A 106,629-nucleotide genomic window follows, 5' to 3' on the forward strand; every position below is an offset into this window, starting at 1 on the left:
GGGTGAGCGAACACGCCCGCGCGGCTTCTCAGAAGGCGGCCGGAGGGCTGAAGACCCAGGGGTTCGCACTCGGCGGCGCGCTGGACCACGTGGCCACGCGCTGGATCGACCAGTCCAGGTCGTTGTCGGACGCCACCGCGCACATCTCCAACCACCTCGACTTCACCAAGGGCGCCCACGCGGGCGACGAGGTCCACATCGCCGGAACCGTCAGCAGCATCGCCACGCTCGACGCGGGCTTCAACGAGAGGAAGGGTGCCTGATGGACCTCGACGCCCTCCGCTTCGGCAACTTCTCGCAGCTCGGTGAGGCGATCACCGACTGGGAGCAGATGGTCAAGAGGTTGGCGACGCTCAAGAGCGACGCCAAGGACAACCTGGGCGGCAAGGCGGCGAAGGCCCGGTGGGCCGGGGAGAACGCCACCGTCACCCGGTCCTTCGTGGACAAGACCGCGGGCGAGTTCGCCGACGCCCACACCCAGGCCCGCACGGTCGCCCGCATCCTCGGAGACACCCGGGACGAGCTGGTCGCCTTCCGCGACGAGCTCAACGAGGTGATCTCGCAGAGTGGGAAGAAGAACCTGACGGTCAGGGACACGGGCGACGGCTCGTTCACCGTCACCATGAACATCCACCCGGACCGCGCCGCCCAGGGCACCACGCTCCCCGAGCACAGCCAGAGCGACGTGGACGGCCTGCGCGACCGGGTCCAGGCCATCCTGGAGAAGGCCACGCGCAGCGACAGCACCGCGTCCGAGGCGCTGCGGCTCATCGTGGACCAGGCCGAGCACGGGTTCTCCGGCGCCGACTACACGGACCGGGACTCCGCGGCGAAGGCCGTCGCCGAGGCGGCGGCGCTCGCCAAGATCCTCAAGAAGGACCCGACCGACCTCACGACGACCGAGCTGAACACGGTCAACGCCACACTCGCCAAGTACGGCAAGGACCCCTTGTTCGCGGAGAAGCTCACCACCTCCACGACGCCCGACGGGCTGCTGAAGTTCTACGCCGGCGTCGCCGACCCGTACCAGGGCTATGGCGCCGACCCCAAGCGGCTGGAGCAGGCCAAGCTCCTCCAGAAGAATCTGGGGGTCGCGCTGGGCACCGCCACGCTGTCCGACAGCGCGGCCATGCGGTCCTGGGAGCAGAAAATGGTCAAGCTGGGCCCGGAGGAACTCGGCACCGACCACGCGAACAATCCCCGTGGATTCGCCGTCATGAGCAATCTCATGCGGTTCGGCGACTACGACGACCAGTTCCTCAACGACTACGGCGAGAAGCTCGTGGCGTTCGACAAGGAACGCAACGTCGAGCACATGAGCCCATGGATCAACAACTGGAACAACGGCGACCTGAACTTTTACAGCAAGGACGACCGGGGCCGCGACCCGATGACCGGATTCCTGGAGGCCCTCGGCCACAACCCCGGTGCCGCGACGCAGTTCTTCGCCCAGCCGGAAGGCGCCGGAGCGGGGGTCGACAAGGAATCGGAGGTGAACGAGAACCTCACGTACCTGACGAAGGAACGCATCTGGCTGTCCGACGCCCTCGTCATGGGCGGTGACAACAAGGTCATCGCGGGCCACGACTCCCTCGGCCACGCGCTGGAGGCCGCCACCACCGGATACGTCTACGACGGCGACCCGATGACCGCCAAGGACCCGATGACCCCTGGCAACCGCGATCTGCGCACCGCGGAGACGGCAGGGGTCATGGAACAGGTCGCGTTCCTGTACGGGAGCGAGGACGGGCCGAAGATGCTCCATGAGCAGTCCCAGTTGGCCGATAGCCTCGGCAAGATGGGGGCGGCGTACATCGACGACATCAACTACAGCCTGACGGGAGTCGGGGACCATATGAAGGACGAGGGGGCCTTTCCGGCGAAGTACGCCGGTCGCGCGGACCTCGGCAACCAGGGTGCCGTCAGCTTCCTGAGCGTGCTCGGCCAGAATGAGACCTCGCACGGTGTCGTCACGGCGGCAGAGCACCTGTACACACTGAGCGTGCTCGACGCCAACCCCGCAACGAGCAAAGCGAACATCGACAACGCGCACGATGCTCTGACGACAGGTGCCGAAGCGCGCGGCATCCTCGACCACTCCCGAGTACAGCAGGCGGAGAAGACGTACGAGGACGAGGCGGAGCAACAGAACAAGTCCCTCGGCCGTTCCGGCGACTGGGCAAAGCTGGGTGCTGGAGTCGTGGTGGGAGGCGGTATCGCCGCGATTCCGGTGCCCGGTTCCACGGCGGCGGCGCTGGTGGTCGCACCACTGGCCGCGGAGACGGTCGGCAACGCCGTCAACACGTTCATCGGGCACGAGATCGACAAGGGGATCGACGGTGCCCAGAAAGACCCCTCGCAGCAGGCCCAGATGACCAGTCAGGACTTCTACAACCAAGGGGTGGACGATCTCGGCAAGGCCTATCTCGCTTATGTGAAGGACAATCCAGAGGTCGCTGGGGTCGGCGATGACCAGGAGTGGAACCAGGAAATCAAGGAGAGTTACCTCGGCACCGGCTCCGGACAGAACGACTATCGCGGACGCGCTCCGTACAAGGACTGAACATGCCATGGCCATCGGACCGAACCTCGCGACAGAAACGGGCCGCGACAGCCTGGCTCCGCGCCGCTTACGGGGTGCTGCTGCTCGCGGTGGCGGCGACCGCCTGCGGCGGGGACGAGGACAACGGCAAGCAGGACGTGCTCTCCGCCGAGCAGGTGTGCGACGGGACGCTCCGAGAATCGGCACAGCAGGCGCTGCGGCGGGTCAGCGGGACCGACCGTTTCACCGAACTGACCGGGCGAGACGCATCGGGGGAACCGGGCACGTTCTCTCTCGAGCTCGCTGCGAAGCACCTGCACGGGAAAATCGGTGAGCGCCTGGACTGCAACGTCTACCGTGCTGACGACGACAGCGGGCACCCCCAGCTGGAAGTCGAATTCGAACCGCGGGCGGACCGCCCTGACATGAGCAAGGACGACGAGCACCTCCCGTTCGCCCTGGGCGTGCACGCCTACGTGAAGGGTGACGGCGGCGCTTACCTGTACTTCTCCTGCTCCACAGAGGGCAAGCAGGGGAAGGCGTCGTACGTGAAGGCCAGCATGTTCACCGTGGCCGGTGTGGACCCCGCCTCCACCCCCAAGGACCGCATGACCGTCCTCAACGACGTCGCCCGCGGCCTGGCCAACGAGCTCGGCTGCGCCGACGAGGCCGCGCTGCCCGACCAGGTCCCCGAGCCCGTGCACGGCTGACGGCCTCGACGAGGACGCGAAGGAGGGCGGGACGCGTACGGATGCGCGTCCCGCCCTCCTTCCTCGGGCCCGTTCTCCCGGTCACGTCATCCGCGTCGCCCACTCCTGGACCTTCGCGATCCGCTGCTGGATCTGGTGTGCCGTGGCCTCCGCGCTCGGCGGGCCGCCGCAGACGCGGCGCAGTTCGTTGTGGATCACCCCGTGGGGCTTGCCGCTCTGGTGCGTGTAGGCGGAGACCGTGGTGTTGAGCTGCTTGCGCAGGCTCAGCAGCTGCTTGTGGGTGACCACGGGCCGGGCGTCGGCCGGCTTCTCCAGGAGGTCGGCCTCCTCGGCCGGCTTCTGGCGGCTGTGCGCGATCTGCCGGGTCTGCCGCTTCTGGAGGAGGAGCTGGACCTGGTCGGGTTCGAGGAGCCCGGGGATGCCGAGGTAGTCCTGTTCCTCCTCGGAGCCGGGGTGGGCCTGCATGCCGAACTCGGCGCCGTCGTACAGCACCCGGTCGAAGACGGCATCGGACTCCAGCGCCTCGAAGGGCAGCTGCTCCTCGGTCTCCTCGTCCTCCAGCCTCTCCGCGTCGGCGAGGAGCTTGTCCTCCTCCGAGAACGGGTTCTCCTCGTCGCTGCCCTTCTTCGGCTTGTCGAGCACGTGGTCGCGCTCGACCTCCATCTCGTTGGCGAAGTCGAGGAGCATCGGGATGGTCGGGACGAAGACGGAGGCCGTCTCGCCGCGCCTGCGGGAGCGCACGAAGCGGCCGACGGCCTGGGCGAAGAAGAGAGGCGTGGAGATCGTCGTCGCGTAGACGCCGACGGCGAGGCGCGGCACGTCGACGCCCTCGGACACCATGCGGACCGCGACCATCCAGCGCGACTCGTCGCCGCTGAACCGGTCGATCTTCTTGGAGGCGGCCTTCTCGTCGGAGAGGACCACGGTCGGCGTCTCCCCGGTGACCTTCTTGAGGATCTTGGCGTACGCGCGCGCCGACTCCTGGTCGGTCGCGATGACGAGGCCACCCGCGTCGGGGATGCCCTTGCGGACCTCGGTGAGCCGCTTGTCAGCGGCGGTGAGCACGTTGGGGATCCACTCGCCGGTGGGCGCCAGCGCCGTGCGCCAGGCCTGCCCGATGGCGTCCTTGGTCATCGGCTCGCCGAGCCGCGCGGCGATCTCGTCGCCGGCCTTCGTGCGCCAGCGCATGTTGCCGCTGTAGCTGAGGAAGATGACCGGGCGGACGACGCCGTCGGCGAGCGCGTTGCCGTAGCCGTAGGTGTAGTCGGCGGAGGAGCGGCGGATGCCGTCGTTGCCCTCCTCGTACGCGACGAACGGGATCGGGTTGGTGTCCGACCGGAACGGCGTACCGGTCAGCGCGAGCCGCCGGGTCGCCGGGTCGAACGCCTCCTGGCAGGCCTCGCCCCAGGACTTCGAGTCACCGGCGTGGTGGATCTCGTCGAGGATCACGAGCGTCTTGCGCTGCTCGCAGCGGTTGCGGTGCAGCATCGGACGGACGCCGACACCGGCGTACGTCACGGCGACCCCGTGGTACTCCTTGCTCAGCGGGCCGGCGCTGTAATCGGGGTCGAGCTTGATCCCTATCCGGGCGGCCGCCTCCGCCCACTGCTTCTTGAGGTGCTCGGTCGGGGCGACGACGGTGATCTGCTGCACGACATGGTGGTGCAGCAACCACGACGCGAGGGTCAGCGCGAACGTGGTCTTGCCGGCGCCGGGCGTCGCGACGGCGAGGAAGTCGCGCGGCTGCTCCTGGATGTACCTCTCCATGGCACCCTGCTGCCAGGCTCGCAGCTTGCCGGCGGTGCCCCAGGGGGCGCGGCCGGGGAAGGCGGGTGAGAGGTGGTGGGAGGCGGTGGTAGTAGTCACGGTCTCCGGTTCGGGGCTCTCGGGTACGTGGGGTGCTGTCCGCACCGGTCCCGGCCCTTGATCGGCCCGGCCCGCGATACGACAACCGGGCCACCCTACCGGGGGCCCGGTGGGAACCCGGCACGAACGAGCCGTGCCGGGGGCCGACGAGACCGTGCTCACATCGCGTCGAGGACCAGGTCCCGCAGACCTGGGGAGATCACCTTGATCTCGTCCGTCGCCCCCGTGGCGACATCGATGACCAGTCGTTCCGCCGCGTCGAGGTCCGGGCGCAGCCGCTCCATCAGCTCGCTCCACTCGGCCGCCTGCTCCTTGGCCGTCCTGCGGACGACGGCCTGCCGCGCGGTCCTGGCGAGGTAGTCGTCCACGGCCCGGAGCAGTAGGGCGTGCATGCTGGTGCCTTCCTGCTCGGCACGCTGCTTGAGGGCTTCGGTCTGGCCGTCACGGCGACGCAGGTTCGTAGCCATACCAGAGCGGTGCCGACGGACGGGGCCGGAGTGGTACCGCTACTTCTCCCGCACGACGACCCGGGTCGCCACCCAGGCCCCCACCAACGCCACGCCCGCCATCGGCAGGAACACGGCGGCGAACGCGCCCGGGTGCGAGCCGGCGGCTCCGGCCTCCACCGCCCCGTGCGCGGCCGCGCCCACCGCCCCGCCGCCGAGCGCGGCGAAGGCCGCGCCGCCGCCGGCCAGGAGCAGCACGTTGGAGAGCCCGTCGGAGATCTGGAGGGCGGCGGAGTTGGAGCCCGCCTCCTCCGGGGCCGACAGCTTCAGCAGCAGGACGCTGGTGGAGGCGATCACCATGCCCATCCCGAAGCAGCCGAAGGCCCAGGCGACGGCGACGGTCCAGACCGGGACCCCCTCGATCAGCACGGAGGGCGCCACCGCGATCGAGGCGGCGACCAGCACCATGCCGCTGACCATCAGCCGCTCCCGGTGGGGCTCCATGCGGGGCCGGGACTGTACGAACGAACCGAGCGCCCACGTCGCCCCGCCCACGGCCAGCGAGAGCCCGGCCATCGTCGGGGACAGCCCGCGCTGGGTGACCAGCATCAGCGGCACGAAGGACTCGGCGGCGATGAACGACCCGGCGGCGACCCCGCGCAGCAGGACCACCGAGGGCAGCCCGCGCCCCGCCCGAACGGTCCCGGTGGGCAGCAGTCCGCGGACGGCGGGCACCAGCAGGGCGACGCCGAGGGCGGCCGGCAGGAGGGCGAGCCAGTGCAGCTCCTGCCCCGCGTACTGGAGCAGGCCCGCCCCGGCCGAGATCCCCAGCGCGAGCCGGATCCGGCGGCGGTCGTACGGTTCGGTGGCGGCGGCCGGGTCCGCGGGCCCGGAGGCCGTCCGCCGGATCGCCGGGAGGGCCAGGACGAGCGGGATCACGATGAGGACCGGGATGCCGACGAAGACCCAGCGCCAGCCGAGGTGCTCGGTCACCGTCCCGGAGGCGAGCGGCCCGACGACGGAGGGGATCACCCAGCTCGCGGCGAAGGCCGCCAGGATCGCGGGCCGGATGCGCTCCGGGTAGGCCCGCCCGATGACCACGTACAGGGCGACGATCACCAGCCCGCCACCGAGTCCCTGGACCGCCCGGCCCGCGATGAAAACCCACATGCTGGTGGCCGCCCCGGAGAGCAGCAGGCCGACGCCGAACGCGGTGATCCCGGTGGCGAGCGGCTGGAGCGGCCCGCGCCGGTCGGCCCACTGCCCGGAGAGGACCATGGCGAACAGGCTGGTGGTGAAGTACGCGGAGAAGGCGAACGCGTAGAGAGGGATCCCGTTCAGCTCACGCGCGGCGACCGGCATGGCCGTGCCGACCGCCGTGGCCTCGAACGCGATGAGGAACACCACGGAGACGATGCCGATGCTGAGCGCCCGGTAGGTGCGCCCGAGGACCCCTTCGACGGCTGCGAGGGGGATGTCGGACAGCGGGTCCGGGGAGTGATCGTCGGTCGCGGGCGGCGCGAGGTGTGCGGCATCGGCGCCGTCACGCGGTTCGAGGGCGGTCATGGGCCCAGGGTAAGGGGCATGGAGCAGTTTGAACCCTGTCTATGTGCGGCACCGCACTCGGCCCTTGGTCGTAGGTCCCGAGCCCCGGCAAGGGCCGGGTGTGAACGGCGTATGGCAGTCGCGTTGCGGGCCCGACGGATGTCTTGAGGCGGCGGTCGGAGACCCGTAGCGTCATGGACAGCAAGGGAACAGAGCGCCGCACCACCGCACCAAAGCCCATACCCGACCGTGTGCCCGAGAGGCTCAGGGGCTCGACTGCAACTCGAGTTACACCGGTTCGAATCCGGTCACGGTCTCCATCGCCGGGTGGCCGTCCCCACGACAGGGGGCGGCCACCCCGTCTGCGGCCGGTCAGCCCGTCAGCCGGTCTTCAGGGCTTTCATCACCTCGCGCGTATCGCTGATCAGATCGGCCCGGTAGGCGAGCATCTCAGGCTGATCCACCACGTCGGGCAGACCGTCCGTTCCGTTGTCGATGTCCGGAGGAGACATCCAGGAGGACAGGGTGAGCGTCGCGACGAACCCGCCTTCCACCACCCGCACGCGCAGGGACGCGTCCTCCATGATCAGCAGATGGGCCAGGTCGCCGAGGTCCGGTACGCGCTCCACCCGGTCCACGCCCGTGCCGTCGATCTCCGTCAGCGTGCTGCTCGCCTCGAACTCGGGGCGCGGGTCGGTCTCCTTGTGCAACTCGGCCGTGAGGGACGCCTGATAGCCGATGGACCAGCCCGATGCCTCATCGCCGTCCGGCGCCCGAACCGCCGCCGCCGTGAAGTCGACGGTGCAGTGGATGCGGTGGAGGGCGGGGTGCTCGATGCCGTCCAGTTCGGTCGACGGCTCGGCCGCCGGCTCCCCCACCGCCTTGGCGAGCGCCTTCAGCTCCACCGCCGCGCAGGAGTCGGACTCCACGCGGTAGCCGCGCGGGTCGGGCTTCCGGTCACCGCCGATCCCGTACGCGAAGACCGCCGTCGCCCACACCGCCGACGCCACCACCGCTCCGGCGGCGACCCACAGCAGCCGCCGCACCCGGCGCCGGCCACCGGCCGGGCTTCCCTGCCCCGGATCGAACCCGCTCACCACGTCCGGGGGCGTATCCGGCCCGGGCTCGCCCACCAGTTCCGGCTCAGTGATCACGTACGGCTCTCCCTTGTTCGGACAACGGTACGAACCTCCGGCCGGGTTCGGCCCTGTTCGGTCGACGGCTCGGACGCCGGTTCCCCCCACCGCCTTGGAGGTCGTCCTCCGCGCAGGTGGCCATCCTCAGGGAGCCTTTGCTCGGGCACGAATGCGGCGGAACCGTGGGATCGCCCTTATGTCCGTCGCCGTCCTCCTGTTCAAGGGGGCTTGCCCGGCCTCAGCCCTTGGGCGTCGCCACCGCCGCCTGCGGCCTGATGGGCAGGCGGTTCACCGGGCGGCCCGTCGCCGAGCGGACTGCCGAGGCGACCGCCGCGGGGGCCGTGACGACCGGGACGGCCGAGGCCGGCTTCGCGCCGAAGGGGGCCACCACGTCGCGTTCCTCGATCAGTTTCACGATGCGGATGTCCGGGGCGTCCAGCGAGGTCGGGAGCGCGTAGCCGGTCAGGTCGGGGTGGCGGATGAGGCCGCGGGCGGTGCGGAGGTTCTCCGTGAGGGCCGCGCCGATGCCCTGGGTGATGCCCGCCTCGATGCGGACCGCCAGCTGGGCCGGGTTCAGGACGCGGCCGACGTCCTGGGCGACCGCCATCTCGACCACGCGGACGGAGCCGAGCTCGATGTCGACGTCGACCACCGCCCGTACCGCGCAGAACGCGAGGCCGACGAACGCGTCGCCCTGGCCGGACTCGTCCAGCGGTTCCGTGGGGTGGGGGCGGCACTGGGCGGTGGCCCAGAGTTCCTTGCCGTCCAGCTCCTCCGTGACCGTCGTGGACAGCACCCCGTCGTACGAGGTGATCTTGCCGTCGGCGATCTGGAGCAGCTCCGTGGACATGCCGAACTTGTGGGCCAGCGGCTGGAGGAGCTGGGTGCGGACCATCTTCGCCGCGCGCTCCACCGCCCCGCCCGACACCCAGGTGTGGCGGCCGTGCGTCGCCGGGCCCGCCGGGGGCTGGTCGGTGTCGACGGCGGCCACGTGGACCTCTTCGATGCCCAGGGTCTCCTGGACGATCTGGCGGGCCAGCGTGGTGAAGCCCTGACCCGTCTCCACGGCCGCGCAGATCACCGTGGCCACACCGTCGTGGACCCGGACCGTGGCCGTCGAGACCTCGTCCGTGCCCTCCGCCCCCAGCATGTGGACCATGCCCAGGCCGTAGCCCACGCCCCGGCGCACCGCCCCGGGTTCCCCCGCGCCCTCGGGACCGCCCGGCAGCAGCCAGTCGTCGTCCGGGGCGTCCTTGGGGAGGGAGGGGAGAGGGAAGTCCCGTACGGCCTGGAGCAGTTCGGCCACCGGGGCCGGGCAGGTCACCGTCTGGCCCGTGGGCAGGATGTCGCCCGTGGAGAGCGTGTTGCGCAGGCGCAGCTCGGCCGGGTCGACGCCCAGCTTCGCGGCCAGCTTGTCCATCTGACCCTCGTACGCCGCGCAGACCTGCATCGCGCCCTCGCCGCGCACATGGCCCGAGGGCGGGTTGTTCGTCCGGACCGCCCAGCCCTCGATGAAGGCGTGCGGGACGACGTACGGGCCGCAGGCGAAGGCCACGGCGGCGGCCAGCGACTCCGAGGAGGCGTCGGCGTACGCGCCCGCGTCCAGGAGGATCTGGGCCTCCACCTTGACCAGCCGGCCCTCCGCGTCCGCGTGGTGGCGGTAGCGCAGGAGCGTGGGGTGGCGGTGGGTGTGGCCGAGGAAGGACTCCTCACGGCTCGCGGCGAGCTTCACCGGGCAACCGGTGCGCAGCGCGAGGAGCCCGAGGGGGATCTGGAAGCCCGGATCCTCGCGGTCGCCGGTCGCGCCCGGCACCCCGGTCACGACGACCTTGACCCGGTCCGGTTCCAGGCCGAAGCAGGCGGCGATCAGGTCGCGGTCGGTGTGCGGGTCGGTGGAGGCGGTGTAGATCTCCACGCCGCCGTCCGGGCGGGGCACGGCGAGGCCGGCCTCCGCGCCGATCGGGGCCGGGTCCTGGCGGCCGATGCGGTACAGGCCCTCGACGACGACCTCGCCCGTCGCCTCCGCGTCGCCGTAGCGCAGCGGGATGTGGCGGATCAGGTTGCCGTCGGGGTGCAGGGGCTCGGCCGCGAACGCCTTCTCCGGGTCCGTGACCGGCTCCAGCACCTCGTACCGTACGGCGATGGCGGCGGCGGCCAGCCGCGCGGTGTCGGGGTGGTCGGCGGCGACCGCGGCGATCGGCTCGCCGTGGTGGCGGACCAGGTCGGACGCGAACACCGGGCGGTCCACGACGTGGCGGCCGTAGTTGCTCTCCCCCGGCACGTCCTCGTGCGTGACGACCGCGCGCACCCCGGGCATCTCCTCGGCGCCCGAGGTGTCGATGGACAGGATCCGCGCGTGCGGGTGCGGGGAGCGCAGCACGGCCGCCCACAGCAGGCCCTCGGCCCAGAGGTCCGCCGCGTACGGGAAGGTGCCCTCGGTCTTCGCGCGGGCGTCGGCGGCGGGGAGCGACGCTCCCAGGCCCATCCGGGGCAGCTCCTGGTCCGGTCCGCCTCCGGGTCCGCCGCTCCGCGCGTCGATCCTGGGCAGGCTGGTGCTGGTCGCGTTGGCCGCGTCGCTGCTCACGCCGCCTCCTTGTCGATCACCTGGTGCTGGTGGTGCGTGTGCCGCTGCGGTGCGGCGGGGCCGCGGGCGTGCCTCACAGCGCCTCTCCCTCGTGCGGGTGGGGCCCCTGCTGCACGCCGCCGGCGCCCGGCTCGGCCTGGTGCGGGATGCGGGGCTCGTCCTGGGCCGCCGTGGCCGCCTCGGCGCTCGCCTCGCGGGCCGCGACGACGTCCGCGACGGCGTCGAGCACGCCCCGGTAGCCGGAACAGCGGCAGAGGTTGCCGCAGAGCGCCTGGCGGGTCTCCAGCTCGCTGGGGGCGTGGTTGCCCTCCAGGAGATCGTGGACGGTCATCGCCATGCCGGGGATGCAGAAGCCGCACTGGACGGCTCCGCAGGCGGACAGCGCGCGCTGGACGTCGGACGGTTCGCCGTCCACGGCGAGGCCCTCGACCGTACGCACCTCGCTGCCCGCCGCCGTGGCCGCGGGGACCAGGCAGGAGGCGACCAGCCGGCCGTCGACCTGGACGTTGCAGGCGCCGCACTCGCCCTGCGAGCAGCCGTCCTTCGCCCCGGCCAGACCGAGGCGCTCGCGGAGCACGTAGAGCAGGGACTCGCCGATCCAGGCGTCGCTGACCGGGCGGTCCACGCCGTTCACGTGGAGCAGGTAGGACGCGGACGGGTGCTCGCTCGGTGCGTCGAGGAGGGTGGGAGCGGGGGTGGGGGTGACGTCGGCTTCCGGGGCCGCGTCCTGCGCCGCTTCCGGGGCTCCGTCCGGGACTGTTTCCGGTGCCGTGTCCGCATCGGCCTCGGGAGCGTCCGCCGCCTCGGGCGCCTCGTCGGGCTCCTCGGCGGCGGGGGCCTCCCTGTCGGTGGTGGCGGTGTCGGTGGCGGGCTGCCCGTCCGCCGGCCGCGCTGTCTGCCGGGCCGGTTCGTCCCGCGCCGGTCCGCCCGTCGCCGGTTCCGCTTCCGGGGTCTGCTCCGCCACGGGTGCGGGGTCGGCCATCGGCTCCGGTTCCGGCTCCGGGGTGGCCCAGGGGGCGGGGGCGCCGCCGGGGAGCGTTGCCGGGCGGGTGCTGTCCGCGTACCACTGCGGCGTGTGCGCGGAGGCCAGGAACTCGCCCGATTCGTCCGGGAGGTCCCCGTCGGCCACCGGGATCGTCCACTGGCCGGTGTGACCGGTGTGACCGGTGTGACCGGTGTGACCGGTGTGACCGCTGTGGTCGGCGTGGTGGGCGTGACCGGTCTGGTCGGTGTGGCCGGTCCGGCGCGGCTGGCCTGTGGGGTCTACCTGACCAGCGTGGTCTCCATGGGCCGTCTGACCGGCGTGGTCTCCATGGGTCGCCAGGTCGGCGTGGTCACCATAGGTCGCCAGGTCGGCTTGGTTCGCCCGGTCGGCGTGGTCTTCACGGCGCGCCTGGCCGGCGTGGCCGGGGTGTCCGCCCTCCGGGGTCGCCACCGTCTCCGTAGGCGCCGGCATCCCGCCGAAGCCCTCGGTGAAGTTCCACTGGGCCGTGGCGTGCGACGTGTCCTGGTACGGGCCCTGGTAGCCGCCCTGCCCGCCCTGCTGATTCGGGTCCGGCCAGTGGACCGCGCCGGGCTCCTGGGCGGCGGCCTCCTGGGCGCGCTGCTCGGCCTGGGCCTGCTGGGTCTGCGTCTGGAGCACCCAGCTGCCCGTCGCCGCCGGGTCCAGACCCGCGGCCGGGGTCAGCGGCAGGATCATCGGGGGGACGTACCCCTGGCCGGGAGCGGCCAGGGGAATGTTCGCCAGGTCCTCCGGCGGGAGGTGGACGAACGCGGTGGCGTCGGCGTCGAACCCGTCGCCCTGCGGCGTGGGCTCCCAGCCGCCGTAACGGGGGTCCGGGCCCTCGGAGTGGCCCTGCCGCCCGTGCTGGTCGGGGAATTCCTCATTGCTCACGACAGTGCCCTCCCCAGCGCGCGTCGGGCGAGCGCGGCGACGGTGCGCCGCAGGTGCAGGACGGCCGGGGACAGCGGCGGGGCCTCTGTTCCGTCGGCGGGTGGTGCGTGGTCGGGGATGCAGGCCGCGGCGACGTACTCGCCGAAGGCGGCCAGCGCGTCGGGGGCCAGGCCCCGCTCGCCGTCCCAGTCGATCAGCGAGGCGATCCAGCGCTCCGCCTCCAGCGGACGCAGCGGCATCGGGGCGATGGCGCCGACCGCGCAGCGCACGCCCCGGCGGGCCGGGTCCAGGACGATGGCGACCGAGGCGGTCGCGCGGCCCGGGCCGGTGCGGCCGGTGGCCTTCAGGAACACCTGCGGGGCGTGCAGCAGCGGTACGCGGACGAAGCCGATCAGCTCCGCGGGCTCCAGCAGCTCGCGGCCGGCCAGCAGATGGGAGACGGGGATCTCGCGGCGGGCGCCGCCGGGGCCCGCGATGACCAGCTCGGCCTCCAGCGCGGCCAGTACCGGCAGGGCGTCGCCCGTGGGCGCGGAGGTGACGATGTTGCCGCCGAGTGTGCCGGCGTTGCGGATCTGCGGCGGTCCCGCGGCGCGGGCGGAGGCGGCGAGGGCGGGAATCAGGGCGGCGAAGTCGGGCCGCCCCATGCGGGCGTGGGTGAGCCCGGCGCCCAGCAGCGCGTGGCCGTCCTGGTAGTGCCAGCCGCGCAGCTCGCTGATCCGGCCGAGCCCGACCAGTCCCGAGGGGCGCAGGAGCCCCTTGTTGACGGCCGCCATCAGGTCCGTGCCCCCCGCGACCGGAACGGCTGCGGGCATGGCGCCGAGTGCCGCCACGGCCTCGTCCAACGAGGCCGGCAGCGTCACCGACTGCATCGTCTGCGGTGCGTGCGTGGTCAACCCAGCTGCCCCTTCCCGGTCTCCCGGCTGTCCCGCCTGTTCCGCCGTACGGTACGTGTTCACAGCCCGGACGTGGCAACTCTGGCACATCTTCCGATCGGACCGTCGCGAGGGTCCGCGAAGGGTGGATCCGTCCCTGACCTGCGAGATGGCCGGGTTTCGTACTTCTTCGGCAGGGAGGGTGAATTGCCACCCTTCAGCGAGGCTTGTACGACTTATTACGGTTAGCGGCCTCGCTCCGGCGCGTGGGGCGGGGGCTTGGGCGCGTGCCGTCAGGGCTGTTGGGCCCGGACGCGCGCCGGCCGCGGCGGTCCCGGAGGACGGCCGCGGCCGGGCGGTGCGGGTGCGGGGGTCACACCACGGGCGGAGCTCCGTCACGCGGGAAGCCGAGGACGCCGGGGCGCTGCTGCCGGGGGTACGGACCGCCCGGCGGGCGGTAGTCCACGCCGAGGGCGTCGAGCCGGGCGTAATGGGCCGTCATGCGGGCGTCGAAGGCCGCGAAGTCCCGGTCGGCCGGGGCGGGCAGGGCGGACCAGGCGACCTCGGCGAAGGCGGCGAGGCGCGGGAAGACCTGGTAGTCGACCCGGGCCCGGTTCTGCATCACCTCGGTCCACACGTTGGCCTGGGTGCCCAGGATGTGACGGGCCGCCTCCTCGCCCAGACCCGGCGGGACGGGCTCGAAGCGGTAGACGTCCTCCAGGCTGCGGACGTACCCGATGGGCATCGGCTCGTCGGGGCCGCCGTCCTGACGGTGGTCCAGATACACCTGCTGCTCGGGGCACATGACGACGTCGTGCCCGGCCTCGGCGGCCGCGATGCCGCCGCCGTAGCCGCGCCAGGAGGAGACCGCGGCTCCTTCGGCGAGACCCCCTTCGAGGATCTCGTCCCAGCCGATGAGGCGACGGCCCCGCTCGGTGAGCCAGGCGTCGAAGTGCCGGATGAACCAGGACTGGAGCCCGTCCTCGTCCTTCACGCCGAGTTCGGCGATCCGGGCCTGGGCGAGCGGGGACTCCTTCCACTGGTCCTTGGGGCACTCGTCGCCGCCCATGTGGACGAACGGGGAGGTCTCGGCGGGGAAGAGGTCCAGCACCTCCTCCAGGACACCCTCGAAGAAGCGCAGGGTGTCGTCGGTGGGGGCGAGTACGTTCGGGCTGACGCCCCAGTTGTCCCAGACGGAGAGGGCGGTGGTGTCGATGACGTCGGTGTTGCCCAGCTCGGGGTAGGCGGTGATGGTCGCCTGCGAGTGACCCGGGATGTCGATCTCGGGGACGACCCGGATGTGCCGCTCGGCGGCGTAGGCGACGATCTCGCGGATGTCGTCCTGCGTGTAGAAGCCGCCGTAGGGGGTCTCGTCCCACAGCGCGGAGGCCCGGTGGCCGTATTTGGTGCGTGAGCGCCAGGAGCCGACCTCGGTCAGCCGCGGGTAGCGCTTGATCTCGATGCGCCAGCCCTGGTCGTCGGTGAGGTGGAAGTGGAAGACGTTCAGCTTGTGGGCGGCCAGCAGGTCCAGGTAGCGCAGGACGTCGTCCTTGGGCAGGAAGTGCCGCGAGACGTCGAGCATCATGCCGCGCCAGCCGAAGCGGGGTTCGTCCTCGATGACGACCGCCGGGACCTCCCAGGCGCGGCTCGCGGCGAGGGGCGCCCGCCGGAAGGCGTCCGGGCCGAGGAGCTGACGGAGGGTCTCCGCCCCCCGGAAGACGCCCGCGGCGCTGCCGCCCGTGAGGCGTACGGCATCGGTGTCGACGGCGAGACGGTAGGCCTCGGGGGCCAGTTCCGCGTCGAGGGCGAGCACGATGCCCCGGTCGCCCGTGCCCTCGGCCAGGGGCAGTCCGGTGGCCGCGCCGAGCGTGGCGCGCAGCCGGCGGGCGACGCCCTCCGTGCCCGGGGCGGCGCTCAGCGGGGTCTCGTGGCCCAGCGGGTACGGCCGACCGCAGGGGGCCGCCGTCAGGGTGCGCGGGGCAGGGATCAGACCGAGGACCGCGGGGTCCACGGTGTCCGTGTGGTCCGTGTGCCCGGTGTTCCGGGGTGCCATGCCATCAGTCCTTTACCGCTCCGCCCAGTCCGGAGACGAGGCGTCGCTGTACGAGTACGAAGAAGACCAGTACGGGGATGGTCATCACCGTCGAGGCTGCCATGATCCCTCCCCAGTCGTTCTCGTCCGGTTTGAAGAAGACCAGCAGCGCCATGGGCAGCGTCGACTGGGAGGTGTCGCTGATGATGAACGACTTCGCGAACAGGAAGTCGTTCCAGGTGGTGATGAACGAGAAGACGCTGGTCGCCACGAGGCCCGGGAAGACCAGCGGGAAGAGGATCTGCCACAGGAAGCGGGTGCGGCTGGCCCCGTCGATGTAGGCGGCCTCCTCCAGGGCTTCGGGGACGGCCTTGACGAAGCCGCGCAGCATCCAGATGGCGAACGGCAGCGAGAAGGCGAGGTGCGGCAGGATCAGCGAGCCGAGGGTGTTCAGCTGGCCGAAGTCCCGCATCAGGAAGAACAGCGGGATGGTCAGCGCCTCCACCGGCACCATCTGCGCGACCAGGAACATGATCAGCAGCGTGGTGCGGAACTTGAAGCGGAAGCGGGTCACCGCGGTGGCGGCGAGGAAGGCGATCAGCGCGGAGAGGACGACGACCGTGCCCGCCACCAGCAGGCTGTTGAGGAAGTAGCGGCCGAAGTCCTGCTGTTCGAAGACCCGGCGGAACGAGTCGAGGGAGGGGGACAGCGTCCAGGGGCGGGCTTCGGTGGACTGGATCTCCCCGGCCGGTTTGAAGGCGGAGAGCACCATCCAGTAGAGGGGGAAGGCGACCGCGACGGCGATCAGCAGGGCGGCGGCCTCCGCGGCCAGCCTGCCGGGCCGTTTGACGCGCAGCAGCCTGGCGATGCCCCGGCGGCGCGTTCCGCCGCTCGCGGAACCGCGTACGGGACTGTCGCCGCTCGCGGGACCGCGTACGGGACTTTCGGTCGTCGCGCTCACAGTTCCTCCCCCTGGCGCCTCACCAGGCGCAGATAGACCAGCGTGACGGCCAGCAGGATCACCAGCATCACGACGCCGATCGCGGATCCGAGGCTGTACTGCGAGGACGCGAACGCCTTCTGGTACGCGTACACGTTGAGCACCAGGTTCTGGCCGGCGATGCCGCCGCCGCTGGTCATGACGTAGATCTGGGTGAAGACCTTGAAGTCCCAGATGATCGACTGGATGGTGACGACGATCAGGATGGGCTTGAGCATCGGCGCCATGATGGTGCGCCAGATCCGCCACTGGGACGCGCCGTCCAGCGAGGCGGCCTCCAGCACTTCGGTGGGGATGGCCCGGATGCCCGCGTAGACGGTGACCATCACGAACGGGAACGAGCACCACAGGACCGCGAAGAGCACCACGGCGAAGGCGCTGTAGCGCCCGTACATCCAGGAGAAGTCGCCGAGTCCCAGCATCTTGTTGACCGGTCCGAAGTCGGGGTCGAAGAGGAAGACCCAGACGGTGGAGCCGGTGATCGCGGGGGTGGCCCAGGCGCCGAGCGCGGCCATCATCAGCGCGAGCCGGGGCACGGCGCGGACGCGGGTGAGCAGGACGGCCAGCGCGCAGCCGACGATCAGGGTGGACACCACGCAGGCCGCGGCGAAGACCACGGTGGCGAGGAGGACCTGCCAGAACTGGCTGTCGTTGAAGAGGGTGGCGTAGTTGCCGAAGCCCTGGAAGGTGGTGGGTTCGCCGCCGCTGACCTGGGCCTGGGTGTACTCCAGGAACGAGATCAGGCCGAGTTGGTAGATCGGGTAGACCAGCAGCCCGGCGAGCAGGACGAGCGCCGGCAGGAGGTAGAGCCACGGGGTCCAGCCGGCGCGGTTCGCGGGCGAGACGGACCGGCCGCGCCGGGGCGGGCGGGCGGCCGGGGTGCCGCCGCCCTTCCCGGCCGCGGGCGGCGCCTTGAGCGGGGTGGTGTGCGTGGTCATCGTCAGCCCGCGTCGGTGAAGGCCGTGTCCATCTTCTTCGCCGCGTCGTCCGAGGCCTCGGCCACGTCCTTACGGCCGGAGACGATCTCCTGGAACATCGTCGGCAGGACCAGCGAGGCGTCGATCTGGCCCCAGGCGGGCGAGGCGGGGACGAACTTGGCCCCCGCGCCCAGGGTCTCGACGAACGGGGCGACGAAGGGTTCCTTCTTCGCGGCGTTCTCCAGGACGTCGGTGTAGGTGGGCAGGAAGCCCATCGCGTCGAACATCTCGGCCTGGGACTTCTTGCCGCTGAGCGACTTCATCAGGTCGACGGCGAGGGTGCGGTGCGAACTGCTCTTGAGGATGCCGAGGTTGTTGCCGCCGGCGAAGGCGGGGGCGATGGAGTTCTTGGCGACGCCGGGCAGCGGGACGACGGCGTACTTGCCCTTGACCGCGCCCGCCTCGACGGCCGCGTGGCTGAAGTCGCCGCCGATGGCCATGGCGGCCTTGCCGGAGGCGAAGGCGGTCACGGTGGCGTTGCCGCCCATGGAGGCGCACTTGGCGGCCGGGCAGTTGTCGTCGCCGAAGAGGGAGGTGTAGGCCTCGATGCCCCTGCGGGACTTCTCGCTGTTGATGCCCGACTTGTACGTCCCGCCGGTCTCGCCCGCGAGTTCGCCGCCGTTGGCCCAGATGAAGGGCATCGCGCCGTAGGTGTACGCGCCGCCGACCGCGAGGCCGTAGAGGTCGGGCTTGGCCTTGCGGATCTTCTTGGCGGTGGAGATCAGCTCGGCCTGCGACTTGGGGGCCTCGATGCCGAGGTCCTCGAAGACGTCGGTGCGGTAGTAGAGGGCCCGGACGCCGACGAAGAAGGGCGCGCCGTAGATCTTGTCGCCGACGGTGACCGACTGCTTGGCGATGGGGTCGGTGTCCTTGGCCTCGTCCCAGGCGCCGAACTCCTCGGTGATGTCCGCGAGTCCGCCGTCCTTGACGTATCCGGCGGTGTCGGAGTTGCCGTACTCGATGAGGTCCGGGGCGCTCTTGGGGTCGTTGAACGCGGCCTTGATCCGCTGCGCGCGCGTGTCGACCGGTATGTACTCGACCTCGACCTTCGCCCCCTTGTGGGCCTTCTCGAACGCGGCGACGGCCGTGTCGACGACCTTCTCCTTGGGCTTGTTGCCGACCTCCTGGAAGAGCCAGACACGGAGCGTGCCGCTCTTGTCGTCACCCTTCGCACTGGTGTCGGAGGTCTGCGGCGCGCAGGCGGTGGCGGTGAGGCCGGCCAGCACAAGCGCCGCAGCCGGGGCGGCAATTCGGGCAGAAAGCTTCATCCGGAACCCCTACCGGTCATGCGTTGCATCATGTGCAACGTGCGTTTCGTTCTGCACAACTGGCAGGAGAGTAGATCCGCGTTCCTGCGACGACAAGTGGTCTCGACCACTCTGTAACCAGCGGATGCAGCCCGTGCAACGCGAGCATTCGGTCACCGAGGGTGACCGAACGAGCGGAAGGCCCCCGGGGCGTGCGGTGTCGCACGCCCCGGGGGCCTTCCGGCAAGGAGGTCCGGACTACTTCTTGTCCTTGCCGCCGCCCTTGCCCTTGTCCTTGTCGCCGCCGGCGCCCATGGACTCGTAGATCTCCTTGCACATGGGGCAGACCGGGTACTTCTTGGGGTCGCGCCCCGGCACCCAGACCTTCCCGCACAGCGCGACCACGGGAGTGCCCTCCAGGGCACTCGCCATGATCTTGTCCTTCTGGACGTAATGGGCGTAGCGCTCGTGGTCGCCGTCGCCCCTCGACACCTGCGGCGTCGGCTCGACGAGGGTTCCCGTACCTGCCCCGCGATCGGGCTCAAGAGTGCTCATAACCGCCAAGGGTACTGAAAGAGGCGGCCTCCGGTTGAGGGAAGGGTCACCCCCGGTCGAGCGGAGGTTCGTCCCTCAGGTGAACGACGGGGCGCCTCCCGGGCACAGGGGGCCGAGCGACGGTTCGTCGCTCAGTTGAGCGAAGGGTCGTCCGGGTACGTGGCGATCATCGCGAGCTCGCTGCGCTGGCGGCGGAGCACCGCGCGCCAGAGCCGTTCGGGGCGCGGGGAGGAGACGTCGCCGGGCTCCGACTCGACCACGTACCACGCGCCCTCGTTCAGCTCGCCCTCCAGTTGACCGGGGCCCCAGCCCGCGTATCCGGCGAAGATCCGCAGCGAACCGAGGGCGGGGCCGAGCAGCTCCGGCGGGGTCTCCAGATCGACCAGACCGATCGCCCCGTGCACCCGCCGCCAGCCGAGCGGGCCCTCGTCGCCGGGTATCACCGCCACGCCGAGCGCGGAGTCGAGCGAGACCGGGCCACCCTGGAAGACGACGTCCGGCTCGCCGGTCAGGCTCGCCCAGGACGCGAGGATGTCGCCGACGCCGACCGGGGTCGGGCGGTTGAGGACCACGCCGAGGGAGCCCTCCTCGTCGTGGTCGAGGAGCAGCACCACCGCCCGGTCGAAATTCGGGTCCGTGAGGGCGGGTGCGGCCACGAGCAGCCGCCCTGTGAGCGAGGACACCTCCGTCATGGCAGGAATGATCCCGCATCTTCACCCTCCACGGGGGCCGAGTGACCGTGATGCCGCCCTCAGGAGAGCGAGCGCAGCTCAGGGCGCACGGAGGCACGGGGAGCGCACCGCCGGGCGGGGGCGCGGTGGGCCATCCGGACGGTAACCCTCCGCAAGATCGGGTGCGCGGAGGGTGTTGTGGCGGATTCATGACGTTCGTACACCCCCCTTCGCCTTACGGAAGGGGGGTAGGAGGCCATTACCCTTTTCGTTGGCCCCCTGCCCGACCACTCCGGAACGCGAGATACATGACCGGCACAGACGATGTCCTGCTTGTCCACGGCGGAACCCCGCTGGAGGGCGAGATCCGCGTCCGAGGCGCCAAGAACCTGGTGCCGAAGGCCATGGTCGCCGCGCTGCTCGGCAGCGGGCCCAGCCGCCTCCGCAACGTTCCCGACATCCGTGACGTACGGGTGGTCCGGGGGCTCCTCCAGCTCCACGGCGTGACCGTCCGACCCGGCGACGAGCCGGGCGAACTGATCCTCGACCCCTCGCACGTCGAGTCGGCGAACGTCGCCGACATCGATGCCCACGCGGGTTCTTCGCGCATCCCGATCCTGTTCTGCGGCCCGCTGCTGCACCGCCTCGGCCACGCCTTCATCCCGGGCCTGGGCGGCTGCGACATCGGCGGCCGGCCGATCGACTTCCACTTCGAGGTGCTGCGCCAGTTCGGCGCGACCATCGAGAAGCGGGCGGACGGTCAGTACCTGGAGGCCCCGCAGCGGCTGCGCGGCACCAAGATCCGGCTGCCGTACCCCTCGGTGGGCTCCACCGAGCAGGTGCTGCTCACCGCCGTCCTCGCCGAGGGCGTCACCGAGCTGTCCAACGCGGCGGTCGAGCCGGAGATCGAGGACCTCATCTGCGTACTGCAGAAGATGGGCGCGATCATCTCCGTGGACACCGACCGGACCATCCGGATCACCGGCGTCGACAAGCTCGACGGTTACACCCACCGGGCGATCCCGGACCGCCTGGAGGCGGCTTCCTGGGCGTCGGCGGCGCTGGCGACCGAGGGCAACATCTACGTGCGCGGCGCGCAGCAGCGCTCGATGATGACCTTCCTGAACACCTTCCGCCGGGTCGGCGGGGCCTTCGAGATCGACGACGAGGGCATCCGCTTCTGGCACCCGGGCGGCGCGCTGAACGCCATCGCGCTGGAGACGGACGTGCACCCCGGCTTCCAGACGGACTGGCAGCAGCCCCTGGTGGTCGCGCTGACGCAGGCCGCGGGCCTGTCGATCGTCCACGAGACGGTGTACGAGTCGCGGCTCGGCTTCACCTCCGCGCTCAACCAGATGGGCGCGCACATCCAGCTGTACCGCGAGTGCCTCGGCGGCTCGGACTGCCGCTTCGGCCAGCGCAACTTCCTGCACTCGGCGGTCGTCTCCGGACCCACCAGGCTCCAGGGCGCCGACCTGGTCATCCCGGACCTCCGGGGCGGCTTCTCGTACCTGATCGCGGCGCTGGCGGCGCAGGGCACCTCCCGGGTGCACGGCATCGACCTGATCAACCGCGGTTACGAGAACTTCATGGAGAAGCTGGAGAAGCTCGGCGCGAAGGTCGAACTGCCGGGCGGTTCGCTCGTCTGACCGTCCCCGTGCGCCCTGAGGACCGCACAGTGCTGCCGCACACAGCACTGCGCACCGCGCGGTTTCCGCGTGAGCGGCCCGCCGCCCCGGTTCCGGACTCGGAGCCGGGGCGGCGGGCTGTCGGGCGTCAGGAGGGCCCTGAAGGGCGCGTGAGCGGGCATGCGGGCACAGCGCCCCGGGGCGGTGCGCCCGCGATCCGCTCGAAGTGCCGGGTGAGGTGGAACCCGCCGTGTACGGGCCGCGCAACACCGTGGACAAGGCCCTCAAGGGGGCGCGGATGCACCTCTGAGCCCTCCGCGCCTTCGGGAGCCCCCGGATGCCCCGGGCATGGTGCGGGGGCTCCTGCGGGGCGCATGTGCCTCCGGCATGCGCGAGGGCGGCCACTCCTGGTCGGGAGTGGCCGCCCTCTGTTGCGCCGTTGAGGGTTACTTGCCCTTGGCGGCTTCCTTGAGCTTCGAGCCCGCGGAGACCTTCACGCTGTAGCCGGCGGGGATGTTGATCGGGTCGCCGGTCTGCGGGTTGCGAGCGGTGCGAGCGGCACGGTGGGTGCGCTCGAAGGTCAGGAAGCCGGGGATGGTGACCTTCTCGTCGCCCTTGGCGACGATCTCACCGACGGTCTCGGCGAGGGCGGCCAGCACGGCGTCGGCGTCCTTGCGCGTCACCTCGGCGCGGTCGGCCAGGGCGGCCACCAGCTCACTGCGGTTCATGTTGTTACTCCCGTGTTCTTCTTGCCTGTGAGGCGTGAGATCGAAGCCGATGCTGCCAGGGCCCTCTGACAGTCCCCGGACCCGGGTCTGATGTCAGACCCTCTCGCCCGATTACGCATCCTGCCCCCACCAGCGGCGGGAAAGCCAATCCGGAACCCTTCGGGGTCAAGGAAAAGCGCCACGGTTCGCTCGTGGTGACGCTCCGTCGACTTGGCCGAGCGGACCGCAGCGGATGCCGGGCCCCGCAGGGCCCACTGCCCGCCCACCCTAAAGGGGCGTTTGGGGCGCCGCGACCCGCGACGCGCCGTACGGCACGGGCGGGTGCGGCCCGGGTGCCCTTCGAGCGCCCCGTGAGACGCCCCCGAACCAGAAGGTCAGACGGATGCGGAGGGGGCTGTTCCGGTTCCCGCGGCGGCCTTCGCCGCGGCCCGGACGGCTCCGGCGACCGCGCCCGCCACCTTGTCGTTGAAGACCGAGGGGATGATGTAGTTCGCGTTGATCTCGTCCTCGGCGACCACGTCGGCCAGGGCGCCGGCCGCGGCGAGCATCATCTCCGTGTTGACGGTGCGGGACTGAGCGTCCAGCAGGCCGCGGAAAACACCCGGGAAGACCAGCACGTTGTTGATCTGGTTGGGGAAGTCCGAGCGACCGGTGGCGACGACCGCCGCCGTCTGACGGGCGACCGCGGGGTCGACCTCGGGGTCCGGGTTCGCGAGCGCGAACACGATCGCGCCGTCCGCCATCGCGGCGACGTCGTCGCCGTTCAGCACGTTCGGGGCGGAGACGCCGATGAAGACGTCGGCACCGGCCACGGCCTCCTTGAGAGTGCCGGTGACACCCTCCGGGTTGGTGTTGTCGGCGATCCAGCGCAGCGGGGAGTCGGGGTCGGCCGCGACCAGGTCCTCGCGTCCGGCGTGCACCACACCGTGGATGTCGGCGACGACGGCGTGCTTGACGCCGGCGGCGATGAGCAGCTTCAGGATGGCCGTACCGGCCGCTCCCGCGCCGGACATGACGACCCGTACGTCCCCGACGTTCTTGCCCACCACGCGCAGGGCGTTGGTGAGGGCGGCCAGCACGACGATCGCGGTGCCGTGCTGATCGTCGTGGAAGACGGGGATGTCGAGGGCCTCGCGCAGCCGGGCCTCGATCTCGAAGCAGCGCGGCGCGGAGATGTCCTCCAGGTTGATGCCCGCGAAGCCGGGGGCGATGGCCTTGACGATGGCGACGATCTCGTCGGTGTCCTGGGTGTCCAGGCAGATCGGCCAGGCGTCGATGCCGGCGAAGCGCTTGAAGAGGGCCGCCTTGCCCTCCATGACGGGCAGCGACGCCATCGGGCCGATGTTGCCGAGGCCGAGCACCGCGGAGCCGTCCGTCACAACTGCGACGGAGTTGCGCTTGATGGTGAGGCGGCGCGCGTCCTCGGGGTTCTCGGCGATGGCCATGCAGACCCGGGCGACGCCGGGGGTGTAGATCATCGACAGGTCGTCACGGTTGCGGATGGGGTGCTTGGACGCCATCTCGATCTTGCCGCCGAGGTGCATGAGGAACGTACGGTCGGAGACCTTGCCCAGCGTGACGCCCTCGATGCCGCGCAGACCTTCGACGATCTCGTCCGCGTGCGAGGTGGAGGTCGCGGCGATGGTGACGTCGATCCGCAGCATCTCGTGACCCGAGGCGGTCACGTCGAGGCCGGTGACCGAGCCCCCGGAGGACTCCACGGCCGTGGTGAGCTGGGAGACCGCGGTGCCGCTCGCGGGCACCTCCAGCCTGACCGTCATCGAGTACGAGACGCTGGGCGCCGTTGCCATGGCCGAGTCCTTCGCTTCCTGAGCTTCATTGCCGCACATCCGGAACCTTCGCTCCGGACACGCTCCCCGATCGTCGCACCTACCGACTGGTAGCCGGTAATGACTGCCGTCTTTCGGAAAGTAGTTTCCACCATACGAGAAACTACCCGTCCGGCGGAACCCCCAACGGGACCCGAACCGGCCGGATGGCCCGGGAAACAGGGAACAGAGCCCGGGAAAACAAGAACAGACCCGCGCCACCAGCAGGTGACGCGGGTCTGTCTTCTTCGGTTGGGTGGCACCGACCCGCCATGCTCGCCTCGCGGCAAGTGGTCGCTCGAAGCGACGAAGGTTGGGCCCGGGGGCTTGGATCGGGCCGGTGCCACTACCAAGGTAACAAAGACCCGCGAGAAGTGATTCCCGCGCGCGGGGTTGACTCGCGGGCCCCTTCGGCGTCAGTCCCTCAGCAGGTCCGGAACCCCGTCCTCGTCCGGCATGTCCCGCTCCCCCGAGACCACCGTGAGCTGCTGGGTCGCCCGGGTCAGCGCGACGTACAGCACCCGCAGACCGGCCGGGGACTCGTCCGCGATCTCCGCGGGCGAGACCACCACCGTGGCGTCGTACTCAAGCCCCTTGGCCTCCAGGCTGCCCAGCGCCACCACCCGCTCCCCCAGCTCCGCGAGCCACTCGCGGGCCTGGGCGCGCCGGTTCATCGCGACGACCACGCCGACCGTGCCGTCCACCTCCGCGAGCAGCCGCGCGGCCTCCTCGCGGACCGTGGCGGCCAGGTCCCCTTCGCGTACCGGCTCGAAGCGGGGCACCACCCCGGTCGAGCGGACCGCCGCCGGGGACTCCGTGCCGGGCATCGCCAGCGCCAGCACCTTCGCGGCCAGCTCCGCGATCTCCGCCGGGTTGCGGTAGTTGACGGTGAGCGTGAAGCGGCGGCGCGGTCTGGAACCGAGCGCCTCGTCCCGGGCGTCGGCCGCCTCGTCCGGGTCGGACCAGGAGGACTGGGCCGGGTCGCCGACGATCGTCCAGGTGGCGTGGCGGCCCCGGCGGCCGACCATGCGCCACTGCATCGGTGTGAGGTCCTGCGCCTCGTCGACGATGACGTGCGCGTACTCGGTACGCTCCGCCGCGAGCCGCTCGGCCCGCTCCCACTGGGTCTCCTCGCGCTGCGGCATCAGCTCCTCCAGACCGGTGAGCTGGTCCAGAGGGTCCGCCTCGCGCTTGCGGCGGGGCCGGTTCGGGGTGCCGAGCAGCGCCTGGAGCTCGTCCAGGAGCGCCACGTCGTGGACGGAGAGCGGCCCGCTGCCGTCCGCGGCGAGGCGCTTCAGCGACCGGGCCAGGCGGCGCACCTCGCCCTGGTTGAGGATGCGCCGGGCCCAGCGGCCGAGGCGTCGCTCGTCGGCCATCGCGGCCAGCACCCGGCGCGGCGTCAGTTCGGGCCACCAGGCGTCGAGGAACTCCAGGAACGGGGTCTCGGTGGAGACGTCCTCGTCGAACGACGAGCGCAGCTCCGCCACCAGCTGGGGGTCGGTGTACCGGCCGCGTCCGGAGGACTTGTTCCACAGGGCGTCCAGCAGCAGCTTGCGGGCGCGCGGGCGCAGCAGATTGACCGGGGCCGTGCCGCCCAGGGCGTTGTGCCGGATGCGCCGGAGCTCGTCGGCCTCCAACTCGACCCGGGCCCCGAAGGCGACGACGCGCAGCCGGTCCGGGGTCGTCGCGTCGCCGCTCTGTTCGGGCTCCTCGCCGAAGGAGAGCTGGCCCGCCTCCTCCTCCCGCGGGACCGCGGGCCGGCCCTGCTCCAGCGCGCCCCGGGCGGCCTTGCGCAGCACGTGGAGCATCCGGGAGGAACCCTTGATCCGGGCCACCGCCGGTTCGTCGTACGTCGTGGCGCCCTGGAGGCCCGCCGCGTCGTCGGACAGCGAACCGACCGCGCGGATCGCGACCTGGCCCTCCTCGCCGAGCGAGGGCAGCACCCCTTCGGTGTACGCGACGAGGAGCGGGGTGGGCGAGACGATCAGGATGCCGCCCGCGTACCGCCGCCGGTCCTGGTAGAGCAGATACGCCGCCCGGTGCAGGGCGACCGCGGTCTTGCCGGTGCCGGGGCCGCCGGTGACCTCGGTGACGGAGGCGGCGGGGGCCCGGATGACCAGGTCCTGTTCGGCCTGGATGGAGGAGACGATGTCCCGCATGGTGTGGCTGCGGGCCTGGCCGAGCGCCGCCATCAGCGCGCCGTCCCCGATCACCGGCAGCTTCTCGCCGTCCAGGAACGCCGTCAGCTCCGGGCGCATCAGGTCGTCCTCGACCCCGAGGACCTTGCGGCCCTTGGAGCGGATGACCCGGCGGCGAACGACGCGGCCCGGCTCCTTCGGGGTGGAGCGGTAGAACGGCGCGGCGGCCGGGGCGCGCCAGTCGATCACCAGCGGCGCGTAGTCGGAGTCCAGGACCCCGATCCGGCCGATGTGGAGCGTCTCCGCGATATCGGCGGTGGCGTCCTCCCGCACGGTGTCGTCGGCCGGCTCGACGGAGGTGTACGCGCCGTCCGGGCCGCGCTCCCCGTCCTTGCCGAGCAGCAGGTCGATCCTCCCGAAGAGGAAGTCCTCGAACTCGCTGTTCAGCCGGTTGAGGTGGATCCCCGCCCGGAACACCTGGGCGTCCCGCTCCGCGAGCGCGCCGGGGGTACCGACCTGGCCGCGCTTGACGGCGTCGTCCATAAGAAATTCCGCCTCGTGGATCTTCTCTTCGAGGCGGTGATAAACACGGTCGAGATGCTCCTGCTCGACACCGATTTCCCGGTCCCGCAGCGATTCGACAGCGGCATCCTGCGCGGCCACCGAGGCCCCCTTCTGACGTGCACTGGGCAGCCGTCAACCCTATAGCGAAGGGGGCCCCGAGCGCACCTGTCGACCGGGGGCCGATCGCGCGTCGCGTCGGGCCGGGGCCCGGTTCACCGGACGCCGGGCGGCATCTCCTTCACCGGACCGCGCCCGCCGGCCGCCCCCATGGTCCTGCGCCGGTGCCGGGCGACCCTTGCGCGGTTGCCGCACACCTCGCCGGAGCACCAACGGCGTCGTCCGCCGCGGGAGGTGTCCAGGTAGAGGCGGTGGCAGTCCTCGCCCTGGCAGCGGCGCAGGGCCGCCCGTGCGGCCGGGTCGGTGAGCAGGTCCACGGCGTCCCGGGCGACGACGGAGAGGAGCCCCGCGCAGTCGGGTGCCGTGCTCAGGGCCCGCACCAGGCCGCCGTCCGCGCCGCGCACCGCCCGGGGCCCAGGAGGCGCCCCGGAGGCCAGCAAGTTGACCCGCTCCAGCGCCCCGTCGGCCGCGGGACCGCCGAGCTGAGCCGCCATCAGGCGACCGACGGCGGAGCGCAGGTCGTGGAAGCGGGCCACCCAGGTGTCGTCCAGCGCCGGCAGCACGGTGCCCGGCGGTACGAGCCGGGCGTCGGTCAGCCACCGGGCCAGACGCTCGGGCCCGTCGAGCTGTTCGCAGCCCCCGGGCGCCCCGCCCGCGGGCTCCGTGGTCACCAGGTCGAGGCAGATCCGACCCGTGTCGAACCGCCACATCCGCGCACCCCTGCCCGCTGCCATGCTCCTGTCACCACCTTGGGTCACCGGTCGAACGGCCACCCCCCAGAGTGCCCCGGTCCGGGCCCGGCCGGAACCCCCGCCGCCGTCCCGGTGCGGGACCCGCCGCCGTACCGTGGCGGCCATGGATCACGAGGAGGAGACACCCATGGACCACCGGGACGGGAACGCCTTGCCCGGCCCCGGCGGGCTGCGGCTGCGCCGGTGGCGCGAGGAGGACCTGCCCGCGCTGCTGGAGGCGTACGAGGATTCGGCGATGCGGCGGTGGCTGGCCACCCAGGTCTCCGGGGCGGACGGGGCGGCCGACTGGCTGGCGGCGCAGCGCAGAGGATGGGCGACGGGCACCCGCTTCGCCTTCGCCGTGACCGAGGGCGGGCGGGACGGCGAACCGCTCGGCAACATCGTGCTGAAGCGGCCGGATCCGGGCGACGACCGCGCGGAGGTGGGCTACTGGACGACGGCCGCGGCGCGCGGCCGGGGCGTGGCGTCACGGGCCCTGACGGCGCTGACCGACTGGGCTTTCACAGAGTTCGCCGAACAGGGCCTGGCCAGGCTGGAGTTGATCCACCAGGTGGACAACGAGGCCTCGTGCCGGGTGGCGGAGAAGTGCGGCTACCCGCTGGCGCGGGTAATCCCGGCGCTGCCGCCCGACTACCCGCTGGACGGCCATGTGCACGCACGCGAGGCCCCCTCGGCGGCTCTCAGCCGGCCGGCGGCTCGTCGTGCAGAAGCCGCTGGAACAGGTGGTGGTCGCGCCAGCGGCCGTTGATGTGCAGATAGCCCGGCGCGGTGCCGATCCGCTCGAACCCGGCCTTGGCGAGCACCCGTTGGGAAGGGCCGTTGTCGGTGACGGTCGCCGCCTCGACGCGGTGCAGGCCCAGCCGGTCGCGGGCGGCGTCACAGACCGCTCCGACGGCCGCGGTGGCGAGACCGCGTCCGGCGTGGTCCGCGTCGACCCAGTAGCCGAGGCGGGCGTTGCGGTAGGGGCCCCGCTCGACTCCGGAGAGCGTGAAGGCGCCGATCACCCGGCCCTCGTCGTCCGCCAGCGCCCAGGGCACGGACCGCCCGGCGTCCCGGTCGGCCAGCAGGGCCCTGAGCCGGGCGGTCTGGCCCTCCACGGTGTAGAAGGTCTCGGGGCGTACGGGTTCCCAGGGGCGCATGTGCGCGCGGTTGCGGGTGAGGGCCGCGGCGAAGGCGGGCGCGTCGGTGATCGCGACGGGGCGGAAGGCCACGTCCGGGGCGATCCGGTGGAGGTGAACGGTCATCCGGTCACGTTAAGGCCGACCGAGAGGCGCTCGGGGCCGGCCTCGTCGACGGTGACGCACCGGGCGCTGGACGGCCGGTCCGGGCACGCGGGGCCGCTCAACGGCCGTACGCGACGCACCGGACCGCTCAACGGCCGATCCGGGCGCGCGGAGCCGCTCAACGGCCGTACGCGACGAACCGGACCGCTCAGCGGTCGTACTTCGTGTCCGCCGACGGGTCCAGCGCCAGCCGGTAGCCGCGCTTGACGACCGTCTGGATCAGCCGGGGCACGCCCAGCGCCGTGCGCAGCCGGGCCATCGCGGTCTCCACCGCGTGCTCGTCGGTGCCGCTGCCGGGCAGGACCCGCAGCAGGTCGGCGCGGGCCACCACCCAGCCGGGGCGGCGGGCCAGCGCGTGCAGCAGGGCCATGCCCGCGGGCGGCACCGCGCGCAGCTCGTCGTCGACGAGGACGGCGTGGCCCCGGATCTCGACCCGGTGGCCGGCGACGGGCAGGGTGCGGGCGCCGAGCGGAAGCCGGGCGCACATCAGCTGGACGAGGGGGCCGAGCCGGAAACGTTCCGGCTGGAGGGTGTCGATGCCCCGGGCCTGGAGCGGGAGGGCGGTGACCGGTCCGACGCAGGCGACCAGCACGTCGTCCCGCAGGGCGCCGAGGATCTCCGGAAGCACTCCGCGGGTCTCGGCGCGGCCCAGGAACGAGGCGGCGGCGGGGGCGCTGGTGAAGGTGATCGCGTCCAGGCCCCGGGCGGCCGTGACGTCGAGCATCCGGTCGAGCGGAGCGATGTCCTGCGGGGGCATCCAGCGGTAGACGGGGACGACGACGACGTCGGCGCCCGCGGCCGTCAGGGACTCGACGAACCCGGGCAGCGGTTCGCCGTGCAGCTGGAGGGCGATCCGGCGGCCGGCGACGCCTTCGGCGAGGAGCCGGTCGAGGACCTCGGCCATCGATTCGGACCCGGGCGACCAGGCCTCGGTCAGCCCGGCGGCTCGGACGGCGCCCTTGACCTTGGGGCCCCGGGCGAGGAGTTCGACCCCGCTCAGCGTCTTCAGCAGGGCGTCGCCGACGCCCCAGCCGTCGGCCGCCTCGATCCAGCCGCGGAAACCGATGGCGGTGGTGGCGACCGCCACGTCGGGGGCGTGGCGGATCAGCTGCCTGGTGGCGGCGAGGAGTTCGCTGTCGTCGGCGAGCTGCACGATCCGCAGGGCGGGGGCGTGCAGGACGGCGGCCCCGCGGCGTTCGAGGAGGGTGGCGAGCTCCTCGGCGCGGCGGGCGGCGGTCACCCCGACGGTGAAGCCCGCGAGGGGGCCGTGCGTTGTGTCGTCGTCCTGCATGGCGTGTTCCCGGCTCCCGTGGTTCCGCTGGTACGCGAGGTGCGAAGGCCCGAGACTGTCAACGGTGCGTGACAGGCTCGGTTCCCCCGTATTTCCCGGCCGTTACGTCGTACGCCGTCGGGATGTCGTCATGGTGTCCCGTGCTCGCTCCGGCGGACAGGGCCTACACCTCCGCGTAGCCGAGCCGGCCCCGTGTGGGCACGGGCGCGGGACGGCGAAGGTATACCGCCCAGGTGAGGGTGGTGCACACCCCGTAGAAGGCGAGGAAGGACCAGAAGGCCGCGGTTCCGGTGCCGGTGGCCTGGAAGGACTGGCGGAAGGCGAGGTTGATGGCCAGGCCGCCGAGCGCGCCGACGGCCCCGATGAGTCCCATGGCCGCGCCGGAGAGCCGTCGTCCGTGGGCGGCGGCGGCCTCCGCGTCGAGCCCCTTGGCAAGGGCCTTGGCGTGGAAGATGCCGGGGATCATCTTGTACGTCGATCCGTTGCCGAGGCCCGTCAGGACGAACAGGGCGGTGAAGCCGGTGAGGAAGACGGGTAGTGAGGCGTTCCCCGAGGCCTGGATGACGACGCCGGTGGCGGCGGCCATCGCGGCGAAGGTGGCCAGGGTGATGCGCGCGCCGCCGTACCGGTCGGCGAGCCGGCCTCCGACGGGCCGGATCAGGGAGCCCAGCAGCGGGCCGATGAAGGTGAGCGAGGCGGCCTGGAGCGGGGTCCGGCCGAACTGGGTCTGGAGCACCAGGCCGAAGGCGAAGCTGTAGCCGATGAACGAGCCGAAGGTGCCGATGTAGAGGACCGCCATGATCCAGGTGTGCGGGTCGCGGACGGCTTCCAGCGCGGCCCCGGTGTCGTTCTTCACGGGCCGGAGGTTGTCCATGTACAGGGCGGCGCAGACGCCGGCCAGGACGATCAGCGGGAGGTACACGCCGAGGACGATCCGGGGGTGCGAGGCCCCCAGCGTGCCGATGACGAGCAGGCCGACGAGCTGGACGACGGGGACGCCGATGTTGCCGCCGCCCGCGTTCAGGCCGAGCGCCCAGCCCTTCTCGCGCAGCGGGAAGAAGGCGTTGATGTTGGTCATCGACGAGGCGAAGTTGCCGCCGCCGATCCCGGTGAGCGCCGCGACCGCGACGAAGGTGGCGTACGAGGTCCCGGGCTCCATCACCCAGAACGCGGCGAGGGTCGGGACGAGCAGGCTCACCGCGCTGAAGATCGTCCAGTTGCGGCCGCCGAACCGGGCGACGGCGAAGGTGTACGGCACCCGCACCAGGGCGCCGACGAGGGTGGCGGTCGAGATGAGGAAGAACTTCCCGGCCGGGTCGATGCCGTACTCCGGTCCCATGAACAGGACCATCACCGACCAGAGGGTCCAGATGGAGAATCCGATGTGTTCGGAGAGCACGGAGAACCACAGGTTGCGGCGGGCGACGCGTTCGCCCTTCTCCCGCCAGAACGTCTCGTCCTCCGGCTCCCAGGTCTCGATCCAGCGGCCTGCCATCACGCGCCTCCACAGGGGGTCGGGGTGGTGTCCCCGTCGCTTCGGGGTGTCGTCCCGACGCTAGGGAGCCCGCGTTTCGGCGTGGTGCCGTGAGGTGACCGGTGGGCAACCTTGCTCTCACCGGGCCCCTCCCGGCCCGGTGAGGTGCGGTGCCCGCTACCGCCCGCCGTCCGGCCAGAGCCGCGGCCGGCGCTTGGCGGCGACGTCCTCGGCCCAGCCGAAGGCGAGGACGCAGAGCGCGATGAGGGCCCAGGCGATCAGCAGCACGGGCACCCAGCTCTCCAGCAGCCAGGGCACGTTCTCGCTGAGGGCGTCGACGGACCAGAGCCGGTCGTAGAGCGTGGCGGCGGCCAGGATGCAGACGTTGTGCCACAGGTAGACGGTCACCGCCCGCGAGTTGAGCAGGGTGATGGGCCGGTCGAAGGCGCGCAGCCGCTTCGGCCACTCGGTCCAGGTGGGGCTGAGGTGCAGCAGGAGCAGGACACAGCCGAAGGACCACAGGGCCTGGGCGAGCGGGATGGAGTCCAGGTCGAAGCCGCTGCGGAAGCCCTCGTGGCTCGCCCACCACAGCCCCGCGCCCGCGAGGAGTGGCGCGATCGACGGCACGACGTAGGCGGGCAGCCGTTTCAGGACGCCTTCCTGGTGGGCCATGCCGAGGACCCAGCAGGCGCCGAACGTGGAGAAGTCGGTGATCGCGGAGTCGAGGCGTTCGGTGGAGGAGAACAGCTCCAGGCGCATGACGACGGCCAGGGCGAGCGGCGCGAGCAGCGTCGCCCAGGGCAGCCTGCGCAGGCCGCGCAGGATGAGCGGGGAGAACAGGACGAACCACAGGTAGGCCCGGATGTACCAGAGCGGCCCGGCCAGCTCCTCGGGCCAGCCCCCGCCGAGGAATCCGTCGATGCCCGCCACGTCGTACGCGTACGGCGGATCGCTGAGCGGCAGCACCCAGTACAGCAGGTGTTGCCACCACCAGCCGGGGTGGCCCTCGGCGTCCGGGCCCCAGCCCTGGGCGGCCATGCCGGTGACGCCGATCGCGCCGAGCAGCCACAGCGGTGGCAGGAGCCGGCGGACCCGGCCCCGGATCACCTGGACGGCGGGCCGCTTCAGCGAGCGCGCCATCAGCGTCCCGGCCAGGGCGAACATGACGCCCATCGAGGGGAAGACGACGGGCAGCCAGGCCCAGCCGGTCAGGTGGTAGAGGACCACGCGGAAGAGGGCGAGGGCCCGCAGCAGGTCGAAGTACCGGTCGCGGACGGGCTTCACGGGCGCGGGCGGCGGGACCCCGATGTCCGGGCCGACGGTCCTGGGCAGGGGCGGGGCGGTCATACGTACGGCCTCCGGTCCACAGCTCCGGCGGCGTCCCCGGGTCCCTGCGGGTGCCGGCCGGACGTGCCGCCGGGAGCCTCCACCGCGCCCGTGCGGCGCAGCTTCTGCCAGCGCAGCCGGCCGCCGGTGAGCGCGGTGATCCAGGACTGGAGCAGGACGACGTACATGAGCTGGCGGTAGAGGATCTGCTGGAGCGGCAGCGAGATCAGGTGCGTCATGCGCTCCTTGTCCAGCCGGAACGCGTAGGCGGCGCAGACCGCCTGGACGACCAGGACGCCGAACCACGCGGCGACGGTCTTGCCGGTGGGGCCAAAGACCAGCCCGTACAGCAGGAACACGTCGATCAGGGGGGCCAGCAGCGGGGCGAGCACCATGAAGAGGGAGACGAACGGCAGCCCGACCCGTCCGAAGCGGCCCGACGGCCCGCGTTCGACGACCGCGCGGCGGTGCTTCCAGATGGCCTGCATGGTGCCGTAACTCCACCGGTAGCGCTGCGACCACAGCTGCTGCACGGACTCCGGGGCCTCGGTCCAGGCGCGGGCGTTCTCCGCGTAGACGACGCGCCAGCCGTCCCGGTGCAGGGCCATGGTGACGTCGGTGTCCTCGGCGAGGGTGTCCTCGCTCATTCCGCCGACCCGGTCCAGGGCCTCGCGGCGGAACGCGCCGACGGCCCCGGGGATGGTGGGCATGCAGCCCAGGACGTCGTACATCCGGCGGTCCAGGTTGAAGCCCATCACGTACTCGATGTGCTGCCAGGCGCCGATGAGGGAGTCACGGTTGCCGACCTTGGCGTTGCCCGCGACGGCTCCGACCCGGGGGTCCCCGAAGGGCTGGACCAGCTCACGGACGGTGGACGGTTCAAAGACCGTGTCGCCGTCCATCATCACGACGATGTCGTAACGGGCATGCCGGATGCCGTTGTTGAGGGCCGCGGGTTTGCCCGCGTTCCGCTGGCGCACGACCCGTACGCGGGGCAGCCGCATCGCCTCGACGAGGTCGGCGGTGCCGTCGGTCGAGCCGTCGTCGATGACGATGATCTCGATTCTGTGCTCACTGGCGGCCAGGGAGCGCACGGTCGCCTCGATGCACGCGCTTTCGTTGTACGCGGGGACGAGGACGGAGACCGGGCGGGTGACGGGCGGGCCCCAGCTGAAGCTCCTGCGGCGGACCTTGCGCGCGTGCAGGAAGGAGAGCAGCAGCATCAGCCCGAAGCGGGCCAGGACCAGGACGCCGATGACGGCGAGGCCGACGACCAGGACGCCGGTGATCCGCTCGGACACGGCGACGGCGGCGACGAACGCCTTGCCCTTCCACAGCGCGAACCCGGTGACCGGGGTGTGCGCGCTGGGGGCGTCGAGGGCGGTGGTGAGACGGGTGAAGGTGTAGCCCCGCTCCTTGAGGTCCGGCAGCAGGGTGTCGAGCGCGGCCACGGTCTGCGAGCGGTCGCCGCCCGAGTCGTGCATCAGGATGATCGCGCCCTTGCCGTCCTTCGGCGTGGCCCGCTCGACGATGGCGCGTACCCCCGGGCGCTTCCAGTCCTCGCTGTCGGTGTCGTTGACGACGGTGAGATAGCCGCGGCTGCCGATGTACTCCGTGACGGGCCAGGACGTGTTGTCCATGGCGTACGAGAAGGAGGAGTACGGCGGACGGAAGAGCGAGGTGCGGATGCCCGCCGCGCCCGCCAGCGCCAGCTGGTTCTGCGACAGCTCCCAGTCGACGCGCGCGGTGGACTGGTGGGAGAGGTCGGGGTGGTTGAAGGTGTGCAGCCCGATCTCGTGCCCCTCGGCGACCATCCGCTCGACCAGCCCGGGGTACCGGGCGGCCATGTTGCCGGTGACGAAGAAGACGCCGTGGGCGTCGTACTCCTTCAGCTTGTCGAGCACCTTCGGCGTCCAGACCGGGTCCGGGCCGTCGTCGAAGGTCAGGACGATCCGGCGGTCGGGCACGCGCAGGGTCTTGGCGTCACCGGAGCGGGCGTCGATGACGGGACCGCCGGAGAGGACGTCGTCGGGCACCTGGGTGGTGCGGTCGGCGCCGTGGACCCGGTGGTCGGCGAGGATCTCGTTGTGCACGTATCCGCGCAACATCAGCATCGCGAGCAGGGCGACGAGGAACGTCGTCGGCAGGAGGTAGCGCAGGGGGAGCCTGTACCGGCTCCGGCCGCGTGGTGCTCTCCTCGGTCTGCCGTTCCCGCCCCGCGTGGCGGGGGAGTTCATCTACGGGGCGCTCTCTTCTTGCACCGGCTGGCCGGGAGTCTCGGCGGGAGGGGTCGTCGTCGGGACGGACGGCTCCGGCTCGGGGGACGGTGGTGAGGGGTCGACCGGTGGTTCGGCGGTCGAGGCCGTGGGGCCCGGTTCCGTGCCGCCGTCCGCACCGTCCGCGCCGCCCGCCCCGGAGGAACGGGACGGGCCGGCGGTGACGGACGCGGAGGGGCCCCCGGCCGATCCGGCGGGCACCCGTACGGAGGTGGCCGACGGGGTCGCGTCGCGGAGCGTGCCGGACTCCTCGGTCGCCGCGGGGCCCACGGCGCTGGGACCGGGCTCCGGCGGGGCGTCGCCGGACGGGCCGCCGGCGGTGTCGGCGGGCGCGGGGGCCTCCTCGGCCTGCTCCGCCTCCGCCTTCTCCCCGGCCTCGGACAGGGGCAGCCAGGGGGCGCTGGAGTTGCCGCCGAGGAGGGCGAGGACCAGCGTCACGGCGTAGGCGACGCAGACCGAGGCCAGGACCCAGCCGAGGCGTCGGAAGGTCTTGCCGCGGCGGCCGCTCTCGTCCACGAACACGGGGCCGTCGGTGCCGTCCGGTGGGGCGGGTTCGCCGGGCAGTTCGGCGAGCTGACGGCCCAGCCCGTCGAGCTGGATCGTCGCGTCGTCGGGCTCATGCGTGTGCCCGGTTCTCTGACCTTCGCGCCAATTGTCCACAAGTGCAGCCCATCCCCCACTCAAGAATCAGGTGCATGAGAATTGACTGGTTCTTTACTGTTGGACTGGGCCCCCACCCGTCCACGAACCCGGTCTTCCCGCACCCGGACGATGAATGTAGCGCACGACGTTGACGCCCAAGTGCCCCTGAACGGAGTTGATCAGGAATGGTTGCGCATCAGTGACCGATCCCCCTCGGGAAGCCACGATCCGGGCGGGCGGATCATCCACCCTTCAGCAAGGGCCAACTGGTCAGCAGCGCTACGCAACGCGTCTACGCCGGGGTGGTTCAGACCCTTGCGCCAGACCAGCGCCAGCGGCGAAAGCGGAACCGGGTCGACGAGCGGGCGCAGCACCGTTCCCGGCAGCGCCGGGAAGTCGACGACGGCGAGCACGGGGTGTCCCCCCTTCGACATGACCCGCTGAAATTCAGCCACGCCCACGGCGAGCGGAACGGGTGGGGCCATGGTGACGCCCCACTCGGCGAACAGCAGGGTGGCGAGGTCCGTCCACTCCCGTGTCCGCTCATTGCCGGCCCCCGCGTAGACGGTCTCGCCGGCCAGCTCGGCCAGGGTGACGACCTCCCGCGCGGCGAGGGGATGGGAGACGGGGAGCATCAGGGCCATCGGCTCGTACCGCACGGGGTGCACGGAAAGTCCCGCGCGCACCGCGGGGGCCAGGCCGGCGGCCCGGCCGAAGGAGGCGTCGAGCCGGCCGGCCAGGATCTCACCGGCGGCCCAGGTGAGGCCCGACTCGAACCGGGCCATCAGCTCGCACTCCGGCAGCAGTTCGCGGGCGCGCTCCAGCACCCGGGCCGCGGTCGCGCCGTCGCTGTTCAGGTCGACGAGCAGCGGCCGGGCGGGCGCACCGCTGAAGGCCCCGACAAGTTCGGCGTGCGCGTCGAGCACCTGGCGGGCGTACGGAAGCAGACGTTCCCCCTCCGGGGTGAGCCCGACCTGCCGGGTCGTACGGACGAACAGCTCGGCGCCCAGCTCGCGCTCCAGCCGCCGGATGTCCCGGCTCAGCGCCTGCTGCGCGACGAAGAGGCGGGCGGCGGCCCGGGTGAAGTGCAGTTCGTCGGCGACGGCGAGGAAGGCGCGCAGGAGACGGGGGTCGATGTCGGGGGGAGGCACAGCGCGAATCTACAGCGCGGGACGCTATTCACAACACAGGCGCGTGAATCGGCGCGGAGAAGGTGTTGGACCCGGGCGGCGCCCCACGGTCAGCCTGGCCGTATGCCGATATCGCCCGCCACCGCCCGCCAGGAGTCCGTTCCTCACCAGGAGTCCGTTCCTCCCTCGGAGTCCGCTCCCCGACCGGAGTCCGTTCCTCACCCGTTGTCCGCTCCCCGACGGGAGCCCGTTCCTCACCCGGAGACCGTTCCCCGGCCGGCCGCGTCCCGACACGCCGTCATGCCCGGGCCCGGCCCGTCCTCGCGCCGGCTCGCCGCTCCCCGGCCCGTCCCCGCCACCCGCCCGGACCGGGCCGCCGGACCGCCGTCCGCTCCCCTGCTCACCGTCTCCGGCGGTCAGCTGGTCGCGGCCCCGCGCTCCGTACCCGGGAGGGCCGGAGGCGCTGGGCGGACCGGGAGCGCGGGGCGCCGACGGTCGTCCAACCCGTACCTCCGGCTGCTGGCCACGCCCGGGGCGCGGGCGTTCACGGCGGGCAACCTGATCGCCCGGCTGCCGATGGGGATGTTCAGCGTCAGCGCGGTCATCATGATCGCCGGGTCCCGGGGTTCGTACGCCCTGGCCGGGGCCGTCACCGCGACCGGGTTGGCCGCGACGGCGGTCGTCGCGCCCTTCACCGCCCGGCTCGTGGACCGCTTCGGCCAGGCGCGCGTCGCGGTGCCCGCCACCGCGCTCGCCGTGCTGGGGTCCCTGGCCCTGGTCCTCTGCGTGCACTACGGGGCCCCGGCCTGGACGCTGTTCGGCGCGTACGCCGCGACGGCCACGACCCCGAACACCGGCGGGATGTCGCGGGCCCGCTGGGCGCATCTGCACCGGGGCGACCCGGCGGCCCTGCACACCGCGAACTCCTTCGAGCAGGCCGCCGACGAGCTGTGCTTCATGCTGGGCCCGGTGCTCGCCGCGACGCTCTGCGGTGCGCTGTTCCCGGAGGCGGGCACCCTGGTGGGGGCGGTGCTGCTGATGAGCGGCGTCCTGGTCTTCGCCGCCCAGCGCGCCACGCAACCGCCCGTCACCCCCCGCACGACGGCCGTGGCCTCGCCCCTGCGGACGCCGGGGGTGCCCGCGCTGCTGGCGGTCTTCCTCGCCACGGGGGCGGTGTTCGGGGCGCTGGAGGTGGTCTCCATCGCGCATGCCGGGGGCGCCGTCCTGGCGCTCCAGGCGGCCGGGTCCTGCGCGGCGGGCCTGGTCTACGGTTCGCTGCGGCCCGCCCGGAACGTCCGCCTCAGGCTGCTGCTGTGCCTGGCCGGGATGACGGTGCTGATGTCCCTGCCGCTGCTGGCCGCCACCGGCTCCGCCTCCCTGCCGGTCCTGGCGCTCTGCCTGCTGGTGGCGGGGGCGGCGACCGCGCCGACGATGGTCACGGGCATGACGCTGGTCCAGCAGTCCACGCGCCCGGAGCAGTTGAACGAGGGGATGACGCTCGCGGTGACCGCGCTGCTGGGCGGGATCGCGGCCGGGGCGGCGGCCGGCGGCTGGCTGGTCGAGCACGCGGGCACCGTCACCGGCTACGCGGCCCCGATGTCCGCGGCGGCCCTCGCCCTGGTCATCGCGGGCGCGGGGACGGCGGTGCGGCGAGGCAGCCGTGCGGTATGACGAGCGAAGAGCGGGCACGACAGGCGCCGGGCACGAAAAAAGCCTCCGCCCCGCGAGTGAACTCGCGGGGCGGAGACTTACATGGGGTGGTGGAGATGGCGGGAATCGAACCCGCGTCCAACGGTGCGGAACCAGGGCTTCTCCGAGTGCAGTTCGCTGCGCTTTTCTCGGCCCCGGAGGTCACGCGAACAAGCCTCCGACAGGCCCAGCCACTGTTTGATTTCCTTCTCGGCCCCGTGGCCGGGCCGAGAAGTTTAGATCCCTAGTTGATGCCAGGATCCGGGTCGGGATCACCCCCGGGCTGACACTCCGCAGAGTCTTCGCTTAGCTGCTAATTAGGCAGCGAGGGCGAAGGCGGAGGAATCGCGCTTGGAATTGGCGATTATTGTTTGCGACATATGGTTTACGAGATCATTGCCGCTTCCTCGACTCGCTTCCCCTGCTTCGACATCCGCTGTCGAAACCGATCATCCCCATGTTGATTTTTCAAAACGCGCACCTTCGCTGAGGTGCACGGCCCATCGTACGTGACCAACGCCGGACGATGCCACTGTATTCCCGCCCGGTCGCCGCCCCCGCCGGGACAGGCCCCGCTCAGGCGCTGCGCTGCCGTCGGCGGGCCGCCGAGATGGCGCGGTTCGTCTCCCGCGTGTCCTGCTTCTCGCGCAGCGTCTGCCGCTTGTCGTACTCCTTCTTGCCCTTCGCCAGCGCGATCTCGACCTTGACCCGGCCGTCCTTGAAGTACAGCGCGAGCGGCACGATCGTGTGGCCGCTCTCCTGCGACTTCGACGCCAGCTTGTCGATCTCGGCCCGGTGCAGCAGCAACTTCCGCTTCCGCTTGGCCGTGTGGTTGGTCCAGGTGCCCTGGACGTACTCGGGTACGTGGATGTTGTGGAGCCAGGCCTCGTGGTCGTCGATCTGGACGAAGCCGTCGACCAGGGAGGCCCGTCCCATGCGCAGGGACTTGACCTCCGTACCCATGAGGACGAGGCCGCACTCGTAGGTGTCGAGGATCGTGTAGTCGTGCCGCGCCTTCTTGTTCTGCGCGATCATCTTGCGCCCGGTGTCTTTTTCCTTCGCCATAGTGCGGTCATTTTCGCACTACGACCCACCCCCGAGGCCACTCAATACCGTCTCGGCCCGCTGCTGGGCCCTCTCGCCCACCACGAGGTCGGGTGTGATGCCCCTGCCGTCGACGTTCCGGCCGGTCGGCGTGCGGTAGTGGCCGACGGTCAGCTCGGCCACCGAACCGCCCGGAAGCTCACTGGGCATCTGCACGGAGCCCTTGCCGAAGGTGGGCGAGCCGACGGTGACCGCGCGGCTCCGGTCCTGGAGCGCACCGGTCAGCAACTCGGCGGCGCTCATCGTGCCGCCGTCGACCAGGACGACGAGCGGGCGGTCCATGTCACCGCCCGGATCGGCGTACAGGGCCTGCTCCTCCCCGCGTACGTCGTACGTGGCGACCAGGCCGCCGTCCAGGAAGGCGGAGGCGGCGGCGACGGCCTCGGTGACGAGTCCGCCGGAGTTGGCGCGCAGGTCGAGCAGTATCCCGGCTCCGTCGGGAGCCTCACGGACCGCTTGCCGGACCTCGGCCCCGGCGCCCTTGGTGAACGCGGCGACCTTGATCAGCACCGCCGACGACGGTTCGGCCCCCAGCCGCCGCACGGTGACCGCCTCGGTGGTCAGCCGGGCCCGCCGAAGGGTCTCGGTCCAGCCCCGGCCCTCCCGCACCAGGCCGAGCTCCACCCGGCTGCCCTCGGCCGCCCCCGTACCGTCGCCGCGCAGCAACGCGACGACCTCCGCGACGGGGCGCTTGCCGACCGCGCGGCCGTCCAGGGTGCGCAGCAGGTCGCCGGCGCGGATGCCGGCCCGGTCGGCGGGACCGCCGGGCTGCACGCGGGACACGGTGACGTGACCGCGGTCGGTGCGCCGGGCGGAGAGCCCGACGCCGGTGTAGGAGCCGTCCAGCGCCTGCTCGAACTCCTCGTACTCCCGCTCGTCGTAGACCGCGCCCCAGCGATCGCCACTACGGCTGACGACCTCCTCCGCGGCGTCCTTCACGGACTTCCCGTCCGCCGCGGCCTCGGCGGCTGCGTCCTCGATCTCGTCGCGGTCGACCGGCACGACGGTGGAGGAGACGGCACGCGTCTGCGTACCGGAGCCGGAACCGGGGTCCTGCGGCAGCGAACCGGTCGCGGCGGCGGTGGCGAGAGCACACCCGAAGACCAATGTCAGGGCCGCCCCGCGGCGGAGGCCGCGGGGCCGGAAGCGGTGCGAACAACCCGACATGACGCCGAGTCTAGGACAAGCCCCCTGGGGCGCACGGGCGATCACCCGTGCGCCCCAGGGGGCACATGTCACACCTTCAGGTACTTGCGCAGTGCGAACAGAGCGGCGACGGCGGGCATCAGCAGACCGATCGCGAGCACCAGCGGGAGCTTGGTGAGGACCGCGTCCCAGCCGATGAAGTTGATCAGGTTCAGCTTCTCCTGGAGCGCGAGGCCACCGTCGATCAGGAAGTACCGTCCGCCGAGCAGCATGGCGCAGGCCAGCACGCCGCCGATCAGGCCGGCGACGGCCGCCTCCATGATGAAGGGGGCCTGGATGTAGAAGCCGGAGGCTCCCACGAGGCGCATGATGCCCGTCTCACGTCTCCGGCTGAACGCGGAGACGCGCACGGTGTTGACGATCAGGATCAGCGCGATGACCAGCATCAGGATCATCACGTAGACCGCGACGGCGTTCATGCCGTTCATCAGCTCGAAGAGCTGGTCCAGGATGGACCGCTGGTCCTGGACGGACTGCACCCCGTCCCGCCCGGCGAAGGCCGTCGCGACGACCTTGTACTTCTGCGGGTCGTCCAGCTTGACCCGGAAGGACTCCTGCATCTGGTCGGGCGTGATGTTGCCCGCCATCGGGGAGTCGCCGAACTGCTCCTGGTAGTGCTTGTACGCCTCGTCGACCGTCTCGAAGTGGACCGTCTCGACGGCGTCCATCTTCTCCAGGTCGACCTTGATCTGGTCCTTCTGCTCCTTGGTGACAGCCCCCTTGGCGCACTTGGGCATGTCCTTGGCGTCGTTCTTGTTGCAGAGGAAGATCGAGACGTTGACCTTGTCGTACCAGTAGTCCTTCATCGTGCTGACCTGCTCGCGCATCAGCAGCGCACCGCCGAACAGGGCGAGCGAGAGGGCGACGGAGACCACGACCGCGAAGGTCATCGTGAGGTTGCGGCGGAGACCGACGCCGATCTCCGACAGGACGAACTGGGCGCGCATGGCGTCCTTTCAGTACTCGATGCTCGAAATGCACGAAGGGCCGGAGCCCCTCGGTCAGTGCTGGTAGCCGTAGACGCCGCGTGCCTGGTCGCGTACGAGACGGCCCTGCTCGAGCTCGATGACGCGCTTGCGCATCTGGTCGACGATGTTCTGGTCGTGGGTCGCCATGATCACGGTGGTGCCGGTCCGGTTGATCCGGTCCAGCAGCTTCATGATGCCCACCGAGGTCTGCGGGTCGAGGTTGCCGGTCGGCTCGTCCGCGATCAGCAGCATGGGGCGGTTCACGAAGGCGCGGGCGATGGCCACGCGCTGCTGTTCACCACCGGAGAGCTCACCGGGCATCCGCTCCTCCTTGCCGCCGAGGCCGACGAGGTCGAGGACCTGGGGCACGGCCTTGCGGATCTCGCCGCGGGGCTTGCCGATGACCTCCTGCGCGAAGGCCACGTTCTCCGCGACCGTCTTGTTCGGCAGGAGGCGGAAGTCCTGGAAGACCGTCCCCAGCTGGCGGCGCATCTGCGGCACCTTCCAGTTGGACAGCCGTGCGAGGTCCTTGCCGAGCACATGGACCATGCCCGTGCTGGCGCGCTCCTCGCGCAGGATCAGTCGCATGAAGGTCGACTTGCCGGAGCCGGAGGACCCCACCAGGAAGACGAACTCACCCTTCTCGATGTCCAACGAGACATCGCGCAGAGCCGGTCGGGTCTGCTTCGGGTAGGTCTTGGAGACGTTGTCGAATCGGATCACGGATGCACCACGGTCGGCCGGGAGTAGGTGAGCGTGACCATACGCGAACCGGGCTCACGCGTGCAGACGGCGTCCGTCAATGGGCGTTTTGTGGCGGATCGGCGCCTGGAACGAAACGGGTCGCGCCGGACCTTGTCCGGCGGGCCGCGCCGAAATCGTCGCGAGCTGGCACAGTGGTGGGGGGAACGGTTGCGTTTCCGTGAGCGTTGTGCGGAGAGAAGCAGGTAAGCGGCTCCGCCGCGCGGGAGGAGGAATGCGCATGACCTATGACCGACTGGTGTGCGCGAACTGCGCGTCCCCCGTCAGCGAGGGCCGTTGCCGTGTCTGCCGTGCCGTGCGGCAGCAGATGCTGGAGGAGCAGGGCCAGGGCCCGCTGGCCGGGATGAGCCCGGCCATGCTGATCGCCCTGATGGTGGTGCTGCTGACCGCGCTCGCGCTGCTGGCGCACCAAGCGGCCTGATCCGGCCGCGCACGCCCCTCCGGGGTCGCCCCTCATAGCCCCTCCGGGGCCGACAGACGTAGGCGTACGACCGCCTGAGCGGTTCGGGCGCGAAGAAGGGCCCGGGAGGCGCCGTACGCGCTCCCGGGCCCTTCTTCATGCCGTGTCGTGTCGTGGCCGCGACCGGACCTGCGCCCTCTACGCGCCCGTACGGTCCACCACGGCCCGTTACGGGACTAGGCGACCGTGCGACCGCCGCCGACCAGGCGGGGCAGGATACGGAAGCCGATGCCGCCCGCGATCATCGTCGCGGCGCCGATGACCAGGAAGGTCGTCTCGGCCGCACCGGTCTCGGCGAGCTCTTCCTTGCCCTTGCTCTGCTCGACCGGCTTGTTGCCGACGCTGTCGGTGTCCGTGTTGTCGGTGCACTCGGCGCCGTCGAGGTCGACGGTGCAGCCGGCGTCGTCGCCACCGGTGGTGGACCCGCCGCCGGTCGCGGAACCGCCGCCGGACGTCGAGCCGCCGGAGGAGGAGCCGCCGCTGGAGGAGCCGCCGGAGGTGCTGGTGCCACCCTGGTCGCCGCCGCCGCCGTTGTTGCCCGAGCCGCCGTTGTTACCGGAGCCGCCGTTGTTACCGGAGCCACCGTTGTTACCGGAGCCACCGTTGTTACCGGAGCCGCCGTTGTTGCCCGAGCCACCGTTGTTGCTGGAGCCGCCCTGGTCGCCACCCTCAACGGCACCTTCAACGCCGCCCTGGTCGCCACCCTCAACGGCACCTTCAACGCCGCCCTGGTCGCCACCCTCAACGGCACCCTCGGCACCGCCCTGGTCGCCACCCTCAACGGCACCCTCGGCACCGCCCTGGTCGCCACCCTCAACGGCACCCTCGGCACCGCCCTGGTCGCCACCGCCGACGTCGGCGCCGCCGATCGGGTTCTCGTTACCCTCGGTGGCGCCCTCCAGCAGGCCCGTCTGGACCTCGACATCGGCGACGCCGGTGTCGACGCCGATACCGATCGCCTGCGCCGCACCGGCCGCGGTCAGCGAGGCACCCGCGGCGATAACCGCGCCGGCGGCGATCCGCGCGACGCGAATACGCGTCTTCTTCGTCATGTGTTGCTACCCCCAGTAGCCGATCTCGTCATTGGAGCAGCCATATGCGGGTCGGGGCCCTGCGGGGAATCGCCTCGGCAAGGCCACGTCGTGTCGTGGTCACCCCGCCAGCCCCCCGGTTCACACCCGTCCCAGAGATACGCATGCTGCTCTAGCACCCTGGCCAGAGTTAAGGACTACGTCAAGGCCGTTCCGTGCACTAGGCACCCATATGGGGGTTCTTGACGGTTATTCGGAAGCCGGACTGTGACGCGTCGGGCACAGGTCCTCCGCAACGGAGGAGGGCCCGGACAGTCGCCTGTCCAGGCCCAATCTCCGTACCACCGAGGCTACTTCTCGCTCTGCTTGCGCCAGCGGATGCCCGCTTCGACGAAGCCGTCGATCTCGCCGTTGAAGACCGCTTCGGGGTTGCCCATCTCGAACTCCGTACGCAGGTCCTTGACCATCTGGTACGGGTGCAGGACGTACGAACGCATCTGGTTGCCCCAGGAGTTGCCACCGTCGCCCTTGAGCGCGTTCATCTTCGCCTGCTCCTCCTGGCGGCGGCGCTCAAGAAGCTTCGCCTGGAGGACGTTCATCGCGGACGCCTTGTTCTGGATCTGGGAGCGCTCGTTCTGGCAGGAGACGACGATGCCGGTGGGCAGGTGGGTCAGACGGACCGCGGAGTCCGTGGTGTTGACGCCCTGTCCGCCGGGGCCCGAGGAGCGGTACACGTCCACGCGCAGCTCGGACTCGTCGATCTCGATGTGGTCGGTCTGCTCGACGACCGGGAGCACCTCGACGCCCGCGAAGGACGTCTGGCGGCGGCCCTGGTTGTCGAAGGGCGAGATGCGGACCAGGCGGTGGGTGCCCTGCTCGACGGAGAGCGTGCCGTAGGCGTACGGGACCTGGACGGCGAAGGTGGTCGACTTGATGCCGGCCTCTTCCGCGTAGGCGGTCTCGTAGACCTCGGTCTTGTAGTTGTGCCGCTCGGCCCAGCGGATGTACATGCGCTGGAGCTTCTCGGCGAAGTCGGCGGCGTCGACGCCGCCGGCCTCGGCCCGGATGGTCACCAGGGCCTCGCGCGCGTCGTACTCGCCGGAGAGGAGCGTGCGGACCTCCATCTCGTCCAGCGCCTTCTTCACCGACTCCAGCTCGGCCTCGGCCTCCGCCTGGGCGTCGGCGTCGCCCTCGTCCGCGGCGAGCTCGAAGAGGACTTCGAGGTCGTCGATGCGGCCGCGCAGGGTCTCGGCCTTGCGGACCTCGGCCTGGAGGTGGGAAAGCTTGCTGGTGATTTTCTGGGCCGCCTCCGGGTCGTCCCACAGGGACGGCGCCGCAGCCTGCTCCTCGAGCGCGGCGATGTCCGCCCTCAGCGCATCCAGGTCCAGGACGGCCTCGATCGACCCCATGGTCGAGGAGAGGGACTTCAGCTCTTCGGAAATATCGACGACTGCCACGGGTCCAGCGTAACGGCTGGGCGGATGAAGCTTGCCCTCGCCCGGAAACCGGTTGCCGGACCCGGGCCGGGGCGAGGGTTCCCGGCGCCTCTGCCAGGGGGCTTCCGACCTCTGCCCCAGGGAGCTTCCGACCTCTGCTACGGGGTCGCCGGCGCCGAGTTCTCGCTGTCCCGGGGCGCCGGATCCCCGTCGTCGCCGCCGGACAGCAGGCCGCCGACCACGACGGCCGCGCAGACGGCGAGGGCGGCGACACCGAGGGTGATGCGGCGCTTGCGGACGGCCGCCGACTTGTTGCGGGCGGAGCCGGGCCGGGGCCGTCCCGGGGCGCGGGGGGCGCGGGCCGTCCCGAGGGGGCCGCCCGCCAGTTCGTCCGGGGCGGGGACGCGCATGCTCGTGTGGGTGTCCCGGTTGGAGTCGGGGGCGGAGCCGGGCACCAGGGGGACCGCGCCGCGGCGGCGGGGCTCCTCGGCGGCCGGGGTGTACTGCTGCTCGTCGTAGGCGGCGGGCTGCTGGTCGCTCTCCTCCGGGCCCGGCTCGTCCACCTCCAGCGGGGGTATCCCCGCCAGCAGGGGCAGCAGGTCGCGCAGCCGTACGGCAAGCTCCGAGGCGCGCAGCCGGGAGGCGGGGGCCTTGGCCAGGCACTGGACCAGGAGCTGCCAGAGCTCCTCGGGGATGCCGGGGAGCGGGACGACGGTCTCGGTGACGTGGCGGCGCAGGACCGCGCCGGGGTGGCCGCCGCCGAAGGGCGTGAATCCGGCGAGCAGCTCGTAGAGCACGGTCGCCAGGGCGTAGATGTCGACGGCGGCGCGGGGCGGGAGACCCTCGACGATCTCGGGGGCCAGGTAGTCCGGCGTACCGATGATCTTCGTGGCCTTGGTGCGGCGCGGGGTGTCGATCAGCTTGGCGACGCCGAAGTCGGTGAGCAGGGCCGGGTGCGCGCCGCCGGGGCCGAGCGGGCCCTCCATGTCGAGCAGGATGTTCTCCGGCTTGACGTCCCGGTGGACCACGTGAGCCTTGTGCGCGGCGGCGAGGCCGTCGGCGACGTCCGCGATGATCGCGACGGCGGCCTCGGGTGCGAGGCGGCGTTCGCGGTCGAGGCGGGTGCGCAGGTCGGTGCCGCGGACGAGGGTCATGACCAGGGCCAGGTCGTTGCCGTCCACGACGAGGTCCCGGACGGCGACCACGTGCGGGTGGACGAGTCCGAGCAGGGCTGTGCGCTCCTGCACGAAGCGGCCCACGAGCTCCTGGTCGGACGCGAGGTCCTCACGGAGCAGCTTGATGGCGACCGGGCCCTCGGGCCCTTCGCCGAGCCATACCGTGCCGGCGCTGCCGCGCCCCAGGATCTGGTGGGCCGTGTACCGGCTGCCGATATTCCGTGCCAAGACTGCTCCCTCAGCGGCTGGCGGTGGACCCCCGGCCGACAAAGCTACGCGGCGTTCGGGGTGTCACGTGCCCTGGATGGCACCGACCTTCACTTCTCCGGGCCGAATAGGCCCGGAGAAGTCGACAAAGGGACAGGGTTACGGGTCGAGCCTCGCCCAACGGTACGGGCCGGGCCTCGCTCGGCCGTTAGGCGTCGGGTGCCGCTCGACCGTTACGCGTCGGGTGCCGCCCGGCGGTTCGGGTCAGGCCCCGCCCGAGCTGCCCGTGCTGTCGCCGAGCTCGGAGATCCAGCCGGTGACCGTGCCGACCGCGTCTCCGATCGCCTCCCAATAGCCCTTGCCCTCGGCGACCCATTCCTGGAGCGGGGTCAGCTCCCAGATGAGCCAGCCGGCGACGATCAGGAGCACCACGGTGAAGAGGCAGCCCTTGAGGCAGCCGAGCCCGGGGATGCGCATCGGGTTGGCGCCGCGCTGCCTCGGCGGACGCGGCTCGCGCGGCGGGCGCGGGGCCGGCTGCTGGGGCTGCTGCGGCTGGGGAGGCGCGTACTGCTGCCGCTGAGGCTGCTGGTAGCGCTGTGGCTGGTGCTGCTGCTGCTGTTGGGGCGGGTACTGCTGGTGCTGCGGAGGCGGCTGGCGGCGCTGGGGCGGCTGCTGCTGATGGGGCTGCTGCGGCGGCTGCTGACGCTGGGGGCGGCGGCGCAGCGGGTCCTGGCTCGGGTCGAGGTACTGGACCTGGGTCTGGTCGTTGCGGTCACGGGCCGCCTGGAGCTGCGACTGCCAGGGGTGCGGCCCGTCCGGCTGCGGCGGCCCGTCGGGGCGCTGCGGCACGGGCGGCAGGACGGCGGTCGGGTCGGCGTGGCCGCCCGGACCGCCCTGGCCCCCGGGGCCGGTCTGCGGGAGCACGCTGGTGGCGGCGGCGGGGTCGTAGGAGCCCGCGTTGCTCGGCAGCACCTGCGTGGGGTCGGCCGCGCCCGGAGAGTCCGGGACGGCGGTGGGCGCCGGGTCGGGGGCGAGCAGGGCGCCCACCCCTTCGGCGGCGGCGATCTGGGCGGAGTTCGCGTGGACGCCGATGCCGGCGGCGACCGTACGCAGACCGCGGGCCAGGTTCTCGGCGCTGGGCCGCCGGTCCGGGTCCTTGCTCAGGCAGCGCTCCATGACCGTCCACAGCGGGGCCGGGACGTTGGAGGGGCGGCGGGGCTCCTCGCTGAGGTGCCGGTGCAGGACTTCGAGGGCGGTGCCCCCGGCGAACGGCGGGCGGCCGGTGACCAGCTCGTACAGCAGGATGCCCGCGCCGTAGATGTCGACGGCGGAGGTCTGCGGGCGGCCCTCGGCGGACTCCGGCGCCACGTAGGCGGGGGTGCCGACGAACTCGTGGGTCCGGGTCAGGCCCGGGGAGTCGGCCAGGCGCGCGATGCCGAAGTCGGTGAGCATCGGGTGCATCTGGCCGTCGCGCTCGTCGACCAGCACGTTGGCCGGCTTGAGGTCGCGGTGGACGACGCCGTCGGCGTGGCTGGCGGCGAGCGCGTCCGCGATCTGCGCGGTGAGCAGGGAAGCGGCGACCGGGGTGAGCGGGCCGTTCTCACGGAGGTAGCGATGCAGGTCGGGGCCGTCGATCAGGTCCATCACCAGGGCGAGGAGATCGCCCTCGACGACGAGGTCCCGGGTGCGCACGATGTTCGGGTGCGTGAGCCGCAGCAGGACCGAGCGTTCCCGCAGGAACCGCATCACGACGTCGGCGTCGTTGGCCAGCTCCTCCTTGAGGACCTTGATGGCCACGGTCTCGCCGGGCTGACCCGCGACGGCTGCCTCGGCGCCCGCGGTCTCCCGCTGGCGGGCTCGCCAGACGGTGCCCGTGGCGCCGCGTCCGAGCGGCTCCTCGAGCAGGTACTTGCTGCCTACGGGCCGCACGTCATGCGCTCCCTGCTGATCGTGGTGCTTGCGGTCCCCCAGGGACCTGGCTCGCTCCCTGGGTCCGCCCGAATGTTCCGGCCCACTGTAGTGCCGCCGAACGGGGCACCGGGGGCTCATGTTTCGGGGGAAGACGCGCGGGTCGGCCGGAAGGTTGCCGCACGGCTGATCACAGGCCGGTCAGGCGTTCGGGCACGGAAGGGGATTCCTCTCCGGCATTCGGCGGGCAACCACCGGGAAACCCGTCCGAGCGGTGGGATCCGGACGCAAGCAGGCACTTTTGCGCCCACAGCCGACCATTCAAGATCATTTAAAGGTGACCGCCGGGCGTGTTGTCAGTGGCAGGTGCGAGGATGCCTCCAGCACGGATCTGCGAGGTCGGAGTCTCGCGGTGCGTGACGACCTGTACGGACGACGTGTCCGTGCCGGGTGGGGGGAATCACAGGGCGTTTCCCCTGCCGGGCACCCCCGCGCAGAAGGGACCGCTGACGGCGATGCAGATCCGGCTGACCGTCCTCGCGCCGCGCAGCGGCCAGACCCCGGCGCGCACCTGCGACGTGCTCGTCACCGCACCCGCCGGGACGGCGCTGGCCGCCGTCGCCTCCCAGCTGGCCTCCGCCGTGGCGGGGCCGGAGAGCTCCCAGGGCGGCGGAGCGATCGTGTTCTTCGCCGGCCGGGAGCGGCTCGACGGGCACCGCGTCGCGCTGGGCGAACCGCCCCTGGTGGACGGCGCGGTCCTCTCGCTCCAGGTCCCCGGTGACGACGAGGCGACGGACGACCCCGTTCCGGCCCAGCTCCATGTGGTGGCGGGCCCCGACGCGGGCGGCGTCCACCTGCTGCACGGCGGGCAGATCCGGATCGGCCGCTCGGCCGACGCGGACGTCCCGCTCGACGACCCGGACGTCTCCCGGCTGCACTGCGCGGTGACGGTCTCCGACGACGGCCGGGTCTCGGTCGCCGACCTCGGTTCGACGAACGGCACCTCGCTGGACGGCGTCGAGGTGCGTGAGCGGCCGGTCCGCCTCGCCCCCGGCGCGCTGCTGCGGCTCGGCGAGTCCGCGCTCCGCCTCACGGCGGGCTCCCGGCCGGCGACGCTGCCGACCGCCCCGGACGGCGAGGGGCACCTGCGGGTGGCCCGCGCCGAGACGGGCTCTCCCGCCCCGGGCCACGGCGCCGACGCGCCGCTCTCCGCGCAGGCCCCCGACCACGGAGGCCCGGGCCACAGCCACGGTTACGGCACACCGGCGTCCCCTTTCCCCGATTTCCCCGATTCCCCCGGTTCCCCCGCTCCCGCCGGTCCACCGGCGCCCGAAGGGCCCCACGGCGGCTCCGGAGCCCCGGGCTCCTCCCTCGAAGAGGAGTCCTGGCCCGAGCACGCCGAGGCCGGGCCGGGCGCGTACCCGGAGCAGGCCACCCATGCACGTGGCGAGGAGTTCGCCGACGCCCCGGCTCCCCGGCGCGGCATAGGAGCATGGGCGAGGCGGCTCAAGGGCGGCGCGAGGGTCGAGCAGGCGGCGGGCCCCGAGACCGGGGCGGGCGCCCGACGCGACACGTACGGCGCCTCCCGCGCCCCGGGAGGCCCCAACGCGCCCGGCTCTTCGGCGCACGGATCATCGGCACCCGGAGCGGGCGCGTACGGCTCCGCGGGCGGACCCCACGCCTTCCCAGGCGGCTCCCACGGCTTCGCGGGCGGCTCCCACGCCTTCCCGGGCGGCTACCACGACCCGTCCGGCGGGCCGTCGGGGGCCGGGCACCTCGCCTCCCCTGTCTCCCCCGGCTCCCCCTTCTCCGCGCTGCCCACCGCCCCCGAGGGCACCTGGCCGGATCCGGCCGCCGTGCTGATGACCGCGCTCGGCCCCGGGCCCCGGCTCTGGGAGCGCCATCCGGAGCACGCGGAGGCGCTGGTGGTGCGGCTCGGCACGACCGACCGGGCCGACGTGCCCGCCGTGCCCGTGACCGTGGGGCTGCGGGAGGCCGGCTCACTGGGGCTCGCCGGTCCGCGCGCCCGGCTGGCGGGTCTTGCCCGCGCGACGGTGGCGCAGCTCGCCGCGCTGCACTCCCCGTTCGACCTGGAGATCGTCCTCATCAGCACGGACCGCTCCCGCCCGCTGGAGGAGCGGCGGCGCGAGTGGTCCTGGCTGGGATGGCTGCCGCATCTGCGCCCGACGCACGGGCAGGACTGCCGACTGCTCCTCGCGTACGACCGTGAGCAGGCGGCCGCCCGTACGGACGAGCTGGTGCGCCGCCTCGACGAGGGGCCCCTCGGTGCCGGCTGGCCGCACCTGGACCGGGCCGCGGTGGCCGAGGCGGCCCGCGCCCACACGGGCCCGCACACGGTGGTCGTCCTGGACGGCGACCCCGGTACGGCGATGCTGCGCGAGACCACGGCGCGGCTGGCCGGGGCGGGCGCGGCGGCCGGGATCCATCTGATCTGCCTGGCCGAGACCCCGGCCGCCTCCCCCACCTCCCCGGTGTCCGCGACGTACGAGGCCGCCTGCCGGGCGTCCATCGCCTTCCGGGAGTGCGGGGCCGTCGCGATGCTCAGCGGGGACGTCGCCACGGCGTTGCGCCTGTTGCGCACGGCGGGCGGGCAGGCCGCCGGGCACGGAACGGTGGCCGCCGTGGACGCGGTGTCGGCGGCCTGGGCCGAGCGGTTCGGGCGGGCCCTGGCGCCCCTGCGTGAGGAGGGCTCGGCCGCACTGGCCGGCCGTCCGACGACCGCGGCGCTGCCGCCGTCCGCCCGGCTGCTGGACGAGCTGGGCCTGGCCCGGGCGACGCCGGCCTCGCTGATGGCCCGCTGGGCGTCCACGGCGGAGGCCCAGCCCGGCGCCTCGACGCCCCGGGGCGCGGCGGCCCGGACATCCCGCCAGGAGCTGGACAGCCCCAACTCCGGCCGTACCCTCAGCACGGGCCCGCGCGTCGGCCCGCAGCGCACCGCCGCCTCCTCCTCCCACCGCGACTCCGGCCGGGCGCCGTACCCGGCCGCTGGCGCCCCCGACCCTGACCGCACCCCGTACCCCCCGCTCGACGCCCGCGACTCCGGGCGCACCCCGTACCCACCGCTGGATCCACGGGACTCGGAGCGCACGCCCTGTCCCGGCGGCCGACGCTCCGGGCCGGGGCAGGGCTCCGAGGCGCGGGGAGAGGGAGGCGTGGCCCGGCCCGCCGCCCACGCCGGCCGACCGGTCCTCGTGCTCGGGGCGGGCCCCCGGGGGCCCCTCAGCGTCGATCTCGCCGACGAGGGACCGCATCTGCTGATCGAGGGGCCGCCGGGCAGCGGCCGCACCGAGCTGCTCCGGGCCGTCGCCGCCTCGCTGGCCTCCGCCGCCCGCCCCGACCGGCTCGGCATCCTGCTCGTCGACGGCTCCGGCGGCGAGCGGGGGGAGCGCTGCGAAGGACTGCTCCCCTGTACGGAGCTGCCGCATGTGTTCACCCACCTCGTGGCGTGCGACCCGGTCCGGATGCGGGAGTTCGCGCAGGCCCTGGGCGGCGAGCTGAAGCGGCGCGCCGAGCTGCTCGGCGACCTGGACTTCGCCGCCTGGCACGAGCGGCACGCCCAGCAGGAGGGCCCGCCGCGCGTCGTGGGCCAGCGTCCGCCGAGCGGCGCCGAGCGGCGGGGCGATCTGGACTCCCCGGCCAGCGGCACCCTGCGATTGCGCCCTACCGCCCGGTCCGGGGACCCCGGCCCGTCGCCGCTGCCCCGTCTCGTCGTCCTCGCCGACGACTTCGACGCGCTGGTCGCTCCGTCGCTCGGCAGTCCCGGCCGGCCGGCCGCCGGTTCGGTGGTGCGGGCGCTGGAGGCCGTGGCCCGGGACGGTGGGCGGCTCGGGGTGCACCTGGTCGCCACCTCCGCACGCCCGGACCGCACCGAGGACACCGAGCTGGCCCGTGGCGCCCGGCTGCGCATAGTGCTGGACGCCCCGGTGCTGCCGCCGTCCCCGGACGAGCCGGCCCCCGGCCGGGGCAGGCTGGGGCATCCGGACGGCCGGGTGACGCCGTTCCAGGGGGGCCGGGTCACCGGTCGCATCCCGCGTACGGCGACGCTGCGGCCCACCGTCGTCCCGCTGGAGTGGGAGCGGATGGGCGATCCGCCGACCCGGCGCCCGGTCCGGGAGCTGGGCAACGGGCCGACCGACCTGGCTCTGCTCGCCAGCGCGTTGGAGCGCGCGGCCCGTTCGGTGAACGCGGAGCGGCTGCCGGCGCTGGTGCCGTTCCCGGCCTGACGCGGTCGGCGGACGACCCGCCCCTACCCTGCCCGGGCAGGCTTCCGACATGCCCTGACATGACGTCACGAGGCGATCACAATCGGCCTGTTGGGGCCTCTGGCGGTATTGCGGGGCCCGGTCGCCCGGCGTAGGACTGTGCGCACGGACGACGTGGTCCGGGCATGCGGACATGGCCGGACCCGTACAGAAGAGACGGGGCAGTAATGCGCACAACCTTCTCGATACGCAGGGCCGCAGTGGTGTTCGCTGCGGCCGGCGCTCTGGCGCTCACCGGCTGCGGAGGCGACGGTGGCGGCAAGAAGAAGTCGGACGACGAATCCGGCAAGGGCACGGACAGCGCGTCCACGGTCGAGCTGCCGAAGCTGGACGGGGAGAACATCTCCGTCGCCGCGGTCTGGACCGGGCCCGAGCAGGAAAACTTCACCAAGGTGCTGGACGAGTTCGAGAAGCGTACGGGCGCGAGCGTGACCTTCGTCCCGGCGCAGGACCCCATCATCAACTTCCTGGGCACCAAGATCGCGGGCAAGCAGCCGCCGGACGTGGCGATGATCCCGCAGGTCGGCGCGATCCAACAGGCGGCCGCGAAGAAGTGGGCCAAGCCGGTCGGCCCCGAGGCGAAGACTCAGCTCGACAAGAACTACGCGAAGGTCTGGCAGGACCTCGGCGCGGTGGACGGCACCCAGTACGGCGTGTACTTCAAGGCCGCCAACAAGTCCCTGATCTGGTACAACGCCGCCGCGTTCGACAACGCGGGGGCGAGCGAGCCGAAGACCTGGAAGGACTTCCTGACGACGGCGGAGACCATCTCCGCCTCCGGCGTCACGCCGGTCTCGGTGGGCGGCGCGGACGGCTGGACCCTGACGGACTGGTTCGAGAACGTCTACCTCTCCCAGGCCGGGCCGGAGAAGTACGACCAGCTGGCGAAGCACGAGATCCCGTGGACCGACCCGTCCGTCAAGGACGCGCTGACCACGCTGGCCGGGCTGTGGGGGAAGCCGGAGCTGATCGCGGGCGGCGCGGACGGGGCGCTCCAGACGGAGTTCCCGGCCTCGGTCACCCAGACGTTCACCGGGGGCGACCAGCCCAAGGGCGCGATGGTGTTCGAGGGCGACTTCGTCTCCATCAACATCGCGCAGACCGAGGCGAAGATCGGCACGGACGCCAAGGTGTTCCCGTTCCCGGCGGTCGGCGCGGACTCCCCCGTGGTGACCGGCGGCGACGCGGCGGTGGCGCTGAAGGACACCAAGGGCGCGCAGGCGCTGCTGACCTGGCTGGCGTCCTCCGACGCGGCGAAGATCTGGGCCGAGGCGGGCGGGTTCATCTCCCCGAACAAGGGCCTGGACCTGAAGGCTTACCCGAACGACGTCCAGCGCACGATGGCCCAGGCGCTGATCGACGCCGGTGACGACGTCCGGTTCGACATGTCCGACCAGGCTCCGCAGTCGTTCGGCGGAACGCCGGGGAAGGGCGAGTGGAAGATCCTCCAGGACTTCCTGAAGAACCCGAAGGACATCGCGGGGACCCAGAAACAGCTGGAGTCCGAAGCGGTCAAGGCGTACAAGAGCTGACGCCGTGACGACAGCGACCGCGGGGGGCGCCGGGTCGGCGCCCCCCGCCGACGACACGCATCCCCGTCCGTCCCCGCCCCCGGATCCGAAGAGGTCCCGCCGGAGCGTGACCGGCACCCGCAGGGCCATCGCGGCGGCGTTCCTGCTGCCCGCGCTGGTGCTGCTGGGCGCGCTGGTGCTCTATCCGATCGGGTACTCGGTCTACCGGTCGTTCTTCGACCAGGCCGGTACGGGCTTCGCCGGGTTCGACAACTACACGGCGCTGTTCACCGACGCCACCATCGTCACGGCGGTGAAGAACAACGCGATCTGGGTGGTCTTCGCCCCGACGGTCGCCACCGCGCTCGGGCTGATCTTCGCGGTGCTGACCGAGCGGATCCGCTGGGGCACCGCGTTCAAGCTGATCGTCTTCATGCCGATGGCTATCTCCATGCTGGCGGCGGGCATCATCTTCCGGCTGGTGTACGACCAGGCTCCCGAGCGGGGCGTGGCCAACGCGGTGGCGGTGGGCGTGCACGACACGTTCAACCAGTCCTCCGTCTTCCCGAAGGCGCGCCCGCTGCCCGTGCACCCGCTGGAGAAGGGTGACGGCGGGGCGTATCTGTCCAAGGAGCCGGTCCGGGCGGGCCAGCCGCTGCGGGTGCCGCTGATCGGCGTGGCTCCGGCGAGGATGCCGGGTGACGCGCGGCCGGCGGAGGGCGCCCCGGCGGCCTCCGGGGACAGGATCTCCGGGACCGCCTGGCTGGACTTCACCCGGGGCGGCGGCGGGAAGCCGAACGTCGTCGACCCGAAGGAGCTGGGCCTGAAGGGCCTGAAGGTCGAGGCGGTGAAGGACGGCAAGGTCGTCGCCACGGCCACGGCCGGAGCGGACGGCGTGTTCACCCTGCCCGCCTCGGCGGACGGGGCCCAACTGCGCCTGCCCGCCGACAACTTCCGCGAGCCGTACAACGGCGTCGACTGGCTCGGGCCGTCCCTCGTGACGCCCGGGATCATCGGCAGCTACGTCTGGATGTGGGCCGGGTTCGCGATGGTGCTGATCGCGGCGGGCCTGGCCGGTCTGCCGCGTGAGCTCCTGGAGGCGGCCCGGGTGGACGGCGCCAACGAGTGGCAGGTGTTCCGCCGGATCACGGTGCCGATGCTGGCGCCGGTGCTCGCGGTGGTCCTGGTGACGCTGATGATCAACGTGCTGAAGGTCTTCGACCTGGTGTTCATCATCGCGCCGGGCTCCTCGCAGGACGACGCGAACGTGCTGGCGCTCCAGCTGTACAGGTCCTCGTTCGGCACGGACGCGGACCTGGGGATCGGGAGCGCGATCGCGGTGCTCCTGCTGCTGCTGGTGATCCCGGTGATGCTGTTCAACATCCGCCGGATCCGGAAGGAGGGACGCCGATGACGGGCCACGCCCGCCCCGTGCCGCCTCCCGGCCGGGGGTCCGGGGGTCGCCCCCCGGAAGAACGCAGCAACATCCGCCGGATCCGGAAGGAGGGACGGCGATGAGCAGCTCACCGGAAGTGAACACCGCACGCATCGGCCGCCAGAAGGCGGTTTCCCGGCAGGCGAGCGCGCCCGACGCGCCGCCCAGGGCCAAGCAGCCCCTCGGCGCGCGGATCGCCGCCCGTGCGGGCGGCGGGGTGATGCGGGTCTTCCTGATCCTGGTCGCCCTGTTCTGGCTGATGCCCACGATCGGCCTGCTGCTGTCCTCGCTGCGCGGCCCGCAGGACATCGCGGCGACCGGCTGGTGGAAGGTCTTCACCGCCCCGTCGGAGATGACCTTCGACAACTACCAACGGCTGCTGGACAATTCGACGATCACCGGCTCACTCGTCAGCACCATCATGATCACCGTGCCCTCCACGGTGCTGGTGGTGGTGATCGGCTCGCTGGCCGGATACGCCTTCGCGTGGATGGAGTTCCCCGGCCGCGACTGGTGGTTCCTGCTGGTCGTCGGGTTGCTGGTGGTGCCGGTGCAGGTCGCGCTGATCCCGGTCTCCGAGCTGTTCGGCACCATCGGGATCTTCGAGACGACGCTCGGGGTGGTGCTGTTCCACACGGCGTTCGGCCTGCCGTTCGCGATCTTCCTGCTGCGGAACTTCTTCGCGGAGATCCCCCGCGAGCTGCTGGAGGCCGCCCGGCTCGACGGGGCGGGCGAGATACGGCTGTTCACCCGGGTCGTGATGCCGCTGGGCGGTCCGGCGATCGCCTCGCTCGGGATCTTCCAGTTCCTGTGGGTGTGGAACGACATGCTGGTCGCGCTGATCTTCGCGGACTCCGAGTCGCCGCCGATCACCGTGGCGCTCCAGCAGCAGGTACGCCAGTTCGGCAACAACATCGACGTGCTGGCGCCCGGCGCGTTCGTGTCGATGGTGATCCCACTGGCGGTGTTCTTCGCCTTCCAGCGGCAGTTCGTGTCCGGTGTGATGGCGGGCGCCGTCAAGTAGCCCTCGCCACAAGGCCGTACGCCCTCGAAGGCGTACGGCTGTACGTCAACCCGAAGCGGCTCGGTTCCCCGGAACCGGGCCGCTTCGCCGTCTCCGTCCCCCGATTGCCACGTCCGGCGTAACCCTGTCATTCCATCCGACGTTTGCGGTCTGCCTGGTTCCCGCGAACGATCGACCCATGGATGTGTAGTGCCCCGGTTCTCCGTCATCGTGCCCGCGTTCCGGGTCCAGGCGTATCTGCACGCGTGTCTGGATTCGGTGCTGGCCCAGTCCTTCAAGGACTACGAGGTCATCGTGGTCGACGACTGCTCCCCCGATGCCTGTGGGCCGATCGCCGACGAGTACGCCCGCCGGGACCCCCGTGTCACCGCTCTGCACCTGCCCCGCAACAGCGGGCTGGGACCGGCCCGCAACGCCGGGATGGGCCGGGCGGGCGGTGACTACCTGGTCTTCCTCGACGGTGACGACACCCTGCTGCCGGACGCGCTCCAGACCATCGCCGACCGGATCGACGCGACCGGCGAACCCGACGTCCTGATGTACGACTACGCCCGCACGTACTGGACGGGCCGCAGCGTGCGCAACGTCCTGGCCGCCCATCTCGACGAGGGCGGACCCGACCGCTTCCGGCTCACCGACCGCCCCGAGCTGCTGCGGCTCCTCATGGTCGTCTGGAACAAGGCGTACCGCCGCGCGTTCATCGAGGCCGAGGGGTTCACCTTCCCGCCCGGCTACTACGAGGACACCCCCTGGACCTACCCGGTGCTGATGTCGGCCGGGTCGATCGCGGTGCTGGACGCGGTCTGCGTCTCCTACCGGCAGCGGCGGCGCGGCAACATCCTCTCCACCACCAGCGAGAAGCACTTCGACGTCTTCGACCAGTACGACCGGGTGTTCGCGTTCATCGACTCACGCCCCGAACTCGCCCTGTGGCGGCCGGTGATGTTCCGCCGGATGCTGGACCACTACTCGGCGCTGTTCGCCTCCCGGGACCGGCTGCCGCTCCACCGCCGCGCCGCGTTCTTCCGCCGGGCGGCCGCGTCCTGCCGCCGCTACCGCACCCCCGGCGCCCCGGTCCCCCGTCGCGCGCTGCTGCGGCACGGGCTGTTGCGGCTCGGCGCGCGGCGCACCTATCAAGCACTGTCGGGGGCCCAGCGCCTGGGCGGCCGGCTGCGCCGGGGGGTGGCGGGCGCCCGCCGGGCCGTGCGGGGCGCGGCGCTGCGGGCGCACTACCGGATCCAGTCGCGGCTGCCGCTGCGCTCCCGGGACGCGGTGTTCGCCGTCCGGGGCGGCGGTGGGTACACGGGCGGCCCGGCGGCGATCGAGGCGAAGGCCCGCGAGCTGGTCCCGGGGGTGCGGACGGCCTGGATCTGCCGGCCCGTCGACGCCCACACCGTGCCGACCGGCACCCGGCACCTCGCGCCCGGCACCTTCGCCCACTGGACGGCGCTGGCCCGTTCCGCGTACCTGGTGACCGACTCCGCCTTCGACCGGGGGCTGGTCAAGCGCGGGGGACAGGTCCTGCTCCAGACGCACGAGGGCACGCCACTGCGGACCGTGGGCACCGATCTGCTGGACCGGCCCGCCGCCGCCGGGGGCACCGACTTCGAGCAGCTGCTGCGCTCCGTGGACACCTGGGACTACGCCCTCTCGGCGAACCCGCACTCCACGCTCGTGCGGGAGCGGGCCTATCCGTCCGCGTACACGACGCTGGAGTACGGATCGCCGCGCAACGACGTGTACCACCGCACCGGTCCGGCGGATGTGGCGCGGCTGCGCGAGACGCTGGGGATCCCGGCGGGCAGCACGGCGCTGCTGTACGCCCCGACGCACCGCGACTACCGGCGGGTCCAGCGGCCCGCCGTGGACCTGGAGCGGCTGGTCCGGGTCCTGGGTCCGCGGTTCGTGGTCCTGGCCCGGGCTTCGCACCCCGCGGGGCCCGGCGGCCACCGGGCGCCGCATCCCCGGATCATCGACGTCCACGGGCACCGGTCCGTGGAGACGCTGGCGCTCGCGTCGGACGCGCTGATCACGGACTACTCGTCCCTGATGTTCGACTACGTCAACCTGGACCGCCCGGTGGTGCTGCACCTGCCCGACATCGAGGCGTTCGAGGCGGCCCGGGGCACGTACTTCGACATCACGGCCTTCCCGCCCGGCATCGTGGCCCGGGGCCAGGACGAGCTGTTCGACATCTTCGCCACGGACCACTGGCGGGGCTCCCGCTCGGCGCAGCTGCGGGCCGCGTTCCGGGCCCGGTTCTGTCCGTACGACGACGGGTACGCCGCCGAGCGCGTGGTGCGGCGGGTCTTCCTCGGGGAGACGGACGGGCTGCCGCTGCCGGTGCCGTCCGCCGCGCGCCGGACGCCCGCGGCCGTTCCGGCGCAGGACGGGGCCGGGGCGGGCGTCCAGGGCTGACCCGGCCCCGCCCCACCCGAACGCGTGCCCCGCACGTGCCCCGCGCGTGCTCAGCGCTCCAGGAACGCGAACAGCTCCTCCCAGCGGCGCAGGGTCTCCGGCTCGGAGAACCGCTGGACGCCGGACCGGGCCCGCGCGCCCATCGCGTCGCGCAGCCGGGGGTTGCCGGTGAGTCGCAGCAGCCGGTCGGCGAGGGCGGCGACGTCTCCGGCGGGGGCCAGGAGTCCGTCCTCGCCGTCGCGGACGATCTCCCGCACCCCGGGCGCGCAGTCGAAGGCGGCGCAGGGCACACCGCTCGCCATCGCCTCCAGCAGGGCCAGCGGGAAGCCTTCGCCGCGGGAGGACTGGACGAAGACGGAGGCCTCGGCGAGGGCCCGCTCCACGTCGTCGGTGCGGCCCATCCACTCCACGGATCCGTCGAGGCCGAGGCTCGTGCACTGCTCCTTCAGCGCGGCCCCGTCCTCGCCGGCCCCGTAGATCCGCAGCCGCCAGTCGGGGCGGGCGGGGGCGACCAGGGCCCAGGTGTCCAGGAGCAGGTCGATGCCCTTCTGGTCGCTGAGCCGGCCGATGCTGGCGACGGTCCGCGCGGTGCGCGGGGAGGGCACGGCCGGGAGGCGGGAGAGGGCGTTGGGCAGGAAGCCGACGTTGTTCATGCCGTCCCCGGCCCACTGGTCGGCGTCCTCCTCGGTGAGGACGAGCCAGTGGTCGAGGTCCCTGTAGTGGTTCTTGATCCAGCGGTAGCGGTGGCTCGCACGGGAGTAGCCGTAGGACTCGTGGCTCATCCCGATGACCCGCACCCCGGTGGTGTCGGCCTCTCCGACCCACTCCATCGCCCAGACCTGGGTGACGATGACGACCGCGCCGGGGCGGGCGGTCGCGAAGATCTCCGAGAGCCGGGCCACCGCCCGCTTCTTGGCGGCGACCCGGGCCGCCTCCCTGCGCCGGGTGGGGAGGCGGAAGCGGTCGCGGACGCCGTGGGGCGTCCAGGGGGTCGGGGGGTGGGCGGGGTAGAGGGCGGTGACGGGGTGGCCGGGCTCGGCGGGCAGCGCCATCTTGAGGTCGGAGGCGTGGATGCCGATGGCGTGGACCCGGTGCCCCTGGCCGGCGAGGAGGCGCGCGGTCTGGTGCATCCAGCCGGTGACGCCGCCGAGTTCGTCGGTGCTGTTGGAGACGATGAAGACGTCGCGGCTCATCGGCCGGCCCCCCGGTCGTGGTCGAGGTCGATGGTGTGACGGGCACTCCGGGAGGATCCGGGGGCGAAGACGGCGGCGACGGTCCTGCGGGCGGCGTCGCCCCGGTCGTAGGTCCCGAACTGCCGCACGAAAGCGCGGCGTCGGTCGGCGTACCGGGTGTCGGACCTCTTCAGTTCCGTGAGGGTCGCGAACAGTTCTTCCTGCGTCTCGGTCACCGGCCCGGGGGCCCTCTCCCGCAGGTCGAAGTAGCTGCCGCGCTCGGCCGCGTACGCCTCCAAATCAGGAGCGAAGAGCACGACGGGCCGGTCGAGGAGGGCGAAGTCGAACATGATGGAGGAGTAGTCCGTGATCAGCACATCGGTGAGGGTCAGGAGTTCGCTCACGTCGTGGTGGCGCGAGACGTCGACGACGGTCCCGGGCGGACAGAGCGGCAGCCGGGCGGACTCCAGGTAGTGGGCCCGTACGAGCAGGGTGTGGGTGTCGCCGAACCGCTCCGCGAACTCCCGTACGTCCAGGAGGAGTCGGGTTCTGCGCTGCTTTCCCGGCCCGCCCCGGAACGTGGGGGCGTACAGCACGGTCTTCTTGTGGTCGTCCAGCCCGAGCACCCCGGCCAACGGCGGGCGAGGCAGCCGTCCCTCGGTCTCGGCCCGGTCGTGCTCCGCGATCAGGGCGTCGTTGCGGGGGTAGCCGGTGCGCAGGAGCCGTTCCTCGGGCAGCCGGTAGGCGCGGGCGAGGGTGTTCACGTCGTGCTCGGAGCGGACGAGGAAGTGATCGAAGCGGTCCACGGCCTGCTGGAGCCGCACGCGCTGGGGGGCGTTCTGGAGACGTACGCGGGTCTCGTCGAAGCCCATCCGCTTGTACGCGGAGCCGTGCCAGGTCTGGAGGTACGTGGTGTGCCGGGGCTTGCGCAGCTGCTGCGGGAAACCCTGGTTGTCGACCCAGTACTCGGCGCGGGCCAGCGCCCACAGGTAGCGCCAGGACCAGCGGCGTACGAGGCGGGCGTCGTCCGGGAAGCCGACCGGGGAGGGGTCGTAGGACCAGGTGGCGCGGAGTTTCAGGCCCTGGCGGCGGATCTCCTCGTAGAGGGCGCGCGGGCTGTCGCCGTAGCAGGCGCCCATGTGGCTTTCGAGGACGACGGAGCCCCGGCGCACGGGGAGCCGGGCGAGCCAGGTGTTGTAGACGGGGACCTTGAAGCCCCGGGAGCGGTAGCGGTCCAGGCGTTTGCGCAGGGACCGGACGAGGAGCTTCGCCTTGCGGGCGGGCCGGAAGCGGGTGGCGTAGCGGACCAGGCGGTGGGCGGTGCGGGCCGGGCGGCGGCGGGCGGCCAGCCGGAGCGCGAAGTGGTCCTTGAGCGTGATGTAGGGCTCCCAGGTGTCCCCGGCGAGCCGTCCGAGCCGGGGCCTGGCGGGGAACCGGACGGCCCCTTCCACCTGGTCCTGCGGGGCGAACAGGTCGCTGACGGAGCGGGGCCCGTCGGGGCCCCCCGCTGTCACGGACAGCCGCGCGTCCCACGCCGTGTCGCGGACGCCGACGGGGCGCAGGCGGCGCGCGACGTCGGCCCGCGCGCGCCAGCTGATCCCGTTGCCGTCGTGCCGGATCTCCTCGACCGGGAACGCGACGGCGCGCGCCCCGCCCCGGGCCCGGAACTCCAGGGTCGCGGTGAGAGGGGCGTCGGGGGCCGGGCCTCCGTGGCCGGGCAGCACGAGGCGGCCTTCCAGCAGCAGGCGGCCCCGGTCGGCGGTGGCACGGGTGAGCCGGTTCATCAGCCGCGCGCCGCCGAACGTACGGTACTGGTGGCCGAGTTCGGTGACGTCGACGCCCGGCCCGTCCGGGTCGCCGTCGCCCCAGGTAACCCGGCCGTCCGCGCCCGTCGTCAGCGGCGCGCACACGGTGGCGGGCCTGCTCAGCGCGTACGCCGCGGCGAGGACCCCTTCGGCGTCGCCCCTGGCCAGGAGGCGCACGGCGACCCGCTCCAGCGGCGGGAGGCCCGGCAGGTCCGACCGGAAGGAGCCGGTCAGCGCGCGGGCGGCGGCCGCGGCGACCTGGTCGCGGCGGGCGGCGGGCAGGTGGGGGAAGGACCGGGCGAGCGGCACCAGGTGGTCACGGGCGAACGCCTTCTCCCGTTCCTCGCGCAGCTCGGACAGGCCGCGCGCGAGGAGGGTGTTGGCGACGCGGCGGTGCGCCTCGACCAGGGCGGCGAGGTCGCGGGCCCGGTCGGGGACGGCCCGGCCGGTCACGATCAGCCGGCGGACGAGGGCGATCCGGCCGACCGCCGCGGCGGCGAGCGGGCCGAAGAGGATCTCGCCGTGCGTCAGGTCCTCTTCGTACCGCAGCCCGTGCCGTCTGGCGGCCTCGCGGCGCAGACAGAACCCGGTCACCAGGGCGTCCCTGACGACGAGTTCGGGGGCGTCGGTGAAGCGGGCGAGGGTGCGGGAGCGGGCGTACAGCCCACCCTGCCAGGACGGCTCCCGCTCCTTGCCGCTCTCGTCCGCGGCCCGGCTCCAGCGGCCGGCGATCAGGTCGGCGCGGCTTCTCTCGCCCGCCTGCCAGAGGTTGCGGCAGGCGTGGAGCTGGAGGCGTTCGCCGGGGGCGAGGACCAGGACGTACCGGCCGCCCGCCGCGTCCAGGCCCGCGTTGCGCAGGGCTCCGGTGGTGCGGACGGCCGGGTCGGCGTGGAGGAGGCGGACCCGCCCGGGGGCACGGTCGGCAAGGGCCCGGGCGGCGGCCCGGACGGCCGGGGCGGCGGTGGAGGCGAGAACCACGACGGCCTCGGCTCCGCGCAGCGACTGGCCGAGCACGGACTCCACGGAGGCGCGCAGGGCGTCGGCGCCTCCGGGGACCTCGTTGTCCCCGCCGCCGGTGATCACACAGCTGAAGTCGCTCATGCCTGCTCCCCCTTGAGCATCCGGTCGACGACCCCGGCGGCTGCGGTCCCGTCGTCGAGGTCGCAGAACGCCTCCCGGAACCGCTCGTACGCTCCCCGGTAGCCGGCGGTCGCGGCTTCCGGGTCGCGCAGGGCGGCCACGATCCCGGCGGAGTCAGGGATCAGGGGGCCGGGGGCACGCTGCTCGAAGTCGAAGCAGAAGCCGCGCAGGGTGTCGCGGTAGTGGTCCAGGTCGTGGGTGTGGAAGAGCATCGGGCGGCCGGTCTGCGCGAAGTCGAACATGACCGAGGAGTAGTCGGTGACCAGGACGTCGCTGATCAGCAGCAGTTCGGCGACGTCCGGGTGGCGGGAGACGTCCCGGACGAAGGCGGTGTCGGGGACGCTGCCCCCGACGAGGTAGTGGCGGCGGACCAGCAGGACATGGTCCTCGCCGAGGCCCTCGCGGGCGCGTTCCAGGTCGAGTCGGAGGTCGAACCCGTGGCGCCCGCCCTGCCGCGGTCGGTCCTCGCGCCAGGTGGGGGCGTACAGGATCACGCGCCGCCCCTCGGGGAGCGCGAGCCGTTCGCGTACGGTGGCGGCGATCTTGTCCCGGTCGGGGGCGTACAGCAGGTCGTTGCGCGGGTAGCCGCACTCCAGGACCTCGCCCGCGTAGCCGAAGGCGCGGCGCATCACGGGGGTCGAGAAGCTGTTCGGGGAGACGAGCACGCTCCACTGGGCGGACCGGTGTTCCATGGACGCCATGTACGCGGCGTCGGCGTGCGGGGTGCCCGCGAGGTCGCGGCCGATGCGTTTGAGCGGGGTGCCGTGCCAGGTCTGGACGACGGTCTGGCCCTCGGCCCGCTCGAACCATTCGGGCAGGTGGGTGTTGGTGACGATCCACCGGCTGCGGGCCAGCGCCTCGTACCAGTCGGCGCTGTGCAGGGCGACGGGGCGGACGCCTTCGGGCATGGCCGCCTGCTGGTCGCGCACCACCCACAGGTGCTCGATGTCCCGCCCCCGGGAGGCGAGTTCGCGGTGGACGGCGCGGGGCGAGTCGGAGTACTGGCGGCCGTCGAAGCTGGAGTAGAGGACGGCGGGACGCGGTTCGTCGACCGTGGCGGCGCGCAGTCCGGCATACCGCTCGCGCTGGAGCCGCTGTCCGTACGGTCCCCGCTCACCGACGGGGAGTGCGGAGGCCGACTCCAGGACGAGCCGGTCGTGGTGGCGCCGTTGCAGGATGAAGTCGCGGCCTTCGGCGTGCAGTTGCCGGGGCAGGGTGGCGTGCAGGGAGGTGCTCGGGCGGAGCGGTCGGTAGGCCTCCGGGTCCCGCTCTCCCGGCTCTCGCAGGAAGAGGTACCAACGCCCCTCGGCGAGCGGCAGCGTCCCGCCGGGCCCCTCGACGGCGGCGGGTGCGATCACGGCCCGGAAGCCGTCGCCGTCCCCCCGCTCCAGCCGGAGGACCACCTCCTCCCGGTGGCCGCTGTGGCGCAGGACGAGTTCCCGGAAGGCGCCCGTGGGCTCGGGGAAGACCCCGTCGAGGACGAGGGCGCCCGACTCCTCGCGGGCGGCGGAGGTGACGACGGGCTGGACGGGCCGGTCGGTGAGCACGAGGTCGCCCGAGGGGTTGGGGGCCGCGTACAGCTCACGGCCGCCGGGCAGTGCGTAGCGCCCGTCCAGCCCGTCGGTCCGGGCCGCCACGGTCAACGGCGCGCTTTCGCCGACTAGTTGGACACCCCAGATGTCGTCCTGCCCCCGGAAGGCGCTGAGCGGGATGTCCGCCGCCCGGGAGCCGAGCGAGCCGCGCAGGGCGAACTCCCGCGTCTCCTTGGTGCGCCACTCGGTGAGCCGGAGGGCGACCGGCCCGGCGTCGCCGAGGATCTTCACCTCCAGGCGCACGGCGTCCTCGACGGCCGCCTGCCCGGTCAGGACGGCCGCGACGCGTTCGGTGCGCAGCTCCAGCTTGTTGCCGGAGAGGACGGGGACGATACGGGTCCGCTCGTCGGTGTACGTCACGGCGGGCGGGGCCGGGGTGGAGACGAGCCGCATGGGGCCCCGGCGCGGCCGGCCCGCACCGACGACGACGGCCTCCAGCTTCCACGTCGTGCGCCCGCCGCTCGCTCTCGCGGCGAGTTTGCGCGGGTCGACGACGGCCGTGAACCCGGCGCGGTCGTAGCGGTGCAGGGAACGGCCGGAGCGGGCGGTGGCCTCGTCGCCGGGGACCGGGCGGGTCCGCAGGGGGATCAGCCGCTTCCCGGAGCGCAGCCAGCCGAGCCGGACCGGGCCGCCCGGGGCGTTGCGTACGTACGCGTGACCGGTCAGGTGCAGCAGCCCGTCCCGCCAGACGGCCTCGGTGAGGTGGGCGTGGACGGGCAGGTCGGCGGAGGTCAGCGCGGTCGTGGCGGACGGCAGGGGGCCGCGGACGGCGGGGTGGTGGGCGCGGGGGCGGAGCAGCCCGGTGACGTGGAAGGTGTCCCGGTCCTTCTTCTCGTCGGCGAGGAGGGCGAGGAGTTCGGGCAGCCGGCGTTCGCGGATGAGCTGCCACTTGACCCGCAGGTGCAGGGGCAGCGAGGCGAGGACAGCGGAGTCGACGGTGGCGGCGAACGCGCCCGCGTGCTCCAGGAAGGCCTCGTGGAACTCCGCGTCGCCGTCCCCGAGCGCCTCGATGAACAGCCACAGGTCCCCGGAGAGCGCGTGGGCGTCGTAGCGGCGCTTGGCGCCGGCCAGGTCGGGCCGGGCGGCGAGGAAACGGCTGACGGTGGTGACGGCGGTGACCCGGTCGCGGATGCCCCGGGGCACGGCCCGCCGGGTGGTGATCGAGCCGTCGCGGTCGCGCCAGTGGTAGACGGGCTCCTCGACGACGTCGACCGAGCGGGCCAGGAAGTGGGCGGGCAGGACGACGGCGATGTCCTCGTACAGCACCCCGGTGGGGAAGGCGAAGGCGTGCTCGTCCCAGAAGGTGCGCCGGAAGACCTTGTTGCAGGCGATGCGGTCACCCAGCAGGACCCAGTCCCGGGTGACGTGGGTGGCCCGTCGGGCCTTCTCCATCGGCCTGCGGAACATCGGGGACTGTTCCAGATCGCCGTCGGCCCGCAGCCGGAGCACGTTGCCGGTGGCGAAGTCGGAGCCCGAGCGGTCGAGTTCGGCCAGCATGCGGGCGTACGCGCCGGGCGGCACGACGTCGTCGCTGTCGACGAACGTCAGGAACTCCGCGTCGGGTCGGGCCTCGCGGATCCCGGCGTTGCGGGCCGCGCCGAGCCCGGCGTTCTCCTGCCGGATCAGCCGGAAACGCGGATCGCGGTCCGCGAACTTCTGTGCCAGATCAGGGCTGTTGTCCGTGGAGCCGTCGTCGACGAGGACGACCTCCAGATCCAGCATGGTCTGCTCGGCGAGCGAGGAAAGGCAGGCACCGAGGTACTCCTCGACGTTGTAGAGGGGGACGACGACGGTGAGACGGGGTGCCATCGCGGCGCACGATCCTTCCGGGCGGACGACATCAGGGGCAATGAGCGTCGGGGGCTTGGACTTCGGGCGTGGGGCCCGTCGGGGGCCATGGGGTACAACCCGCGCCGGAAGGACGGGTCACCCGAGGGGGCCCGTTCGGGTGACGCGGAGGGCGGAGTCACGCACCCCGGGGGCGTGCCGGGAGCACGTTCGAGCCCCGTACCGGAAGGGCACGGGGCTCGGTGCTCGGCGCTGCCGTGAAGGGCTCGCGTCAGGGCTTCACGGCGATCCGGCCCTCGTCCATCCGCAGCAGCAGAAGGCGCTCACCGGTCTTGTCGAGGAATTCGTCGACCGCCTGCCGCGACCCCTGCCAGTAGCCGTAGTCGTCGATGAGGAGCACCCCACCGGGTACCAACCGGTCGTACAGATGCTCCAGTTCGTGCTTGGTGGAGGCGTACCAGTCGGTGTCCAGGCGCAGGATGGAGATCTGCTCGGGGGCCTCGGCGGGAACGGTGTCCTCGACCCGCCCCTGGACGTAGTGGACGCGCTTCTTCGGGTACGGGACGTTGTCGAAGCCCGCCTTGACGTCCTCCAGCGAGGCGACCGCCCAGATCGGCCGGTCCTTGCCCTGGGCGTCCAGCAGTTCCTGGGCCGACCGCCCGTCGCGCCGCAGATCCTCGGCGGTGGGCGGGGTCATGCCCTCGTACGTGTCGAAGAGGTACAGATCGCGCTCCGTCTCGCCGACGGAGAGCAGGGTCCGGGCGCAGGCCTGCATGGAACCGCCGCGCCAGACGCCGCACTCGACGATGTCACCGGGGATGTCGTGCCGGGCGATGTGGCGGGTGGCGAGGATGAAGGCGTTGAGCCGCTCCGGCGAGGTCATCGAGTACGGCTTGACCGCCCGGATGATGTCCTTCGCCTCGTCGTCGTAGTCGGCCGGGAACCCGGGCGCGGGCTTCTTCGCCCGGGGCTCCGGAGCCGGTGCGGGGGTGGGTGCGGCGGCCGGAGCCGTTGCGGGGGCGGTGCGGGCGGCGGGCACCGTGACGCGCCTGAGCTGGTATCCGGTGAGCTGCTGAAGGACGCCGTTGACGGCGTTGCGCCAAGCCATGCCCCGGGACAGTACGCGCGGTTTGCGCCGCATGTCATCTTTCGTCAACCTGCTATTGATCCCGCCGGACCGCCACATCGCGCCTCTCACGGCTCAGCCCCCCGACTCGGCACGCACGGGAGCCGTTTCCGGCGCGGGCGTCCGCCCGGGTGCGGGCGCCTGCTCGGGTACGGGGGCGGAATCGGGCCTGCCGCACCGTTCGCGGCCGTCCACGGGGCGGGGCAGCGGGACGCCGTCCACGCCGCCGACCCGGTTCGCCCACCACACCGCCAGCTCCCGTACGGCGAACATGGTCAGGCGCGGGTAGCGGGCCGGCTTGCGGAAGACGCCGACGGAGTCGCCCCAGTAGGCGGCCTTCCTGTCGATGGCCCGGTAGTCGTGCCAGATGCCCTTTCTGGGCGGGAAGTCGGTGTAGGCCTCGCGCAGTTCGAGCCGCGAGTGGGCGGCGAGCGCGCGGAATCCGTCGGGGTAGTAGCGCCAGCAGTCCTGCGCGTCGTGGACGTGACCGCGCGAGGGGGCGGTGATGAACGCGTGTCCGCCCGGCTTCAGGACCCGGGCGATCTCCAGCATCGACGCCCAGAAGAACGGGATGTGCTCGAACGCCTGCCCGGACAGCACGACATCGGCGCTGTTGGAGCGGGCGGGGATGCGGTACGGCTTCGCCATCACCGCGTCGACGTTGGGGCCGTCCTGCACGTCGACCCCGAAGTAGTCGATGGGGTGCCCGGCGAGCAGCGCCCGGTGGGTACGGGTCTGCTTGCCGGAGACGCGCGATCCGAGGTCGACGACGCGGTAGGCGCCGGACGCGGGCCCTTCGACAGGCAGATACTCCTGGATGCAGAGTTCCATCTGCTCGTAGGCGGACCGGTGCATGGACGTCTCCCAACATGGCGGGGTGAGCGAGCTGTTGGGCACAACGACCGCGCGGCGCGGAGGAATCGGCGCGGGAGGCCCGTCTTGAGCCATTCGGGTGGCGGACGCGCCGGCCGATCGGGGGCGGGCCCCGCGTCAGAGGGACGGGGCGAAGAACCGCCGTACGACGCGTTCCGCCGCGTGCCCGTCGTCGTACGGGCAGAACCGCTCCCGGAACGCGGTCCGCAGCGCGGCCGCCTCCGGGGACCGCCACTCCCCCGTCCGGAACACATCGGCCAGCTCGGCGGGGGTGGTGGTGACGGGGCCGGGGGTCTCGCCGGGCCGCCCGGAGAGCAGGTCGAAGTACGTGCCGCGCGTGGCCCGGTAGGCGGCCCAGTCGGGGGCGTGGACGACGATCGGGCGGTCCAGGCAGGCGTAGTCGAAGATCAAGGAGGAGTAGTCGGCGATCAACGCGTCGGCGGCCAGGCACAGTTCCTCGACCCGGGGGTGTCCGGTGACGTCGATGACCCGCCCCGCCCCGGCTGACGAGCCGACCGGGAGTGAGCCATTTTCCCAGTCTCTACCCAGCCCCGAGTTGTGATGCACCGCCGATGACACCCAGGTCCCGCCGACCTCGGCGGAGCGCCCGTAGAAATAGTGGGCGCGCACCAACAGAACGTACTCCGGGCCCAGTTCCTCCGCCAGCCGCGCGGGGTCGAGGTCGGGCACGAAGCCGCCGCGGTAGTCGCGGTGGGTCGGGGCGTGGAGGAGGACGGTCTGCCCCTCGGCGACGCCCAGTTCGGCGCGGATCTTCGCGACGTCCCCGGCGGTGGCGGTGGCGTAGGGGTCGTTGCGCGGGTAGCCGAGGTCGAGCCGTTCGTACGCGCCCGGGTAGACGCGGTCCCAGACCTCCGTGCTGTGCGGGTTGGCGGAGAGACTGAAGTCCCACTGGCCGACATGGGCGCGGATCTTGGCGAAGTCGGTCTTCCGGGCGAGGGCGGGGTACGCGCGCTGGTCCAGCCCCATGGTCTTGAGCGGGGTCCCGTGGTGGGTCTGGAGATAGCGCTGACCGGGCCGCTTGGTGAAGCCGCCGGGAAAGCTGGAGTTGTTGACCAGATAGGTGGCGGTGGCCATGGCCCGCCAGTAGGCGCGCGAGCCCTCGATGACGTACGGCACACCGGCCGGCATCCGGTCGCGGTGCCGGGAGGAGACGGCCCACACGCCCCGGATGTGCGGGACCAGCTCGCGGGCCTTGGCGTGGATCGCCGCGGGGTTGCAGGCGACGCCCCGGTTCCAGTACGCCCCGTAGACGGCGAGGTCCGGGTCGAGCGGGCGGCGCAGGTCGGTGCGGTAGGCGGCCCGCATGGCCTGGCGACGCACGAACCGCTTCACGGAAGCTCGGGTGGGCATGGCAGCCGAGCGTAATGGCGGGCCGGGACGGCCGAGGAGCCGCGTTCACCCGTTCGGGTCAGCGCCGGTGACCCCGGGACCCGCCCCGTGTTGACCAGGACATGAAGCCACCACTGCCACCCCTCCTCAGCGTCGTCGTCCCCGTCCACAACGTCGAGGCCTACCTCGGGGACTGCCTGCGGTCGGTGGCGGACCAGACCCTCGAAGCGATCGAGGTGGTCATGGTCGACGACGGTTCGACGGACGGCAGCGCCCGGATCGCGGCGGAGTTCGCCGCCCGGGACAGCCGCTTCCGGCTGGTGCGGCAGCGGAACGCCGGTCTGAGCGCCGCCCGCAACACCGGCGTCCGGCACACCACCCCCGCCGTCCCCTATCTGGCGTTCGCCGACAGCGACGACATCGTCGTGCACGACGCGTACGAGCGGATGACGGCCTCGCTGGAGGCGACCGGTTCCGATCTGGTGACCGGCAATGTGTGGCGGCTGACGGGGCAGGGACGGCAGCAGGCCTGGCAGTACCGCTGGCTGACGGCCACCCGGCCCCGCACCCACATCACCCGGGACCCGCGTCTGCTGGCCGACCGGGTGGCGTGGAACAAGGTGTTCCGGCGCTCGTTCTGGGACACGCACGGCTTCGCCTTCCCCGTGGGCAAGCTGTACGAGGACACCCCGGTGATGATCCCCGCGCACCATCTCGCCCGGTCCGTGGACGTCCTGCACGAGCACGTCTACTACTGGCGGGTGCGGGAGGGCTCGATCACCCGCCGGCGTACGGACGTCACGGGCGTACGGGACCGGATCGCCGCGTGCGAGCGGGTCAGCGCGTTCCTGGGGGGCCGGGACGCGGGACAGCGGCGGGCGTACGACACGTCCTGCCTGCGGGACGACTTCGGGTACTTCCTGGACGGCCTGCCGATGGGCGGTGAGGCCTACCGGTCGGCGTTCCTGGAGGGCGCCGGGGCCTTCGTCGACCGGGCGGGGCCCGGCGCGCTGAAGGGGCTGCCGGTGGAGCTGCGCGTCAAGTGGTCGCTGGTGCGGGAGCGGCGTCTGGAGGAGCTGCTGGCGGTTCTCGCCTTCGAACGGGCCAACGGGGCGGGCACGTTCGCGGTCGAGGGCCCCCCGGGGCGGCGACGGGCTGTGTACCCCGGGGTGCGCGGCGCGAGCGCCCGGCTCGCACGCACGGACGTCCCCGCCGTGGCGCGGTTGCTGGAGGCGCGCTGGGGCGCGGACGGGAGGCTGCGGCTGCGCGGGTACGCGTATCTGCGCAACCTCCCCGCCGCCTCCGCCCGGCAGCGGCTCACGGTGGGGATGGTCCGGGCGGAGCGGGGCCGGCAGGTGCGGCCGGTGCCGGTGCGCTCCGTGTGCACGCCCGAGGCGACGGTGCACTCCGGTCAGGAGCTGCACGGCTACGACCACGCAGGCTTCGAGATGGTCCTCGATCCGGACCGGCTGCCCGCGACGGCGGACGGCGGCGGCTGGCTGGTCGGCCTGGTCCTCGCCGCGCCCGGGGCGGTACGTCGGGTGGCGGTGCGCGCCCCGGACGCGGGCGCGGACCAGCCGCTCGTCCACGACCTGGGCGACGGGCGGCGGGCGGTGCTCGACTACCGGGGCGGCCGGCTCCGGCTGACCGTGTCACGCCTGCGAGCACGGGCCGAGGGGCACCGGACCGCCGGGGCGGAGGGGGCCCCGCTGGAACTCACGGGCCGGTACTTCGGCGCGAGCGGGAGCAGGCCGACGGCACTGGTGCTGACGCGCGAGGGGACCGAGGGGGGCGCGGAGCACTCCTGCCCGGTGGAGTACGAGGAGACCGCCGGGGGCGCGGGGCCGGGAGGGGGCCGCGAGGCGGACGGGGACGGGGAGTCGGCCGAGGGCCGTGGGACGGGCCGGGACGGGGAGCCCGACGAGGCCCGTGAGGCGGGCCCGGTGGACGAGGCGGGTGCGGCGAGCGTCGGGCGCGGGGCGGACGGGGTCGGGTTCACGGTGCGGGTGCCGCTCGCCGACCTCGCCGGCGCCCCTCCCGCCCCGCACCCGGCCCCCCGCGAGGTCGGAACGACGGACGGGCGGCGCTGGCGGGTCCGGCTGCTGCTCGCCGACGGCGCCCGCGTCCCGCTGCCCGCCGCGCCGGACCTGCCGCCGCCCGCGTGCGCGGACCCGTCGGGCGACCTGGTGCTGGACCTGGCGGCGGCTCCGTACGCGGACCGGGTGGAGTACACGCCGGAGGGGGGCCTGCGCGTCTCGGGGACGTACGCCCGCCCCGCTCCGGAGACGTACGGTCCGCCCGCGACGAGGACGTACGGCCCGCCCCCGCCGGGGACGGCGACCGCGCCGGTCGGCCGGCTCGTCCTGCGCCACGAGACGCTGCACGAGACGGTCCCGGCCGAGGGGGCCTTCGGGGAGCCCGCCACGGCGAGCATCGCGGGGACCGACGCACGGACCGACGCACGGACCGACGCGGGAGGCACCGTAGGCCACGACACACAAGCCCGCGCGGAGACCGGCGCGGAAGGTACCGCGGGCACCGACACACCGGCCGACGCGGAGACCGACACAGTGACACCCGCGGGCCGGTTCTCCGCGCTGATCACCCCGCCGCTCCCGGAAGGCCGCTGGGAGGTCCGCCTGGACGGCCGTCCCGTACGCGTCCTCGGCTCCGCCGCCCGGCAGCTCCCCCGCGGCGGAGCCGGAAGCGCCCTGCGTCCGGAGCGGCGGCACGGCGACCGGCTGTCCGTCGTCGCGGGGCCGGACGCGCAAGCGGCGGGCGCGGGGCGGAGCGCGTACGGCAGGCGCCTCCTGCGCGCCGCGCACTACCGCGACGGGCGCACGCTCCTCCCGCTCCGCGACACCGTCCTCTACGCGGGCGGCGACTCCCCGCGCGCCGTCCACGCCGAACTCGTGCGCCGGGGCACGGAGACCGAACACCTGTGGGTCACCGGCACCACCCCTGGCCGCACCACCCATGTCCCGCCCGGCGCGCGGGCCGTCCCGGTGCACAGCGTCGCCTGGTACGAGGCGCTGGCCCGCTCCCGCCGGATCGTCACGGACGAACAGCTGCCCGAGTGGTTCGAGCGGCGGCCCGGGCAGTCGGTCGTCCAGACCTGGCACGGCACCCCGCTCGGCCGCTTCGGCGGTTGCCTGGCCGACACCCTCTACGCCGACCACCAGCACCTCGCCACCCTGCCGCGGCGGTCGGCCCAGTGGTCGGTGCTGGTCTCCCCGAGCCGCTTCGCGACGCCGTGGCTGCGCCGGTCGCTGGGGTACGAGGGGGAGGTGCTGGAGGCCGGGTCGCCCGCCAACGACGTGCTGTTCCCGCCGGACCGGGACAAGGCATCCGATGAGGTCCGGCGCGGGCTGGGGGTCCCGGAGGACCACCGTGTCGTGCTGTACGCCCCGACCTACCGCGACCACCTGGCCCATCCCCCGGCCGCGTCCGCCGACCGTACGGCCCCCGGCCCGTACCGCTGGGACCCGGCACTCGACCCGGCCGCCCTGGCCCGGGCGCTCGGCCCCCGCCACACGGTGCTGGTGCGCCGCCACCCCCGGGTCACCGGCAGCGTCCCGGCCGGGCCCGGTGTGCTCGACGTCTCGCACCACCCGGGGGCGGCCGGGCTGCTGCTGATCGCCGACGTCCTGGTGACGGACTACGCGGGCCTGATGTTCGACTTCGCGCTGACGGGCCGGCCGATGCTCTTCCACACGTACGACCTGGAGCACTACCGCGACACCGTGCGCGGCTTCTGCCTGGACTTCGAGACCCGGGCGCCGGGGCCGCTGCTGGTCACGACGGACGAGGTGGCCCAGGCGCTGCGCGACACCGGGTCGCTGGCGGCCCGGCACGCCGACGCCTACGAGAGCTTCCGCCGCGACTACTGCGATCTGGACGACGGCGGCGCGGCGGCCCGGGTCGCGGACCGGCTGCTGGCCGACACGGCCTGAGGGCGTGGGGAAGCCGGGGCCGGAATCCCTCGGACGGGTGGCGGCGGGGAGAGCGGGCCCGCCGCACGGAACCCATGAGGTGTGCCCCTCTTCTCCGCTGCCTCCGCTGCCTCCGCTGCCTCCGCTGCCTCCGCCCCGCCCTCCGGCCTCCCGCCCGCCACGACCGGAGGCGACGGGGCCGACGGAACGGCCCGGCCGCCCCTGTGGCTGCCGTCGCCGTACCTCGTGCTGGGCGGCCTGCTGTGGGCGGTGCTGTCGGCGGCGGCCTGGCAGGCTCCGCTCTGCTGCGAGGCCGGGCTCCAGGCGGCGGTCGTCGAACGGCTGCGGGTGAACCTGCTGCACCCGGCGTTCCCCATGACCGACCTGCCCGCCGTGGCGAGCGCGCACTACTCCCCGTACGCACTGCTCCAGGGACTGGCCGCCCGCGCCACCGGGCTCTCGGGCCCGTCCGTCGTCGCGGTGACCGCGACGGTGAACCTGCTGCTCCTGCTCGCCGGGATCGGCCGGCTCACCCGGCTGCTGACCCCCAACCGCTGGGTCCCGGTTCTGGTGCTGGTGCCTCTGGCCCTGATCCACTGGGCGGATCCCGCCCGTTGGAGCGCACCCAGCACGTTCGCGGTCGCGGTCACCCTGCACCTGTGGGCCTGGACCGGCCGCGCGGCCGCCCGGACCGCCCGCCCCGGTGATCCGAAGCCCGGCCGGACGCCCCGGTGGGCGGAGGCGGCCGGGATCGGCGCACTGCTCGGGCTCGTCCTGCTGGTCCACCCGCCCACCGCGATCGGCGCGACGATCGGGTGCGTGGCCCTGATCGCGGTCCGGACGCGGACCCGGATCCGCCCGACCGCGTGGCGGTGGGCGTTCGCCGTCGGGTGCGCGGTGGCCGTCGCGGCGCTGTGGCCGTACTACAACGGGCTGACCGCTCCGCGCACCCCCGCCGAGGGCCGGACCACGGGCCCGCCGGTGGTCGAGGGGGCGCCCGCGGCCGGGGAACCGTACGCCTGGGCGACCGCGTACGTGCCGCCGGGCGAGGTGGTCCTGACGGACAGCCGCCCGGCGATGTACGCCCTGGCCGGGCACGGGGCGTACGTGCTGGCCGACGCGCTGCCGGACGCGGGTCTCGCGCGCGCGGAGCGGCGGGAGAGGAGCCGGGCCGTGGCCGCCTACCTCGACGCGTCGACCCCGCAGGTCCGGCGGGACGGGATCACCGCCCGGTACGGGGTGCGGTGGCTGCTGCTGACCCGCTTCCAGCGCCTGCCCGAGAACGCGACGATGCTGGCGTTCAGCCCGGCCACGGGCGAGGTGCTGGCGCGGGTGCCGGCGGGCTGAGCGTCTTCAGACGTGCTGGAAGGTACAGCCGTGGTGGAGAGTCCAGTCGTGCTGGACAGTTCAGCCGTGCTGGACAGTTCAGCCGTGCTTGAGGGCGGCGACCGCAGACGCCGCCAGATCGTCCAGGTAGCCCTTCGGCAGTTTCCCGCGCACCACGACGAGCCGCCAGTACAACGGCCCGACGATCAGATCGAGCGCCCGGTCGGGGTCACTGCCCTCGGGCAGTTCTCCCCGGGCCACCGCCTCCCTCACGACCACGGCGGCGACACCCTGTTGCTGGTCGAGGAGCGCGGCCTTGATCGCGTCGGAGATCTCCGGATTGCGGGCCGCCTCGACCAGCAGATCCGGGATGACCTGCGAGGCGACCGGGTGGCGCAGGGCGTACGCGGCCAGCTCCAGGACGGCGCGCACGTCCCCGTACAGCGAACCGGTGGCCGGGGCGGGCATTCCCTGCGCGGCGACGGCCGCGACCAGGTCGAGGACGAGCGCCAGCTTGGACTTCCAGCGACGGTAGACGGCGGTCTTGCCGACGCCCGCACGCCGGGCGATGCCCTCGATGGACATCCGGGCGAACCCCACCGCGGCGAGTTCCTCGAAGACGGCGGCGCGGATGGCGTCGGTCACGTCCTCACGCAGGACGGCGGCGCCTGCGGGGGCGCGGCGGCGGGTTCCCCGTTCGGTGGTCATGGCCCGCATGATAGTCGGCTGCGACGAAACGGTTGCGTTGCGGCGTAGAAGCGTCCTACTCTCAGCGTTACGACGATACGGTCCCGTCCCAACGAGGGCGTCCCCACGGGACCGTATCGTTCCGTCGCCGTATCGCCCCACCGCCCCACCGCTCGCTCCACCGGTCCCGGCGTTCCGGCGTCATCCCCTCCCGCTTCCATCGAAAGCGATCGTTCGTGGTGAGCCAGACAGCAGCTCCGCCGTCCCCGATGAGCGCCCCCGCCCAGGAGGCCCCCACCTACGCACCCGGTGAGCTGGCCGCCCTGGCCGCCCGGCACGGCCTGACGGTCAGCGGCGCCCGGCCCTCGCTGCCCTCCTACATCCGGCAGCTGTGGGGGCGGCGGCACTTCATCGCCGCGTTCGCGACGGCCAAGCTGACCGCGCAGTACAGCCAGGCGAAGCTCGGCCAGATCTGGCAGATCATGACGCCGCTGCTGAACGCGACGGTCTACTACTTCATCTTCGGCGTCCTGATGAACACCAAGCACGGGGTCGAGGACTTTGTCCCGTTCCTGGTCACCGGGGTCTTCATCTGGACGTTCACCGCCAGTTCGATCACCGCGGGCACACGGGCGATCAGCGGCAACATCGGCCTGGTGCGGGCCCTCCACTTCCCGCGCGCCTCCCTGCCGGTGGCCCTCGCCCTCCAGCAGTTGCAGCAACTCCTGTTCTCCCTGGGCGCACTGACCGTGATCCTGCTGGTGTTCGGCCAGTACCCTCGCCCGTCCTGGCTGCTGGCCGTCCCGGCGCTCGCGCTCCAGGCGGTGTTCAACACCGGGGTGTCGATGGCCGTGGCCCGGCTGACGGCGAAGACCCCGGACATCGCGCAGCTGACGCCGTTCGTGCTGCGGACCTGGATGTACTCCTCCGGCGTGATGTGGAGCCTGGACCACCTGCTCAAGGGAGAACGGGCCCCGCACGCGGTGATGGTGGCTCTGGAGTACAACCCGGCGGCACTCTTCATCAACCTCATGCGGTACGCGCTCATCGACAGCTACACGTGGGCGCAGCTGCCACCGTTCGCATGGGCGGTAGCGGCGGGCTGGGCACTGCTGTGCGGAGTGGCCGGATTCGTGTACTTCTGGAAGGCCGAGGAGACCTACGGACGTGGCTGACCGCAAGGATTCCCCCGGGGACGACCGGGTCCCGACGGTCGTCGTCGACGACGTCCACATCACGTACACGGTCCATGGCGCCCGTACGGGCAAGGGCAGCGCCACCTCCGCGCTCAGCCGGCTCACCACCCGTCGCCGTACCCCCGGCGCGCGCCAGGTGCACGCCGTGAAGGGCGTCAGCTTCGCCGCGTACAAGGGCGAGGCGATCGGCCTGATCGGCTCCAACGGCTCGGGCAAGTCGACGCTGCTCAAGGCGGTCGCGGGTCTGCTCCCGCCGACCCGGGGCAGGGTCCACACCCAGGGCCAGCCGTCGCTGCTCGGTGTGAACGCGGCCCTGATGGGCGACCTGACCGGCGAGCGCAACGTGGTGCTGGGAGGACTCGCGATGGGCATGACGCGCGAACAGATCCGCGAACGCTACGACGGGATCGTCGACTTCTCCGGCATCAACGAGAAGGGCGACTTCATCACGCTGCCGATGCGCACGTACTCCTCGGGCATGGGCGCGAGGCTCCGCTTCTCCATCGCGGCGGCCAAGAGCCACGACGTCCTGCTGATCGACGAGGCGCTGTCCACGGGCGACGCGAAGTTCCAGCGCCGCAGCAAGGACCGCATCAAGGAACTGCGCGCCGAGGCGGGCACGGTCTTCCTCGTCAGCCACAGCAACAAATCGATCACCGAGACCTGCGACCGCGCCCTGTGGCTGGAGGCGGGCACGCTGAGGATGGACGGCCCGGCGAAGGAAGTAGTGGCGGCGTACGAGGCCTTCACCAAGCGAAAGTAACCCACTCAAGCCCGCCCGGCGCTTGAGGGCATCGCTTCCAGCCCGTCCGCGGTGTGAGGACGGGCCCCCACGCCGTGGGGGCCGGCACCACCACGCGGCGCCGGCCCCCACAGACGGACAAGACCCCCTACGCGTGCGTACGCAACAACGTCCGCATCGTCCGCATGGCCACCGACAGGTTCGCCAGATCGAACGCGTCCGACCCCTGGATCTCCTCCAGCGTCGACCGCGACCGGGCGAGAATCGCCGCGTTCTTCGACTCCCACGCCCGGAACCGCTCCTCCGGCGTGGCCGACCCGTTCCCCACGCTCAGCACGTCCGAGGTGAGCGCCGCGTGCGCCGCGTACAGGTCCTCGCGGATGGAGGCGCGGGCCATGGACTGCCAGCGGTCGGCCCGCGGCAGCTCGATGATCCGGTCCATCAGCTGGGTGATCCGCAGCCGGTCCGCGAGGTCGTAGTAGACCTCGGCGACCTCCAGCGGATCCCGGCCCGTACGGTCGGCGATGGCCACGATGTCCAGCGCCGGGAAGGCGGAGGAGAACCCGGCCACCCGGACCGCCAGCTCGTCCGGCACGCCGGCGCCCGTCAGCTCGTCCAGGATCGAGTGGTACCAGTCCAGGTCCGCACCCTTGACCAGCTTGGGCAGCTCGTCCCAGACCCGCGCGACGCCGTCCCGGAAGCTCTCGATCGTCTCCGCGATGGCGACGGGCTGCGGCCGGTTGCCCAGCAGCCAGCGCGAACCGCGCTCGACCAGGCGCCGCGAGTGCAACCGGATCCGGGTCTGGACGTCGGCGGCGACCTTGTTGTCGAGCGCCTCGACCGCGTCCCACACCCGGGACAGGCCGAAGATCTCACGGGCCGTGAACTGGGCCCGCACGATCTCCTCGATCGACGCCCCGGTCTCCTCCCGCAGCCGGTGCAGGAAGGTCGAGCCGGCGGTGTTCACCGTGTCGTTGACCAGGACCGTCGTGATGATCTCGCGCCGCAGCGCGTGCCCGTCGACCGCCTCGGGGAACCGCTCGCGCAGCTCGCTCGGGAAGTAGGCGTGCACCAGCTTCTGCAGGTGCGGGTCGTCCGGCAGGACGGTGGAGATCAGCTCGTCCGCCGTCGTGATCTTGGTGTAGGCGATCAGCACGGCCAGCTCGGGCTGGCTCAGCCCCTTCTCGTTGCTGAGCAGCTCCCGGATGTGCCGGTCGGCGGGCAGGAACTCCAGCGCCCGGTCCAGAGCACCGTCGCGCTCCAGGCGGCGCATGAAGCGCTGCTGGGCGTGGAGCAGCGAGGGCGCCTGGGCGGAGGCGTTGGAGAGCGCGACGTTCTGCGCGTAGTTGTTGCGCAGGACGAGCCCGCCGATCTCGTCGGTCATGTCGGCGAGCAGCTTGTTGCGCTGCTTGACGGTCATGTCACCGTCCCGGACCAGACCGTTGAGCAGGATCTTGATGTTCACCTCGTGGTCGGAGGTGTCCACCCCGGCGCTGTTGTCGATCGCGTCGGTGTTGATCCGGCCGCCGCTGCGGGCGAACTCGATCCGGCCGAGCTGGGTGGCCCCGAGGTTGCCGCCCTCGCCGACGACCTTGGCCCGCAGGTCCTCGCCGTTGACGCGGATCGCGTCGTTGGCCTTGTCGCCGACGTCCGCGTTCGACTCGGAGACGGCCTTGATGTACGTGCCGATGCCGCCGTTCCACACCAGGTCGACGGGGGCCTTGAGGATGGTCTGCATCAGGTCGGCGGGCGTCATCTTACTCACCGACGGGTCGATGCCGAGCGCCTCGCGGACGTGCGGGTTGAGCGGGATCGACTTGGCGCTGCGCGGGTGGATCCCGCCGCCCGCCGAGAGCAGGCCCGTGTCGTAGTCGGCCCAGGAGCTGCGGGGCAGGTCGAACAGCCGGCGCCGCTCGGCGTACGAGGTGGCGGCGTCCGGGTCCGGGTCGATGAAGATGTGCCGGTGGTCGAAGGCGGCGACGAGGCGGATGTGCTCGGAGAGCAGCATCCCGTTGCCGAACACGTCGCCGGACATGTCGCCGACGCCGACGACGGTGAAGTCCTCGGTCTGGGTGTCGTGGCCCAGCTCGCGGAAGTGCCGCTTGACGGACTCCCAGGCGCCCCGGGCGGTGATGCCCATGCCCTTGTGGTCGTAGCCGGCCGAGCCGCCGGAGGCGAACGCGTCGCCGAGCCAGAAGCCGTACGCGACGGCCACCTCGTTGGCGATGTCCGAGAAGCTCGCGGTGCCCTTGTCGGCCGCGACGACGAGGTAGGTGTCGTCCTCGTCGTGCCGGACGACGTCGGCGGGCGGCACGACCTCGCCGGCCACCATGTTGTCGGTGATGTCGAGCAGCGCGGAGATGAACGTGCGGTACGCGGCGATGCCCTCGGCGAACCAGGCGTCGCGGTCCACCGACGGGTCCGGGAGCTGCTTGGCGACGAAGCCGCCCTTGGCGCCGACGGGCACGATGACGGTGTTCTTCACCATCTGCGCCTTGACCAGTCCGAGGATCTCCGTACGGAAGTCCTCGCGCCGGTCCGACCAGCGCAGCCCGCCCCGGGCGACCTTGCCGAAGCGCAGGTGGACGCCCTCCACACGCGGCGAGTAGACCCAGATCTCGTAGGCCGGCCGGGGCGCGGGCAGGTCCGGGATGGCCTGCGGGTCGAACTTCATCGAGACGTACGCATGCGGCGCGCCGTCCTCCGTGCGCCGGCCCCCCTGGTCGCTTCCCTCGCTCGCACTCTGGAAGAAGTTCGTCCGCAGGGTGGCCTTGATGACGGTGAGGAAGGACCGCAGGATCCGGTCCTCGTCGAGCGAGGCGACCTGGTCCAGGGCCCCCTCCAGCTCCTCCAGGAGCCCGTCGGTCAGCTCGGTGCCGGCGCTCTGGCGGCCGGGCGACATGCGGGCCTCGAAGAGCGAGACGAGCAGCCGGGTGGTGTGGACGTTGTTGCGGAGGGTGGACTCCATGTAGTCCTGGCTGAAGGTCGACCCGGCCTGCCGCAGGTACTTCGCGTAGGCGCGCAGCACCATGGCCTGCCGCCAGTTCAGCCCGGCGCCGAGGACCAGCGCGTTGAAGCCGTCGTTCTCGGCCTCGCCCTTCCAGACGGCGGCGAAGGCTTCCTGGAAGCGGGCACGGGCGTCGTCGGCGAGGTAGCCGCCGTTGCCGTTGGCCAGGGGCATCCGCAGGCCGAAGTCGTAGATCCAGGCGTGGGTGCGGTCCGCGCAGCGCAGCTCGTACGGCCGCTCGTCGACGACCTCGACGCCGAGCTGCTGGAGCGCCGGGAGGACGGCGGAGAGGGAGACCTGCTCGCCGGTCCGGTAGATCTTGAAGCGGCGCTCGCCGGGGCCCGCGCCGACCGGCTCGTACAGGCTGAGGGCGAAGTCCTTCTCGCCCTGCTTGAGGGTCTCCAGGAGGACCAGGTCGGCGACGGCTGCGCGCGGCGAGTGGTCGGCCTTGTAGCCCTCGGGGAACGAGTGGCCGTACTGGCGCTGGAGCTCCGCGCCGCGCTCCTCGCCCAGCTCGGCGGTGAGCGCCTCCTGGAAGCCGTCGGCCCAGGAGCGGGCGGCCTCGACGAGGCGGGCCTCGATGCGGTCGGCGTCGGCGTCCGTCAGGTGCGGCAGCTCGGTGCCGGCCGGGACGCGGATGACGAAGTGCAGCCGGGAGAGGATCGACTCGGTGTTCCAGGCGGTGAAGTCGACGCTGTTGCCGCCGAGCTCCTCCTTGAGGATGTCGATCAGCCGCAGGCGTACGCCGGTGGTGTAACGGTCGCGCGGCAGGTAGACGATCGCGCTGTAGTAGCGCCCGTACTCGTCCTGACGCAGGTAGAGCCGCAGTCGGCGGCGCTCCTGGAGGTAGAGGACGGAGGTCACGATGGAGCGGAGTTGGTCGACGGGCGTCTGGAACAGCTCGTCGCGGGGGTAGGTCTCCAGGATCTGGAGCAGGTCGCGGCCGTCGTGGCTGTTGTACGAGAAGCCCGCGCCTTCCACGACCTCGGCGACCTTGCGGCGGATGACGGGCACCCGGCGCACGGACTCGGTGTAGGCGGCCGAGGAGAAGAGCCCGAGGAAGCGGCGCTCGCCGACGACGTTGCCCTTGGCGTCGAACTTCTTCACGCCGACGTAGTCGAGGTAGCTGGGGCGGTGCACGGTGGCCCGGCTGTTGGCCTTCGTCAGGACGAGGAGCTTGTGCTCGCGGGCCTTGGCGCGGGCGTCGGCGGGCAGCCGGTCGAAGGACGGGCTGACCGGGTGGGCCTCGTCCTCGCTGTGGTGCGGGTCGGAGCGCAGGATGCCGAGCCCGGTGCCGGGCACGACGGCCAGCGCGTCGCTGTCCTTCAGCTCGTACTCGCGGTAGCCGAGGAAGGTGAAGTGGTCGGCGGCCAGCCAGCGCAGCAGCTCGCGGGCCTCCTCGACCTCCTCGTCGGCGAGGTCGTCCAACGGTTCGCCGGGCAGGTCGTCGGCGATCCGGAGGGCGGCTTCGCGCATCTTCCCCCAGTCCTCGACGGTCTCGCGCACGTCGGACAGGACGCGCAGCAGGTCGGCGGTGATCTGCTGGAGGTCGGCGCGGTCGGTCTCGCGGTCCATCTCGACGTGGATCCAGGACTCGACGAGCGCGTCGTGGGGCATCTCGGCCCTGGCGTCCTTGGACTTCTGCCGGCTCCGGGAGGCCTTCGGGAGGCCGGGGCCGCCGGAGAGGACCTCGATGAGCTTGCCGGTGACATCGCGGCGGACCGTGACCTGCGGGTGGATCACGACGTGGATGCCGCGCCCCTGCCGGGACAGCTCGTTGGTGACGGAGTCCACCAGGAAGGGCATGTCGTCGGTGACGACCTCGACGACGGAGTGGCTGCAGGTCCAGCCGTTCTCCTCGACGGTCGGGGTGTACACCCGGACGTTGGCGGTGCCCTGCGGACGGTTCTCGGCCAGCCGGTAGTGCGAGGCGGCGGCGCCGAAGACGTCGACCGGGTCGCGCCCGCTGAGGTCCTCCGGAGCCGTGTGCAGGTAGTAGCGCTGGAGGTAGGCGAGCACCGTTTCCTGACCGGGACGGGCGCTCTCGTCGGCCCCGGCAGCGGAAATCCGCGCCCGGGGGGCACCTCCCGGGCCACCGACACCACCGCCCGGACCGTTTTCAGCTACCTTGGCGGCCCCTGCGAGCAGCTCGGCCTTGGCTTCGTCCAGCTTGGTCTGCATGTCCTCTGGCTCCTGTCGCGCGCCGTTGCGTGACGTAGGTGAGAAAAGCGGCGTACCGCCACGACGCGGGGTTTCCGGTCTGGGTCGACGCTATGCCGCTTCGAGAGATACCCGGGACCATATTGGCCATTTTCGGCAGCCGGTCCGGAGTCGGGAGATCGCGGATCGCCCGGGTGCGGTGGCACTCCGGGCGGCGGCCGGGGGCTTCGCTGCCCCCGAGGCGTATCGCGCTGATCACGGCACCAGGCTATCTCTCTCGCACCCCGTTGCGTCATGAGCCGCTTGTGTACAAAAGAACCCCCCGAACTTTGACACTCTGGACAGTGCGCCGCGCCGCCTTGGCGAACTCCCGGAACCCGGGCAGTCTGTCCGTACCGCACGGATCCAGGCCCTCGGCACGCCACCGGGGCAACCGGCCCGAGGAGCCCCGCCATGCCGCAGAAGATCCTCATCGTCACCGGCGACGCCGCCGAGTCACTCGAAGTCCTCTACCCGTACCAACGGCTGCTGGAGGAGGGTTACGAGGTCGACATCGCGGCCCCCGAGCGTAAGACGCTGCGTTTCGTGGTCCACGACTTCGAGCCCGGCTTCGACACGTACACGGAGAAGCCCGGCTACACCTGGCCCGCCGACCTGTCCTTCTCCGAGGTCGACCCCGGGGCGTACATCGCCCTGGTGATTCCCGGCGGTCGCGCCCCCGAGTACCTCCGCAACAACGCCGAACTGCGGAAGATCGTCGGCGCGTTCTTCTCCGCGGACCGCCCGGTCGCCCAGATCTGCCACGGCCCCCTGATCACCGCCGCCACCGGCAGCCTCAGCGGCCGCAACGTCACGGCCTACCCGGCCCTGGAACCGGACATGCAGAGCGCGGGCGCGACCTTCCAGGACACGGAGGCGGTCGTGGACGGCGCCGTGGTCTCCTCCCGAGCCTGGCCGGACCACCCGGCCTGGATGCGAGAGTTCCTGAAGGTACTCAAGTCGACCCACCCGTCGCTCCCCTCCACCACCTGAAAACGCCGGTCAGCCCACCCGGGCACCCCCGCCGGGCCCGCCCGACGGCCCGACGCTCGCGGACGCTTCTTCAGCCCGTCCGGCACTTGAGGACGCCCTTTTCAGCCCGTCCGGCGCTTGAGGACCGGGGTCCGGGGCAGCGCCCCGAAAAGCCCGCACCACGCCCACCCGCACACGGCACCGGCACCCGCGTCGGCCCCCGCACCCCCGCTACGCGGCGAACGTCTCCGCCAACGCCACCGCCTCCCCCAGGCTGTCCACCACCGGCACCCCCGCCCCTTCCAGGCTGCTCCGGCTGTGCGACCCCCCGGTGTACAGCACCGCCCGAGCCCCCACATGCGCCGCCGCCACCGCGTCGTCCAGCGCGTCCCCGATGACCACCGAGTTCTCCGGCACGATCCCGCCCACCCCGGCCAGCGCCTCGAAGTGCCGCTCCATGTGGAGCGCCTTGCTCCCGCCGGACGGCCCCGTACGCCCCTCGACGCGGACGAACCGCGGCTCGATTCCGTACCCCCGCACCACCGGCACCAGCTGCTCGTGCCCGTACATGCTGAGCAGCGACTGACTGCGCCCGGTCCGCTGCCACTGATCCAGCAGCTCCTCCACCCCGGCGGTGAGCCCACAGGCCGCCCGCTGCTCCGCGTAGTACTGGTGGAAGATGCCGTCCATCCGCTCCCACTCGGCCTCGGTGGGCAGCCGGCCCAGGAACCGCTCGTAGAACCGGGGTATGGGGATCGTGTACATCTCCCGGTACTGCTCCAGCGTGATCGGCGCCAGCTCGACCTCCGCGAACGCGGCGTTCGTCGCCTGGATGACGGCATGCGTGTCGTCCAGCAGCGTGCCGTTCCAGTCCCAGACCAGATGAGTGCGTGTCGTCCCCGAAGTCATGCAGAAAAAATACCCGCCGGGTACGACAACGCCGTCCCTCAGCCGATGAGCTGCGGAATCTCCTGAACGCCGAACCAGAGCAACTCGTGGTCCTCGGCCCCGTCCACCGTGAACTGCGCGTCGTCGTCGCCGAGGTCCGCGGCCCCCAGCACCGCGGCCGCGGCGGCCACGTCCTTCTCCGCGTCGTCGGCGTCCACGTGCACCGCCGCCGCCTTGGCCAGCGGCAGCGCGGCGGCGATCCGCACCTCGCCGAGCGACGCAGCGCCCAGCCCGTGGTCGGGGTCGGCGACGGCGGCCCCGTCCGGTACGTCGACGGCCACGACGACCCGGCGGCGCACCTCGTCCGGCTTCCCCGCGATCATCCGGAGCGAGGCGGCGGCCGCCCGGTTGAGCGCCGCGTACTCCAGCTCCTCGATGTCGTCGGAGACGTACCACTCGCGCAGCCCCGGGGTCACCGCGTAGGCGGTCAGCGGCCCGGGGCCGACCTCGCCCGCACCGTGCGCCGCTGCGAGACCGGAGAGGGTCAGGGGGACGTACACGCGCATGGCAGGTCGCTTTCGTAGAGGGAAACGTCCTCAGGATACGTGGGAACGTCCCCTTTCGGGTTTCGGCAACCGGGGTCGTCCGTCCACCGCCAACGGCCCGTCACCCCCACTGCCGCCCTTGTCCCGCAAGGGCCGAGCCACAGACAGGTGAATCCGCCCGCACCCGATCGGCGCCCGGAGGCCCCTTGCGTCGCTGACGACCTCACCCGTAGAAGATCCCCAACACAAGTTACCGTCCGGTAGACACCGGGCCCGGTCAACGGGGGCGACGATCATGAGCACGGACAGGACGAGGCCCGCAGGCCGACGCGACCAGAGTGGTCCCCGGTCAGTACCTCCGCAGCGGTCCCGCAGGCTGCAGCCCCACCGGCCGCAGCGGCCCCACCAGTGGTTCGCCGAGCGCCTGCTCGCGGTCCTCAGCGGCCAGCGCCCGGTGCACTGGATGCTCGGCCACACCATCGGCGAGGCCTACGACCAGCTCGCCGAGCTGGCCCCGACCGCCCCGCTGGGGGCCACCCGGGGCAGCCGCCCCGTCCTCCGCCACTGCCGCGGGGCGCAGCCCGCCATCGGCGTGGTCGAGGCGTTCGCCAGCATCGCCGCGGGCGACCGGGTCCGGGCGATGGCCTTCCGCCTGGAACAGGGCCCCGACCAGCGCTGGCGCTGCGCCGCCGTGGAGCTGGGCGGCGAACGCCTCACGGCCGGCGCCCCGGGCCCCCGGTGACCCGGCGAACGCGGCAGGGGCCGGACACCTCGTGGTGTCCGGCCCCTGCCGGGGTACTGCCGCTGGTGCTACTTCTTGCGACGGCGACCGCCGCCGCCACCGCCCTTCTGCGCCTTGCGACGCTCCGCGCGCGTCATGCCGTCGGCGGAACCGGACCGCGTGTCACCGGTGGCCTCGTCGTTGGCGAAGTCACCCTCGACGACACCGCCCTCGCCGTCCACCGTGGGAGCGGAGAAGTGGAGCCGGTCCGGCCGCTGCGGGGCCTCCAGGCCCTTGGCGCGGATCTGCGGGGCGGCGGCGCTCTCCTTCTCCAGCGAGGTGCGCTCGGCGCCGTCCTGCACCGGAACCTCCTCGACCTGCTGCTCGACCTGGACCTCCAGGTTGAACAGGTAGCCGACGGACTCCTCCTTGATGCCCTCCATCATGGCGTTGAACATGTCGAAGCCCTCGCGCTGGTACTCGACCAGCGGGTCCTTCTGCGCCATGGCCCGCAGGCCGATGCCCTCCTGGAGGTAGTCCATCTCGTAGAGGTGCTCGCGCCACTTGCGGTCGAGCACCGAGAGGACGACACGTCGCTCCAGCTCACGCATGATGTCGGAGCCGAGGGTGTTCTCGCGCTCCTCGTACTGCTCGTGGATGTCGTTCTTGACCGACTCGGCGATGAACTCGGCGGTGACGCCCGCCAGGTCGCCGGCCGCCTCCTCCAGCTCCTCGACGGTGACCTTCACCGGGTAGAGCTGCTTGAAGGCGCCCCACAGCCGGTCGAGGTCCCACTCCTCGGCGAAGCCTTCGGCGGTCTCCTGCCGGATGTAGTCGTCGATCGTGTCGTCCATGAAGTGCCGGATCTGGTCCTGGAGGTCCTCGCCCTCCAGGACGCGGCGGCGCTCGCCGTAGATGACCTCGCGCTGCCGGTTGAGCACCTCGTCGTACTTCAGGACGTTCTTGCGGGTCTCGAAGTTCTGCTGCTCGACCTGCGACTGTGCGGAGGCGATGGCGCGGGTGACCATCTTGTTCTCGATCGGGACGTCGTCCGGAACGTTCGCCATCGACATGACGCGCTCGACCATCTGGGCCTTGAACAGGCGCATCAGGTCGTCGCCCAGCGACAGGTAGAAGCGGGACTCGCCCGGGTCGCCCTGACGGCCGGAACGGCCGCGCAGCTGGTTGTCGATACGGCGCGACTCATGCCGCTCGGTGCCCAGCACGTAGAGTCCGCCGAGCTCCTTGACCTCTTCGAACTCCGCCTTCACGGCCTGCTCGGCCGCCTCCAGCGCGGCGGGCAGCGCGGCCGCCCACTCCTCGACGTTCTCCACCGGGTCGAGGCCGCGCTGGCGCAGCTCCGCCTCGGCGAGGTCGTCAGGGTTGCCGCCGAGCTTGATGTCGGTGCCTCGGCCGGCCATGTTCGTCGCGACCGTGACGGCCCCCTTGCGGCCCGCCTGGGCGACGATCGTCGCCTCCCGGTCGTGCTGCTTGGCGTTGAGGACCTCGTGCTGGACACCGCGCTTGGAGAGCTGCTGGGAGAGGTACTCGGACTTCTCGACCGAGGTGGTGCCGACCAGGATCGGCTGCCCCTTCTCGTGCTTCTCGGCGATGTCGTCGACGACCGCGGCGAACTTGGCGACCTCGGTGCGGTAGATCAGGTCCGACTGGTCGGCGCGGACCATCGGCCGGTTCGTCGGGATCGGCACCACGCCGAGCTTGTAGATCTGGTGGAACTCGGCGGCCTCGGTCATCGCCGTACCGGTCATGCCGGAGAGCTTGTCGTAGAGGCGGAAGAAGTTCTGCAGGGTGATCGTGGCGAGGGTCTGGTTCTCGTCCTTGATGTCCACCCCTTCCTTCGCCTCGATCGCCTGGTGCATGCCCTCGTTGTAGCGGCGGCCGGCGAGGATGCGGCCGGTGTGCTCGTCGACGATCATGACTTCGCCGTCGATGACGACGTAGTCCTTGTCCTTCTTGAACAGTTCCTTGGCCTTGATGGCGTTGTTCAGATAACCGACGAGCGGGGTGTTCACCGACTCGTAGAGGTTGTCGATGCCGAGCCAGTCCTCGACCTTGGCGACACCGGCCTCGTGGATGGCCACGGTCCGCTTCTTCTCGTCGACCTCGTAGTCGCCGGTCTCCTCGATGCCCTTGAGCTGGTTGCCCGCCTCGCCCTTGGTGAGGCGGGTGACCAGCTTGGCGAAGTCGCCGTACCACTTGGTGGCCTGGTCGGCCGGGCCGGAGATGATCAGCGGCGTACGGGCCTCGTCGACGAGGATCGAGTCGACCTCGTCGACCACCGCGAAGTTGTGACCGCGCTGGACGAGCTCGTCCTTGGACCACGCCATGTTGTCGCGGAGGTAGTCGAAGCCGAACTCGTTGTTCGTGCCGTACGTGATGTCACAGGCGTACTGCTCACGGCGCTGGGCCGGCGTCATGTTGGCGACGATGCAGCCGACGCTCAGACCGAGGAACTTGTGGACCCGGCCCATCATCTCGGAGTCACGCTCGGCGAGATAGTCGTTGACCGTGATCAGGTGCACGCCCTTGCCGGAGAGCGCGTTCAGATACGTGGGCAGGGTGCCGACGAGGGTCTTGCCCTCACCGGTCTTCATCTCGGCCACATAACCGAGGTGCAGGGCGGCTCCGCCCATCATCTGTACGTCGTAGTGGCGCTGTCCGAGGACGCGCTTCGCGGCCTCACGGACCGTGGCGAACGCTTCGGGAAGCAGGTCGTCCAGGCTCTCGCCGTCCGCGTACCGTTCCTTGTACTCGTCGGTGAGCGCCCGCAGCTCGGCGTCGGAGAGGTTGACGAAGTCCTCTTCGATGGAGCTGACCTGGTCCGCGATGCGGTGCAGTTTGCGCAGGATCTTGCCTTCGCCTGCACGCATGAGCTTGTTGAAGACGGACACTGAGGCTGGTCTCCTTGCCGGTCGGGCCTGGCACTGGGTCGTGTAATGGACTCTGGCGCGGGCACGGCAGGTGGGCCCCACCGCAACGGCCATCGTAAGCGAGGACACCACCGCGTCGGGAGGGCTGCCGTCGCGTGGACCTCACCGCACCCTTGTAGGACAACGGTCCAAACGCACGGAAGGTGCCGGGAAGCCCCAAAAGTGCTCGCATCAAGGATGCCGGCTCACGAGAATCGGTCCATGGAGCCGATCACTCTCACCACGGAACGACTGTTCCTGCGGCCCTTCGGCCCGCAGGACACCCATCCGGTGCACGCCGCCTGCCAGGACCCGGACATCCAGCGCTGGACGGTGATCCCCTCCCCGTACCGCCTGACCGACGCGGAGCTGTTCACCACGAAGCTCTGCCCGGCGGGCTGGCAGGACGACTCCGCCTACGGCTTCGCCCTGATCCTGCGGGAGACCGGGGCGCTCGTCGGTGCGCTCGGCATCGACCGCCGCAGCCTGCCGGGGACGTACGAGGTCGGCTACTGGTCCACCAAGGAACACCGCGGCCACGGATACGTCACCGAGGCGGTGCTCGGCGCCGCCCGCTGGGCCTTCTCCTCCCTCGGGGCGGACCGGCTGGAGTGGCGGGCCGAGATCGGCAACGTGGCCTCGCGGGCCGTCGTCCAGCGGGCGGGGTTCCGGCTGGAGGGCGACCAGCGGTCCGGGCTGCTCAACAAGGGGGTGCGGCGCGACGTCTGGACGGCGGCCCTGCTCCCGTCCGACCTGGGGCTCGCGGGCTCCCACCCGTACGTCCCCGAACGCCATGCTCCGCGGCCCGGTGGCACCCCGGAGTCCCCAGGGTGACCACGGGATCCGCGGACGGCGTCCGGACCGGACTGTCAGTGGCGCCGTCTAGGGTTCGACGTATGACGCCTGTGCCTCCTCCCGCAGTCGAACTCTCCGCCGACCAGGCCCGCCGCATGGCGTTGCGCGCCCAGGGCCTTCTGGGGGCTCCGGACCGCCGGGCAGGGGTGCCGGGAGTGCTGCGGCACCTCGGCGCGGTCCAGCTGGACACGATCTCGGTGCTGGCCCGCTCGCACGAGCTGATCCCCTACGCCCGGCTCGGCCCGGTGAACCGCCGGACGGTGGAGGAGGCCTACTGGTCGGGTGGCCGGACCTTCGAGTACTGGTCCCACGCGGCGTGCATCCTGCCCGTCGAGGAGTGGCCGCACTTCGCGTTCCGCCGCCGCGCCTACCGCTCCCGCCCGCACTGGGGCCACGATCTGCCCGACGGCTCGTACGAGACCGTGATCAAGCAGCTGCGCGACGAGGGCCCGCTGACGGCGACCGAGCTGGGCGGCGCGAAGAACGGCGGCGAGTGGTGGGACTGGTCGGCGTCCAAGGTGGCCGTCGAGCGGGCCCTGATGTACGGCGAGGTGGTGTGCACCGAGCGGCGCGGCTGGAAGCGGGTCTACGACCTGGCCGAGCGGGCCATTCCGGACGCGCTGCTCCACGACGACCTGAGCGACGCCGAGTGCCGGCGGCGGCTGGTGGCGCTGGCGGGCAGGTCCCTGGGCGTCGGCACCCGCGGCGACATCGCGGACTACCACCGGCTGCGGGCCGAGGAGTTCGACGCCGTGGTGGCCGACACGGGCCTGGTCCCGGTCGTGGTGGAGGGCTGGTCCAAACCTGCCTGGGCGGACCCGGAGGCGCTGGCCAAGGAGGTCCGCGGGCGCCACCGTACGACGCTGTTGTCGCCGTTCGACTCCCTGATCTGGGAGCGGGCGCGCACGGAGCGGATCTTCGGCTTCACGCATCGGCTGGAGGCCTACGTGCCCAAGCAGAAGCGGATCCACGGCTACTTCGCGATGCCGTTGCTGGCGGGCGGGAAGCTCCAGGGCCGGGTCGACCCGGCGCGCGAGGGCACCACGCTGATCGCCCGACAGGCGTCGCTGGCCGGCCCGAAAGCGGTGGTCCCGATGGCCGAGGCCCTGGTGGAGGCGGCGGCCTGGGTGGGCTGCACGGACATCCGGGTGGACCGGGTGGACGCCCCGGAGCTGCGCGAGCCGCTCCGGACGGAGATCGGCCACGCGCTCCAACGCGCCTACCGCTGACCGGTCCCCGCTGACCTGCCCCCGCTGGCCGGGACCGGGGCGGGAGCCGTTCGCTACCTGATCTCCAGGATCTTCTCGCGCATGGCGTAGACCACGGCTTCCATCCGGGAGTGCAGCTGCAGTTTCTCCAGGATATTGCGGACGTGGTTCTTCACCGTGTTCTCGGAAATGAACAACTCCTTGGCGATATCCCGGTTGTTCATGCCGGTCGCCACGAGTTTCAGCACTTCCAGCTCGCGTTCGGTGAGCCGGGGCGCCGGAACGAGCCGCCGCTCGTCGGTGCGCTGGATCATCGATTTGAACTCGGTGAGCAGCTTCGAGGCCATGGAGGGGCTGATCTGGGACTGCCCGTCGGCGACCGCGCGAATGGCCGTGGCGACCTCGTCGGTGGAGATCTCCTTGAGGAGATAGCCGGTCGCGCCCGCCTTGATCGCCTCGTAGAGGTCGGCCTCCTCGTCACTGATCGTCAACATGATGATCTTCGCGCTGGGGGCCACCTCCTTGATGGCCGTACAGGCCTCGATGCCGCCGCGTTTGGGCATCCGGACATCCATCAGCACGATGTCGGGCAGCAGGTCGGCGGCCTTGTCGACCGCCTCGGAGCCGTCCCCGGCCTCGCCGACGACCTGGATGTCCTCCTCCTGGGCGAGGACGATCTCCAGGCCCCTGCGGAAGAGCGCGTGGTCATCGACCACGAGGACCCTGATGGGCTCCTTGCGTGAAGCGCCGTCCGCCCCGCTGCCGGTGTACGCACCGGTGTCGTCGTCGGAGTCATTCGCATCGCGCACGGGCCCGAAGGTGTCCGCCATCGTTCCTCCCCCTGAAGGCCACGGCCTGAAGTGTCGGTCGTTCGCCAACGGCACTTCACAGAACACCGATTGGCTCGGGCCGCCATGATTCCATGTCCGGCCACCGGCACGGTGGTCCTGCGCCCGCGCGAGGGTGCCCCCGGTGGCGCGAAAACACCCCGGGGGCACCCCGACGCTGTGGCCTCAGCCGCCGAGCGCGCCGCCCGCGCCGCCCGCTTCGTCCGCGGCGAGCGGGTCGGTCCTCAGGTGGATGACGCCGTAGTCGTAGGCGTGCCGTCGGTAGACGACACTGGGCTCCTTCGTCTCGGAGTCGACGAACAAGTAGAAGTCGTGGCCGACCAGTTCCATCTCGTAGAGCGCCTGGTCGAGCGACATCGGTGCGGCGGTGTGGGTCTTCTCGCGCATCACGAGCGGCCCTTCGCCCTGCACTTCGAGCGAGCCGATCTTCGTGGTGGGGACGGGCTCCGACGGCTGGTCGCCGACCAGTTCACCGTCCTCGTCGAACGAAGCGACGCCGGGGACCACGTCCCCGACCTCGGCAGCCGACAGGCGGCCGTTGCCTCGGCGGCTGTAGCGCTTGTCGTGCTGCTTGCGCAGCCGGGCCTCCAGCTTTCCGGTGGCCAGGTCGAGCGCTGCGTAAGGGTCGCCCGCCGCCGCCTCCGCCCGGATGACCGGCCCCCGGGAGCGGAGCGTGATCTCCACCCGGTCGGAACGGTCGGCCTGACGGGGATTCGGCTCCTTGGACACCTCGACGTCGAGGCTGATCACCTTGCCGTCGAACTTCTGGATCTTGTCCAGCTTCAGCTTCTCGGCCACGTGCTTGCGGAACCGCTCGGGCACCTCGGTCTTGCGGCCCTTGACGACGATGTCCACGCAGAACTCCGTTCCCGGATCGCTCCGCTCAGCGGCGGAGCATCTCCCTTTTGCACCAGGCCCCGGAGATCACCAGGGCCTCGGACTCGGTGGCTTTCGCCTCCTCCTCCCCCGTCGGAAGGGTCGCAACCCCACCGACTCGCGTGCTTCTCCTACCGGTGAGTTACCTGCCCGAAACCTGATGGTGCATTCATCGAGGTCCGGCATTCACCGTTCCTCACAACCGAACATAGCCTGCGCACCACGGTCTCGGCACCCGCTACTGGCACGTACCTCCGTTCAGGGGGTATTGCCCTCTCATTACCTGCAACGATGCGGGTTCCCGGTCAGTTCCGGTTTATTTCGAAGGCGGAGGGAGAGGCCGCGACGACCGCCGCCCGGCACCCTCCGTGCACGGAGGGCTCCCGACCGGCGCCGCACGCCTCGCCGACCGCCCGTGCCGCCTCCGCCAGCGTCGATCCCGTCGTCAACAGATCGTCGACCAGGATCACCCGGCCGTGCCGGAGAGGTCCCCGCCCGAGGAGTCCGTGCCGGAGGAGCCGCCCTCCCCCCGCCGTGAGCTCCAGCGCGCCGGCCAGATTCGCCCGCCGCTGCCGCGCCCCGAGACCGGCCTGGTCGGCGACCGCGCGCCGCTGCCGCAGCAGCGGAAGCATTTCGGCCGGCAGTCCCTCGCGCCGCAGGTCCCGCGCGGCCGCGGCGGCGATCCTGCGCACCGGGTCATGGCCACGCGCCGCGGTCGAGGAGGGCGCGGAGGGCACCGGGACCAGCAGCAGGAGACCAGCACCGCCCGGCCGCCCCGCCCAGGCCCGTGCACAACCCGCCAGGGCCCGGCCGAGCGCCCCGGCCAGCCCCAGTGCCCCTCGTTCCTTGTGGGCCAGCAGAACCGCGCGTACGGCGTTCTCGTACGGCGCGGCCGCGTACACCGGCGGAAGCCCCCGGGGCCGCGGCGAGGGCCGGACCGGGCGGGCGGGCGCACCGTGCAACGCGGCCGCGCAGGCCGTGCACAGCTCGGTGCGCGGTCTGCCGCAGCCGGCGCAGGCCACCGGCAGAAGCAGACCGGACAGTTCCTGCCACGCGTACCGCATGACCTGACTGTGCCGGGGCCGCCCCGGGCGGGCCACCCCTGTGGAAAACCCCGGGCACCCGGCGGATCCCGGCCCGGTGCCGGATCAGCCGGGGTAGACCAACGACGTGCCCTGTTGGAGAACCGTCTGCCAGTTGTCCCCGGGCGAGAGCTTCACTATGCCGTCGCCGACGGTCTCCGCCATGAGCGGAAGCAGTTCGTCGTCCGCCGCGGCGACCGACTGGACCTGGTTCACCCCGGGCAACGACCCCGAGGCCGACGTGGAGCCGTCCGCCTGCACGTAACGCACCTGCTGGACGCCGCCCTCCTCCTTGCCGACAACCACCAGCCGACTGCGTCCGGACCAGGAGATGGCCGTCACATCCGCGAGCTGCGGTGCGGCCTGGCGCAGATCCTCGACCGAGATCCCGGGCGCCACGGAGGAACCCCGGCGTTCGACCCGACCGATGTTCAGTGTCGTACGGCCGTCCTTCCTCAGCAGCAGGGCGATCCGCACCCCGTCCGCGGACATCCGCAGCTCCTCGATGCGGGCGCCGTCGAGACCCGGCACCCGGACCTCCTGCGGATCGCCCGCGCCCCCGGTCAGCCGCAGCAGCCTGGGACCGGCCGGATCGCGGTCGGCGACCCACAGATCGCCGCGGCCGTCCCAGCTCGGCGACGACAGCCGGTCGGCGGCCTTCTTCGCCTCGCTGCTGACGAGGGGGTCCGTCAGTTCACTGCTCTCCGTCTCCAGGGAGGACACGTAGAGGTGCTGCCCGTCGGCGGAGACCGCGGCGGCCCGCTGTTCGTCCCGGGCCACCCCGACGGCGCCCATGGGCACGGCGCCCGCACCGAGCGGGCCGGTCACGGGCTCGGGCGTTCCGGTGCCGTCGGTGGCGCCGGGGATCCGCTCCACCTGCCCCTTGTCGTTGATGAAGTACTGGCTGTCGGCCTCGTCGGAGCCGATGTCGGCGGAGAACTCCGGCGCGTCGTCGGCGTCCAGTCCGCAGAGCTGGGTGCCCTCGCCGCCCTCCAGCTCCACCCGCTCGACCCGTGCCGGGGTCAGGTCCCCGAGCGTGAACAACACCTGCGCGGCCATCATCCGGCAGGCGCTGGGGCTCGCCTTGTCGGCCTTGTGGTTGAGCGGCACCTTCAGGACGTTCTGATCGTCCGACGGCAGCGCGATGACGTCCTTGCGCAGGGCGGTCCCCGCCGGGAACCGGGAGTCGACCACGGGCCGCAGCCAGTTCGTCGGACCGGCGAGCAGCGTCCTGACGGTCTGCGTGGCGGTGTCCATGCGCGTGACCGGATCCGCGCGGTTGCGTACGTAGACGGGGTCCGCGACGAGTGTCGACCGACCGCTCGTACGCCCGGTGGCGAAGTAGTACTTGTTCACCGAGCGGTAGAGGCGCTTGAAGTCGGACTGCCCGAGGACCAGGCCGTCCGGCACGACGTCGATGCGCCACTCCTGCTTTCCGTCCGGCCCCTTCTCCTGCACCAGGTGCAGAGTCTGGGCGTAGTCGCTGGGCGCGAAGGGACGGTAGGAACTCTGGGCGTCGACCGCGGCCACCTTCTCGCCGGTCAGCGTGTAGGTGGTCGCCTTGTCCCGGGTGGCCCGGTTGGCCTCGTCGTGGAGCAGGGGGCCACTGCGGTTGGGGGCCTGGGCGAGCACCGTGATGCCCCCGCCCGGCTGCCAGGTGCGCCGGGCGTCGGCGCTCAGGTACTTCCGGGTGGTCGCGAACGCGGGATCGTCACTGGTCATCGACTCCAGGAAGCCGTCGACGATCTCGCTGGGCACCGCGCCTTCCCGGGGCGCCACCGCGTACACCTGCACCTGGGAGTCCCCGGGCTGTGAGGCGTCGACCGCCTTGACGTCCCCGGTCACCGGCATCGAGCCGCACCCGGCCAGCACGACGACGCCGCAGCCCAGCAGCGCGACCATCCGCACCGCCCGTCCTCGGCCGCCCGGACCGCGGTCAGTAGCCACGAGTGGTGTCCTCCTGGTCGGAATCGAGTACGCCGTTGCCCGAACGCCCACCGGGGCGCTCCTGGGCCGGGCGCGCCACGACACGTGCCCCGTTGCCGGGCAGCGCGGCGGGGTGCACCGACGAGGGGGCGCCGTTGCGGACGGCGGGGCCGCGACCGGGCACGGGCAGCGGCGGGCGCTCGCCGGCCCCGGGCTGGGTCGGCAAGGACATCAGCCGGTGGTCGTCCGACGCGCCCGCTCCGGCCTCGTCGCGTTGCCGGTTGCCGCGGTTGCGCCGCGAGTCCTCGGGCTCCAGCGGTATCGGCGAACCGCGCAGGGGCTCGTCCGCCGTACGCGGCAGGGTCAGCCTGAACTGGGAGCCGCCGCCCGGCTCGCCCCAGGCCTGCAACCAGCCGCCGTGCAGCCGGGCGTCCTCCACGGCGATCGACAGACCGAGACCCGTCCCGCCGGTCGTCCGGGCCCGTGCGGGGTCCGCACGCCAGAACCGGTTGAAGACCCGGGTCGCCTCGCCGGGCTTGAGCCCGACCCCGTAGTCCCGGACGGCCACGGCGACCGCGCCCTGCGCGACGCCCATCCGCACCACGACGTCCCGGCCCTCACCGTGCTCGACGGCGTTGACCACGAGGTTGCGCAGGACGCGTTCGACGCGGCGGGCGTCGGCCTCGGCTATCACCGGCTGGTCGTCGCCGACGACCAGGATCCGGGTGCCCTTGCGCTCGGCGAGCGGCTCGGCGCCACCGATCACCCGGTGCACCACGGTCCGCAGGTCTATCGGCTCGGCCTCCAGGGCCGCGGCGCCCGCGTCGAACCGGCTGATCTCCAGCAGATCGGCGAGCAACGACTCGAACCGGTCGAGCTGATCGCCGAGCAACTCGGCGGAGCGCGCGGTGACGGGGTCGAAGTCGGCACGCGCCTCGTGGATGACGTCGGCGGCCATCCTGACGGTCGTGAGGGGGGTCCGCAGTTCGTGCGACACGTCGGAGACGAAGCGCCGCTGCATCCGGGAGAGCTCCTCCAGTTGCTGGATCTTCAGCTGGAGGTTCTGGGCCATCTTGTTGAAGGCCTCGCCGAGCCGGGCGATGTCGTCCTCGCCGGTGACCTTCATCCGTTCCTGGAGCTTGCCGGCGGAGAGGCGCTCGGCGATGCCGGCGGCCATCCGCACCGGCGTGACGACCTGCCGCACCACGAACCAGGCGATGGCCCCGAGCAGCACGACGACGAACAGACCGGCGGTCGCCAGGGTCGTCCTGACCAGTGTCAGGGACTTCTCCTCCTGCGTGAGCGGGAAGAGGTAGTACAGCTCGTAGGGCTGCTGATCGATGTCGTAGAGCCGCTTGCCGACCACGAGGCCGGGCTGCGCCTCGCTGCCGTACGAATACCGGATCTCGGAGTACGTCTGGAACGCGCCCTGCCCCTCGCTCACCTTCTGCCGCAGGCGCTCAGGGACGCTGGACGCCTCCACGCTGCCGGAACCGCGCGCGGCACGGCTGCTCGCGCCCTCGGCCACCGAGTCGACGCTGAGCGCCACCACGTTGAAGGCGTTCTTGCCACCGCTGGCGAGTTGGTCGACGAGCTCGGTGCGCCAGGAGGTGCTGCCGGTCACGCCGTCGGTGCGCTCGCTCCCCTGCCCGTCGGGGGCAAGGGGGATGTTGGCCTTTTCCTGGGCCGCGGCGAAGCCGCCGACGGCCTGGGTCTGGGCGGCCTTGCCCTTGGCGTCGAGCAGGCCGTTGCGCACCTGGCCGATGACGACGAAGCCGAGCAGCAGCACGACGCCGATCGACATCAGCAGGGTGCCCGCGACGACGCGGAGCTGCAGATTGCGCCGCCACAACCGGACGGCGGGCAGCAACGGGCGGCGTACCCACCGCATCAGCAACCGCGGTACGGGCCCGCCGGGCGTCCGGTCCTCGAACAGCCGGCCGCCTCGCAGGAAACGGCTCATCCGTGACGCCTTCCGTCCCGGGCCGACAGCCCGCTCCGTACGGACCCCCGGCTCGCCGGGCCCCGGAGCAGCGCTGCCTCGGGGCATCTCAGCTCGGTCCGGCCTTGTAGCCGACGCCTCGGACCGTCACGACGATCTCCGGCCGTTCCGGGTCCTTCTCGACCTTGGAACGCAGACGCTGGACATGCACATTCACCAGGCGGGTGTCGGCCGCGTGGCGGTAACCCCACACCTGTTCCAGCAGGACCTCACGGGTGAAGACCTGCCACGGCTTGCGGGCGAGCGCGACCAGCAGGTCGAACTCCAGCGGGGTCAGGGCGATGGACTGCCCCTCCCGCTTCACGGAGTGGCCTGCCACGTCGATGACCAGGTCACCGATGGTCAGCTGTTCCGGCGCGGGCTCTTCGGACCGCCGCAGACGTGCCCTGATCCGGGCAACCAACTCCTTAGGTTTGAACGGCTTGACGATGTAGTCGTCGGCCCCTGACTCCAGGCCCACCACCACATCGACGGTGTCGCTCTTGGCAGTGAGCATGACGATCGGCACACCGGACTCGGCCCTGATCAGCCTGCACACCTCGATGCCGTCCCTTCCGGGCAGCATGAGGTCGAGCAGCACCAGGTCCGGCTTGGCCTCACGAAATGCGGCCAGTGCCTTGTCGCCGTCCGCTACGAACGACGGCTCGAAACCTTCTCCACGCAGCACAATCCCGAGCATCTCGGCCAGTGCGGTGTCGTCGTCGACGACAAGGACGCGTCCCTTCATAATCGACATCATCCCATTAGCTAATCGTTACCTGCGATGACCTGGCACACAGCTCTGCCAGTCCGGCCCCCGTGACCGGCGAAACAGCGCCCTCCTCGGTGACGATCGCCGTGATCAGTTCCGGGGGTGTGACGTCGAAGGCCGGGTTGTACGCCGGGGCCCCGAGGGGTGCGACGACCATCCCTCCTCCACCGTCGGCCGATACACCCCGCCACGATGTGAGCTCCGTCACTTCCCGCCCGGGGCGCTGCTCGACGATGATCGATGTGCCGTCCCGGGTCTCCAGATCCACGGTCGTCGTCGGCGCCACCACGATGAAGGGCACGTGGTGATACTTCGCGAGCACGGCCAGCGGATAGCTCCCCACCTTGTTCGCCACCGAACCGTCGGCGGCGATGCGGTCCGCCCCTATGAGCACCGCATCGACCTCTCCGGCCGCGAAAAGGGACCCCGCCGCGTTGTCCGTGAGCAGGCTGTACGCCAGACCGTTGCGCGCGGCCTCGTACGCGGTCAGCCGGGCCCCCTGGAGCAGCGGCCGCGTCTCGTCCACCCACAGCCGTCGCAACCGGCCCTTCCGGTGCACCCGCAACGCCACGGCCAGCGCCGTACCCTCCCCCCCGGAGACCAGCGCCCCGGTGTTGCAGTGGGTCAGCATCTGATACCCGCGGTCCGGCATCAGCTCCTCCAGCAACGCCTCGCCGTACTCCGCCATGCGCCTGCTGGCCTGGGCGTCCTCCCGGTGCAGGGCCCGCGCCGCGGTCAGCGCCGCCTCGGCGGCCGCCTCGTCGCCCGCCCCCTTGCCGACGGCTTCCCCGTAGGCGGCCGCCACCCGCCGCACCCCGTAGCCGAGGTTGACCGCGGTGGGCCGCGCCCGCTCCAGCAGACCGGCCGCCTCCGCGACGTCATGGCCCCGCGCCGCCGCGAGCGCCACCCCGTAACCCCCGGCGATCCCGAGCAGCGGGGCCCCTCGCACCGCCAGAGTCCGGATCGCCCGCACCAACGCGGGCACGTCAGTGCACACCAGTTCGACCTCCTCGGCGGGCAGCCGCGTCTGGTCGAGAAGCACCAGCACGGGGCCCCCCGGGGGCTCGTCCCAGCGGAGTACGGAGAGCGCGGGAGGCTCGAAGCCCGCCGTCGATTGCGCGTCCTGATCAGCCATCCGCCCAGTCTGCCCGGTGAGCCGCCCGTACCTGAAGGCGCCAAGGAGACAGAGCGGCTGATCCACCCCGGACCCGCGCGTGGCACGATGGCTGCCAACCTGCCGCCCCGATGAGCGGTCAGGACGGTGAAGGAGCGAGCATGAACGACTCTCCGGGCTGGGCGTCGCCCGGATCTGCCCCCTCCGACGGCAAGGAGACGGCGATTCCCCGCCCCTCCGAACCTCAGGAGGGAAGCGGCCCGACGGGACGGTGGTCCCCCGAGCAGCCGCCCCCCGGGCAGTGGTCCCCACCGAGCAACCCCGGCAGCGGCCCCGGAGCACGGCCTCCCGCCCCCGGCTGGGGCGGTGGCTCGCAGCGACAGGGCTGGACAGGACCGCCCCCGGCCGCCAAGCCCGGCGTCATCCCGTTGCGCCCCCTGAGCCTCGGCGAAATCCTCGACGGCTCCGTCTCCGCCCTGCGCGCCCACTGGCGTACCGCACTCGGCTTCAGCCTCGCCGTCTCGGTGGTCACCCAGATCGCCGTCATCCTCATGCAGCGCTATCTGCTGCCGGAACCGACCTCCGTCGACCCGAACGCCACCGGCACCGAGGCCCTCCGCCAGGCCACCGACTCCGCCCGGTCGACACTGATCTCCCTGGCCCCGGCCTCCCTCGTCACGATGATCGCCACGCTCTTCACCGCGTCGATCATCACCGTGGTCATCAGCCGCTCGGTCCTGGGCCGTCCCACCACGCTCTCCGACACCTGGGCAGAGGCCCGCCCCCGGATCCTCCCGCTGCTCGGGCTGACCATGCTGGTGGCTCTGATCATGGCCGCGATCATGACCGTGGGCATCGGCCCCGGCCTGCTGCTGGGCTCCGAGGCGGGAGCGGCACTCGCCTTCCTCGGCTTCGCCGCCGCCTGCGTCGTGATGCTCTGGCTGAACGTCAGCTTCGCACTCGCCGCCCCCGCCCTGATGCTCGAACGACAGAGCGTCGTCGCCGCGCTGCGCAGGTCGGCGAAGCTGGTCCGCGGCGCCTGGTGGCGTACCTTCGGGATCCTCGCCCTGACCTGGCTGCTGACCTTCCTGCTGACGTTCCTCGTCTCCATCCCGTTCGGCGTCATCGCGGTGATCGCCGACGGAACCGACGTCAGCGAGTTCTTCAACGGCACCGCCCCTTCCTTCGGCTGGCCGTTCCTGATCGTCACCGGCATCGGCGAAGTGATCGTCTCGACACTGATCTACCCCTTCGTCGCCGGGGTGATGGCCCTCCTCTACGTGGACCAACGCATCCGCCGCGAAGCACTGGACCTCGACCTCGCACGGGTTGCGGGCCTGCCCGGCTACGGCGTCGACACCCCCAGGAGCTGATGCGGTGTCGGGGGCGGGGGGCATCACCACAGCACTGCGGGCCACGGCAGCGGGCGACATACCCGTGGACGCTCCGCGTCTCCCCGCACGGGAGGCGGCGGAGAGCGAGCTGTCCAAGCCCATGTACCACGAGAACGACCCGAACTTCCTCCAGCGCGCCCTGGACCAGTTCTGGGACTGGGTCTCCGGGGTATTCGACGCCGCCGCGGGTGCCGCACCCGGCGGCCCGGCCGGACTCGTCGTCCTGGTCGTCCTCGTCATCGGCCTCGTCGCCGCCCTCTGGTGGCGGCTCGGCACCCCGCAACGCTCCTCCCGGAGCCCGGACGCCCTCTTCGACAACGACGCCCCCCGAAGCGCGGCCCAGCACCGCGCCACCGCCGAGGCACACGCCACGGCTCTGCGCTGGACCGAGGCCGTCCAGGAACGCATGCGTGCCATCGTCCGGTCCCTCGAGGAACGTGCCCTGCTCGACCCGCGCCCCGGCCGCACAGCGGACGAAGCCGCCGCCGAAGCGGGCAGTGCCCTGCCCGAGCACAGGGCCCGGCTGCGCGCCGCCGCCCGGGCCTTCGACGACGTGACGTACGGGGGCCGCACCGCGGACCAGCCGACATACCTGTCCCTGCGCACCCTCGACCTCGCACTCGACGAGGCAAAGCCGCTGCTGCCCGGAACCGCCCGAGGAGCCGCCGGATGACCACGGCGACCACCGCTTCCCCCACCTCGACAGCGCCCACCCCTGGCCAGGTCTGGACCCGTGCCCGAGGCATCCTGGCCGTCCTCCTCATCCTCGTCGTCGCCGGCATCACGTTCGCCGTCGTACGTTCCGGAACGAACCACGGACAGCTCGACCCCCGCTCGACGGCCCCCAAGGGAAGTCGCGCCGTGGCCGAACTCCTCAAGGCTCGCGGCGTCTCCATCACCGTCGCCACCACTCTCGACGAAGTCACCGCCGCGACCGGCCCCGACACCACGCTCCTCGTCGCCGGCCCCAATCTCCTGACCCGGTCGCAGCAGCTCCGACTGGACGAGGCGGCCTCCGCCTCCGCAGGGCGCACCCTGCTGATCGCCCCGGGACCGGGAGCCACGCCTCGACTCGCCCCCGGCACCCACGCCGAGTCGCACCAGCCCGTCAGTGCCCTCGCACCGTCGTGCGAGCTCCCCGCCGCCCGGCTGGCCGGCACAGCGGACATGGGGGGTACCCGGTACACGACGCAGGATCCCAGCGCCGTCACCTGTTACCCGGCCGCAGGCCTCCCCAGTCTGGTCGTCCTCCCGACCGGAGACGGCGGCGACACCGTCATTCTCGGCTCCCCCGGCCTCCTCCACAACGAGCGTCTCGACAAGCAGGGCAATGCCTCGCTCGCCCTGCAACTCCTCGGCTCCCGGCCCCATCTCGTCTGGTACCTCCCCTCTCTCACAGATCCCTCCGCGACAACCGACAACGACTCCACCGGCGACGGAACCGAAGCCCCGTCAGAGGACGGGGCGAGAGACGGCGCGTCCGACGAGAGCAGCTTCCTCGACCTCATCCCCGCCGGCTGGCTGTGGGGAACGCTCCAACTAGCCCTTGCCGCAGTCCTTGCCGCCGTCTGGCGGGCCCGCCGACTCGGCCCGCTGGTGCCGGAACGGCTGCCGGTGGCCATCCGCGCATCCGAAGCGGCCGAAGGCCGCTCGCTCCTCTACCGCAAGGCCAACGCCCGCGACCGTGCCGCCGACGCCCTCCGAGCCGCCACCCGCACACGTATCGCACGCCTCGCCGGAGTGCCCGCCCGTGATGCGCACACCCCTGATGTCGTTCTCGCCGCCGTGTCCGCGCGCATCACCACCCCGGACCACGACCTCAGCAACCTGCTCTTCGGTACGGCTCCCTCCAACGACGCCGCCCTGGTCCTCCTCACTGATCAACTCGACGCCCTCGAAAGAGAGGTACGCACTTCATGAGCGCCCCGACCCCCGAGCCGGCCGAGCCCCCGGTGCCCGCAGCGGCCCCCGTGAGGCCTGCGGAACCGGAGCCGTCCGACAGCGCCCGCGCGTCTCTGGAGGCTCTGCGCTCCGAGATCGCCAAGGCCGTCGTCGGCCAGGACCCCGCCGTCACCGGACTCGTCGTCGCGCTGCTCTGCCGGGGACACGTACTCCTCGAAGGCGTACCCGGCGTGGCCAAGACGCTCCTGGTCCGTGCACTTGCCGCATCACTCGAACTCGACACGAAGCGCGTCCAGTTCACCCCCGACCTCATGCCCAGCGACGTCACGGGTTCACTGGTCTACGACGCGCGCACCGCCGAGTTCTCGTTCCAGCCCGGCCCCGTCTTCACCAACCTGCTGATCGCCGACGAGATCAACCGCACTCCTCCCAAGACCCAGTCCTCCCTCCTCGAAGCGATGGAGGAAAGGCAGGTCACCGTGGACGGGACGCCACGGCCACTGCCTGACCCCTTCCTCGTCGCCGCGACCCAGAACCCCGTCGAGTACGAAGGCACCTATCCCCTCCCCGAAGCCCAACTCGACCGCTTCCTGCTCAAACTGACAGTTCCACTCCCTACACGGCAGGACGAGATAGACGTCCTCACCCGTCACGTCGACGGCTTCAACCCTCGAGACCTGAAGGCCGCGGGGATACGGCCCGTCGCCGGGCCCGCCGAGCTGGAAGCAGCACGCGAAGCGGTCGCGAAGACGACCGTCTCCCCCAAGATCGCCGGCTATGTCGTGGATATCTGCCGTGCCACGCGCGATTCCCCCTCGCTCTCCCTCGGCGTCTCTCCCCGAGGCACCACCGCGCTGCTGTCGACCGCCCGTGCCTGGGCCTGGCTGACCGGCCGGGACTATGTCACCCCGGACGACGTGAAGGCCCTGGCGCTCCCCACGCTCCGTCATCGCATCCACTTGCGGCCCGAGGCGCAAATGGAAGGAGTCACCCCCGACTCCGTCATCGCCTCAGTGCTCGCCCACGTCCCCGTACCCCGATGAGGCGGTGACCATGGCCCTCACCGGACGTACCGCGTTGCTGGCCGCCCTGGGATCACTCCCCGTAGGCATCCTGGCTCCCAGCTGGGCCGGGATGCTTGCGGTCAACGCACCGCTCTCACTGGCAATTCTGTGTGACTACGCGCTGGCCGCGCCAGTGCGCACGCTCCGGTTCACTCGATCCGGTGACACATCCGTTCGAGTCGGTGACGCGGCCGAAGTGCAACTGACGGTGACCAACACCTCGCGCCGACGCCTGCGCGCCCAACTGCGGGACGCCTGGCCCCCCAGCAGCTGGACCTCGGGCTCCGAGCGTGGCGCTTCCCGCCACACACTGGCGGTTCCCGCCGGGGAACGGCGACGTCTGGTCACCGTTCTGCGCCCGACCCGTCGCGGCGATCGGCAGGCCGAACGCATAACCATCCGCTCGTACGGCCCGCTGGGCCTCGCCGCACGCCAAGGACAGCACCGGGCACCGTGGACCGTGCGAGTCCTGCCACCGTTCACCAGCCGCAAGCATCTGCCGTCCAGGCTCGCCCGGCTCCGGGAACTCGACGGCCGCACCAGCGTTCTGACACGCGGTGAAGGCACGGAGTTCGACAGTCTGCGGGCCTACGTGCCCGGGGACGACACCCGCTCCATCGACTGGCGGGCCACCGCACGCCAGTCCGCCGTAGCGGTCCGGACATGGCGCCCCGAGCGTGACCGGCACATCCTGATCGTCCTCGACACCGGCCGCACGTCAGCGGGCCGGGTAGGTGACGTCCCCCGTCTGGACGCCTCGATGGACGCCACACTCCTTCTTACCGCGCTCGCCACCCGGGCGGGCGACCGCGTAAGCCTCCTCGCCTACGACCGCCAGGTCCGAGCCCGGGTCCGAGGCCGGACGGCAACGGGCAATGTTCTGGCCACCGTCATCAACACCCTGGCCACACTGGAACCCGAGCTCATCGAGACGGACGCCCGAGGCCTGAGCAACGCCGCCCTCACCGACGCCCCCCGCGGTTCGCTGATCGTCCTTCTCACGACGCTGGAAGCCGCCCCCATCGAGGAGGGGCTACTCCCGGTGCTGCCTCAACTCACCCAGCGCCACACCGTTCTGCTGGCCGCGGTCTCCGACCCTCGGATTGCAGAAATGGCCCACGCGCGAGGAACCGTGGACTCGGTGTACGAGGCGGCAGCCGCCGCCCAGGCCCAGGCCGACCGTGGTCGCACGGCCGACAGGCTCCGCCGCCACGGCGTTGTCGTCGTGGACGCGACTCCGGAGAACCTCGCTCCCACGCTTGCCGACACGTACTTGGCCCTGAAGGCCGCAGGGCGTCTCTGACGGCGGGGAGCCCAGCACTCTTGTTCTGCCCTGCCGGCTCTACAGTCGAGGAGTGCCCCGGGGAACTGCCTGCTCCAGCTCCCGTTCCCCTGCTTCTCCTCGGTGCCGGTGCCGATCGAGTTAGGAACGCAGAAAAGCCCCGCACCAAAAGGTGCGGGGCTTTCCCGGAAAAATTGTTCGGCGGCGTCCTACTCTCCCACAGGGTCCCCCCTGCAGTACCATCGGCGCTGAAAGGCTTAGCTTCCGGGTTCGGAATGTAACCGGGCGTTTCCCTAACGCAATGACCACCGAAACACTATGAAATTGAACAACCGGTGCAATCACAGCCGTTCGTTATTTCAGAACTAACACAGTGGACGCGAGCAACTGAGGACAAGCCCTCGGCCTATTAGTACCAGTCAGCTCCACCCGTTGCCGGGCTTCCACATCTGGCCTATCAAC

General features: G+C 72.0%; 75 protein-coding genes, 1 tRNA gene, 2 rRNA genes and 1 other RNA gene (1 of these 79 cut by a window edge). 26 read left to right on the forward strand and 53 right to left on the reverse strand.

Features of this window, described 5'->3' with window-relative positions:
* The 3 genes in view from ACH4RG_RS17125 to ACH4RG_RS17135 are tightly spaced (at most 2 nt apart) and all read left to right on the forward strand, a layout consistent with a single transcriptional unit that may run on beyond the window.
* Positions 1-263: the 3' portion of a hypothetical protein gene (locus ACH4RG_RS17125; RefSeq protein ID WP_398539752.1), read on the forward strand. 190 nt of this gene lie to the left of the window's left edge; the window shows 263 of its 453 coding nt (coding positions 191-453); its start codon lies off the left edge, out of view; it ends in the stop codon at positions 261-263.
* Positions 263-2,563, forward strand: a complete 2,301-nt coding sequence (locus ACH4RG_RS17130; RefSeq protein ID WP_398539753.1) for a hypothetical protein — start codon at positions 263-265, stop codon at positions 2,561-2,563. Before ACH4RG_RS17125 ends, ACH4RG_RS17130 begins: the two co-directional genes overlap by 1 nt.
* 2 nt (positions 2,564-2,565) lie before the next feature.
* On the forward strand, positions 2,566-3,252 hold the full coding sequence (locus ACH4RG_RS17135; protein WP_397917137.1) for a hypothetical protein: 687 nt from the start codon (positions 2,566-2,568) through the stop codon (positions 3,250-3,252).
* Between the two features lie 81 nt (positions 3,253-3,333).
* Here ACH4RG_RS17135 and ACH4RG_RS17140 read toward each other — a convergent pair whose 3' ends face one another.
* From ACH4RG_RS17140 to ACH4RG_RS17150, 3 genes are all read right to left on the reverse strand, one after another.
* On the reverse strand, positions 3,334-5,118 hold the full coding sequence (locus tag ACH4RG_RS17140; RefSeq protein ID WP_397917138.1) for a DEAD/DEAH box helicase: 1,785 nt from the start codon (positions 5,116-5,118) through the stop codon (positions 3,334-3,336).
* A gap of 158 nt (positions 5,119-5,276) precedes the next feature.
* A complete protein-coding gene (locus ACH4RG_RS17145) occupies positions 5,277-5,585 on the reverse strand; it encodes a hypothetical protein (protein ID WP_397917139.1) in 309 nt (102 codons plus the stop codon).
* 39 nt (positions 5,586-5,624) lie between these two features.
* The gene (locus tag ACH4RG_RS17150; RefSeq protein ID WP_397917140.1) at positions 5,625-7,130 is read right to left on the reverse strand and encodes an MFS transporter; all 1,506 of its coding nucleotides are present in this window, start codon (positions 7,128-7,130) and stop codon (positions 5,625-5,627) included.
* Between the two features lie 224 nt (positions 7,131-7,354).
* Here ACH4RG_RS17150 and ACH4RG_RS17155 point away from each other — a divergent pair.
* A tRNA-Cys gene (locus tag ACH4RG_RS17155) sits at positions 7,355-7,429 on the forward strand.
* A 60-nt stretch (positions 7,430-7,489) separates the two neighbouring features.
* Here ACH4RG_RS17155 and ACH4RG_RS17160 read toward each other — a convergent pair.
* From ACH4RG_RS17160 to ACH4RG_RS17205, 10 genes are all read right to left on the reverse strand, one after another.
* Entirely contained in the window at positions 7,490-8,263 is a 774-nt protein-coding gene (locus ACH4RG_RS17160; RefSeq protein WP_397917141.1) for a hypothetical protein, read from the reverse strand.
* Positions 8,264-8,483: 220 nt separating this feature from the next.
* Complete coding sequence (locus tag ACH4RG_RS17165; protein ID WP_397917142.1) at positions 8,484-10,829, reverse strand: xanthine dehydrogenase family protein molybdopterin-binding subunit; 2,346 nt, start codon at positions 10,827-10,829, stop codon at positions 8,484-8,486.
* Between the two features lie 73 nt (positions 10,830-10,902).
* Positions 10,903-12,723 (reverse strand): 2Fe-2S iron-sulfur cluster-binding protein, encoded by a 1,821-nt coding sequence (locus tag ACH4RG_RS17170; protein ID WP_398539754.1) that lies wholly within the window; start codon positions 12,721-12,723, stop codon positions 10,903-10,905.
* Complete coding sequence (locus ACH4RG_RS17175) at positions 12,720-13,616, reverse strand: xanthine dehydrogenase family protein subunit M (RefSeq protein WP_265601322.1); 897 nt, start codon at positions 13,614-13,616, stop codon at positions 12,720-12,722. The genes ACH4RG_RS17170 and ACH4RG_RS17175 overlap by 4 nt, the downstream gene beginning before the upstream one ends.
* A gap of 352 nt (positions 13,617-13,968) precedes the next feature.
* Entirely contained in the window at positions 13,969-15,648 is a 1,680-nt protein-coding gene (locus ACH4RG_RS17180) for a beta-N-acetylhexosaminidase (protein WP_397917144.1), read from the reverse strand.
* A 4-nt stretch (positions 15,649-15,652) separates the two neighbouring features.
* Positions 15,653-16,588: a carbohydrate ABC transporter permease gene (locus tag ACH4RG_RS17185; RefSeq protein ID WP_397917145.1), complete on the reverse strand. Its 936-nt coding sequence runs from the start codon at positions 16,586-16,588 to the stop codon at positions 15,653-15,655.
* A complete protein-coding gene (locus ACH4RG_RS17190; RefSeq protein WP_018958445.1) occupies positions 16,585-17,565 on the reverse strand; it encodes a carbohydrate ABC transporter permease in 981 nt (326 codons plus the stop codon). The genes ACH4RG_RS17185 and ACH4RG_RS17190 overlap by 4 nt, the downstream gene beginning before the upstream one ends.
* A 2-nt stretch (positions 17,566-17,567) precedes the next feature.
* The gene (locus tag ACH4RG_RS17195) at positions 17,568-18,872 is read right to left on the reverse strand and encodes an extracellular solute-binding protein (RefSeq protein WP_397927897.1); all 1,305 of its coding nucleotides are present in this window, start codon (positions 18,870-18,872) and stop codon (positions 17,568-17,570) included.
* A gap of 237 nt (positions 18,873-19,109) precedes the next feature.
* The gene (locus ACH4RG_RS17200; protein WP_006124925.1) at positions 19,110-19,406 is read right to left on the reverse strand and encodes a DUF3039 domain-containing protein; all 297 of its coding nucleotides are present in this window, start codon (positions 19,404-19,406) and stop codon (positions 19,110-19,112) included.
* Between the two features lie 131 nt (positions 19,407-19,537).
* Positions 19,538-20,098, reverse strand: a complete 561-nt coding sequence (locus tag ACH4RG_RS17205) for a YqgE/AlgH family protein (protein ID WP_018958443.1) — start codon at positions 20,096-20,098, stop codon at positions 19,538-19,540.
* 287 nt (positions 20,099-20,385) lie between these two features.
* Between ACH4RG_RS17205 and murA the strand changes: the two genes are divergently transcribed.
* On the forward strand, positions 20,386-21,726 hold the full coding sequence (gene murA / locus ACH4RG_RS17210; protein ID WP_018958442.1) for a UDP-N-acetylglucosamine 1-carboxyvinyltransferase: 1,341 nt from the start codon (positions 20,386-20,388) through the stop codon (positions 21,724-21,726).
* Between the two features lie 425 nt (positions 21,727-22,151).
* On the opposite strand, the gene ACH4RG_RS17215 is transcribed toward murA, so the two are convergent.
* The 4 genes from ACH4RG_RS17215 to ACH4RG_RS17230 form a co-directional block, all read right to left on the reverse strand.
* Complete coding sequence (locus tag ACH4RG_RS17215; RefSeq protein ID WP_003968811.1) at positions 22,152-22,433, reverse strand: HU family DNA-binding protein; 282 nt, start codon at positions 22,431-22,433, stop codon at positions 22,152-22,154.
* 374 nt (positions 22,434-22,807) lie between these two features.
* Positions 22,808-24,244, reverse strand: a complete 1,437-nt coding sequence (locus ACH4RG_RS17220; protein WP_397927896.1) for an NAD-dependent malic enzyme — start codon at positions 24,242-24,244, stop codon at positions 22,808-22,810.
* 434 nt (positions 24,245-24,678) lie between these two features.
* A complete protein-coding gene (locus ACH4RG_RS17225; RefSeq protein ID WP_397917149.1) occupies positions 24,679-27,063 on the reverse strand; it encodes a HelD family protein in 2,385 nt (794 codons plus the stop codon).
* Between the two features lie 113 nt (positions 27,064-27,176).
* Complete coding sequence (locus tag ACH4RG_RS17230) at positions 27,177-27,815, reverse strand: CGNR zinc finger domain-containing protein (RefSeq protein ID WP_398539755.1); 639 nt, start codon at positions 27,813-27,815, stop codon at positions 27,177-27,179.
* A 145-nt stretch (positions 27,816-27,960) separates the two neighbouring features.
* On the opposite strand from ACH4RG_RS17230, the gene ACH4RG_RS17235 reads away from it, so the two are divergent.
* A complete protein-coding gene (locus tag ACH4RG_RS17235) occupies positions 27,961-28,581 on the forward strand; it encodes a GNAT family N-acetyltransferase (RefSeq protein ID WP_398539790.1) in 621 nt (206 codons plus the stop codon).
* Here ACH4RG_RS17235 and ACH4RG_RS17240 read toward each other — a convergent pair.
* From ACH4RG_RS17240 to ACH4RG_RS17270, 7 genes are all read right to left on the reverse strand, one after another.
* Positions 28,514-29,077, reverse strand: a complete 564-nt coding sequence (locus tag ACH4RG_RS17240) for a GNAT family N-acetyltransferase (RefSeq protein ID WP_397917151.1) — start codon at positions 29,075-29,077, stop codon at positions 28,514-28,516. The genes ACH4RG_RS17235 and ACH4RG_RS17240 overlap by 68 nt on opposite strands.
* Before the next feature lie 187 nt (positions 29,078-29,264).
* The gene (locus ACH4RG_RS17245; RefSeq protein ID WP_397917152.1) at positions 29,265-30,407 is read right to left on the reverse strand and encodes a uroporphyrinogen-III synthase; all 1,143 of its coding nucleotides are present in this window, start codon (positions 30,405-30,407) and stop codon (positions 29,265-29,267) included.
* 163 nt (positions 30,408-30,570) lie between these two features.
* Positions 30,571-31,902 (reverse strand): nitrate/nitrite transporter, encoded by a 1,332-nt coding sequence (locus ACH4RG_RS17250; RefSeq protein ID WP_397917153.1) that lies wholly within the window; start codon positions 31,900-31,902, stop codon positions 30,571-30,573.
* A gap of 156 nt (positions 31,903-32,058) precedes the next feature.
* Positions 32,059-33,228 (reverse strand): acyltransferase family protein, encoded by a 1,170-nt coding sequence (locus ACH4RG_RS17255; protein WP_397917154.1) that lies wholly within the window; start codon positions 33,226-33,228, stop codon positions 32,059-32,061.
* Positions 33,225-35,444: a glycosyltransferase gene (locus ACH4RG_RS17260; protein ID WP_397917155.1), complete on the reverse strand. Its 2,220-nt coding sequence runs from the start codon at positions 35,442-35,444 to the stop codon at positions 33,225-33,227. Before ACH4RG_RS17260 ends, ACH4RG_RS17255 begins: the two co-directional genes overlap by 4 nt.
* On the reverse strand, positions 35,445-36,143 hold the full coding sequence (locus ACH4RG_RS17265; protein ID WP_397917156.1) for a hypothetical protein: 699 nt from the start codon (positions 36,141-36,143) through the stop codon (positions 35,445-35,447).
* Positions 36,144-36,304: 161 nt separating this feature from the next.
* On the reverse strand, positions 36,305-37,276 hold the full coding sequence (locus ACH4RG_RS17270) for a LysR family transcriptional regulator (protein WP_398539756.1): 972 nt from the start codon (positions 37,274-37,276) through the stop codon (positions 36,305-36,307).
* 279 nt (positions 37,277-37,555) lie between these two features.
* Between ACH4RG_RS17270 and ACH4RG_RS17275 the strand changes: the two genes are divergently transcribed.
* The gene (locus ACH4RG_RS17275) at positions 37,556-38,926 is read left to right on the forward strand and encodes an MFS transporter (RefSeq protein ID WP_398539757.1); all 1,371 of its coding nucleotides are present in this window, start codon (positions 37,556-37,558) and stop codon (positions 38,924-38,926) included.
* A gap of 87 nt (positions 38,927-39,013) precedes the next feature.
* Here ACH4RG_RS17275 and ssrA read toward each other — a convergent pair.
* The 5 genes from ssrA to ftsE all read right to left on the reverse strand — a co-directional run bounded on the left by ssrA (position 39,014) and on the right by ftsE (position 42,945).
* Positions 39,014-39,401: a transfer-messenger RNA gene (ssrA, locus tag ACH4RG_RS17280) on the reverse strand.
* A 119-nt stretch (positions 39,402-39,520) separates the two neighbouring features.
* Positions 39,521-40,009, reverse strand: coding sequence for an SsrA-binding protein SmpB (smpB, locus tag ACH4RG_RS17285; protein ID WP_397917159.1), 489 nt, complete (start codon positions 40,007-40,009; stop codon positions 39,521-39,523).
* An 18-nt stretch (positions 40,010-40,027) separates the two neighbouring features.
* Positions 40,028-41,215, reverse strand: coding sequence for a S41 family peptidase (locus ACH4RG_RS17290; protein ID WP_397917160.1), 1,188 nt, complete (start codon positions 41,213-41,215; stop codon positions 40,028-40,030).
* Positions 41,216-41,283: 68 nt separating this feature from the next.
* Entirely contained in the window at positions 41,284-42,201 is a 918-nt protein-coding gene (gene ftsX / locus ACH4RG_RS17295) for a permease-like cell division protein FtsX (protein ID WP_007448304.1), read from the reverse strand.
* 54 nt (positions 42,202-42,255) lie between these two features.
* Positions 42,256-42,945, reverse strand: coding sequence for a cell division ATP-binding protein FtsE (gene ftsE, locus ACH4RG_RS17300; protein WP_003968787.1), 690 nt, complete (start codon positions 42,943-42,945; stop codon positions 42,256-42,258).
* Positions 42,946-43,204: 259 nt separating this feature from the next.
* On the opposite strand from ftsE, the gene ACH4RG_RS17305 reads away from it, so the two are divergent.
* On the forward strand, positions 43,205-43,405 hold the full coding sequence (locus tag ACH4RG_RS17305; protein WP_003968786.1) for a hypothetical protein: 201 nt from the start codon (positions 43,205-43,207) through the stop codon (positions 43,403-43,405).
* Positions 43,406-43,620: 215 nt separating this feature from the next.
* Here the strand turns inward: ACH4RG_RS17305 and ACH4RG_RS17310 are convergent, their stop codons facing one another.
* The 4 genes from ACH4RG_RS17310 to ACH4RG_RS17325 form a co-directional block, all read right to left on the reverse strand.
* Positions 43,621-44,496 carry an LPXTG cell wall anchor domain-containing protein gene (locus ACH4RG_RS17310; protein ID WP_398539758.1) on the reverse strand — a complete coding sequence of 292 codons (876 nt, stop codon included), beginning with the start codon at positions 44,494-44,496 and terminating at the stop codon, positions 43,621-43,623.
* A 329-nt stretch (positions 44,497-44,825) separates the two neighbouring features.
* Entirely contained in the window at positions 44,826-45,932 is a 1,107-nt protein-coding gene (prfB, locus tag ACH4RG_RS17315; protein WP_073800932.1) for a peptide chain release factor 2, read from the reverse strand.
* A 137-nt stretch (positions 45,933-46,069) separates the two neighbouring features.
* Positions 46,070-47,314: a serine/threonine-protein kinase gene (locus tag ACH4RG_RS17320; protein ID WP_397917162.1), complete on the reverse strand. Its 1,245-nt coding sequence runs from the start codon at positions 47,312-47,314 to the stop codon at positions 46,070-46,072.
* 243 nt (positions 47,315-47,557) lie between these two features.
* A complete protein-coding gene (locus tag ACH4RG_RS17325) occupies positions 47,558-49,222 on the reverse strand; it encodes a serine/threonine-protein kinase (protein WP_398539759.1) in 1,665 nt (554 codons plus the stop codon).
* 494 nt (positions 49,223-49,716) lie between these two features.
* Here ACH4RG_RS17325 and ACH4RG_RS17330 point away from each other — a divergent pair, with 494 nt between their 5' ends.
* The 5 genes from ACH4RG_RS17330 (at position 49,717) to ACH4RG_RS17350 (ending at position 59,872) form a co-directional block, all read left to right on the forward strand.
* Positions 49,717-53,445 (forward strand): FHA domain-containing protein, encoded by a 3,729-nt coding sequence (locus ACH4RG_RS17330; protein ID WP_398539760.1) that lies wholly within the window; start codon positions 49,717-49,719, stop codon positions 53,443-53,445.
* A 206-nt stretch (positions 53,446-53,651) separates the two neighbouring features.
* Complete coding sequence (locus ACH4RG_RS17335) at positions 53,652-55,016, forward strand: ABC transporter substrate-binding protein (RefSeq protein WP_398539761.1); 1,365 nt, start codon at positions 53,652-53,654, stop codon at positions 55,014-55,016.
* 106 nt (positions 55,017-55,122) lie between these two features.
* Positions 55,123-56,409, forward strand: a complete 1,287-nt coding sequence (locus ACH4RG_RS17340) for a carbohydrate ABC transporter permease (protein ID WP_397927877.1) — start codon at positions 55,123-55,125, stop codon at positions 56,407-56,409.
* A gap of 100 nt (positions 56,410-56,509) precedes the next feature.
* On the forward strand, positions 56,510-57,454 hold the full coding sequence (locus ACH4RG_RS17345) for a carbohydrate ABC transporter permease (RefSeq protein WP_397917167.1): 945 nt from the start codon (positions 56,510-56,512) through the stop codon (positions 57,452-57,454).
* A 189-nt stretch (positions 57,455-57,643) separates the two neighbouring features.
* Positions 57,644-59,872 carry a CDP-glycerol glycerophosphotransferase family protein gene (locus tag ACH4RG_RS17350; protein ID WP_398539762.1) on the forward strand — a complete coding sequence of 743 codons (2,229 nt, stop codon included), beginning with the start codon at positions 57,644-57,646 and terminating at the stop codon, positions 59,870-59,872.
* Positions 59,873-59,922: 50 nt separating this feature from the next.
* Here the strand turns inward: ACH4RG_RS17350 and ACH4RG_RS17355 are convergent, their stop codons facing one another.
* The 6 genes from ACH4RG_RS17355 to ACH4RG_RS17380 form a co-directional block, all read right to left on the reverse strand.
* Positions 59,923-61,065, reverse strand: coding sequence for a glycosyltransferase (locus ACH4RG_RS17355; RefSeq protein ID WP_398539763.1), 1,143 nt, complete (start codon positions 61,063-61,065; stop codon positions 59,923-59,925).
* Entirely contained in the window at positions 61,062-63,950 is a 2,889-nt protein-coding gene (locus ACH4RG_RS17360; RefSeq protein ID WP_398539764.1) for a CDP-glycerol glycerophosphotransferase family protein, read from the reverse strand. The genes ACH4RG_RS17355 and ACH4RG_RS17360 overlap by 4 nt, the downstream gene beginning before the upstream one ends.
* Complete coding sequence (locus tag ACH4RG_RS17365) at positions 63,947-67,390, reverse strand: CDP-glycerol glycerophosphotransferase family protein (protein WP_398539765.1); 3,444 nt, start codon at positions 67,388-67,390, stop codon at positions 63,947-63,949. Before ACH4RG_RS17365 ends, ACH4RG_RS17360 begins: the two co-directional genes overlap by 4 nt.
* Before the next feature lie 250 nt (positions 67,391-67,640).
* A complete protein-coding gene (locus tag ACH4RG_RS17370; RefSeq protein WP_398539766.1) occupies positions 67,641-68,510 on the reverse strand; it encodes a TylF/MycF/NovP-related O-methyltransferase in 870 nt (289 codons plus the stop codon).
* Positions 68,511-68,570: 60 nt separating this feature from the next.
* Entirely contained in the window at positions 68,571-69,350 is a 780-nt protein-coding gene (locus ACH4RG_RS17375) for a methyltransferase domain-containing protein (protein ID WP_398160432.1), read from the reverse strand.
* 135 nt (positions 69,351-69,485) lie between these two features.
* Entirely contained in the window at positions 69,486-70,739 is a 1,254-nt protein-coding gene (locus tag ACH4RG_RS17380; protein ID WP_397917174.1) for a CDP-glycerol glycerophosphotransferase family protein, read from the reverse strand.
* Positions 70,740-70,840: 101 nt separating this feature from the next.
* Between ACH4RG_RS17380 and ACH4RG_RS17385 the strand changes: the two genes are divergently transcribed.
* Positions 70,841-74,671, forward strand: coding sequence for a CDP-glycerol glycerophosphotransferase family protein (locus ACH4RG_RS17385; RefSeq protein WP_398539767.1), 3,831 nt, complete (start codon positions 70,841-70,843; stop codon positions 74,669-74,671).
* Positions 74,672-74,752: 81 nt separating this feature from the next.
* Positions 74,753-75,997 (forward strand): hypothetical protein, encoded by a 1,245-nt coding sequence (locus ACH4RG_RS17390; protein ID WP_398539768.1) that lies wholly within the window; start codon positions 74,753-74,755, stop codon positions 75,995-75,997.
* Positions 75,998-76,075: 78 nt separating this feature from the next.
* On the opposite strand, the gene ACH4RG_RS17395 is transcribed toward ACH4RG_RS17390, so the two are convergent.
* Positions 76,076-76,684: a TetR/AcrR family transcriptional regulator gene (locus ACH4RG_RS17395; protein ID WP_397917177.1), complete on the reverse strand. Its 609-nt coding sequence runs from the start codon at positions 76,682-76,684 to the stop codon at positions 76,076-76,078.
* A gap of 248 nt (positions 76,685-76,932) precedes the next feature.
* On the opposite strand from ACH4RG_RS17395, the gene ACH4RG_RS17400 reads away from it, so the two are divergent.
* Both ACH4RG_RS17400 and ACH4RG_RS17405 read left to right on the forward strand, forming a co-directional pair.
* Positions 76,933-77,838: an ABC transporter permease gene (locus ACH4RG_RS17400; protein ID WP_398539769.1), complete on the forward strand. Its 906-nt coding sequence runs from the start codon at positions 76,933-76,935 to the stop codon at positions 77,836-77,838.
* On the forward strand, positions 77,831-78,622 hold the full coding sequence (locus ACH4RG_RS17405; RefSeq protein ID WP_397917178.1) for an ABC transporter ATP-binding protein: 792 nt from the start codon (positions 77,831-77,833) through the stop codon (positions 78,620-78,622). The genes ACH4RG_RS17400 and ACH4RG_RS17405 overlap by 8 nt, the downstream gene beginning before the upstream one ends.
* Positions 78,623-78,749: 127 nt before the next feature.
* Here ACH4RG_RS17405 and ACH4RG_RS17410 read toward each other — a convergent pair whose 3' ends face one another.
* Positions 78,750-83,789 carry an NAD-glutamate dehydrogenase gene (locus tag ACH4RG_RS17410; RefSeq protein WP_397927862.1) on the reverse strand — a complete coding sequence of 1,680 codons (5,040 nt, stop codon included), beginning with the start codon at positions 83,787-83,789 and terminating at the stop codon, positions 78,750-78,752.
* A 432-nt stretch (positions 83,790-84,221) separates the two neighbouring features.
* On the opposite strand from ACH4RG_RS17410, the gene ACH4RG_RS17415 reads away from it, so the two are divergent.
* Positions 84,222-84,800 (forward strand): DJ-1/PfpI family protein, encoded by a 579-nt coding sequence (locus tag ACH4RG_RS17415; RefSeq protein ID WP_397917180.1) that lies wholly within the window; start codon positions 84,222-84,224, stop codon positions 84,798-84,800.
* Between the two features lie 210 nt (positions 84,801-85,010).
* Here ACH4RG_RS17415 and ACH4RG_RS17420 read toward each other — a convergent pair whose 3' ends face one another.
* Entirely contained in the window at positions 85,011-85,688 is a 678-nt protein-coding gene (locus ACH4RG_RS17420; protein ID WP_397927860.1) for an HAD family hydrolase, read from the reverse strand.
* A gap of 38 nt (positions 85,689-85,726) precedes the next feature.
* Positions 85,727-86,233 (reverse strand): DUF6912 family protein, encoded by a 507-nt coding sequence (locus tag ACH4RG_RS17425; protein WP_397917182.1) that lies wholly within the window; start codon positions 86,231-86,233, stop codon positions 85,727-85,729.
* 274 nt (positions 86,234-86,507) lie between these two features.
* Here ACH4RG_RS17425 and ACH4RG_RS17430 point away from each other — a divergent pair, with 274 nt between their 5' ends.
* Positions 86,508-86,954 carry an Rv3235 family protein gene (locus ACH4RG_RS17430; RefSeq protein ID WP_397917183.1) on the forward strand — a complete coding sequence of 149 codons (447 nt, stop codon included), beginning with the start codon at positions 86,508-86,510 and terminating at the stop codon, positions 86,952-86,954.
* A gap of 68 nt (positions 86,955-87,022) precedes the next feature.
* Here ACH4RG_RS17430 and secA read toward each other — a convergent pair whose 3' ends face one another.
* On the reverse strand, positions 87,023-89,845 hold the full coding sequence (gene secA / locus ACH4RG_RS17435) for a preprotein translocase subunit SecA (RefSeq protein WP_397917184.1): 2,823 nt from the start codon (positions 89,843-89,845) through the stop codon (positions 87,023-87,025).
* 240 nt (positions 89,846-90,085) lie between these two features.
* Between secA and ACH4RG_RS17440 the strand changes: the two genes are divergently transcribed.
* Both ACH4RG_RS17440 and ACH4RG_RS17445 read left to right on the forward strand, forming a co-directional pair.
* Entirely contained in the window at positions 90,086-90,697 is a 612-nt protein-coding gene (locus ACH4RG_RS17440; RefSeq protein ID WP_397917185.1) for a GNAT family N-acetyltransferase, read from the forward strand.
* Positions 90,698-90,759: 62 nt separating this feature from the next.
* Positions 90,760-91,947 carry a winged helix-turn-helix domain-containing protein gene (locus ACH4RG_RS17445; RefSeq protein WP_397917186.1) on the forward strand — a complete coding sequence of 396 codons (1,188 nt, stop codon included), beginning with the start codon at positions 90,760-90,762 and terminating at the stop codon, positions 91,945-91,947.
* Between the two features lie 53 nt (positions 91,948-92,000).
* Here ACH4RG_RS17445 and ACH4RG_RS17450 read toward each other — a convergent pair whose 3' ends face one another.
* The 7 genes from ACH4RG_RS17450 to mtnA form a co-directional block, all read right to left on the reverse strand.
* Entirely contained in the window at positions 92,001-92,756 is a 756-nt protein-coding gene (locus ACH4RG_RS17450; RefSeq protein ID WP_265601276.1) for a response regulator transcription factor, read from the reverse strand.
* Positions 92,757-92,939: 183 nt separating this feature from the next.
* Positions 92,940-93,629 carry a ribosome hibernation-promoting factor, HPF/YfiA family gene (gene hpf, locus ACH4RG_RS17455; protein WP_003968752.1) on the reverse strand — a complete coding sequence of 230 codons (690 nt, stop codon included), beginning with the start codon at positions 93,627-93,629 and terminating at the stop codon, positions 92,940-92,942.
* A gap of 326 nt (positions 93,630-93,955) precedes the next feature.
* Positions 93,956-94,714, reverse strand: a complete 759-nt coding sequence (locus tag ACH4RG_RS17460) for a ComF family protein (protein ID WP_397917187.1) — start codon at positions 94,712-94,714, stop codon at positions 93,956-93,958.
* Positions 94,715-94,798: 84 nt separating this feature from the next.
* A complete protein-coding gene (locus ACH4RG_RS17465; RefSeq protein WP_397917254.1) occupies positions 94,799-96,634 on the reverse strand; it encodes an LpqB family beta-propeller domain-containing protein in 1,836 nt (611 codons plus the stop codon).
* 34 nt (positions 96,635-96,668) lie between these two features.
* Positions 96,669-98,708 carry an MtrAB system histidine kinase MtrB gene (gene mtrB, locus ACH4RG_RS17470; RefSeq protein ID WP_398539770.1) on the reverse strand — a complete coding sequence of 680 codons (2,040 nt, stop codon included), beginning with the start codon at positions 98,706-98,708 and terminating at the stop codon, positions 96,669-96,671.
* Between the two features lies 1 nt (position 98,709).
* Complete coding sequence (gene mtrA / locus ACH4RG_RS17475) at positions 98,710-99,399, reverse strand: two-component system response regulator MtrA (RefSeq protein ID WP_007448372.1); 690 nt, start codon at positions 99,397-99,399, stop codon at positions 98,710-98,712.
* Between the two features lie 4 nt (positions 99,400-99,403).
* Positions 99,404-100,546: an S-methyl-5-thioribose-1-phosphate isomerase gene (gene mtnA / locus ACH4RG_RS17480; protein ID WP_398539771.1), complete on the reverse strand. Its 1,143-nt coding sequence runs from the start codon at positions 100,544-100,546 to the stop codon at positions 99,404-99,406.
* A gap of 140 nt (positions 100,547-100,686) precedes the next feature.
* Between mtnA and ACH4RG_RS17485 the strand changes: the two genes are divergently transcribed.
* The 5 genes from ACH4RG_RS17485 to ACH4RG_RS17505 are packed head-to-tail and all read left to right on the forward strand — an operon-like array spanning position 100,687 to position 106,188.
* Entirely contained in the window at positions 100,687-101,898 is a 1,212-nt protein-coding gene (locus ACH4RG_RS17485) for a hypothetical protein (protein ID WP_398539772.1), read from the forward strand.
* Between the two features lie 4 nt (positions 101,899-101,902).
* Positions 101,903-102,592, forward strand: coding sequence for a DUF4129 domain-containing protein (locus tag ACH4RG_RS17490; protein WP_397917191.1), 690 nt, complete (start codon positions 101,903-101,905; stop codon positions 102,590-102,592).
* Positions 102,589-103,839, forward strand: a complete 1,251-nt coding sequence (locus ACH4RG_RS17495; RefSeq protein WP_398539773.1) for a DUF4350 domain-containing protein — start codon at positions 102,589-102,591, stop codon at positions 103,837-103,839. Before ACH4RG_RS17490 ends, ACH4RG_RS17495 begins: the two co-directional genes overlap by 4 nt.
* Positions 103,836-104,864, forward strand: a complete 1,029-nt coding sequence (locus tag ACH4RG_RS17500; RefSeq protein WP_397917193.1) for an AAA family ATPase — start codon at positions 103,836-103,838, stop codon at positions 104,862-104,864. The genes ACH4RG_RS17495 and ACH4RG_RS17500 overlap by 4 nt, the downstream gene beginning before the upstream one ends.
* A 10-nt stretch (positions 104,865-104,874) precedes the next feature.
* Complete coding sequence (locus ACH4RG_RS17505) at positions 104,875-106,188, forward strand: DUF58 domain-containing protein (protein ID WP_397917194.1); 1,314 nt, start codon at positions 104,875-104,877, stop codon at positions 106,186-106,188.
* 175 nt (positions 106,189-106,363) lie between these two features.
* Here ACH4RG_RS17505 and rrf read toward each other — a convergent pair.
* Both rrf and ACH4RG_RS17515 read right to left on the reverse strand, forming a co-directional pair.
* Positions 106,364-106,480 (reverse strand): 5S ribosomal RNA (gene rrf / locus ACH4RG_RS17510).
* A 76-nt stretch (positions 106,481-106,556) separates the two neighbouring features.
* Positions 106,557-106,629 (reverse strand): 23S ribosomal RNA (locus tag ACH4RG_RS17515); the annotation flags it as partial.

The organism is Streptomyces sp. NPDC021019 (assembly GCF_044333295.1).
In the GTDB taxonomy this organism is placed as follows: domain Bacteria; phylum Actinomycetota; class Actinomycetes; order Streptomycetales; family Streptomycetaceae; genus Streptomyces.

What these genes read in the sequence shown, in the direction of transcription:
- ACH4RG_RS17395 (WP_397917177.1), bottom strand. Translation starts at nt 76,684, where the DNA reads ATGACCACCGAACGGGGAACCCGCCGCCGCGCCCCCGCAGGCGCCGCC.
- ACH4RG_RS17310 (WP_398539758.1), bottom strand. Translation starts at nt 44,496, where the DNA reads ATGACGAAGAAGACGCGTATTCGCGTCGCGCGGATCGCCGCCGGCGCG.
- ACH4RG_RS17445 (WP_397917186.1), top strand. Translation starts at nt 90,760, where the DNA reads ATGACGCCTGTGCCTCCTCCCGCAGTCGAACTCTCCGCCGACCAGGCC.
- ACH4RG_RS17290 (WP_397917160.1), bottom strand. Translation starts at nt 41,215, where the DNA reads ATGTCGGGTTGTTCGCACCGCTTCCGGCCCCGCGGCCTCCGCCGCGGG.
- ACH4RG_RS17505 (WP_397917194.1), top strand. Translation starts at nt 104,875, where the DNA reads ATGGCCCTCACCGGACGTACCGCGTTGCTGGCCGCCCTGGGATCACTC.
- mtrA (WP_007448372.1), bottom strand. Translation starts at nt 99,399, where the DNA reads ATGATGTCGATTATGAAGGGACGCGTCCTTGTCGTCGACGACGACACC.
- ACH4RG_RS17255 (WP_397917154.1), bottom strand. Translation starts at nt 33,228, where the DNA reads ATGACCGCCCCGCCCCTGCCCAGGACCGTCGGCCCGGACATCGGGGTC.
- ACH4RG_RS17215 (WP_003968811.1), bottom strand. Translation starts at nt 22,433, where the DNA reads ATGAACCGCAGTGAGCTGGTGGCCGCCCTGGCCGACCGCGCCGAGGTG.
- ACH4RG_RS17425 (WP_397917182.1), bottom strand. Translation starts at nt 86,233, where the DNA reads ATGCGCGTGTACGTCCCCCTGACCCTCTCCGGTCTCGCAGCGGCGCAC.
- ACH4RG_RS17195 (WP_397927897.1), bottom strand. Translation starts at nt 18,872, where the DNA reads ATGAAGCTTTCTGCCCGAATTGCCGCCCCGGCTGCGGCGCTTGTGCTG.
- ACH4RG_RS17460 (WP_397917187.1), bottom strand. Translation starts at nt 94,714, where the DNA reads ATGCGGTACGCGTGGCAGGAACTGTCCGGTCTGCTTCTGCCGGTGGCC.
- ACH4RG_RS17135 (WP_397917137.1), top strand. Translation starts at nt 2,566, where the DNA reads ATGCCATGGCCATCGGACCGAACCTCGCGACAGAAACGGGCCGCGACA.
- ACH4RG_RS17330 (WP_398539760.1), top strand. Translation starts at nt 49,717, where the DNA reads ATGCAGATCCGGCTGACCGTCCTCGCGCCGCGCAGCGGCCAGACCCCG.
- ACH4RG_RS17360 (WP_398539764.1), bottom strand. Translation starts at nt 63,950, where the DNA reads ATGAGCGACTTCAGCTGTGTGATCACCGGCGGCGGGGACAACGAGGTC.
- ACH4RG_RS17240 (WP_397917151.1), bottom strand. Translation starts at nt 29,077, where the DNA reads ATGACCGTTCACCTCCACCGGATCGCCCCGGACGTGGCCTTCCGCCCC.
- ACH4RG_RS17380 (WP_397917174.1), bottom strand. Translation starts at nt 70,739, where the DNA reads ATGCCCACCCGAGCTTCCGTGAAGCGGTTCGTGCGTCGCCAGGCCATG.
- smpB (WP_397917159.1), bottom strand. Translation starts at nt 40,009, where the DNA reads ATGGCGAAGGAAAAAGACACCGGGCGCAAGATGATCGCGCAGAACAAG.
- ACH4RG_RS17495 (WP_398539773.1), top strand. Translation starts at nt 102,589, where the DNA reads ATGACCACGGCGACCACCGCTTCCCCCACCTCGACAGCGCCCACCCCT.
- ACH4RG_RS17465 (WP_397917254.1), bottom strand. Translation starts at nt 96,634, where the DNA reads ATGGTCGCGCTGCTGGGCTGCGGCGTCGTCGTGCTGGCCGGGTGCGGC.
- ACH4RG_RS17440 (WP_397917185.1), top strand. Translation starts at nt 90,086, where the DNA reads ATGGAGCCGATCACTCTCACCACGGAACGACTGTTCCTGCGGCCCTTC.
- murA (WP_018958442.1), top strand. Translation starts at nt 20,386, where the DNA reads ATGACCGGCACAGACGATGTCCTGCTTGTCCACGGCGGAACCCCGCTG.
- ACH4RG_RS17385 (WP_398539767.1), top strand. Translation starts at nt 70,841, where the DNA reads ATGAAGCCACCACTGCCACCCCTCCTCAGCGTCGTCGTCCCCGTCCAC.
- ACH4RG_RS17430 (WP_397917183.1), top strand. Translation starts at nt 86,508, where the DNA reads ATGAGCACGGACAGGACGAGGCCCGCAGGCCGACGCGACCAGAGTGGT.
- ftsX (WP_007448304.1), bottom strand. Translation starts at nt 42,201, where the DNA reads ATGCGCGCCCAGTTCGTCCTGTCGGAGATCGGCGTCGGTCTCCGCCGC.
- ACH4RG_RS17190 (WP_018958445.1), bottom strand. Translation starts at nt 17,565, where the DNA reads ATGACCACGCACACCACCCCGCTCAAGGCGCCGCCCGCGGCCGGGAAG.
- ACH4RG_RS17345 (WP_397917167.1), top strand. Translation starts at nt 56,510, where the DNA reads ATGAGCAGCTCACCGGAAGTGAACACCGCACGCATCGGCCGCCAGAAG.
- ACH4RG_RS17230 (WP_398539755.1), bottom strand. Translation starts at nt 27,815, where the DNA reads ATGGCAGCGGGCAGGGGTGCGCGGATGTGGCGGTTCGACACGGGTCGG.
- ACH4RG_RS17400 (WP_398539769.1), top strand. Translation starts at nt 76,933, where the DNA reads ATGAGCGCCCCCGCCCAGGAGGCCCCCACCTACGCACCCGGTGAGCTG.
- ACH4RG_RS17260 (WP_397917155.1), bottom strand. Translation starts at nt 35,444, where the DNA reads ATGAACTCCCCCGCCACGCGGGGCGGGAACGGCAGACCGAGGAGAGCA.
- ACH4RG_RS17200 (WP_006124925.1), bottom strand. Translation starts at nt 19,406, where the DNA reads ATGAGCACTCTTGAGCCCGATCGCGGGGCAGGTACGGGAACCCTCGTC.
- ACH4RG_RS17235 (WP_398539790.1), top strand. Translation starts at nt 27,961, where the DNA reads ATGGACCACCGGGACGGGAACGCCTTGCCCGGCCCCGGCGGGCTGCGG.
- ACH4RG_RS17370 (WP_398539766.1), bottom strand. Translation starts at nt 68,510, where the DNA reads ATGCGGCGCAAACCGCGCGTACTGTCCCGGGGCATGGCTTGGCGCAAC.
- ACH4RG_RS17500 (WP_397917193.1), top strand. Translation starts at nt 103,836, where the DNA reads ATGAGCGCCCCGACCCCCGAGCCGGCCGAGCCCCCGGTGCCCGCAGCG.
- ACH4RG_RS17180 (WP_397917144.1), bottom strand. Translation starts at nt 15,648, where the DNA reads ATGGCACCCCGGAACACCGGGCACACGGACCACACGGACACCGTGGAC.
- ACH4RG_RS17355 (WP_398539763.1), bottom strand. Translation starts at nt 61,065, where the DNA reads ATGAGCCGCGACGTCTTCATCGTCTCCAACAGCACCGACGAACTCGGC.
- ACH4RG_RS17245 (WP_397917152.1), bottom strand. Translation starts at nt 30,407, where the DNA reads ATGCAGGACGACGACACAACGCACGGCCCCCTCGCGGGCTTCACCGTC.
- ACH4RG_RS17335 (WP_398539761.1), top strand. Translation starts at nt 53,652, where the DNA reads ATGCGCACAACCTTCTCGATACGCAGGGCCGCAGTGGTGTTCGCTGCG.
- ACH4RG_RS17250 (WP_397917153.1), bottom strand. Translation starts at nt 31,902, where the DNA reads ATGGCAGGCCGCTGGATCGAGACCTGGGAGCCGGAGGACGAGACGTTC.
- ACH4RG_RS17415 (WP_397917180.1), top strand. Translation starts at nt 84,222, where the DNA reads ATGCCGCAGAAGATCCTCATCGTCACCGGCGACGCCGCCGAGTCACTC.
- ACH4RG_RS17375 (WP_398160432.1), bottom strand. Translation starts at nt 69,350, where the DNA reads ATGCACCGGTCCGCCTACGAGCAGATGGAACTCTGCATCCAGGAGTAT.
- ACH4RG_RS17150 (WP_397917140.1), bottom strand. Translation starts at nt 7,130, where the DNA reads ATGACCGCCCTCGAACCGCGTGACGGCGCCGATGCCGCACACCTCGCG.
- ACH4RG_RS17205 (WP_018958443.1), bottom strand. Translation starts at nt 20,098, where the DNA reads ATGACGGAGGTGTCCTCGCTCACAGGGCGGCTGCTCGTGGCCGCACCC.
- ACH4RG_RS17410 (WP_397927862.1), bottom strand. Translation starts at nt 83,789, where the DNA reads ATGCAGACCAAGCTGGACGAAGCCAAGGCCGAGCTGCTCGCAGGGGCC.
- mtrB (WP_398539770.1), bottom strand. Translation starts at nt 98,708, where the DNA reads ATGCCCCGAGGCAGCGCTGCTCCGGGGCCCGGCGAGCCGGGGGTCCGT.
- mtnA (WP_398539771.1), bottom strand. Translation starts at nt 100,546, where the DNA reads ATGGCTGATCAGGACGCGCAATCGACGGCGGGCTTCGAGCCTCCCGCG.
- ACH4RG_RS17305 (WP_003968786.1), top strand. Translation starts at nt 43,205, where the DNA reads ATGACCTATGACCGACTGGTGTGCGCGAACTGCGCGTCCCCCGTCAGC.
- ACH4RG_RS17145 (WP_397917139.1), bottom strand. Translation starts at nt 5,585, where the DNA reads ATGGCTACGAACCTGCGTCGCCGTGACGGCCAGACCGAAGCCCTCAAG.
- ACH4RG_RS17275 (WP_398539757.1), top strand. Translation starts at nt 37,556, where the DNA reads ATGCCCGGGCCCGGCCCGTCCTCGCGCCGGCTCGCCGCTCCCCGGCCC.
- ACH4RG_RS17130 (WP_398539753.1), top strand. Translation starts at nt 263, where the DNA reads ATGGACCTCGACGCCCTCCGCTTCGGCAACTTCTCGCAGCTCGGTGAG.
- ACH4RG_RS17365 (WP_398539765.1), bottom strand. Translation starts at nt 67,390, where the DNA reads ATGGCACCCCGTCTCACCGTCGTCGTCCCCCTCTACAACGTCGAGGAG.
- ACH4RG_RS17420 (WP_397927860.1), bottom strand. Translation starts at nt 85,688, where the DNA reads ATGACTTCGGGGACGACACGCACTCATCTGGTCTGGGACTGGAACGGC.
- ACH4RG_RS17220 (WP_397927896.1), bottom strand. Translation starts at nt 24,244, where the DNA reads ATGGCAACGGCGCCCAGCGTCTCGTACTCGATGACGGTCAGGCTGGAG.
- ACH4RG_RS17485 (WP_398539772.1), top strand. Translation starts at nt 100,687, where the DNA reads ATGAACGACTCTCCGGGCTGGGCGTCGCCCGGATCTGCCCCCTCCGAC.
- ACH4RG_RS17450 (WP_265601276.1), bottom strand. Translation starts at nt 92,756, where the DNA reads ATGGCGGACACCTTCGGGCCCGTGCGCGATGCGAATGACTCCGACGAC.